The following is a 115,343-nucleotide window of genomic DNA, read 5'->3' as shown; positions in this document are numbered from 1 at the left end:
TTAAATGATGGTGAACAAGACTTCGGTACGGTGGTTATTGATTTGGGTGGTGGTCAAACGACGGCTGCTGTCATTCACGATCACCAGTTGAAATATGCGACTGTCGATCAAGAGGGTGGCGATTTCATCACTAAGGACATCTCAGTGGTGTTGAACACCTCAATGAGTGATGCTGAGCGGCTTAAACGCGACTTTGGTTTTGCCAATGCAGACCAAGCTAATGAAGAAAATCAATTTCCAGTGACCGTTGTTGGTCAGCCTGAACCGGTATCGGTCAGTGAACATTACTTGGCTGAAATTATTGAAGCGCGGGTTCAACAGATTTTTGACACATTGCGAGCCTCATTGGATCAAGTGGGAGCCCTCTCATTACCAGGGGGCATTGTGTTAACTGGTGGCGTTGCAGCATTGCCAGGAATCGTAGAGTTGGCCGAAGATATTTTCGGTGTACGGGCTCGAATCTATGTCCCTGAGCAGATGGGACTGCGGCATCCGCAAAACGCAACGGCGTTGGCCTTGATTAAATATAGTGGTTTGCAAAATGAAACCCAGCGCTTAGTGAAGGATGCGTTGATGGGTGAATTTGTCCCACAAGCCGATGTGACGCCGGTTATTGATGAGCAAACGGCTCGTCGACAAGTGGCTCAAGCAACGCCTACAAATGATCAGACGAGTCAAACAACCGTATCATCGAAAGACAAGAAAAATCGTGTAAGTGGCCTACGGGACTTCTTTCGCAATTTCTTTGATTAAGCAAGTGGAGGAACCATAAATGGAAAATGCAGTGGAACAAGGCCAACCAGTTGGCGCAAAAATTAAGGTAATCGGAGTTGGTGGCGGTGGTAGCAATGCCGTGAACCGAATGATCGACGATAAAGTTTCTGGAGTGGACTTTATCGTGGCTAACACGGATGTGCAGGCTTTAAACGGTAGTAACGCGACGACTAAAATCCAGTTAGGACCTAAATTAACTCGTGGTTTGGGCGCTGGCTCTAATCCAGAAGTTGGTCAAAAGGCTGCTGAAGAAAGTGAAGATGCCTTAGCAGAAGCTTTATCTGGTGCAGATATGATCTTTGTGACCGCCGGCATGGGTGGTGGCACTGGAAACGGGGCTGCGCCAGTGGTAGCACGGATTGCCAAGGAGCAAGGTGCCCTCACGGTTGGTGTGGTGACCCGACCATTTACGTTTGAAGGACCACGGCGGGGGCGTTATGCCGCTGAAGGAATTGCAAACCTAAAAGAAAATGTTGATACGTTAATCATCATTGCCAATAACCGACTGTTGGAAATGGTTGATAAAAAGACGCCAATGATGGATGCCTTTAAGGAAGCCGATAATGTGTTACGTCAAGGGGTTCAAGGTATCTCGGACCTAATCACATCCCCTGGATTCGTGAACCTTGATTTTGCCGATGTTAAAACTGTGATGCAAGATCAAGGGACGGCACTCATGGGCATTGGGGCTGCTTCAGGTGAAAACCGCACGGCCGACGCGACCAAGGCAGCTATTTCTTCGCCATTATTAGAAGTTTCGATTGATGGAGCTGAACAAGTGCTGTTGAACATTACCGGGGGGCCTGATTTGTCCTTATTTGAAGCGCAAACTGCTTCTGATATTGTGGCACAGGCAGCCACAACTGATGTGAACATTATCTTTGGGACGTCCATTGATGAAAACTTAGGTGATGAAGTTCGGGTAACGGTTATTGCCACCGGAATCGATCATAAAAAAGCTGCGCGCCAAGCTGGACAAGCCAATGGACGGAATGTTTTTGAACCACAAGGCGGTCAACCAACCTCGGCCACTTCAGCGGCGCCTGCAGAATCAGCAGGCAATACCGATCCATTTGGCAATTGGGACATTACTCGTCAGCCAACGACAAATAATCGTCCTGCCAGTGAGGCTGACAGTGAGGAATTTGCTGGGGTGGAAAAAACTGATTTCGATGTCTTCAATGCCAATTCATCTGATGCTGCTGCAACTAATGAATCTGCTGAATCAGAGGCTGGTGGGATTGACTTACCACCATTTCTCCGACGTCGCCGACGTAATAATGATCGGTAAGCGGTCACGGAAATTAATTTTAGGATGAACGCGGTCACTCAGCAATCTGAGTGACTTTGTTGTTACCAGTGTGTAGACCGTAGTTAGACCCATCATCCGAGTTGGAAAGGAGCCCACATGGCATTTAGTTTTAGCAACTTTTTTGGGATGGAAGAGACAGATGCGACTGTCAATAATTCGACGGCCTCACAGTCGCCACGACCAACGAGTACTGGTGGTACGCGTCGACCAGCCAAAGTTGTCGACATGGCTGGCCGTTCAGCAATCGCCAACCACATCAGTTTATTTGAACCTCGAATTTATTCGGATGTTAAGGAAATCGCGCAACAGCTACTGGAAAGTCAGGCCGTGATCGTTAATTTTGATAAACTGGATGATCAATCCAGCCGGCGGATGGTCGATTTTTTGACGGGGGCAGTTTTTGCTATCAGCGGGGAAATCAAGCGAGTCGGTGACACGATTTTCCTATGTACTCCGAACAGTTTTGAGGTTTCTGGTGATTTAACAGCCCAATTTGATCAAAATGGGCATAATTTTTGAAAACACTATTGGACAATTAACTGAAATGGAGTCGAATTCGTGATTGCTTTATTATTTACCGTCCTTAATTGGGCCTTTGAGCTGTACACATTTGCTTTAATTGTGTATGTCTTAATGTCTTGGTTTCCAGGTGCGTATGGGACCAGCTTTGGTCGTTTTTTGGGTCGAATTTGCGGCCCCTACCTGCAACTGTTTGATTTTATTCCACCATTGGGTGGGATTAGTTTTGCGCCCACAGTTGCAATTTTGGTCCTGATTTTAGTTCAGTATGGGCTATTTGGGTTATTACAATCAGTTTTATCCGTTTTATAGTTGAGGTTAGGTGCATAGACCATGGTAGCAGACACACAAGTCATTCAACATTTTCGCCCAGAAGAGGCCAGCTTTATTAGCGAGGCCCAAACGTGGATTGCGACAGCAGGTAGTCAGTATCGGCCGTATCTCACTGGTTTCTTAAATCCGCGTCAACTATACATTTTGCAAACGTTAGTCAATGCTGAGGACGGATTGAAAATTCATGCTAACGGCGGCTATCCGAATGCAGAACAACAACGAGCGCTCATTTTTCCGGATTATTACACACCCCAAATTGATGATTTTGAGTTACAGTTATTGGAAATCATCTATCCAACCAAATTTGCTAAATTGCATCATTCTGACATCTTGGGTACACTAGCGAATCTTGGGATTGACACGAGTATTTTCGGTGATATTATCACGGATGGTGGCATTTGGCAGGTCATAGTGGCGGCCTCAATGACCGCGTTTTTTAAAACTCAAGTGGAACGGATTGGCAAAATTAAGGTTCATTTGAGTGAACGTTCGTTAACAGATGCTTTATTGCCACAAGTTGACTGGGAGCAGCTACCGGAATTGGTGACGTCATTACGTTTAGATACAGTCGTCGCTGCGGCCTTTAATCTTTCACGTAATCGGGCCAAGGGACTAGTCGAAGCAGGAAATGTGCGGTTAAATTGGATGACCAATACGCATGCTGATACTGTACTAGAGGCTGATGATATGATTTCGGTTCGGCACTTTGGTCGGGTTCGGTTGGATACATTAAATGGTAAAACTCGTAAAGATAAACTAAAAATCGACTTGTCAGTCGTGCGTCGTTAACTTATGCTTAGAGGTGTATGAAAACGTAAGTTAATTACGGATTTCGTTTCGGATGGAGGAAATCATTATGGCATTAAGCCCAATGGATATTCATAATAAGGAATTCACACGCAAGGGCCGCAACGGCTATGCCGCTCAGGAGGTTGATGACTTTCTGGACGAAGTGATTGCCAGCTATCAACAAGTCTTGAATCAAAATAAAGATCTGCAGGATCAACTGGATAAGGCGAACCATAATTTGAGCCAGTATGACGAGATGAAGAACTCGTTGAACCAATCAATTTTGGTCGCGCAAGAAGCTGCGGATAAGGTTAAGCAGGAAGCTAATAATCAGGCCACAAATGTATCTCGTGAAGCCCAACAACAGGCGCAAGCGGTGGTCGCTGAAGCCCAGGCGAAAGCGGGTCAGATTACTGCTGAAGCCGCCAATAATGCGACGCGGTTGAATAATGAAAGCAATGCACTTCGGGCTGAAACCAAGACCTTCCAGCAACGACTGGCGGCGATGGTCCAAGCACAATTAGATCTGGTTAATTCTGATGACTGGAACCAATTACTTGAACCAACTGGTCTGCAAAGTTATCCTGAATTGCAAGCGGCTATTAACCATAGTCAGCCGACTCATTTGGCGCCAAGCACACCAAGTGAACCAGAGACGCCTGCTGCTCAATCACAGACAGTGGTCATTTTCCCTGATAGTGATCAAGACAGCAACAATTCGGCGGCCAATGATTCGGCGCCGGATTCAGATGCGCCCCAAGCATAATGTCATTGTAGCCACTAAGAACAGCGATTAGCGGGTGTCCGTACAGCGAGCAACCATCTGGTGAGAGGTTAGCCGGCACCATCCGTATAATTGATCCTCTTAGTGTTAGTGTTGACTGAACTCTCAGTAGATGGGAAAGTAGGTGAACCCGGCTCCGACCGTTATCCGGACGATTAAGGAGTTTTGCTGCATTGAATGGCCGGATTTAGCCGACTGTCAAGGCGTTAGCGAAGCTTAAATTTAGGTGGTACCACGTTAACTCGTCCTGAACAGGGACGAGTTTTTTGTTGTTGCGATGAATTTTCAGTCATGATGTCATGAGGAAAGGAAGTTTGTGCATGCGGATTAAGGAAACGCTCAATTTAAATAAGACCGGTTTTCCGATGCGGGGAAATCTTCCCGTTACCGAGCAAGAACGGCAAAACGTCTGGGCAGAAAACAAAGTTTATGAACAACGTCAGAAGTTAAATGAAGGGAAACCCTCGTTTGTGCTGCATGATGGTCCGCCATATGCGAATGGCGATATTCATATTGGTCATGCTTTGAACAAAATTAGTAAAGATATTATCGTTCGTTTCAAGTCAATGAATGGTTTTCGGGCGCCTTACGTTCCTGGTTGGGACACGCATGGATTACCAACGGAACAAGCCTTGACCAACCAGGGTGTGGACCGAAAGTCGATGACGACGGCTCAATTTCGAGAATTATGTCGACAATTTGTTTTAAAGGAAATTGATAAGCAGCGAACTGGTTTTAAACGTCTGGGGGTCGCTGGTGATTGGGATCATCCATACATTACGTTGCAACCCGAATACGAGGCCGCGCAAGTGCGCGTCTTTGGTGAATTTGTTAAAAAGGGCTACATTTTCCGCGGCCAAAAGCCCGTCTATTGGTCATGGTCCTCAGAATCTGCATTAGCAGAGGCTGAAGTCGAGTATCATGATGTGGAGTCACCATCGATCTTCTTTGCGGAACAGGTTAAAGATGGTCACGGCTTGCTAGATAATGACACGTATTTTGTGGTCTGGACGACAACCCCATGGACGATTCCGGCCTCTGAAGGGATTACAGTCTCAGCTTCGTTTGACTACTCAGTCGTTCAGCCAGCTGGTGAAACGCGCAAATTCGTGGTGGCGACGCAATTAGTCAATGATGTGGCGGAAACACTTGGCTGGGAAAACGTGAAAACTTTACAGACGCTCAAGGGTAGCCAATTAGATCAGATGACGGCTAACCATCCATATTACGATCGTGAATTGATGGTCATGAACGGTGGCTTCGTTACTTTAGATGCTGGTTCTGGATTGGTCCACACGGCACCTGGTTTTGGGGAAGATGATTTCAATATTGGAACCAAGTATGGTTTACCAGTTTTTGCTCCCGTCGATGCGCAAGGCAAGATGACCGATGAAGCACCTGGCTTTGAAGGGGTCTTTTATGAGGATGCTAATCAGCTGAGCATGGATAAGTTAGCGGCTAATAACCTGTTGCTGAAGCATATTCCATACGTCCATAGTTATCCATTTGACTGGCGAACGAAAAAGCCAATTATTTTCCGGGCCACACCACAGTGGTTTGCCAGTGTTTCTTCGTTTAGAGATCAAATTCTAGATGCATTAGATGGTGTTAAATTCCAGCCAGAATGGGGCAAACGGCGGTTGTACAACATGATTAAGGATCGTGGTGACTGGGTCATCTCCCGTCAACGAGCTTGGGGGGTACCATTGCCAATCTTTTATGCTGAAGATGGTACGCCGATTATGACCGAAGAAACGATTAACCATGTTGCGGATTTGTTTGGCGAGCACGGTTCTAATTATTGGTTTGAGCATGATGCTAAAGAGTTGCTCCCGGCAGGATTCACATCACCACATTCACCTAATGGCGAATTCACGAAAGAAACTGACATTATGGATGTCTGGTTTGATTCTGGCTCTAGCCATCAGGCCGTTTTGGCTGCCCGACCAGAATTAACGTACCCTGCTGATCTTTATTTAGAGGGTTCTGACCAGTTCCGTGGTTGGTTTAACTCCAGCCTGATCACATCAGTGGCTGTTTCCGGACAAGCCCCATATCGAGGTGTGGTCAGTCAAGGATTTACTTTAGACAAAGATGGTAAAAAGATGAGTAAGTCCATCGGTAATACCATTGCCCCAGCAGACGTTGTCGATAAGATGGGGGCCGAGATTTTACGTCTGTGGGTGGCATCTGTCGATTCTTCTGCCGATGTCCGCGTGTCAATGGATAGCTTTAGTCAAATCTCCGAAAGCTACCGAAAATTACGTAATACCATGCGCTTCATGCTGGCGAACGTGACGGACTTTGACCCAGATCATAACGCGGTGCCGTATGCCGAATTAGCTGGTGCCGATCGCTATTTGCTTAGCCGTTTAAATGAACTTGTGGAAACGATCAAAGCAGATTACGATCGCTATGATTTCATTGCTGTTTACAAGGGTTTATTGGCTTTTGTAACCAATGATCTATCGGCCTTTTATCTGGATTTTGCCAAAGACATTCTTTATATTGACGCGGCTGATTCTCGGACAAGGCGCAGCATGCAAACAGTGTTGTATCAAGTACTAGTGCGGTTGACCAAATTAATGACGCCGATCTTGCCGCATACTAGTGAAGAAATCTGGGGCTTCTTGCATGAGTCAGAGCCTTTTGTGCAATTAGCTGAGATGCCAGCAGTAGAACCTGAATGGCAAGATGAGGCGCTAATTGGTCGTTGGGCAGATTTCATGGCCTTACGTAACGATGTCTTGAAATCCTTAGAGACAGCGCGGGATCAAAAGCTGATTGGCCGACCAATGGAAGCAGCCTTGACGTTATATGTCAGTGAGCATAACGAAAAGATGCTGGCCAATTTGCATAGTAACGTGGCTCAATTGTTGATTGTGTCGCAATTAGATATCAAGCCGTTGGAAGAAGCTACGAGCCAAGCAGATCAGTACGAAGATGTTGCTGTGGTTGTGGAACATGCTGATGGTGAGGTATGTCAACGGTGTCGGATGATTAAAAAAGATGTTGGCAGCGACGACGCTTATCCAATGTTGTGTGCGCGTTGTGCTCACATTGTGCGGACCGAATTCCCAGAGAGCATTAATGACGGACTGGAAAAGTAATCTGATGATGCGTTAAACCGAAGTTAAAAAAAATCCCTCATTTGCCGGTTTGTTCGGCAAATGAGGGATTTTTGAGTACAACCACGATTAGGATTCACTGATGCGCATGGCTGAGCGATGTTGTTCGACAAACGTTTTAGTATAGGCAGTCAAGTCAATGTCAAAAAAATCGGCAATGAAGAAGAGGTTACCCATGGAAACGTTCGTGCCGTTTTCATAACGCGACAACATACCGGCTGACAAATTTAATTGATACCGGTCGTTTAACGCCGCGGCTAACTGGCGTAATGTCAGGTGCTGTTTAAGCCGTTGTTCTCGAAGCATGTCGCTTAACAAGTCAGCCACCTCCAAAAATTCATTGATTATCTGAGTAATGTTTCCAGCGACATATGCATTATACCGACTCCTTTAAAAAACGCAAACGGGCGTGTAGTAAAAGGTTTTATTGGAATAAGTTTTACGAGCAGCCCATGCACTTGGAATACTAGTAGTACCAAGTTGTTATTCATTTATGTGCATAAAACGAGCGCCGCCTTATTATTAGGCTGAACAAAACTAATAGGTGTGGCCCAATCCGGTTACAACCGGTTGTTTTTAAAATAGACGCGCTATTTTTAAATTTTTTCAAAAGATCCTCAAATTGAAGCCGACGCGAATGATCATTAAACGGTTACGACTGGAAAAAAGTTGGGGTTTTGCCTATACTAAAACTCAAGTCACATGTGGAAAGAAGAACAACATGGCAAAGTTAACGGATGGCCGTGAACACGGCATCGTCAAAACATTTGATCAAGAGAAAGGCTTTGGCTTCATCGCAGTAGCAGGCAACCCAGATGTATTTGTCCATTTTTCAGCGATTGAAACACCAGGCTTTAAGACATTAACGCCGGGTGAAACAGTAGAATTTGTTGTTGTGGAAGGGACCCGTGGCCCGCAAGCTGCTAAGGTGACCAAAGTCGAAAATGGCGACCAGTAGGGCAGCCCAGCTACTTACTGTAAAAAATGAGGAGGATTGCAATGGATTTTGAAGAGACAGTCATTGGTGTCTCGCCTAAGTATCATGGGGCGATCATTGACGTTGAGAATCAAACCGTACAACTGCCAAACGGTGAAACGGCTCACCGAGATGTCGTGCACCATGCCGCGGCCGTGGCTATGTTAGCACTAACTGAAACAGGTAAGGGGCTGTTTGAGGAACAATGGCGTGCACCAATTGAACAAGTCACCATTGAAATTCCGGCAGGGAAACTTGACGATCGTGATCGAGATAATCCTGAAGCAGCGGCCATTCGTGAGCTTAATGAAGAGACTCGCTATGCAGCAGGTGCGATTGCCCAGGTCAGTCAATTTTACACATCAGTCGGGTTTAGCGACGAATTTATGACATTGTATCTCGCCACTAAATTAACACCGGTAACGACCGCCCTCCCACAAGATGCGGATGAAAATATTACCTTGCACGAATATACGTTAAGTGAAGCTAAACAACTTTTAACCGATGGCAAGATCGTGGATCAAAAGACCGTCACAGCAATCTACTATTGGCAACTATTAGATGCTGGTTTAGTCACACCGGGACAATCGTTAATTTAGAAAATTGCTTGACTCAAAGTCTTTACGAAGCAAGTGAACTGTTCAAAAAGCAAGAGGAGAGATAGATGAGTGAACAACCCCAAGACTCACAGGCGCCGTTGACTCGCGAGCAATATCGACAGCAAGAGACTAGGCAACCTACGTCAGAAACCAGCTCACTAAGTGGCGAGTCGCGGCAGGAAAAACGAGTCACGCGAGCGAAACGACGTTGGTGGCCCTTTGGTCAAAAAAATGCTGTCCCTCATGTAGCTAGCGAGGGGGAGCCTGAGGCACAGCGGGCCGCCACTCAGTCATTGACTGGGGAACAGAAGCGTCAGCGGCTCGCCCATCGTTTGAATGTTACGATTATGATATTAATTGGCTTGATTTTATTGGTTTACATCATTTTACGATTTGTCGGTTAGTTATCGGAAATTGGCAGACGAAACAAGAATTAAGAGGGAGTAATCGATTCATGAAATTTGGGATTTTATGTGCGATGGATGAAGAAATTAAGAGTTTGCTCGCGCATCTAACGGATCAACAAACGACCGCTATTGGTCAAGTTGACTTTTATACTGGCACGATCAGTGGGCATGATGTGGTGTTGGTTCGTTCTGGAATTGGTAAAGTAGCGGCCGGCTTGACAACCGCCTTGTTGATCACTAACTTCGGGGTTGATATCGTGATTAATAGCGGTTCAGCGGGGGGCATTGGAAGTGATTTAGCCGTTGGCGATGTTGTGATCGCTGATCAGACTGCCTATTGGGATGTTGACGCGACTGCGTTTGACTATGTTTATGGGCAATTGCCCCAGCAACCGGCTCGTTTTGATGCGTCAACGAAGTGGGGTACCGCGATTGAGGCGGCTGCCAAAGCAACCGGTTTGGCCACCAAGCGTGGCTTGATCGTGACAGGGGACTCCTTTGTGGCTAGTGAACAAACGATCAGCCAAATCAAACAGCATTTTCCAGAAGCTTTGAGCTGTGAGATGGAGGGGGCCGCAGTTGGTCAGGTCGCCCATCAATTTAATGTGGCTTACTTGGTTATTCGCGCTATGAGTGATACTGCGGATGGCAACGCAGGGGTCTCGTTTGACGAGTTTATTATTGAAGCTGGTCAAAAATCCGCCGCGATGCTGTTAAATTTTTTTGAGCACGTCTCGGCCAACTAGGCGTAACGTTATGCAAAAAATGTAGGAGGACTAGTTGTGAAGCAAATTTATTTAGATAATGCGGCGACGACCCCGATGAGCGATGAAGTCATTGAAACGATGATGGACCAAATGAAGAATGACTTTGGCAACGCCAGTTCCGTGCATTCTTTCGGTCGGGCAGCACGGGCCGTGTTAGATGATGCTCGCCACGTCATGGCACAAAGTATTAATGCGGATGATAATGAAATTGTGTTTACGGCGGGTGGTACGGAAAGCAACAACACCGCCATCACCCAAACGGCGCTGGCTCGTCAGAAATTAGGTAAACGCATCATTACGACGGCCATTGAGCATGAGTCAGTGATGAAAACCACTGCTTGGCTAGCGACTCAAGGATTCGATATTGTCTATTTACCTGTGAATGCGGCAGGAGAAATTAACATGGCCGATTTGAAGGCCGCCTTAAATGAAGACACGATCCTTGTGTCGATTATGATGGGAAATAATGAAGTTGGCTCGACCATGCCGATCCATGAAATTGGTGAATTATTGAAGGACCATCAGGCTTGGTTTCATACGGATGCAGTTCAAACCTTTGGCCTACTGGATATTGATGTGAAACGTGATCATATTGATTTGCTATCTACTTCGGCGCATAAAATCAATGGTCCCAAGCAGATGGGCTTCTTGTATCGTCGTGAAGACCTTAATTTTCCTAGTTTTATGAAGGGTGGCGACCAAGAAGATAAGCGCCGAGCCGGTACAGAGAATATTCCAGCAATTGCTGGATTTGCCACGGCAGTCAAGGCGATTACATCGACAGAGAAGGCGGCGCGTCAGGCTAAATATGCCGGTTTTAAACAGACGGTTATCGACGGTTTAACAAACGCCGGCGTTGATTTTGAAGTTAACGGTAGTTTGCAACCGGAGAATTTACAACACGTCTTGAATTTATGGATCAAAGGTGTCGAAAATGACGTGACGTTAACTAACCTTGATTTAGCGGGAATTGCTGTCTCGGCGGGTTCTGCTTGTACGGCGGGGTCTATCGATCCCAGTCATGTTTTAGTTGCGATGTATGGCGAAGATCAGCCGCGGGTCATGCAATCCATTCGTTTGAGCTTTGGCCGCTATACAACCAATGAGGATTTACAAGCCTTTGTTCAAGCCATTGTGATGATGACTAAACGTTTGCAGGCGCACAATGTAACGATTCATGATTAATTTTAGGAGATGAGACCTCGATGGCTTTCCAACAAGAAGTACAAGTGGCTGGTGATCCTCAAGTTTATGCATTAAGTACTGAATTAAAGCGGTATACGTTACGCGATTTAGGCTTTCGCGAAACCAACGCTGGTGGATTTTTGCTTGAACGGCCGCTGGACGCAAGTGTGGCTTTAGCACGCGCGATCAAACTTAGAATGTTAGTTAATAAGGATCTTTCTGGGTTTAAACTCAGTACGGTAAATCCCAGTGGAACCGGCAACGTGAACATTTTTACGAATGCAAACGCCGCTGTGTTGACAGAACAATATCAATTTCAAATTAATGACCTAATTGAACGAAAAGTGTTGCAAAAAGTTGCAGTCGATGCTTAAATGGGTCGTTTAAAACGTGGTAACCTGATGTGGGTTGGCACGTTTTTTGGGTTCAAGTTGGCCAGCGGTGAACCACGTTATACAAGTCCAATCTGACTTTGGTGCAATGACACCCCTAAAAGTTGCCGTCATCATGGTTCGCGCTCTTGCGTAAACGTGCTCACTAGGCCTGAGTCTTGTGCACAACCAACAACCACAACCGGGCAAACATCGCCCAATTGTGATTGTCCGTTGTTGCTCAGACTCAAAACGGCCTGGTTCGCGCTCTTGCGTAAACGCGCTCACCAGGCCTGAGTCTTGTGCACAACCAACAAGCACAACCGGGCAACCACCGCCCAATTGCGATTGTCCGTTGTTGCTCAGACTCAAACCGACCTGGTTCACGCTCTGACTTGAAAATAGTAAGTACACCGCGGTATACTGGTGGAACTGATAATTGCGACCTTCAAATCGTTGATTCTCAGAATCTATTTGAAATGATGGTGAGACCATGGTTGATCAGACTATTGATCATTCGCACACGCGTGTTGTCGTCGGCATGAGTGGTGGGGTGGATTCGTCAGTGACAGCACTACTGCTAAAGCAGCAGGGCTACGATGTTGTCGGTGTTTTCATGAAAAATTGGGACGATACCGATGATAATGGCGTTTGTACGGCGACCGAAGATTATAAGGATGTAGCGCGGGTTGCTAATGAAATTGGCATTCCATACTACTCAGTCAACTTTGAAAAGGAATACTGGGACCGCGTCTTTACGTATTTCTTAGATGAGTACAAAAAGGGCCGAACACCAAATCCAGACGTTGTTTGTAACAAGGAAATCAAGTTTAAAGCGTTCTTAGATTATGCGTTGGAGTTAGGCGCTGATTACATCGCGACTGGTCATTATGCACGCGTGACGCATGATGTGGATGGTCACAGTCATTTATTGCGTGGCTTAGATAGCAACAAGGATCAAACGTACTTTTTGAGCCAGTTATCTTCTGAACAGTTGGACCGTGTATTATTTCCATTGGGTGATTATGAAAAGCCACAGGTGCGTCAAATTGCCGAAGAAGCTGGTTTGGCAACGGCTGAAAAGAAGGACTCTGTGGGGATTTGCTTTATTGGTGAGAAGAACTGGAAAGGCTTTTTGAATCAGTATTTACCAGCCCAAGAAGGTCAAATGATGACCTTAGATGGCGAGGTAAAGGGGACTCATTATGGCCTGATGAACTACACCATTGGTCAACGCAAGGGCCTGGGGATTGGTGGCCAAAAGGAAGGCGACGAGCCTTGGTTTGTGATTGGTAAGGACTTGAGTCAAAACATTCTGTATGTTGGTCAAGGTTTCAATAATCCCCACCTCTTGGCCACGAGCTTAAGTGCCTCTGATCTGAACTGGGTCAATGACGTGACCGACAACGATTTTCATGTCACCGCGAAATTCCGTTACCGGCAAAAAGATACTGGTGTCACAGTTCATCTAAATGAGGACCAAACGACTGTTACGGTGACATTTGATCAACCAGTTCGGGCGATTACGCCAGGACAAGCCGTCGTATTTTACAATGGCGACGAGTGCTTAGGTAGTGGCATTATTGATGCAGCCTATAATCAGGTTAAGCAACTCCAATATGTATAAGGCATGTTAGGCCAACAGTCACCAGCTTTCGGGAAATCGAAAGTGGTGGCTGCTTTTTTTGGATTGACAATGGACTTTAGGGTCACAGTAGTGCTAGCGCAACGGGTTTGATTTCCTCGTTAAAAATGGCATAATAAAAGCATTCAAACGCGAAGGGACGGGGCTGACATGACACGCATTTTTTTCATTCGTCACGGTAAAACGCAGTGGAATTTAGAAGGGCGCTATCAGGGCGCTAATGGTGATTCACCGCTATTACGGCGCAGTTATGAAGAAATTGCGTTACTAGCTGATTATTTAGCGGATGTAAAGTTTGCTCACGTGTATGCCAGTCCAATTAAACGAGCTCGTCTCACTGCCATCCACTTAATCAAGGGGCTCGCTCAACCATTGTCGCCCACTTTAGATTCTGGGTTACGCGAGTTTGAGTTGGGCAAGTTAGAAGGCATGTATTTTGAGGACGTGAAGGAACAATATCCCAAGCAGTACGATGGGTTTCGGTATCATGCCGATCGTTATGATCCAACGGTTATCGGTGGTGAAACATTTGCGCAGGTGATTGCGCGGATGGATCAAGTGATTTCTCGGGCTGTTGCCGCGCATCCTCAGGATGATGCCAATCTATTAGTGGTTTCTCACGGTGCGGCTTTGAATGCGGGAATCAATGGTTTATTGAATATTCCAATGTCACAAATGCGAGCCGCTGGTGGCTTGGCAAACACGAGTACGACAATTTTAGAATCAACTGATGGTGGCCAAACTTTCACCCAATTAGCACGTAATCTGACAGCTTATTTAGCAGAGCAACCAGATGCGACAAGTACCATTTAAGTAATGAAGCCATTTTTAAGAAAGGATGGGTGAGATGAGCGAGAAAGATGGGCAACAGGCGCAAGCAGCCGCCAGTGCCACGGTAAAGAAGCTAGTCAAAGCCATTGATGCCAATCCCCAGGATGCCCAGTTGATTTACCAACTAGCAACTGTATTAACAGAAATGCAAGATTACGAACAGGCCGAAGAGCTGTTAATGAAGATGTTAGGGCAATTTCACAGTGACCTAGCTGCCACTGATTTGCTCACGTATGGGTTAGGCAATGTGTATTATCAGGCTGCGGCTTATGACCAAGCGGCACAGATGTTTGCGAAAGTACAGACGGATCAACGTAAATTAGATGCCTATTTAATGTTGGCCGAAACCTACATGCAACAAAAAGACTACCAAAAAGCTTTTGCCTTTGCCTTGACTGTGCATGACCAACGGGCAACGGATCCAGCGGTAAATGCGTTATTAGGTGACATTCTGTTAGCAATGGGCAATTTTCATCAGGCGGCAGATTTTTACGATCAAGCGCTGGCGAAGCAGGCATCTGATGGGCAGTTGAACTTTAATCGTGGCTTAGTTGCGATGGCGTTAGGGCAAGATGAGCAACCATTTATGGCGCAGGCTAAAAAGTTAGATCCAGCGTATGTGGCCCAATCAGCCCAACGCATTAACGATATTGCGACGCTCATCCACAAGCATGAACCTGCAGATCATGATGAAGAACAGTAGGTGATCAATATGGCCACACAAGGGACACTTTTTGAGGAAAATTCAACTTTTGAACCAGATTACGTGGTCGGCAAAGTTGCCGCCATTTTTTTTAGCAGTCCTGACTCCTTTTATAAAGTTTTATTGGTGAGAGTGGATCACAGCAGTCTGGACTGGACGGATGACGAGGTTGTCGTGACCGGCTCTTTTGGGGATGTAGCAGAAGAGACGACATATCGATTTATCGGTAAAATGATTGAACATCCTAAGTATGGTAAACAATTTGCCGCCAGCAATTATGAAAATGAAACGCCGACGACGAAAACCGGTCTCGTCAAATATCTATCTTCGGACCAATTTCCAGGACTGGGCAAGAAGACTGCAGAACGGTTAGTAGATACATTAGGAACAGACCTAATTGACAAGATTATTGCGGACCCAGCAGTCTTAACATCACTGGGATTAAAGGCCGAGGTACGCGAACATTTGGTCTCGGTGCTGACGGAAAATCATGGGACTGATCAGATCATTATCGGATTGAATGGTTTAGGTTTCGGTAGTCAGTTAGCAGCGACGATTTTTGAAGCGTATCGACAGGATACGATGCGCGTTATTCAAGAAAATCCGTATCGACTGGCTGAAGATATCAATGGTGTCAGCTTCAAACGAGCGGATCAGATTGCCGAACAACTGGGTTTTGATGCAGATGCCCCTGGACGGTTACGAGCGGCCCTGCTGGAAACCATTACAAACCTGTGCTTTTCCGCTGGTGATACTTACGCGGCATTAACGCCGGTATTAAACGGGGCCACTTCGTTACTAGAGCAGGCACGTCCCGTGCAAATTTCACCTAATGATTTGGCAGATCAACTCTTAGCCTTAGCCAAAGATCAAAAAATTGTTGGGACCAAGCAACAGGTTTATTTAAAGTCGTTATACGATAGTGAATGGGGCGCCGCTGAGCAATTGGTTCGGCTCCATCAGCAGCAAGTAACCGTCGTTGATGACGACACGGATTGGAATCACGAGATTCGTTGGGTCCAAAAGCAATTAGATATTGATTACGACGCAGATCAAGTGGACGCTTTGAAGACGGCAATCACCGCACCTATTTCGCTACTGACCGGTGGTCCGGGGACTGGTAAAACGACCATTATCAACGGACTAGTGGCGCTTTTTGCACATTTACATGATGTTTCCTTGGATGTGAATGAATATGAGTCTGGCACTTTTCCCATTTTATTGGCGGCCCCGACCGGTCGAGCGGCCAAACGAATGAGCGAGGTAACTGATTTGCCAGCTAGCACGATTCATCGATTGTTAGGCTTGACGGGTCGCGAAACCAGCGATGCGGAAACGAGTGGACATGAATTAAGTGGCGGGCTGTTAATTGTCGATGAGATGTCGATGGTCGATACCTTCTTATTTAAGACGCTGATGGCGGCCATTCCAGACGGGATGCAAGTTGTTTTGGTCGGAGATCGCGATCAATTGCCATCAGTTGGGCCAGGGCAAGTGTTTGCCGATTTATTAAATTCCGCTTGCTTGCCGGCAACACAACTAACGACGATCTACCGACAGGCGGATGCCTCATCAATCATTCCACTGGCGCACGCCATTAAGGCCGGTCATTTACCTGCTGACTTTACCGTCAATCAAGCCGACCGAAGTTTTTTTGCGGCCGATCCCAACCAGGTTGTGCCGCTGATTAGTCAGGTGGTAGAACGAGCGAAAGCACGCGGATTTGCTAAAAGTGACATTCAGGTACTAGCTCCTATGTATCGCGGCGCTGCCGGAATTAATGCGCTCAATGCCGCTTTACAGACGATCCTTAATCCGCCGCGATCGGCGAAAACGAAACAATTAACGGCTCACGGTGAGCAATTTCGGATCGGTGATAAAGTTCTTCATTTGGTTAATAGCCCCGAACATAATGTATTTAATGGTGACATGGGCGAAATCGTGGGCATTGACTTAGCAAGTGATAAAACTAATGAAGACAAAGTCGATAAGCTAACCCTAGCTTTTGAACAGACGGAAGTTGAGTACACGCGCCAACAATTTGATCGGATCACACTAGCTTATTGTGTCTCGATTCATAAGGCGCAAGGGTCACAATTCAAATTAGTGATCTTGCCGCTGGTGCCTCAATTTCGGCGAATGTTACAACGTAATTTGTTATATACAGCGGTGACACGCGCCCAGCAATGGCTGATTTTGGTTGGCGACGAGCATTCCTTTAGTGAAGCGGCCCACAACGAATCCGCCAACCGCCATACGACATTACCTGAACGATTACGTCAAGTATTTGGTCAGTCGACGGAAACTGCAACAGAAAATCAGGCAACATCGAAAACGCCGAAGCGGGTTCAACTTGCTAATTCTGCTCCAATAATTCATGACGAACCAGCTGAGCGGGCGGGGACAGTTTTAACAACTGCATTAGTCTTGAGTGGTACAGTGGATCCAATGATTGGCATGGCGGGGATTACGCCAGCTTCATTTGCCGGGTCACGGACTGATACGCAGTCAGTGGACAATTAAAAACCGAGGGGAGAGGCAGATGGCACAGAATGCAACAACCGCAGCACAACAAGATACCGCCATTGCTGAGCACTGGCGGGTGAATACCGGTTTATTTTTAGCGGCGCAAAACTTTTTTCTGTTTGGTTCCTCTTCAGTTTTCTTTGCAATCCTGTGGTACATTGCCTTGAAGGCTTCATCAGGAACGTGGATGATGTTGGCTACATTGGCCCAGAGTTTACCGCAAATTTTGGTCTCTTTGTGGGCCGGCGTGTGGGCTGATCGTTGTAATCGACGTAATTTATTAATGTGGGCAACTGGCATGGTTACGGTGGTGACGTTGGGCATCGCTTTGATGTTTTATTTTGGGTGGCGCGATTTGTGGTTGTTGCTTCTAATTGCAGCCGTTCGTTCGTTAGGCACCGGGGTTGAGATGCCGGTTGGGAACGCTTTATTACCGCAGTTAGCGCCGCGAGCTCAACTGACGCGGATGAATGGGTTAAATCAGTTAATCAACGCCGGCTTACTACTCATTACTCCAATTGTGTCGGGGCTTATTTTAAGTCGTTTGGGGATTATCTTCATTTTCGTCGTCGATGTTGTCACGGCCTCGATTGGTTTACTGCTACTAGCTGGAATTCGAATTGCGCCCAGTGTGGTGGCCTTTCAGAAAAATAGCGCAGGGATGGTAACATCTACCTTGGCTGAAATTGGCAGCGGCCTACGCTTCACGTTTGCACATGGTTTCATGCGCTGGTTTATGATCCTAATCGCCTTATCCTTTGTGTTGATTGCGCCAAGTTCACAGTTATCGACATTATTTGTGAAGCAAACCTTTGGCAGCAAGGTCATGTTGCTGACGTTAAACGAATTGTTATGGACGGCAGGAGCCACGCTTGGGGGTATTTGGATCAGTAGCCACCACCAATTACCCCATAAAATTCGAATCATTGCCGTCGCATTAGGCGTTTCTGGCGTAGCCTTTGCGGCAATGGGCATTGCACGACCATTCGCTTGGTATCTGTTCTTCATGTTTATCAGTGGCATTGCGATGCCGATTATCACTGCCACTAGCAATATCCTGATTCAAGAAGCGGTCACACCCAACATGATGGGCCGGGTTTTCTCAATTTTTCAAATTGTCTCGACAGGCATTTATCCTATTGCCATGTTATTCTTTGGTCCCTTAGCGGACGTGGTTGCGATCAAATGGATCTTCATGGCTAGTGGACTGGTCTTAATCGTCGTCGCCTGGTACTTCAACAGGGTCCTCCAACGAATTGGCGCACCGGGTCGTGAGGATTAATCGGTGAGCTCGGGCGCAGGTGGCGTGACTCACGCTCTAATGTAAACGTGTTCGCCATCACTGAAGACTGTGCACAACTAGCAATCACTACCGGGTGAAGCCCACTCGTCCATGATTTCCAGTTGTTGCTCGGACTCAAACCAGTCTTACTCACGCTCTGGGGGGGTGTTCACCCTCGGTTTTTTTTGCGATAATAGGCATATTGAACAAAAGCAGTGGAGGCAATCATGAGCGAACAACACACCAATGGTGATATTAAACTATTTGCATTAAACACAAACCGCGCGTTGGCTGAAAAAATTGCAGCCTCAATCGATATTCCGTTAAGCCCTGCGACGATCAGCACATTTGCCGATGGTGAAATTGCGATCAGTATTGACGAAAGTGTTAGAGGTTGTGAAGCGTACGTCATCCAATCCGTTAGTGATCCAGTCAACAGTTCCTTTATGCAAGTAATGATCATGGTGGATGCATTACGTCGGGCTAGTGCAGGACAAATTAATGTGGTCTTGCCTTATTATGGTTATGCACGCGCCGATCGCAAGGCTCGCTCTCGAGAACCAATTACGGCTAAGTTGGTCGCTAATTTTTTGGAAATCGATGGCGTAGATCGCGTGTTGACCCTTGATCTACATGCCGAACAGGTCCAAGGCTTCTTTAACATTCCGGTGGACCATTTGTTAGCAGCACCATTATTGGCAAAATATTTCTATACTCATGATTTATTAGATAATGTGGTGGTTGTCGCCCCTGATCATGCCGGCGTGTCACGGGCTCGCAATTTTGCAGAATTGTTAAAGGCTCCCATTGCGATCATTGATAATCGCTCTGAAGATAAATTTGATCCAGAACCTGACTCTATTATTGGTGATGTCCAAGACAAAAATGCGATTATCATCGATGACATGATCGATACGGCGGATCGGATGGCTTTGTCCGCCAATATTTTAAAATCCGGCGGTGCTAAACACACATATGCGGTGGCCACACACCCGATCTTTTCAGGCAATGCGGCGGCCACTTTGGCTAATTCACAGCTAGATCGAGTGATTGTGACGGATTCAATTGGGGTGCCAGTTGAAAAGGCGTTTGATAAGCTTGTTGTGATTTCAGTCGCTGATCTGATGGGGGAAGCCATTATGCGGATCCATAATAATCAGCCCGTTGACGAACTTTTTATCAGTAAACAAAATCCCGATGTGAAATTACGGTGAGGGTTGTGATTTACATCGGTAATTGAAGAGATTCGCGCAAATCCAATCAGGATTTAGCGCGTTTTTTTTATTGGAGTTTCAAAAAAACGTTATAAACATTTTTTTACCTTAACTTGTCTAAATAAATCCCTACGCGCCTGATAACCCATCGGCGCGGAAATCAACCACTCGTTTTCATCTTTAAAATGAGCTAAAATAAATAATTGAATTGATTAGTTAAGATTTTGTCAGCAATTGACAGCACAGTGGCGAAGGGGGAGTAATAAGATGTATCAAGCAGATGAACAACGTTATAACAAAATGCCCGTTCGACGGGTTGCAGATACTGGGTTTATGTTGCCTGCCATCAGTTTTGGACTTTGGCGTAACTTAGGCGATCAACAACCATATGCCAATAGTCGAGAATTGATTTTGTCGGCTTTTGATCAAGGCATTTTTAGCTTTGATAACGCCTCAAACTACGGACCCAGTAATGGATCAGCTGAAGAAACGTTTGGCCGAGTTTTTGAGCAAGATTTGAAGCCTTATCGAAATGAGTTGGTCATTACAACCAAAGCTGGTTTCCACATGTGGCCTGGACCGTATGGTGAATTTTCATCACGGAAAACGCTGATGAACGCGTTGGATCTTTCATTGAAACGCATGCATCTGGACTACGTCGATGTCTTTTATATGCATCGTTTCGATCCCAAGACTTCATTAGAGGAACAGGTTGAAACATTGGATCTGATGGTACGGCAAGGTAAAACATTGTATGTCGGCATCTCTAATTTTGATGCAAAACAAACCGCGGCGATCACGAAGTTGTTTAAGGCTCATCACACACCATTTGTGGTGAATCAGAGCAGTTACAATATGATCAACCGAACTGTTGAAACAGACGGCTTATTAGATGTGTTACGAAATGATCAACGGGGCTTGGTTGCGTATGGTCCGCTTGCGGAAGGATTGCTCACGGATCGATACTTGCAAGGAATTCCTGATGACATGCCGATTCATTGGAGTAATCAATGGGCCTTGGATCAAGGCACGGATAGGTTAGTAAAGAAGCTCAATGATTTGAATCAAGTTGCTAGCGACCGGGGGCAAACCCTTGCGCAAATGGCGTTGGCCTGGTTATTGCATGACGATGTCGTGGCCAGCGTTGTGATCGGGGCTAGTCACATCGACCATTTATTGAACAATCTGAAAGCAGTCGATCAAATGAGCTTTACAGATGATGAATTAGCCCAGATCAATACAATTCTTGACCGATAAAAATAATTATTTTAATGAGAAACCAAAAATTAGTCTCATGATTTTCTCAACTTTCTCATTGACAGGTGATTTTCAATGCGCTACTATCTTAGTTAATTTCATGAAACCGAAACAATACGAACAGGAGAGTAGCCTTTGTAAAGCTATCCAGAAAGCCTGAGTTGCTGAAAACAGGCGAGTGGCGCAAAGACGAACATGGCCTGTGATTGGTTTCATCGAGCGCGTTGCGTAAGATGAAAATGACTTGGCGCCCATTATCGCGCACACCTTAACCAACTGGGGAGTTCTAGACCCCCAGGAGGCGTCGGTTGGTGAGAGACTAAATGTGAATTTAGTCTGAATTTAGAATGGTAACGCGGGCTGCTCGCTTCTAATCAATTTGATTAGAAGCGAGCTTTTTTAGTCGGCAAGTCATCATCGGTTGTCTTAATGAAGTGGTCATTAACGTCATGATTGATTTTAATTTAAGTGAAAATTGAGGAGGAACAGTGTGATGAATAAAAAGGCAAAACGGGTATTATTAAGTTTAACAGCGGTTTTTGCACTTATTTTGGTTCTAGCTGGTTGTGGGAAATCAACTAGTAAGCAAACGACGACCATTAAAGTGGGCATCGTCGGAACTGACGATGAAAAGATTTGGAAGCCGATTGCCAGCAAAGTTAAAAAGGATGGGATTAATTTAAAAATTGTGACATTCACAGATTACACCCAGCCCAACCAAGCCCTAAATGACAAGCAAATTGATATTAATGCCTTTCAGCACTACTATTTCTTGGATCAATGGAACAAGGCGCACAAGACAGACATTACCTCAGTGGGCAAGACTGTTGTTGCACCTTTAGGCTTGTTTAGCAAAAAGATTAAGAAGATCAGTGCGTTTAAAAAAGGCGATTCAATTGTGATCCCGAATGACGCAACGAATGAAGGCCGGGCCTTAAACCTATTGAAGAATGCCGGCTTGATCAAGTTAAACCACACAAAACTACCAACGACTAAAGATATTACTAGTAATCCTAAGTCATTAAAAATCACGGCGGTTGCTGCTGATCAAACACCGCGTTCATTAGATTCCGTCACTGCCGCCGTTGTCAACAATACATTTGCGGTTGATGCAGGATTGAACATCAAGCATGCGGTTTACGCTGAAAAGATTGATCAGAACGTTAAGCCTTACATCAATATCATTGCTGCGCGCAAAGCAGATAAAAATAAGCGAGCAATTAAAGAAATCGTTAAGGCTTACCAGAGCGAACGGAATGCTAAGCTTATTCAAAAAGACTTCCATGGCACCGAGTTGCCAGCATGGAATTTGAAGATTGCCAAATAATTTTTAATTAATCGCCAAGCCGGACCTACGATATCGGTTTGGCCTACATAGAACAAGCGAAAAACTTTTTAAATTAGTGTTTGTTTAACGAGAAAGGATATGAATTATGGCAGAAGCAACCCCGATGATCGAACTAAGCGGGATCGATGTGACATTTAAAGAGGCTGATCGAACGGTTTCAGCCGTTAAGCAGGTTGACCTGACCGTTAATAAGGGCGATATTTACGGTATTGTGGGCTATTCAGGCGCTGGTAAAAGTACGTTGGTCCGTGTGATCAATCAACTTCAACTACAGACCAATGGCACGGTCACTGTTAATGGCCAGCGGCTTGACCAGTTGCATGGCAAGGCTTTACGTCAAGCGCGGACGAAGATTGGCATGATCTTTCAACATTTTAATTTGATGAATGAAAGAACGATTGGCGACAATGTCCGTTTTCCACTATTGTTGGGAACGACGTTAAGCAAACAGCAGCAACTGGATAAAGTTGATGAATTATTGGCGTTAGTAGGTTTGTCTGATAAGAAGAATGACTATCCGGCACAGTTGTCTGGTGGTCAAAAGCAACGGGTCGCCATTGCACGTGCTTTGGCAAATGATCCAGAAATTTTAATTTCTGACGAGGCAACTTCTGCGTTGGATCCCAAAACTACCGGTTCTATTTTAGCTTTATTAAAGCGGCTAAATGAAACCTTAGGCTTAACAGTAGTGCTAATTACACATGAAATGCAGGCAGTGAAAGCTATCTGTAATCGAGTCGCGGTGATGCAAAGTGGTGAAATTATTGAGCGTGGCGATTTATTGACGATTTTTTCAAATCCGAAAGAACAGCTAACGCAAGAATTTATCGAAACATCAACGCAGGTTGATTCGGCACTGGCAAATGTCGTCTCACAACCACGGATTCAGCAACTGGGCGTTGATGAACGATTAGTTGTCCTTTCATATGCTGGGGCTTCGACTGATGATCCCTTAATTGCGCAGTTGTACGAGCAATTTAAAGTCACCCCGAATATCCTTTTTGGAAACGTCGAGATTCTACAGAAAACGCCGGTCGGTACGTTAGGCTTAGTCTTAAGCGGGACTGCAGTTGACGATGCGTTGGCTTATGTTAAAGGGCAAGGCGTTCACGTTCGTGTCATTGATGTGCCGAAATATCGAGCGGAATTGGCTAACAAAGCGGCCAAAGCAAATCGCGGGGAGGGTGACGCATGAATACATTAATTGCAAGCGGGTTCTGGACGTCATTGATGCCAAATGTGATCGCAAATAAAGACGTTTTCATTCAATCGACTTGGGAAACTATTTACATGACGTTGGTTTCCGGTCTAGTTGCTGGCATTTTAGGATTATTGATGGGAATTATTCTAGTTGTGACTGCTCCAGGAGGCATCCTTGCTAATCCCAGCATTTACTGGATTCTCGATAAATTGGTCAATATTTTTCGATCCATTCCATTCATTATTTTGTTAGCAGTGATTGCACCGTTTACACGACTGATTGTCGGGACATCAATTGGAACCACTGCGGCGCTCGTTCCACTAACGATTGGGTGTGCGCCATTTTATGCTCGGCAAGTTCAAAATGCTTTATTTGATGTTGATCGAGGGATTATTGAAGCGGCTGAAGCAGTGGGTGCTTCGCCCATGCAAATTATCTTTCGCGTGTATCTGCGCGAGGCATTGCCAGATCTCATTCGGACTTCTGTCGTGACAATTATTTCGCTGATTGGACTGACTGCCATGGCAGGTGCCATCGGCGGCGGTGGTTTAGGGAACACGGCAATTAGCATTGGTTATGACCGATTTGAAAATGATATTACCGTTATGGCCATGATCATCATTTTGGTCATCGTTTTCTTAGTTCAAATCGTGGGTGACTGGTTTGCCCGGCGGACAGATCATCGTTAAACTTCGCTCAGTTACAAGACTCAGCCATTTTTAGTCTGCTTTGGATCAATCTTGATGCTTTAACCGAGTGAATCGACAAGACCAGTCGCTGAAACTTCGATGAACGGATTTATTCGAACTTGATTGTAAATTATCTTTTAGTGAGTGACGTTGACAACAGGAAATTGCCAAATTGTGCGCAAACAGTTGGTTGTACTCGGCCATCATGGTAGACTGGCCATAAGTAACCCGCAAAGGGATGAGGCATTTAAAAACGAAGTGGTCGCGGGCAATTGAAGCTCACCACAATAAGGAGTCTTTTAAATGAACTGGAATTCAACGCGTCGAATGTTCGACTGGTACAGTTTTGCTTTAGGGATCTTGTTCGTCATTGCCGGCTTGATGACCTTTTTTAATCCGGCTTCAAGCTTATTAGCCATCGTTGTCATGTTTGGAATCGTTGCACTCGTGGCGGGTATTTATCAAGTGTGGTTTCATGATGATGTTCGTCGATTACTGGGTCGCGCACCCATCTGGCTGCTGGTTAGTGGCATTATTGATATTGTGATTGGGGCTTTTTTAATCCTTCACTTAGGTATTGGTATGCGCATATTGCCATACTTTTTCGCCGTTTGGTTTATTTTCGACTCGTTAGCTGGACTGATTACGGCCAGTCTCTTACGAACTTTTGACAAGAATTACTTTTGGATTAGCGTGATCCTCGACATAGTTGGGATCATTTTGGGCTTTCTATTGTTATTCAAACCGGTAGTTTCCGCTTTAACATTGGCCACATTAGTTAGTCTATATCTGTTGGTCTATGGGGCCTATCACATTATGCGGGCATTTTAGAAAAATAATTAGTTGAGCGCCTGACTTATTTTAAAGTCAGGTTTTTTTGTACATCGTCGACGTAATTAATGTTTGTCATATATTTGTAAACATAGTTAAATATTTGCTGGTAAATCGATATAATTAGGCATCTTGTGGCATACAAAAACTATTCTGATGCTGACAGTCACCTGCAAAGTGAGTCCTTCTTTGGCATAATAAACAACAGAGTGCTAAACACTCAACTAGATTCTGGAGGGAATTTATGATGTTTAAACAACAAGCAAGGGGTTGGCAGCATTACATATCTCTGGTGCTAGTCGCCATGATTGGTATGTTAATGGTGGTTGGGACGACTAACGCACAGGCAAAGCACCACAAAAAGGCTGACGCAACTTCAGCAAAATCATTTTGGCAGGATAAAAATTATCGAGGTACGTTTAAACGGACGAGTACCCTAGGCAAACATAAAGTTTTGACCAACCGGTTAAGCATTACCTTCTCGAAAGATGGTCGCTATGTACAGCGCGTGACGACACCTTTAGGTATTTCTGGAATTCAAGAGCAAGTGACTGATGGGACCGTGAGCTTGAAGAAAGGGAATCAGTTGGAATTAACGCCACTGACCACCGCCACGATCGTTTATAAAACCAAAGCGGATCAAGCGGCCCACAAACCCGCAAACTATCACCAAAGTGGGAAAGACTTTAATAGCAAGCTCGTTTTTGCTCCTGATGGTCAGCCGCAACGCTATCAAGTTAATCGTAAAGTGAAAACAATCAAAGGGAGTGATGTTAAGCCTATGATTGCGATGAAAGTAGCTCATGATCAGCTTGTGTCTGCCAAAACGGCGATTGATCAATTACAAAAATAGGTGTTGAGACTAGTATTATGCCCCCGATAGCGGTTACAATATCACTGAAGGAGTTGTGATAGGAATGGCAGAACATGATCAGCAACACCCGAAAAAAATTGAGGGCAAGGTTTACGATTACAAACGGATTTTGGTGGGGGTCGATGACTCACCAGATGCGCAGCTTGCATACCAGTACGCAGTTAAACAAGCCAAGGAGGACAAGTCTGAATTGGTAATTGTTAGTATCTTGGAGGAACAAGACGTCAATGTCTTTACAGCACTGAGCAAAGAAATGTTGGATCAGCAACGTTCCGGAATTCAAGAGCGGCTGGAGTCTTATCGCAAGACAGCAAAAAATTCAGGGGTTAAATCCGTTAAAACCATTATTGCGGAGGGCGATCCTGGTGAGACGATTGTTAAACAAGTGATCCCACAAGTTGATCCGGATTTAGTCATTGTCGGTTCTTTATCGCGACAAGGCGTGGCAAAATACTTTGGTAGCCAGGCTGCCTATGTTGCGAAATATTCACCGGTTTCTGTATTGGTGGTTCGCTAGAACTGAATTTAAAAAATTCACATAAAAAAAGCGGAGCAATTTTGCTCCGTTTTTTTAACGCCATTATTTATTTAGGCTTTATCAACAGCGTGACCGCCGAAACCATTACGTAGAGAAGAAACAACCTTACCAGTAAAAGTATCATTCTCTAATGACCGATAACGCATCAATAGGGACATCGCAATAACTGGTGTCGCAACTTGCTGGTTCATTGCTTCTTCTAGCGTCCATTTACCTTCGCCAGAAGAGTGCATCGTTCCTTTAATGTTATCGAGTTTAGCATCGTTAGCAAAGGCTTCTTCTGCAAGTTCCATGAGCCATGAACGAACCACTGAACCACTGTTCCAAAGCCGAGCAACAGCTTCATTGTCATAGTCGAAGTCACTGTGTTCAAGGACTTCAAAGCCTTCACCGATCGCTTCCATCATCCCATATTCGATCCCGTTGTGGACCATCTTCAAGTAATGACCAGAACCGGCCTTACCGGTGTAAAGATAGCCGTTCTTTTGCGCGATTCCTTCATATAGTGGCCGTAAAGTTTCGAAGGCAGCAGCGTCGTTACCACCAATCATAAAGTTTCCATCATGGCGGGCGCCTGACTGGCCACCTGAAGTACCACAATCAAAGAAATTGATTCCTTTAGCTTCAGCCTTTTGCGCATCAGCAACGGAGTCTTTCCAGAAGGAGTTCCCACCATCAATGATAAAGTCACCGGCATCTAACAAATCGAGTAAGCCATCAATCGTTGTTTCCGTTGGTTTGCCAGCAGGTACCATGACCCAAACAATCTTTGGTGACGGTAATTTAGCAACCATGTCTGCCAAGGAGTCAGCGCCTTGCGCGCCAGCCGAAACAGCTTGATCAACAAATTCCTTGTTTAAATCAAAACCAACCACTTCGTTATCGTGGTCCATCATGTTTTCCGCAAGGTTTAAGCCCATTTTTCCTAAACCGATTAACCCTAATTTCATAAATGAAATCCCTCTTCCTTATCTGAATGAACGTTACGAGCTTAAGTATATGAAAAAAGTTTGCAAAAATCAATAATAATTCTGAAAATCAATTTCAAAAACATTTTTTCACAAGTTTCTTGGTTGGATCAGTTAAAGCCGCCTTATTACAGCATATTGGCAGATCCAAATGTTTTGATTGCTATGACCAATTAATTGATTGTGAATAAAAGTTTGAGAGTTCTTTAAGGTGATTAGACTTTGCTGTAATCATCTTGTCATTTGATTGTCACATGCGTAGACTAACGATATATACATGGGGGAGAACAGAAAGTTTGGAGGCGGTTCGATGCAGAGTGCCGGCGAGCGATCGCTTGAATATTACATGGGACTGAGCTACCAGATTGTCATTAACTCCGTGGAAGAGGGTTCTGGTAGACATTATTTTGCGCTTAGTGTGCCCGATCTGACTGGACTTGGTGTTGCGGCTGACACCATTTCTGAGGGAATTCGGGAATTAAATGAAGCAAAGCGCATGTGGTTTGCAACCAACTTAAAGTTGGAACGGCCGATCCCAGAACCTAGTCCTGATCCACAATAAGGGATCTATTCTAAAATTGGTTTCACTCCTAAGGCGACCGTGGCTGGCCGCTTTTTTTGTTGTATAAATTTGTTTTCCACTAATACTTATAACCCTCAGTTTATTTTACTTCGATTATTTAAACCCGTTGTTTGCCATTTTTTTGCAGTTATGGCGTTTGTTACTTTAGCAATTAATCGTGAATAAATTTGCTTTCTTGAACCTGCCGGCATGATCTTAAACGAGATTAGATAAATTTGGAGGCTGGATGATGTTAATTAGACAGGCATTCATCAATAATGCGAAGTCTGCTCAGGATTTACGGGTTGAAGATGGTGTGTTTACGGAAATTGCAACACATTTGTCAGCAAAAGATCATGAGACGGTGATTGATGCCACTGGCAAATTACTTTTACCACCGTTAGTCGATCCCCACGTTCATTTAGATGCCACGCAAACCGCGGGTGATCCAGAATGGAACCAGACAGGAACCTTGTTTGATGGTATTCGGATTTGGTCTGAGCGTAAAAAGACGTTATCCATTGAGGATGTTAAGCAACGCGCCAAGGTCACACTGCGCAAGCAGATCGGGAATGGTATTCAGGTTGTGCGTTCACATGTGGATGTAACAGACCCCAATTTAACCGCACTTAAAGCCTTGCTAGAAGTCAAAGCTGAATTGGCTGATGAAATTGAACTCCAGTTGGTGGCTTTTCCGCAAGAAGGAATTTTGTCATTTCCTCAAGGTAAAGCGTTGATGGAAGAAGCTGTCAAATTAGGCGCAGATGTCATTGGCGGCATTCCTCACTTTGAATTTACGCGCGAATATGGGATTGAGTCGCTACATTTCATCGGTGATTTAGCGCAGAAATACGATCGCCTCATTGATGTCCATTGTGATGAAATTGATGATCCCGCATCCCGTCATTTGGAAACCCTTGCCACAATTGCCTATGAGACTGGTCTAGGTGATCGAGTAACGGCCAGTCACACGACGGCACTTGGTTCTTACAATAATGCTTATGCATATAAATTGTTTCGACTCCTCAAAATGGCCGATATTAATATGATCGCAAATCCATTGGTTAACACAAATTTGGGTGGTCGTTTCGACACTTATCCCAAACGTCGCGGGATGACGCGAGTCAAAGAACTGGATGCTGATGGGATCAATGTTGCTTTTGGTGAAGACGATGTTCGTGATCCTTGGTATCCAATGGGTAACGGGAATATGCTGGATCCGGTTTCAATGGGGCTGCATGTTGGTCATCTGATGGGGTATGACGAGATTAACAACAGTTATCAATTTGTCACCACACATGCGGCCAAAGCTCTCCATATCTTGGACCACTATGGGATTGAGATCGGTAAGCCCGCCAACTTCATCATTTATAATCAGGCTGATTTTTATAACACACTAAATGAACATGCAGAAGTTTTATATAGTGTTCGACAAGGGCGAATTATCGCGCAGACGACGCCTAAAGTGACAAAGTTGAATTTTTAAAGTAACGAATTAGCCGCAGTTGACGCGGTGGTCAAAATTTCACAAGCACTTTGATACCTTTGTGAAATTATTTTTTTAAAAAATGAAACAGGCTTGTCAATATGTCAACACCAGGCATCAGCAATGATTAAATTGCTGATGCTTTTTTCACTAATTTTAATTCAACAAGTGAAAGTGTGCTAAAATAAGCGCATTACACGGTTAAGAGAGGCTAAGACATGACAGAAGAGAAAGCACAACGATTTGGCGCGGATGCAGTGGTCGAAAGTTTGATTAATCATAACGTCAAGTACGTCTTTGGCGTACCTGGAGCCAAAATTGATCGATTATTTGAACGTTTAGCGCATCCTAATAACGCGAAGGCGCCCAAATTGATCGTGACCCGCCATGAACAAAATGCTGCCTTTATTGCGGCTGGCATTGGTCGTTTAACAGGCGAACCTGGTGTTGCAATCACGACGTCCGGCCCCGGGGCTAGCAATTTGGCAACAGGGCTTGTAACCGCAACAGCTGAAGGAGATCCCGTCGTTGCCATTGGCGGTCAGGTGCCACGACGCGATTTGCTACGCTTGACGCATCAAAGTATGGCTAATGCGGCTTTATTCAAACCAATTACGAAGTTTTCAGCTGAAATTCAAGACCCTGAGAACATTTCAGAAGTTATCGGTAATGCGTTTGAGGCTGCCACGGCTGGCAAACAAGGTGCCAGCTTCGTTTCTTTACCCCAGGATGTTGATGATGCACCAGTTATGACTCCAGCACTTGAACCTATGCAAGCACCCGTGTTGGGACCTGCTAGTCCTGCTGATGTGAACTTATTAGCGCAAGAAATTCGTGCTGCCAAGTTACCAGTAATTTTGGCCGGGATGCGGGCATCTTCCGCACAGGTTACGAACGCGATTCGTAAATTGGTAAAAGCTGCTAATTTACCAGTTGTTGAAACATTTCAGGCAGCTGGTGTCATTTCGCGTGAGTTAGAGGAAAAACATTATTTTGGACGTGTGGGTTTATTCCGCAACCAACCTGGTGACCGGTTGCTAAAACAAGCAGATTTAGTTATTGCGGTTGGGTATGATGCCGTTGAGTATGAACCACGAAATTGGAATGCAGAGAAGCAAGCACGGATCGTCACTATCGATGCCACGGCTGCGCAATTAGATCAAAATTATCAACCTGAAACTCAACTGGTCGGTGATATTGCCCAAAGTTTGGCAATTTTGCAGGCGAACATCAAGGGCTACCAACCTAACGAGGCTGGTCAAAAAGTCTTAGCTCAGTTACACGATGAGTTGACGCAACGTGATCGAGATTACGTGCAGGCGCCAGATGCAACTAAAGTCGAGCCGCTGGCACTGGTGGCTGCGCTTCAGGACCATGTCAGTGATGAAATGACAGTCTCCGTGGATGTTGGCAGTCACTATATTTGGATGGCACGCCACTTTCGTAGTTATCAACCACGTCATCTACTCTTTAGTAATGGCATGCAAACACTTGGCGTGGCCTTGCCATGGGCCATTGCGGCGGCATTGACGCGACCTGACGCACAGGCAGTTTCAGTTTCTGGAGACGGCGGCTTCTTGTTCTCTGGTCAGGAATTGGAGACCGCAGTTCGTTTGGGATTGAATATTGTTCATATTATCTGGAACGACGGTCATTACGACATGGTTAAATTCCAAGAAGAGATGAAATATAAAGTGGATGCGGGAGTTGACTTTGGCTCGGTTGACTATGTCAAATATGCGGAAGCTTTTGGGGCAACCGGTCTACGAGTAACCAAGCCAGCTGATTTACAAGCCGTGCTTGATCAGGCATTTGCGACTAAAGGACCAGTGATCGTCGATGTTCCAGTGGATTATTCACACAATCGGGCATTAGGCGAAAGTCTGTTACCAGATCAATTCTAAGGTTTCTTTAAATTCACACGAGGGGGAAATGAAATGAAAGAGACGACGACCTTGTTTCAACATGGGACGTTAGCACTACTCATTCCGGGATTGTTTGCCGGTACGTTGTCAGCTGGCGACTTAGTCAAGCACGGTGATACTGGAATCGGTACTTTGGATGCGCTAAACGGCGAGGTGATTGTCATCGATGGGCAAGTGTATCAGGCCGCTGAAGATGGTCACGTTTATTCGGTGCCGGATACGGCAATGATGCCATTTGCTTCCGTTCACTTTAGTGATATCAACCAACCTAAGATATCGCTTGAGGGGTTAAATCAAGACCAATTTTCGAATTGGTTAATCGAGGATCGGCATTTGAAAAATGCTTTTGCAGCGATTACGCTTCATGGTCAATTTTCCATGGTTCACGTGCGAGTTGCGCCAAAACAAACCGTGCCATTTCCACCGTTAACGGCGGCAACCGCGCACCAGCCAGAATTCACGCGTGAACAGGTGAGTGGCACAGTGGTTGGTTATTTTGCTCCAGACTTGTATGCGGGTGCCACAGTTGCCGGGTGTCACTTGCACTTTATTAGCGATGATCGTCAATTTGCCGGCCATTTACTTGATTTCCAGTTAATTGGTGGCGAAGGTGGCGTGCAACTTTTGCCAAACCTATTGCTCCATTTGCCGACTGACAATGCGACGTTTATGAACGCCGATATTGAACTTAACGGTTTAAATGACGCCATTAACCAGGCTGAACATTAATTAGCGTTTATAAAATTAGTCATCAAAATGCCCATCCTTTACGCACAAGGATGGGCATTTTGTCGTGGCATAATTCTAATCTAATTTTCCGGCGATAATTTGATCAATGACATTTAAAACGCCATCATCATTGTTTGAGTCAGTTCGGCGCGGTGCTTGTGCTAACACATCCGCGTGTGCATTGGCCATTGCGTAACCGTGTTCGGTCATGAGCAACATATCCAAATCGTTTTCATTATCACCAAAAGTGACAATTTCATTATTAGTAATGCCATAACGTTCTTGTAAATGTACCAAACCGGTTGCTTTAGTGATCCCGGCCACCCCGATATCCTCAGTATTGAAGCCGGAGTTCATGGCTGCTAAGCTATCATCGAGGTGGGCAACCAAAGCAGAAATTTGTTGACTTGGATCGATCTCTTGATCAAAGCTGACAGCGACTTTGACGAGTTGATCATCGAGCGAGCGCGGATCTAACTCATAAAGATGGTCAATACGTTGCAGGTCGTTATAATAACGTTTGATAAGTTCAAAGATTGGTTGAGGAACACTAGCATCCACGTAGGCACGGTTAACACCTGACAGGGTCGTCAACGCCGTTTGCGTACCAAATAATTGCTTGATCACACTCAATGTATCCGTAATTTGGTGATCAGGGATTTTGCTTGCAAACAACAATTCATCGCGAGCGTGAACAATGGCGCCGTTGTCAGAGATAAAGTCCATCTCATCTTTAAATGGCGTAAATCGTTCAACTAACCGTTGATACTGGGACCCACTGGCAGCAGCGAAATGAATACCTCGCTGACGTAAAGCCACAAACTGCGTGGCAAACCGATCGCGATCATAGTCGTTGTCATCGTTTAAAAATGTACCGTCCATGTCTACGGCAATGAGTTTTATCGGCATGAGGAACTCCTTTAATGGTGAATTTAATAATAAATTGATGATTAAACAAGGAAATCAGTCACGATTTTCTGATAAATCAAGCCTAAATGCAAGTAGTCACTTAAGTCAACAGATTCATTGACTTGATGAGCCGCCTCCCAACGTCCGGGGCCTAGCACAATAATGGGGAAGTGGTGATCGGCTTTCGTATATTCAGAGGCATCTGTAGCACCGTGAATGACATTTAGTTTGGCGGGTTGACCTGTGATTGCGGTAACCGCGGTTTTGGCTAATTCAACCAACGAAGACTGTTGATCAGAAATGACGGGGAAGAAACTAAAATCGATGGTTAGGTGCAAGTTGATCAGGGGGTCTTGGTTGAGCTGATCCACGACACTTTGCAATCGTGTGATTACTTTGTGGTTGTCGAAATCTGGAATTGGCCGGATGTTGCCTTCCAAGTGAGCATGGCCCGGAATAGAGTTCACTTGATCGCCACCGCTAATCACCGTCACTGAGTGCACAACTGGGCCGAGCACATCACTCACTGGCACATCATCAAAGGCATGTGCTTCGGCGTTGATGAAGGCATTGAGAGCCGAAATCGCGTTAATGCCTTTTTCTGGCATTGAAGAATGCACGGATTTACCGTCTGCGTCCACAGCATAATCAATTGAGCCGTTATGGGCAAAAATAATTTGATCACTCGTGGGTTCACCAACAATCATGGCATCAACGTGATCCACATAGCCAGCTTCGGTCAGCATCCGTGAACCAGGAGCGCCATATTCTTCGCCAACGGTCGCTAGGAATTGAAGTTGTCCTCGTTTAGGTAGCCCGGCATCGTGAAGCTCGATCAACGTGGTTACCATGGCAGCGAGGCCGCTTTTCATATCAGCAGTACCTCGACCAAACATTTTTCCATCAGTAATTTGGGCCGAAAGCGGATCAGCCTGCCAGCCGTCAGACGCATTGGCGGCCACGGTATCTAAATGGCCTGTTAACATGATGGTTTTGCCAGGTTGAGGACCCTTTAATGAAACAAACAGGTTTACTCGGCCATCCTGATATGGAATCTTCTTGGCATTAAGCCCGTGAGCTGCTAAAACTTCAATGATTTTATCGGCAACTGCTTCTTCATGTCCATTGCGCGAATCAATTTTAACAAGTTCAGCTAATAAATTAATTTGTTCGGCCGCTTCCATCACATTTCCCCCTTGTATATTGACATTAGTCTATTTATAGCACTTATGTTGAGTCTGGGTAACCTTTGGCTAGCAAAAATGAAACAAAACGCTTGGGGCAATCTGAAACATCAATGGTTGGTCTCACTCGGCAATAAAAAGGGTCGGCTATTTAAAAAAGTGACCGATCTTTGTACAAATTCCTAAGAATTGTGCAACCGTTTGATGAAAACTATACCAATTGTTTTTGATCCGCGTGGTTGTGCGACCTAAGAAAGCCCGGTGAATTATGATATATGAGACCAATTTGCTAATTTCATGATTTTTTAATAAAAAGGGGGTTGCTGATTAGCGAGGCATCCATTAGGGTGTTATGCATAGACCAATTTAAATAATTATGTTTAAAAGGCCTATCCAATAAGCTAAAAAGGGTGATACCAATGGATGAATCAAGAATCAATCGCTTAGGTGTAGAATTATATGCCGATGGCGCTAATATCGAAGACATGGTGGACGCTTATAAATCTGGTTTGGTGACTGGATTTACGACGAATCCATCCTTAATGAAAGAAGCCGGCGTAACTGACTACGTAGAATTTGCTCATCAGGCGGTTGCTGCCATTCCAGATTTGCCGATTTCCTTTGAGGTTTTTGCAGACGATCCAGAGGATATGGCCGCCGAAGCTGAAATTATTAGTCATTTTGGCACGCATGTCTTCGTCAAGATTCCAGTCATGAACTCCCGGGGAGAATCCACGATTCCACTGATTCACCGGCTCTCTCATGATGGCATTAAAGTTAATGCGACCGCCATCTTCACAGAAGAGCAGGTTCGTGCAGTCCGTGACGCTTTAGACGAGGAGACGGGCGGTATTGTGTCCGTCTTTGCGGGGCGGATTGCTGACACGGGCGTAGATCCACGACCACTAATGTCTAAATACGCCGATATTGTGCACTTTAAGCCAGGTTTGAAGCTACTCTGGGCCAGCCAGCGGGAAGTATACAACATCATGCAAGCGGCTCAGACACATACCGACATTATCACGTGTACCCCTGGTTCGTTGAAAAAGTTGGCTTTGCTTGGCAAGCCTCTAGCAGAATATTCTTTAGACACGGTTAAACGTTTTAAAGCTGACAGCCAAGCACTGGGTTTTGAAATTCTTGCAAAGTAATCAAAAGATTAAGTTAGTTACACTTTGCGTTGATGTAACCTCACTGAAACGCCGACGTGACGAAATTTGCGAAATAAGCTGAATAAATGTAAAACGACGATCATGCGCTAACTGGGAAAGCGCGTGATCGTCGTTTTGTTTGATAAATTTGTGCTCGTTAATAACAGAACAGCGACTCATTTACTAACGAGGTTCTCAATCCCGCAGTCGAGATAGGCGCTAGCATCGGTTGGATCAATACTCGGCAAAATGATTTGAATACCACCGGCCTTGGTGATCGCTTGAATCACGGGTTGTGGTGCATACGCGGCGTTGCGTTGATTAATGATATTAGTTGCTTCTGTTAAGGTATCAGCGGGAATAGCGATACGTGGTTTCATAAACGAAAATCCTTTCCCAATTCATAATTAATCAATGGTGAATTTGTTCATTTATTTTTAATGTTATACCCGTTGGGGTTGAAAAAGTCGGGTAACGTGAGACGCAGTTTGTTGGCCAAATGGCGACGACGTTTATATAGTGTTGGTCGCGAAATCTGATATTTAGTTGCGAGGACCGTTAAGTTTAAGGGTTCTGTGAGTAAGTCACCCAGAAATTGACGCTCGTCTTGGTCAAGTCGTGTCTGAATGAGCTGGCACAAGTCACTTGTTTCCAACTGGTGAGCTACGTCGATTTGGGGATCCGGCTGGGTTGAATGATCGGGTAGTGATGTTTGGTGCTGGGTTGTTACCGTCTTTTTTCGTAGATAATCCAGTAAACGCCAATAGAGTCGTTGATAAGCATACCGGTGTAAAGCCGCCGGATCGTGGTCATCAATTTGTGAAACATACTCCATAAAGACATCGACATAAATCAGACGACCTTCTGATAACAGATCTTCGTAATCTTGATGCCTGGGACTGATGTGAAGGCGTTTTAAGACGCCGTAAACGACTCGAAAATTATTGGGATCGGCGACAAAATTAAAGGCGGCATCAGATAAAGAATGTGACATGGGCGACTTCCTTTTTCTAACGGAACGATTCCGTTGATGATCCAAAGGCCTTTGGTCACCATCACTGTACTAAATTCCGAATCAAATGCGCGACTGCGGGTTTGATTTATCGGAGTTACATCCATTTGAACGTCAAGATTCCTAATGCAAATGGACTCAAGCCGGGATTTTATCAGCTAATTAATGGTCAAATTACGGATTTCGCGTTAAATCTTAATTGTTTTTCGTACCGAATTTAAGCTGAAACGCGGTATGATGGACTTAATTCTAAAGACAAAGAGGTTTAATCATGAGTGTGGCAACCCCCATTAGTAAGCCAGAACAACAAGTATTCCATGACTATGAAATTCCCGTTCATGAGCCATTAAGCACCTTTAAAAGTTTGGCCGCGGTGACGACGATGGCCGGTGAATTTGAAGGGCACGCTGTTGACTTGACGGACCTGCTGAGTGACTATGTTGCGGCACAACTGGATTTTAATCGACTGGTTGATATTATTAATCAGGAATGGTGGAGCCAGTTGCAAACGTGGCATAAGTTGACAGGGGATCGTCTGTCAGCGAATGTGCAAAAACATGCGGCCGCCTTTGGACCATTTGAACAAGAGCGGCAACGATTAGCGGCCCAAGCTCAGGCTGGATTTCCTAAAGAGATCCTCCAAAAGCCGCGTGAACAATGGCACGCCCAAGATCTTTTTGCCTATGATTACATGATGTTTCAAGTCGATTTAAAATGGGAATTCTTCAATATCATGGAGATTATGGCGCAGTTAAATCCTGATGTGAATATGGAAACAATCGCGACCGAAATTCAGAGTCAGTTAGCCCCCAAACATGGTCCTAAAGAACGACGCGTTGATTTTGGCAGTCATAATTCTCCGGAGGATAAAGCATGAATTACATTGAACCTTTAAGCCAGACAGATAAGAAGTGGCTCCACGAACGCGAATTGCGGGTGGATGCACCGCTGGCTAAGATCAATGGCTTAACCGGCCTGCATCTGAATGGGTTAATTGATGGTCAGACGATTGCCGTAGATGAATTGATGGCGAATGCCTTCATTTGTCAGCTAGCGGTCAGCGATTTAAGTCAAAGCTACCAGCGATTAGAAACAGCTACCGATGCTGAGGCTGCTTTGATTGCCTTTTCAGCGGCTAGCCAACAGATTCATGAACGACTTCATAAGATCATGCAGCATTATGAAGCGGTTCTAAATGATGGGCAATTGTTACATGATCAAGTGCGGGCTAATTTTTACGCCGCGGAACCGGACGGCGTGATGGCCTCAATCACGGACGGAAAGGCCACCAACCAAATGCTCGCATTTCATGCGTTACTTGGAATGAGTGCGGATGCTCAATGGTTGATGGAGATGGCTTTGCAATTCCTGCATCGGTTAAATCCCGCACTTACAACGACACAATTGCAAATGATCAGCACGCAAATTGCGGACTTGGTTGCCGCCGGTTAGCGACAACACAGATTTAATGTAAATAAACACAGTTCGGCGCATTTGCTCATTGGAGCAATGCGCTTTTTTACTGGCTCGCAGCGAGTAGGCGGATAACTTTTTGCTAGCTGTGAAAATATGTTCTAAAAAAACAGTGGACATTATTTCATGCAGGTTGTTATACTGTAACCAAGCGAATGAAAGGGGTTACATAATATGACATTCACACGAGCACAACTAGCAAAATACATGGATCACACAATGTTAAAACCTGAGGCCACTGCTGATATGATCGACCAGACCGTTGCAGAAGCCCGCCAATATCAAACCGCGTCTGTTTGTATCAACCCATACTGGGTTACTCGCGTTCACGAAGGATTAGCCGGCACTGACGTTGCCACCTGCACGGTTATCGGTTTCCCTCTGGGTGCCAATACGACTGCTGTTAAGGTGTTTGAAACAAAAGAAGCCATTGACAATGGCGCTGATGAAATTGACATGGTGATTAACATCGGTGAGTTAAAGGCGCAACACGACGAGGCAGTTTTGGCCGATATTAAAGCAGTTGCAGAAGCGACTCACCAACAAGGCAAATTACTCAAAGTGATCATTGAAAATGCACTGCTCACGGATGAAGAAAAACGTCGGGCATCTAAACTAACGGTGGCCGGTGGGGCGGACTTTGTTAAGACTTCTACTGGTTTTGCCGCTTCTGGCGCCAAAGTTGACGATGTTAAATTAATGCGTGAGGCAGTCGGTCCTGATTTTAAGATTAAGGCGGCTGGTGGGATTCATACCTTAGCAGATGCAGAGGCGATGATTGCCGCTGGCGCTAATCGTTTAGGTGTTTCAGCCTCGGTGGCAATTTTGAACGAAATTACACCATCAGTTTAATGCGATAAATTTAACTGAAAATGTAAGCGTTTACGATACAGGGAGGGGTTTAACATGGCTTATCAACGAGTTTTTGCGATTGTATTAGATTCAGTTGGAATCGGTGAAGCACCGGATGCTGCAGCCTTTGATGATGTGGGCCCTGACACACTTGGACATGTGGGCGAATTCTACCAAGGAAAATTGGCGCTGCCTAATTTAGCTAAACTAGGATTAGGTAACATTCGGGCTGATCGACCGATTGCTGGGGTTGCTCCAGCTGTCAACGCACTGGGTGCATTTGGCAAGATGCAAGAAGTTTCCGCCGGTAAAGATAGCATGGATGGACACTGGGAGATGATGGGATTACCGGTTAAACAACCGCTATCCACTTTTCCTGAAGGGTTCCCAAAAGCTTTGATTGACAAAATCGCGGCTTTTTCTGGCCGTGACGTGATCGTTAACCGGCCGTATTCCGGCACGGATGTTATTCACGATTATGGTGAAGAACAAATGCGAACGGGAGCATTGATTGTCTATACGTCCGGAGATTCCGTCTTACAAATTGCAGCTCACGAAGATGTTATTTCAGTGGCTGAATTATATCGAATTTGTGAATATGCGCGTTCCCTGGTTAACGGACCAGAATGGACGATTGGCCGGATTATCGCCCGACCATATGTTGGCCCAGATAAAGATCATTTTACTCGTACTGCTAATCGGCACGACTTCAGCCTGGAACCAACGGGGCCCACTGATCTGGATCGCTTGAACAAAGCGGGCCTGGATGTGATTGGTATTGGCAAAATCAACGATATTTTTTCTGGACATGGGATCACTCGTGGCTATCATAATGAAAGCAATATGGACGGAATGGATCATGTCGATGAAGTCATGGCGAGTGATTTTCACGGCTTTTGCTTTACGAACTTAGTTGATTTTGACGCAATGTATGGTCATCGTCGTAATCCGAAAGGCTTCGGTCAGGCCCTAATGGACTTTGATCAGCGCTTGGGTCGCGTTTTAGCAAACTTAAAGGACGATGATTTACTATTAATCACGGCCGATCACGGCAATGATCCTGGCTTCAGAGGGACTGATCATACGCGAGAATTCGTGCCACTATTGGCTTATTCACCAGCGATGGCTAAGCCAAATCAGACATTAGGGATTCGATCGACGTTTGCAGATTTAGGCGCCACCATTTTAGACAACTTTAGCGTGGATGGTGCAGCTAACGGGACGAGTTTCTTGGCACAATTAAGCACAAATACACACGAGGTGACAAAATGAGTACACATATTGGTGCCCAAATGGGCGATTACGCTGACACAGTTCTATTACCTGGCGATCCCTTACGAGCAAAATATATTGCGGAGCATTTCCTAACAAATGTCAAACAGGTTAATGAGATCCGTAACGCCTTTGGCTATACTGGGGAATATCAAGGCCATCGGGTGTCCGTGCAGGGTTCAGGAATGGGGATTCCGTCAATGTCCATTTACATCAATGAACTCGTTCAGTTTTATGGGGTCAAAACGATTATTCGCGTCGGTTCTTGTGGCGGCATGGCGCCAGATGTACATTTACGTGATGTGTTATTGGCATCAGGATCGAGTACCGATTCGGCCGTCACTGCAAATACGTTTGGACCAGGCGTCCACTACGCACCATTAGCTGATTTTGGTTTGCTCGATACAGCCTATCATGAAGCGCAAAAGATGGGAATCACACCCAAAGTCGGTGACATTTTCGCCGCCGATCGTTTTTACAACGACGAGTTAGACATGAAGAAATTAGCGGATTATGGTGTGATTGGTACTGAAATGGAATCAGCTGGCTTGTACTTATTAGCAGCCAAATTACATTTCCGTGCATTATCTGTGCTAACTGTCAGCGATCTCATCTTTGGTGATGAAAAAACGACCGCCGCTGAGCGCGAACAGACATTTAATGATATGATTAACATCTCATTGGCAACCGCGATTGCCGAATAAAGATTGTTAACGGCGGTGGATCGAAGGTCAGCTTCGGTTCACCGCCGTTTATTGAATAACATTGCCCTGACCTGGTGGGTGAAAAAGGAGATTCACGCTGTGGAGAATGATCCAGATAAGTTAAATAACGCCTTAAAAGTAGCGCGTTTATACTATCAGAATGATTGGAGTCAAAGCGATATTGCGACTGAATTGCAAATTTCTCGGGCGACCGTGTCTCGATTGTTGCAGTATGCAAGAGATACGGGGGTTGTGCGGATTCAAATTATGGATCCGCAACTACCGATTACCACGTTAACTGCGGCTTTAAGAGCGCGTTATCAATTAAAGGATTTGGTCATTGTCCCGACGACGCCAGAAGCGGGCAATACGCTGCTCACCCAGGTCGGCGCCGGAGCGGCCAATTACATTGAATCCATTGTAAAAAGTGATGACATCATTGGGATCGGCTGGGGAAAAACAATTCATCAGGTTGCTAACCAATTGGATCCTAAGGATGTTGGCGGCGTGACCGTGGTTCAGATGAAGGGTAGTGTGGCCAATTCAAATAGCAACAACTATGCGTTTGAAAGTGTCAATACGTTTGCAAATGCTTTTAGAACGCAGCCACAGTATTTGCCATTACCAGTGATCTTCGACCACCAGCAGACTAAGGAATTGGTCGAGCAAGATACTCATATTCGCCATATTATCGAGCTTGGTCGTAAAGCAAATATTGCCGTTTTTACGGTTGGTACGGTGAGAGATTCGGCCTTACTGTTTAAACTTGGTTACTTCACAGCCACTGAACAATATGCCTTGCAACAGCGGGCAGTCGGGGATGTCTTTTCTAGATTCATTGACGTTAACGGACAAATTGTGGATGCGGACATCAACCAACGAACAATTGGGATTGCTTTGGATGAGTTGCCAGAAAAGGAACATAGTATTTTAGTAGCCGCAAATTCGGCAAAGGTACCAGCCATTCATGGTGCATTAACGGCGCATTATGCGAATACGTTAATTGTTGATCAAGCAACCGCCGCTGATTTAGTGGATTATGGCAAGCACGTCAGGACGAACTAGCAAGCCTTAATTCGTATGAGCTAATTAAATGAATTTTGAGACATGACCCTTAGCGATATCCGGAATGTTACATTTTTTTCGAAGAATTAGAGACCTCAGCAATAAATCAGGTCGTAAAAAATGAATTTGTGTTGATGTGAGTCATGATTTCATCATTAGGGCTAATCTGATTAGCTAAGAATAGGTTTGTAGATTAAGCTAGTTTTCAAAAGATGATTGTCTTCAATAGGTAAACTGGCACTAGCGCCGCTAGAATAATATAAGAATTTCAGACTGAACTATAAAATGTGCAAAGACAAAGAATAACGCATCATTAAGTTGAAGAATCATACATAAATTTCATATGTATCACAGGTGTTGTCATGTATGATTGATGAAACAGCGATTCTTGAGTTCAGGCGTATGTCTGTGCTCAGGAGACGCTGTTTCGTTTAACTGCTTGTAGTTGAAAGACTTGCTTTAAAAGATTTGCTTTAAAAGTTGCTGGAATTCGCGGATGCGGATAATAAGTCGACTGTACAAAGTGCTTGTCCATTGGTGTTCAGGATTAAAGCAGACTTGCTCACGTTCTGACATAAACGCTTTCGCAATTACTGAAGACTGTGCCTAACCCAAAACAATGTTCGGTTCAAATGCGTCCAATCATAATTCCCAGTTACTGATCCTCTACCGTGATGGTCAACGGGCTTAATCTAATGCCAATATAATGGCTGGATATGCTATGATAAAGTGGTCTATAACAATGTAGTAAGCGTTTACAATTATTAGGAACGGTTGGGTGATAGCAATGGCAAAACGGGTCACAATTAAAGATGTTGCCAAAGCAGCGTCCTTATCGATTACAACGGTTTCACAGATTTTAAATGGTAAAGGTGATCGTTTCCCAGAAGCGACACAAGAGAAGGTTTTACATCTGCGTGATGAGCTCGGTTACGTGCCCAACTTTAACGCGCGTAATCTCATCAGTCACTCCATGCAGACCGTGGGGATTATCGTACCTAATTTGGTCAATCCATTTTTTAGCATGTTTTTACGGGGAATTCAGGATGCGATGTTTGATCAAAATTGTGTGCCGATTTTTCTCAGTGCTGACCATAACGAAACCTTGGAAAAGTATTATCTGCGAACCTTGGTGGAACGAGATGTCGATGGGGTAATCATCGCTAGTTCGGCAATTGGTAACGCCGAGATTAATGATTTATTGAAGCGCAATCAAATTCCTTACCTGTTATTCGATCAAAACGACCCACAAAACGAAGGGGATCGGATTATCGTGGATGACGAGCGTGGCGGAGAATTGGCCACGAATCATTTAATCGAAGCTGGTCATCGTAAAATTGCGGTTGTACTACCAGATCAACCATCACAAAATGTTCGGATGCGACTAGCCGGTTATCGGAGCGCGATGGTGCGTCGCGGTTATGCTGTGGAGGATGCCTTAATCTTTACAACGGATTTGTCAAAGCACGGTGGTCGGCAGGTAGCAGCGGCCTTGATTAAGTCTTCGGCCACGGCTGTCTTTTGTTCGAATGATGAAATTGCTATCGGATTGATTCGTGGCTTGCGGGATGCGGGCAAGCGGGTACCGGAGGACATCTCGATTGTCGGTTATGATGACATTGATTTAGATGCCTACATTACGCCACTATTGACAACTGTCCATCAGCCAGTCTATGAAATGGGTGAGTGGGCCAGTCAGATGATTATGAAGCGTCTGCGAGAGCCTAATGGGCCTGCTCAATTAAAGGTCGTCGATGTTTCTTTGATTGAACGAGATTCTGTTCGAGGGTTGTAAGCCTTTGCAAAATATGCTATCTTTTTGATACAGGTTTAGTAAAACGTTTTACAAATTGATTTGTCACGGTAATTGACGGTTGATGTTTAGGAGTTGACCGCCGTTTTTACGCTAGAAATGTGGTAAATTGATGATTAGAACTAATGTAATCACGAATAAATTGTTTGAAAAAGGGGATCATGATGACAAACAAGGTTGTTGTATTAGGAAGCTTAAATGTTGATTCCATTCTACGCATCGCTCGCTTACCATTACCTGGCGAAACGATGGAAATGAATGATAAAAGTTCTGCACCAGGTGGGAAGGGCGCGAACCAAGCTGTCGCTGCTGCTCGAGCCGGTGCTGATACTTCTTTTATCGGTAAGGTCGGGGCCGACGATGCAGCTGAAGTATTGCGCGATGCTCTAAAATCAGATGGCATCAGTACTGAACACGTGACGACAGATGAAAATCGTGGTTCTGGACAGGCGTTTATTTTGTTACAAGAATCTGGGCAAAACTCGATTTTGGTCTATGGTGGTTCGAACCAGGCATTGCGCCCAGCTGATGTAGATGCCGCTAAAGACTTGATTAAAGATGCCGACTTCTTAATTTCTCAATTTGAAACGCCAATTGACACGACAACTTATGCGTTTGAATATGCTCAAAGCGTTGGGGTAACCACGATTTTGAACCCAGCGCCGGCAATTCCAACCATCCCAACAGATTTATTGAAGGTTACCGATTTATTGTGTCCTAACGAAACAGAGTCGGCTACGTTAACGGGCATTGAAGTGACGGATGCAACCTCCATGATTTTAAACGCGGCTAAATTTGCCCAGATGGGCGTTAAGGAACTCATTATCACCGTTGGTTCTCGTGGGGCTTTCTATGCAAATCAAATGGAAAGTGGCTTTGTGGATGCATTTAAAGTTAAGGCGGTTGACACTACAGCGGCTGGTGACACCTTCTTAGGGGCACTTAGTTCACAACTGAAAACTGACTTTAGCAATATGCGTGAAGCAATCGTCTTTGCTAATCACGCATCATCCATTACCGTGCAACGATTGGGTGCTCAACCATCGATTCCGACATTGGCAGAAATTCAAGCCGAATACGATCAGTAAGATAAAGAATGTTGCACGACTAACTTTCACGATTTTTTAGCGTGAAGGTTTTTTTGTTTAAAGACCTTTTTTAGTCCTAATTATCGTGAAATAGCTTAAATTAATCAGCCGTTTAAACGAAGATTTTAACCCACTAAAAAATTTACTCTAATGAAAGCATTCAAAGATTAGGTTGGATGTTTTTTTAATTTCAATTAGTATGACAATGATGATGCTAATATGACGTTATGAATGATAACAATATGCAGAGTTCACAGTTGCAAACGCTTCCATAAATTGATACACTAAGCGAGTAAAAGTTTGTAAATCGTTTTACAAGCGGTTTTTAAAAATTAAACAAGGCGGTGAACTGGAATATGAAGAAAACGACAGTGATAAATTCTGATTTATCACGTGTTATTTCCCAAATGGGTCACTTTGACACGCTAGCGATTGGGGATGCTGGGATGCCTGTCCCAAAGGGAACAGAAAAGATTGATTTGGCTGTTACCAAAGGACTACCGAGTTTTATTGATGTTTTGACGAATGTATTGTCTGAACTGGCCGTTCAGCGAATTTATCTCGCGGAGGAAATGAAAGTTCAAAATCCCCACCAATTAACGGCAGTAAAAGCATTATTACCAGATGTTGAGATTGTCTTTATTCCTCATGATCAAATGAAGGCTGATCTGAGCCAGGCACATGCATTTGTCCGAACCGGGGAAATGACGCCTTATTCCAACATTATTTTAGAGAGTGGCGTGACATTCTAACGGGAGGTTGCTCAAATGGAAATTGACATGCAACACATTTCAAAGTCTTTTGGTCCCAATGTGGTGCTAAAAGACGTCAATTTTTCCGTCACAGGTGGCGAAGTCCATGCTTTGATGGGAGAAAATGGTGCAGGTAAATCGACGATGATGAACATTCTGACCGGTTTATTGGAGCCAAACGGTGGTGTGATCAAGGTCGATGGGCAAGAGACACATTTTGCCAACGCCTTGGAGGCAGAACAACATGGGATTGCATTTATTCATCAAGAAATGAACAATTTTGTTGAAATGCCGGTTTTGGATAACATGTTTTTGAACAAGGAAATTAAGAGTCGCTGGGGGTTTATTGATAACGATAAAATGAAAGCGCTTGCTAACGCCTCCTTAGATCGGTTAGGGATGAAAGTAAATCTAGAGCGACCAATTGGCGAACTATCGGTTGGGCAGCAACAAATGATTGAAATTGCCAAGTCCTTAATGACCGATGCCAAAGTGATTATTATGGATGAACCAACGGCGGCCTTGACGGAAAACGAAATTCAGAAATTATTTACCGTGATCAAATCATTAAAGGCTCAAGGCGTCGGTATTATCTATATTTCTCATCGTATGGAAGAATTATTTGCCATTTCTGATCGAGTAACTGTCATGCGTGATGGGTTAACCATTAATACGTATAAGACTGCCGAAACAAATGTTCAACAGATCGTTCACGATATGGTTGGCCGTGATTTAGGTGATTTTTATCCTGATCGGAATCCTAAATTTGGCGATACGATGATTAAAGTGAACGGCTTGACTAGCAGGGGGGTCTTTAAAGATATCAGCTTTGCGGTTCGCTCTGGTGAGATTCTGGCCTTCTCTGGTTTGATGGGCGCTGGGCGTACAGAGATTATGAGGGCAATCTTTGGGATCGACAAACTCGACGCGGGAACTATTGAAATTAATGGCGAAACGGTTCAAATTAGCAACCCTAACGAAGCGATTGCACACAATGTGGGGTTTTTAACCGAAGATCGGAAATCTGAGGGATTGATCCTCGATGATTCGATTGCTGACAATATCGATCTTCCTAGTATCGATGGTTTTACCAAACATGGCTTAATTGACCGTAAAGCGGATCGAGAATTTGTTGAATTATTGATGAAACGTCTGACCGTTAAAGCGACGAGCGCTGATGAGGAAGCAGGTAGTCTCTCCGGTGGAAATCAACAAAAGGTTGTCCTCGCCAAGTGGGTTGGCTCAGGGTCACAAGTGTTGATCTTAGATGAACCGACGCGTGGGGTCGACGTGGGCGCCAAACGGGAAATCTACGATTTGATGAATGAACTGACGGATCGGGGCACCGCGATCATCATGGTTTCTAGCGATTTGGATGAAGTTCTTGGATTTTCAGACAATATCGCCGTGGTCTATGAAGGTCAGCTAATGGGAATCGTCCCAACGGCCACCGCCAGTCAAGAAAGTGTCATGACGTTAGCAACGGGAGGAGAACGCTAATGGATAAGCAAACCGAAGCCAAAACAAAATTTAATTTCGGTGATTTTTATGCCAAACTGGGGCCGTTGGTTGCCCTGATCGTTTTAATTATTCTGGTCTCAATTCTGAATTTTTCATTTCTTGATCCATTGAACTTATTGAACTTATTACGGCAAGTTTCAATTAATGCCTTAATTGCCTTTGGGATGGAATTTGTTATTTTAACCGGTGGAATTGATTTATCTGTTGGATCAATTCTTGCCTTAAGTGGCGCGTTCACGGCCCAATTAGTATTGATGGGTGTGCCAGCCTTTTTCGCCTTCCTAATTGGGATGGTTACTGGTGGGATCTTTGGTGCGTTGAATGGGATTCTAATTGCTTATGGTAAAGCTGCGCCATTCATTGCCACATTAGCCACGCAAACGATTTTCCGTGGTGCAACCTATGTTTTCACCAACGGGAACCCAATTACTGGGGCCAAGATGAGCAGTAACTTTGGCTTTCAATTTTTTGGTCAAGGTTATCTCTTCGGCATCCCATTTCCGGTCTACATCATGGTTTTGTTCTACATCTTGGCTTATGTGCTCTTACACCGGACCACGTTTGGTCGCAAGACCTACGCGTTAGGTGGTAACCCTCGGGCTGCCTTCGTTGCTGGGGTTAAGAACAATAAGATGATCATTTGGGTTTATACGTTGGCCGGGTTCTTATCAGCGACAGCCGGGATGATCTTAACGTCACGGCTCGCCTCTGCGCAACCAGATGCTGGGGTTGCCTATGAAATGGACGCCATTGCGGCCGTTGTATTAGGTGGTACGAGCCTAGCTGGTGGTAAAGGGAAGATGTTTGGTACCTTGATCGGTGCTCTGATTATTGGGGTATTGAACAATGGGATGAACCTATTAGGAATTTCTAGCTTCTACCAACAAATCGTTAAGGGGATCGTGATCTTGGTCGCTGTCTTACTTGATCGAAAGCAAGCCAAAAAATAGGGGGAGACATACTCATGAAGCACAATAAACGCTATGTACTCAGTCTGATTGCTTTGTTTGCGCTTTGTTCTGTCATTTTGACAGGATGTAAAGCTGTTTCGCTAACGCCACCATCATTTGGCAATAAGCAGGTCACTAAGAAAGCCAAGGATAAGTTAAAAGTTGGTGTATCATTATCCACGTTGAGTAACCCATTCTTCGTATCGTTACGTAATGGGATCAATGATGTAGCCAAAAAGAATGGTACGACGACGGAAGTCTTCGACGCGCAAAATGACAGTTCTAAACAGTCGAGTGATATTGAAGATTTGATTCAGAAGAAAGTTGACGTCATTATCATTAATCCGGTGGACTCAGACGCGATTGTCCCGGCGGTTAAGGATGCCAATAATGCCGGTATTCCAGTGATTGCGTGTGATCGTGGTTCCAATGGTGGGAAGTTATTAACTACCGTAGCCTCTGATAATGTCAAGGCGGGACAGATGGCTGCTGATTACATGAAGAGTAAGCTGCCAAAGAACGCGCCGGTGGCTGTTCTTGAAGGAACACCTGGTGCCGACGCCGCGATCCAACGTGGTAAAGGATTCGATCAACACGCCAAGAACTACTTGAAGGTGATTACGAAACAAAGTGCCGACTTTGACCGGGCCAAGGGACTATCTACAATGGAAAACGTCCTGCAAGCCCACAGTGACATTCAAGGTGTCTTCGCTCAAAACGATGAAATGGCCTTAGGGGCTGTTAAAGCAATCAATAATCCATCGATGGTTGTTGTGTCAATCGATGGGGAACCACAGGGATTGACCGCTGTTAAACAGGGTAAAATTTCCGGTGATATTGCCCAATCGCCAAAAGTTGAAGGTGAATTAGCCATTAAGGCAGCTTACAAGCACTATGAGGGTAAGAAAGTGGCGAAGAATATTGCGTCACCAATTCACCTTGTGACTAAGGAAAATGTCGATCAGTATCGATAAGCTGATAATTGCTTGATTAGTTCAAAAACGATGTCTCTCAAGGGACATCGTTTTTTTGTTAAAAGTATGAAACATAACGGAGTTTTACTGTCGACCAACCTGAATTTTACGAACATTCGGCTGGAACGCCGTGGGCCTGCTCTAAGCTGATATCCGTTATGTTCAGGTTGGGCTACTTTCGGTTAACCCGCTTATCTTTCAAAGTTATACGTGATCTCCCTCTGAAATAATCGGCAACGACCTTGACACAGGTAATGATGAAATTTTGATCGATCCCGTGATAGATGAGGATCCGCATAGTGAGATGTGTTGTCGGTGTAATGATTGAAATCTTCATCCAACGCTCGTTTGCAAGTCCCAATGTCGTTGGTGGTTAAACAGTCAAGTTCTTCCACACAATACAGATACAATGTAGAACTGTACCGTAAATTTCCCTCTAACGGAACCAAAATCCTGATTGACATGAAGAAGATGCTTGTATTGCATCTTTTGGGAAAGTGCATGAGAATATTGTGAAGGCTTGGAGGTAATCCAAGGTTCAATATAATGTTGAGATATTACAATGGCGGAGGTCGTTTATGGATAGCCAACTAGCAGTCAAAGCAAATGCTATTGGGGAAAAATACGGTAATAGTTTTCCTCGCATGTACGTTAACACTACTGAAATTGAGTTGAAAATTGTTTATGCGGCATCTGCAAAAGAAGCTTCGGATCTTCAAATGAAGACTATCGAAGCAGCAAAGATAGAGTAATTCATTTAAAGTTGTCATGAAATGTAGGATTACTGAGAGGCTTTGATATAGGGCCTTTTTTTGTTTAGAAGCTTAGACCTGCAGCACATTCATCTGGAATGTTGCAAGTCAGCTCTGAACCTAGAAGGGCGACTTACCATCAGGCCTGAGCGTAATCGAGTTGCATTAATGAGTTTGACACAGATGATCCAATGTCCGTTATGTGCACGTCAGTCGACCTTTGAGTAAGTGCACGCGTCGTTCAAATTTATGATGGCATGTGACTGTGGTTGCAGCGATCTCAGGGTGAAACAATTACTAAAGAAAGCGTTTTCATTCTTCCGTGAGTATGCTAGGCTGAATTTGAGGAGTGTGATTTAGATGAATGAAGAACAGTTAGACTGGCGAACAGATCGAGGTGGTGAATATACTCGTGACACCGAAAAAGGCTCAATTGTAGATTTGCCGACTCGTCAGTACATCGTGTTGAGTGGGATTGGCAAGGCCGACCCCAATAACCGAGACTTCACTGCACGAGCAGATGCCTTATATCGGGTTGCAGATTACTTAGCCGCTGGACCGCAAAATAACTTAGAAGTAGAAGGCTTTCAGCCGTTTGTTCGTTACCCGCTACAAGCAATGTGGGAGCGGGTCACACCTGGCCGGGATGCGCAGTGGCGCTATCAATTGATGATTCGTCAACCGGAATTCATTACTAAAGAAATCCTGCAAACGGCAGAATTTGCAATTACTGACGTTGACCAGTCGTATCTTTGGGATATTCGAATGTTGCATTTTTCCGAAGGGTTAGAGGCACAAATTGGTAACGTCGGAATTTTATCTCATCTAGGTACGGCCAATACACGCTTACAAACCTTTATTCAAGGAGCTGGCTATCGTTCACTTGCTGCAGAAAGCTGGCACATGGAACTTTATCTGGATGACGTTGTTCGGACCAAAGGGGATCAGTGGCATACAATTCTGCGAAATGGAATTGAACCGATGGATGTAACAAAGGTGATGAAGCAAGGTCTGCCGATTATTCAAGGAAATTAACGTGATTTGAATGGAAACTGACGTCATATTGACGCTGGTTTCTTTTTTATTATGTAACATAACCGCGATTTTGGGAAATGATATGCTAGAATTAGTTTATTTAAGAAAGCGCTTACTTTAAGGCTATCGATGACTTTATCGATAGTAAATGAGGAGGAATTAAAATGTCAGGAGTCACGGTAAGCTGGATTGGTGCATTAATTGGTTTAGCATTAGCCATTTTTTTGATTTTGAGAAAATTAAATGCGGTATATGCATTGTTGGTTGGCACGATTGTTGGGGCGGTCATCGGTGGTGCCAATCTTGTTCAAACGGTCAACATCGTTGTGGCAGGAACCCAAAGTGTCATGGGCACAGTGGTCCGTGTTTTGGCGGCTGGTGTCTTGGCTGGGGTCATGATGGAGTCCGGGGCTGCTAACACCATTGCACGGACAATTGTTGATAAGCTGGGGGAAAGCCTGGCGATTGTTTCGCTAGCTTTGTCGACAATGATTATTACGGCAGTGGGGGTGTTCATTCCGGTTGCAGTATTGATTGTCGCTCCGATTGCTTTAGAGGTGGGGAGTAAGCTCAAAATTTCGAAGTTGGCGTTATTAGTTGCACTATCCGGTGGTGGAAAAGCGGGAAATATTATTTCTCCGAATCCGAATACGATTGCAGCAGCACGTGGATTTCATTTGCAACTTAGTGATGTCATGGTGGCCGATTTTGTCCCAGCTTTATTTGGATTGGCGATGGCGATTTTATTAGCAACCGTTCTGCGAAATCATGGTGAAGTAGCGACCATGGCGGACGTTGAAGCTAATCAAGTTTCTGGAACGGCAAGTATTTCTGACGAAGGTAAGCTACCATCTTTTCGTTCTGCGATTGTGGCGCCATTGGTCGCCGTTATCTTGTTACTAATTAATCCAATCGGCAGCATTGCACATATTGCAATTTTGCAAAAGTTCCAAGTGGATGCAATGTATATTTTGCCACTGGCCGGGTTATTAGGCATGTTTGCGATGGGACAAGGTCGGCATATTTTGGCTTACACGAAGTCAGGAATGGATCGAATGACGGATGTCGTCCTGATCTTGATTGGAGCTGGAGCTATCGGTGGCTTGATTACCGCCTCGACGTTACCAGCTGCGATTGTTAGCCTGATTAAAATGTCAGGTATTTCAGGAACCTTCTTAGCACCGATTGCTGGGATTTTGATGGCAGCTGCCACAGCTTCAACTTCAACAGGGGTTATTTTGGCCACGGGTTCTTTTGGGAAGGCAATTTTGTCGTTTGGCACAGCTCCATTAGCGGCGGCTGTGATGGTTCATACGGGGGCAACTGTGATTGATCATCTACCTCAGGGGAATTATTTCCACGTTACGGGAAATGCCATGAATATGGATTTAAAGGCTCGAATGAAGTCGGTTCCATATGAATCGGCTGTTGGATTAACGATGACAATTGTTGGTACCATTATGTATGGTTTTTTACTGTAATGATTTTTTCTAAAACGTTAATCGCTGGTGATTCATAATTTAGTTTTGAGAGGAGTTTATGATGAAAATTGTCATTGCACCTGATTCATTTAAAGGAAGTGCGACGGCTCAGCAAGCCGCAGATGCAATTGAAGTTGGCGTAAAACGGGTTTTTCCTGAAGTGGAGATTGAGAAAGTCCCAATGGCTGATGGCGGCGAAGGAACTGTTCAGTCATTGGTAGATGCGACGGGCGGAAAATTTAGAGATGTTACTGTGCTAGGTCCGCTTGGCCAGGAGACGACGGCTCGATACGGGTTGCTAGGAGACAGTAAAACGGCCGTTATTGAAATGGCGGCGGCTAGTGGTATTCAGTTTGTCGATGAGCATACAAAAAATCCATTGATTACGACAACCTATGGCACCGGGCAGTTAATGTTAGATGCATTGCACCATGGTAGCCAGCAGTTGATCTTAGGAATTGGTGGCAGCGCAACCACGGATGGTGGTGCAGGGATGGCTGAAGCACTTGGTGTGAAATTTTTAGATATTAATAATCATCCAATTCCTCGAGGTGGAGGCGGACTTTCTGAATTAGATCATATTGATTTGTCCGGAATTGACCCGCTGGTAGCGAAAGCACAAATTAGGATTGCTTCTGATGTAACTAACCCCTTGACAGGTAAAATAGGATCAGCAGCCATTTTTGGACCGCAAAAGGGTGCTACACCGGATATGATTTCGATCTTGGATGCGAATTTAAAACATTACGCTAAAGTAATTCAGCGAGATGTCGGGCGTAACATAGACCAAACACCAGGATCCGGTGCAGCCGGTGGTTTAGGAGCTGGCTTGTTAGCGTTCACTAATGCCAACCTTGAACGAGGTGTTGAAATTGTCCTTGAAATGACTCACCTCAAACAACGAGTGACTGGTGCGGATATTGTCTTTACTGGAGAAGGTGGCATTGATTTTCAAACGCAATATGGTAAAACCCCGATGGGAACGGCCCAGGCGGTCAAAGAAATCGATTCAAATATTACTGTGGTGGCGTTAGCTGGAAACGTTGGTGAAGGAATCGATCAACTATATGATCTTGGTATTGACGCTGTCTTTGGTATTTTACCCGGTGTTGAAGCGTTACCGGTTGCGATTGAACAAGTAAGAGAGAACTTGGCGAGAACTGCTGAGAATGTGATGCGGCTGTGGGGGAGAAAAAGATAAATGAGGATTTTATAGTGTAATCAATGTGAAATTTTCGATTTCGGTGAGTTTATGTTTAAGTAAAAAGATTAGTAATGGTTTGCTTCATAAATGGTCTGAATTTAGATTGTGTTCTAAATGTGGCGACAAAGGTGGTTGTTTAAATAATTTGAAAATAAGCCATTTTAAGCATAACTTTGAAGTATTATTTGATAATGATTGGTAAATCTATTAGGTTTCAATATGTAATATAACAGCTCAGGGCAGTATTGTTTTTTGAAAGCGTGAACAAAGCGTACAATCCTTTCTCAAACTAGTTGTTAATTCGGTTTTCAAGCTGTATGATGTGAACGTCAAGTAAAAAAATAGTAAAAGTTGGAATGGACTAATGGCAAAAAAAATAACAATTACAGATATTGCCACGGCAGCTAACATTTCACCAACAACCGTTTCACAGATTCTTAACGGCAAAGGTGAACGTTTTAGTGCTGCGACAAGACAGAAAGTTTTTGCATTACAGAAAGAGTTGGGATATTACAATACCGGCAATGATAAGTCATTTGAATCAAAAGTGACTGTTGGAATGATTGTGCCAAGTATTGATAACCCATATTATCGGGAGTTAATTCATGGTGTTCAGTCGGAATTAGCTAAACGCTATGCTGAACTTTCCGTTGAGTTTTCCAATGAGTCAGAAAAAATTGCCTATCACATTCATGAATTAACTGAGCGCCCCGTTGATGCGATTATCGTGGTAGGGGACAATGTCGATTTGGCATTCGTTCAAACGCTTTTGGCAAACACAGGCCTGGCGAATGTTGTTATGGATCGCCAGCAAGATAATGAATCGCCAGTTGCTGTGAATGAATTGGATGCAGGTAGCAAAGCGGCTGAGTATCTTTTAGATAATGGGCATCGGCAAATTGCTTTGCTAATGAAGGCTGGCAATTCTGAAAGCAAACTTCATCGCATCACAGGATTTTCAAATGGATTAAAGGAATATCATCTGGACCTAGATCCACGCTTGTTTATTGAGCAACCTGACGATTCAAAAGTTGATGGATTTAATGCAGCAAAACAGGTTATTGATAGTGGCGTCACAGCCGTCTTCGCTTTCTCAGATGAATTAGCGATTGGTCTAAATCGTGGGTTGCTCGCTCATGGGAAGCGGGTACCAGAGGATATTTCAATTTTAGGTTTTGATGATATTGAGATTACTCGCTATGTACAGCCCGAGCTCTCGACGGTTCATCAACCGATTCAAGAAATGGGAGCTCATTTAGTTGATAGGTTATTTACGAAGGACTCGTCGGGAAAGCTGACAAAGAAACTTTTTGAAGTTGTCTTGAAGAAGCGTGGGAGCATCAAACATATTTAAGTAGAAACATTTGAGCATAATTCTTTTTTAAAGCCACGGGTAAAGTTCAAGTAAAAGGCATTTTTTGAGAATATTTAGCGTTTTATAATAATGGTGTAACTCCTTGGTTATCAACGAGTTACACCATTATTTTTCTTGTAAAAAAAAGGTAAAGGAAAGCGGTTTCATTTTTTGCTTGTAAATAAAAATACAAGGTGGTAAAAATGAGTTGTAGCAATTTTTACTAGTAGTTTACTAGCAAACTTATTTCTTTCTAGGAGGTACGACATGAACGAATTAAAGATTGCGTCCACCGAAGAGGCTTCACAGCTTTTTGAAACTGAAAGAGAAGTCGTTTCAGCAAAAAATACCGATTTCGTGGATGTAGCTGCTGTTGTTGTCATGGATACTGACAATGACATAGTCCGGGCAGCGAATGAGACAAAGTTTGGGGTTCCAGTCTTTGTTATCACCGCGGATAGCTCAAAAATTGATGGTTCAATGATGGCTGAGATTTACCATATTATTGATCTTAATAATCAGTATGATCACCGTCTTTATAACCGTGAAATTGAAGCTGCTGCCGCGAAATATGAAGATGGTGTATTACCTCCATTCTTCAAGGCGTTGAAAGCCTATGTTGAACGTGGAAATATTCAATTTGATTGTCCTGGACATCAAGGTGGGCAGTACTTCCGTAAGCATCCAGCAGGACGGCAGTTTTATGATTTCTTTGGGGAAAATGTCTTCCGCGCTGATATCTGTAATGCCGATGTTGATTTAGGTGATTTGTTAATTCATGAGGGCCCAGCAATGGATGCTGAAAAGCATGCTGCACAGGTCTTTAATGCCGACAAGACTTATTTTGTTATGAATGGTACTACTACCTCAAACAATATCGCAATTACTGCGGCAATTGCCCCCGGAGACCTTGTTTTATTCGATCGGAATAACCATAAATCAGTCTACAATGCTGCGTTGGTTAAAGATGGTGGTCGCCCCGTTTATCTTGAAACGTCTCGTGACCCTTATGGATTCATCGGTGGGATTTATGCTCGCGATTTCGATGAGGATTATATTCGTAAGCAAGCCGCAAAAGTGGATCCTGAAAAGGCTAAACAAAAGCGCCCATTCCGTTTAGCAATTATTCAATTGGGAACATATGATGGAACAATTTACAATGCTAAGCAGGTTGTTGAAAGAATTGGTCATCTGTGTGATTACATCTTATTCGATTCCGCGTGGGTTGGTTACGAGCAATTTATTCCAATGATGAGAGATTCTTCTCCATTATTACTTGATCTGAAACCAGATGACCCTGGTATTTTGGTTACTCAATCGACTCATAAGCAACAGGCTGGCTTTTCACAAGCCTCGCAAATTCACAAAAAAGATGCACATATTAAAGGTCAAAAGCGTTACATCGATCATAAACGATTTAATAATGCGTACATGCAATATGCTTCAACGTCACCATTCTATCCACTGTTTGCCACATTGGATGTCAATGCTCGAATGCAAGAGGGCGAAGCAGGTAAAAAACTTTGGCATGATGCTCTAGTAACTTCAGTTGATGCTCGTAAGAACTTAATGAAGAATGCAACAATGATTCGTCCGTTTGTTCCTCCAGTAGTAAACGGTAAAAACTGGGAAGATGCTGATACAGAAGAAATTGTCAACAACATTGATTATTGGCGATTTGAAAAGGGGGCCAAGTGGCATGCATTTGATGGTTATGAAAACAACCAATACTTTGTTGATCCAAATAAGTTCCTGTTAACTACTCCAGGTATTAATGTCCAAACTGGAGAATACGAAGACTTTGGTGTTCCAGCGACTATTTTAGCTAACTACTTACGGGAACATGGGATTATTCCTGAAAAGAATGATTTAAATTCCATTCTCTTCTTAATGACACCTGCGGAAACACCCGCAAAGATGAACAACCTGGTTTCACAGATTGTTAAGTTTGAAGCCGAAATTAAAGCCGATGCACCGTTGGAACAAGTGCTGCCAAACTTGTATGCCCAGCATAAAGAACGCTATGCGGGTTACACAATTCGTCAACTTTGCCAAGAATTGCATGACTTTTATAAAGGTAATAATGCTAAAGAATATCAAAAAGAAATGTTCTTAGCAGATTACTTCCCTGAACAAGCGATGACGCCATATGATGCAAACGTTGAATTGCTACACAATAATGCCAAACTTGTTCCGCTTAAGGATATTGAGGGCGAAATTGCACTTGAAGGTGCACTTCCATATCCACCTGGTGTTTTCTGTGTTGTCCCTGGGGAAAAATGGAGTAAAGTTGCCCAGACCTACTTCTTGATTTTGGAAGAAGGAATTAATAGATTCCCTGGATTTGCTCCAGAAATTCAAGGTGTTTACTTCGAAAATGAAAATGGACATGTCAATGCTTACGGTTACGTTTACGATGCAGAAGCCGCAAAAGAAGAGGACTAGTCGCATTTGACGTGGTGAACAACTGTCCACCACGTTTTTTCTTTAAATTAGGATAGGGGTAAAAACATGGCACAAGAAAAGAAAAAGATGAGCGTGATTCAACTTACAATCATCACGGCCATTAATATGATGGGATCAGGAATCATAATGTTACCGACTAACTTAGCACAAGTTGGTACAATGTCGATTCTATCTTGGGTAGTTACAGCTGGTGGAGCTATGTGTTTGGCATATGCTTTCTCACGAGCGGGTATGTATACTAGAAATTCAGGTGGGATGGGAGGATATGCCGAGTACTCTTATGGTAAGGCAGGATCCTTCATGGCAAATTATACCTATGGTGTGTCGTTAGTTATTGCTAACGCAGCCATTGCCATTTCGGCGGTTGGCTATTTCGTTGTATTATTCCATTTGCATTTCACGCCTGTTGAAGTGGCCTTGGCAACAATCTTCACCCTTTGGCTGGCAACGGTAATGAATTTTGGTGGCGCAAGAATTACTGGGCAAATCAGTACGTTCACGGTTTGGGGCGTCATTATTCCTGTTGTTGTCATTTCATTAGCTGGATGGTTCTTCTTTAGTGGTCACATGTATGCGACTTCATGGAATCCACACAATCTTGGATTCTTTGATGGAATTAGCAAATCAATTTCCATTACTTTATGGGCCTTTTTAGGGTTGGAATCCGCTTCCGCCAATATGGATTCGGTTGAAAATCCAAAGAAGAATGTCCCAATCGCTGTCCTCGGAGGCACAATCGGTGCGGCGATAATGTACATTGTTTCGACAAACGTTATGCAAGGAATTGTACCGAATTCAACTTTGGCTCATTCGAATGCACCATTTGGTGTTGCCTTCAGTCAGATGTTTACCCCGGCTATCGGGAACGTCGTTATGGGACTAATGATTCTGTCTTGTTTTGGATCATTACTTGGTTGGCAGTTCACGATTGCTGAAGTATTCCGCAGTTCTGCACATGAAGGTTACTTTCCGAAAGTATTTGGGAAGACTATTGCAAATGGCACACCTGTAGCCGGAATGGTTATTATTACTATTCTTCAGTCATTGTTAGCTTTGATGACAATTAGCCCTTCTTTGTCAAAGCAATTTACAGTTTTAGTTAATTTGGCGGTGGTGACTAATGTTATTCCATACTTGTTATCAATGGGAGCGCTTAAAACAATGCAATTGGACGCCAAAGTTACGGCGTCTGCCCGGCGCACAACAAACATCGTTGCTACAGTTGCATCGATCTACAGTTTGTATGCATTGTACGCGGTCGGCGCTACAGAACTTGCATATGGTGCACTTGTAACGTTTGCAGGATGGACGTTGTACGGATTTGTCTCAAATAAATATGATCTAAAAAAAGCTTAGTTTGAAATTAACAGCATGTAGAATGGGTCGTTGGAAGGAGCATACTTCCGGCTCATTCTCTTTGCGTTTTACAATGCTATGTTAAAAAGCGGCAGTCTTTGTAGACGAAGGTGAGAATATGGACAGTAGTTTTCCCACAGCACTGACAATTTCCGCGCTGTATTCGACAGGAAATCGATACGCACAAGTGGACCTAAACACGTTTAACGTCCTTAAAGTGTATGGAATATCTGTTTTGACAGCAATTTTAGGTAATGATTTTTCTATCAACCAACATGAATTGGCTATTAGTTCGACGCCTGTCAATCGCCAGTTTGGTACAATATTGAATGAGTTTGATGTACCGAGTTGTAAAATTGGCTATTTACCGAATATTGAACTAATCACGGCGGTCGTTCAAGCTTGTCGTAATCAGAGTTTAGGAGTGGTTGTGTTGGATCCGGTATTGTTTTCTGATTCGGGAAAACCACTTTTATCGGAGGCTGCTTTTTCGACGTATATCAAAGCGTTACTTCCACTGGCTGATGTGATAACCGTAGACGTAACTGAGGCCGAAAGTTTAGTTAATTTTACAATTTTAAATGATGACGATGTGATTCATGCGGCTAATGAGCTTCGTGGAATTGGGGTTCAAAATGTATTTATCCATGGAGACCTTCCGGGAGTAAAAGGCGAGCCGGCTAGGGATTATGTTTTGCTCGCAAACGGGGACGACTTTTGGCTGACAGATGAAGGGAAAGCTCAAAAATATACTCGGTCTTTGAGTCAATTTGATGCCTTATCTGCTTGTATCACAGCAAAATTGGCTCAACAGGTTAAAGTAGAGATGGCTATAAGAAGTGCGAAAGAGTTTTCCTCAAAATTGCTGGTGAATCCTATTCATCCAGCCGAAAACGTTTCTTCGTTAAACTTCTGGAACTAGAAAGTGCCGCACATTGATTGTGCGGCACTTTCTCTAAAATTTACAAGCTCGCTAACTGTTCTATGGGGCATAGCTTAATTGATTTAAGATTTGGAATTCCTCGAAACGAACTAGACCGATAGCATATAAGTTAAAACCTAGCATATATCTTTCCTTAACCTCTCTGTCTAATTGATCTTGATCACGAATCAACAGCCCATTTTCTAGGCGGATAGCCATAGGAGAAATTGGAATAAGAACTTGACGATTTTGCTTAATCATGGCGAAGTAAAAGCCTTCATCAAAATGATGCGTTACCGTGAAGTGGCCTAGAAGGTATGGCCAAAAGATAACGTAATCCTCATGTTTATCAACGGCAAATAGTTGAGTTCCGCCTAATGATATGATGAGTTTTACTCCGGCCAATATTTGTTCGAAGGAGAAGGGATAATCTAACGATGTTGCTAAAAAGTTGGTAATTAATTCGTTAAAGCTATTTTCATTTGCTGAAGCTAAGTCTTCTGCTGAAGGAAATTGATTAAACGGAATAATTTCTTTAAGTGAGTTTGCCGTCAAACCGGTTGGTATTCCGGAAATTGTGATTATTTGATTTTGATCCAATCGTTGTGACTGGACGCGTAGTGATTGCCAAAGATTCATGATTAAGAAAGCCCTTTCATTAATTTAGTATCTTTATTGTAAAACAATGAACGCGAAAAAGTGGCTTTTTTTACTAGTTTTTTACTTTATTTCAAAGGGGATGGAATTATATGGGCCGCACATTGAGCATCAATCGAATTGTAATAATGGCGTTTCTTGTTAATACAATCTATTGTATGGTGTGGCCTTTAAGTACTGTGTACTTGACCGGTGAATTTAAGCTTAAGCTGTCAGTTGTTGGCATAGTGTTGCTGGTTTATTCGTGTTTGAATGCGTTGGGGTCTGCAATTGCTGGCCGATTATTTGATCGTAAAAATCCATTCATTGTTTTGATGCTTGGTCTGCTGGGCCTGACTGGATCCGTATTTATTGGGTTAATGTGGCGTGGCGCGATTGGTTATATCGTATTTTTAATGCCATTTGGTTTTACAACTGGGTGGGTATTGACGGTACAATATGCTTTAGTAAGTTACATGGACCATGATAAGAATTCAAAACGTGATTTCAATCTTCTGTATTTAGGAGTGAACGTTGGTCTAGTTGTCGGAGCCGGTGCTCTTGGCGCCCTTTATCATGGACATGGTCTGGTCTTATTGATGAGTGTCATTTTGATGTTTGTAGTGACGCTAATTCTAGTAGCATCATTATTTTTACCCGTAAGATTTGAGAATGTGGAACATGAGGCAATAGTGACTGCACCAGTTGAGGACCTCCATCGGGAGCACAATAGTCACATTGTAATTAGGATGATGATCAGTTTGTTTGCAATTTGGTTGAGCTACTCCCAATGGATGTCAAACTTTTCTGTATATTTTCTAACAATCGGGCTAACAACAAGTTTTTACAGCCAATTGTGGATTGTAAATGGTATTGGCATTATTCTAGTGCAGACTCTGTTACTAAAATTTCCAAAAGTATTCAAAAAAACGCTAAGCCAAGCTGAATTTGGAGTAACCTTTCTTTGTTTATCTTTCTTGGTATTGCTACTAGGTAAATCAGAGTCACTAATTATTATATCAATGACTCTGTTAACAATTGGGGAGGCGCTTTTTGTTCCAGCTGCCCCCGTTGTCGTTGATGAATACACAGCATTGGTAAATAAAGGCCGTAATCAGGGATTAGTAAATGTTTTTTCTTCACTTGGTAAAGCAAGTGGCCCGGCCATTGGTGGCATGATCATTGAGCGAAGTGGTTACAAGAACTTATTTGTTTTTGCCGAAGTGATATTAGTATCCGCATTTGTTCTTATAGAAATTCGAACAAAGCGGCACTCACAAAATGGTTTCATAAAATAATATTGAGGTGGGGAAATGCCACAATCGTTACCAGCCACAACACTCATCATTCAGGACTTTTCCTTATTGGGTAATATTTCTACAGCCGCTGCGCTACCCGTTGCTGCTGCCTTCGGATTAACGACAGCCATATTGCCGGTTACGCTACTTTCGACTCAGACCGAAGGCTTTGATAAACCTAAAAAATTAGATCTGACAAATTGGTTGAATGACGTTGTTAATCATTGGTCTCAAGAGGAATTAATGAGTTTTGAGACGATCCAAATTGGTTACTTAGGTTCCGAGGCTGCGATTGAGTTTGCCAGCAAGATACTTGATTTGGCTCAAGGAACACGGATCGTTGTTGATCCAGTGTTTGCTGATCAAGGCGAACAATATCCTGGGTTAGATAAAGGGTATGCGAAGCTGTTAGATCCTATATTGAAGAAAGCCGATGTAATCACTCCTAATGTCACTGAATTGGGGGAACTAGTTGACCGGAAACTTTCTTTTCAAAGTAGTTTTGAGGAATTAGCGCGAATTGTTCAGATGCTGGAAACTCGTTTTCAACACGACGTTAAAGTGGTTGTAACTGGTATTGAATTTGATGACCAGATTGGTGTCTTTTTCACGGATCCAGTATCAAGTGATGGGTACCGCTTTATCGGTCACCACAAAATAGCTGGTCATTTTTACGGAGCAGGCGATTTTTTTGCTGCTACATTAAGTGGCGAACTAAGTCGATCTATTGAATTTACTGAAGCGGTCCAACAGGCGGTTGATATCACATTGATGGCGATTAATGAGACAAGTCAACTTCCTCGCGAATGGCGAAAATTTGGATTAAAGTTCACAACAGCGTTGGACGAAATTATTCGGCGATCAGCCGGGAGGCAATAAAATGGATTTGGAACAGGTTCGACAAGATTTGAGGGCAACATTGAACGAGTATTTTGAAAATGTCACATTGCGACCAGAGAGTATCTTCGTTGTTGGTTGTAGTACGAGTGAAATTCGTGGTGAATGGAAAGGAACTAATTCTAGCTTAGAAATTGGCCAAGTGATTGTCCAAACCTTGCAAGAATTTCTTATTCCGCGTCATTTGCATTTGGCAATTCAAGGCTGTGAACACATTAACCGCGCTTTGTTATTGGAACGTGAGGTTGCCGACCAAAATAATCTAGAAATTGTGTCAGTTGTTCCCGCAATTCATGCTGGTGGTGGTACACAAGTGGCCGGGTATCAACAATTTGAGGATCCGGTTGAAGTGGAACATATTACCGCGGCTGGCGGCATTGACATCGGTGGTACCGATATTGGGATGCATGTGAAGTTTGTCCAAATTCCGGTTCGATTACAACATCGCGATGTTGGGGAGGCCCGCGTTGTTGCGCTACGTTCCCGACCAAAGTTGATTGGTGGTCAACGTGCTCAATATGAATTTACGGATAAGAATTTAGAAGATATTCGTTAGTGAGGAATCGTGATGGGAAATCAATCGCCTAATCGAGGGCAACTACAAAAATTAATGCTCACAGCGATGTTAGTTGCAGTTACGGTAGTGATTAGTCGACTTTTCATCATTCCCGTACCGATGACACACGGGAATATCAATCTTTGTGATGCCGGAATCTTCATCGCTGCTTTAGCACTTGGACCCAAAGTAGGGGGGACCGTTGGTGCGCTTAGTGGTTTTTTACTTGATTTACTTTCAGGTTATGCACAGTACATGTTCTTCTCGCTAATCATTCATGGGCTGGAAGGATTCTTAGTTGGCTATCTTTCGCAACGCTTGTCTGGAACGATGGCTCGGTGGCTAGCCTTAGGAATTGGCGGTGTTGTTATGGTGGCAGGTTATTTCTTAGCGGATTCCTTGTTATATGGGCCTGCAGTGGGTCTCGTCGGCCTAGCAACTAATCCGATTCAAGCCGTCGTTGGCGGTGTTGTGGCTTGGCTTGTCACTCCAAGGGTTCAGCCGTATTTGGCTAAATAGAGGGATCTATTGAGCTATATTTTAAACTTTAAGTCGGCGTACTTTGTTAAGAGGTATTTAAAACAACCGCTATTTTGGCATTTAATAAATGTCAGAATAGCGGTTGTTTTTTTGAAATAAAAACTTTTTCGTTGAATTTCGATGATTGATTGGGCGAACGAATTCAGACAAGTTGAATTGATTCGTTAATTGTTTTCATCTATCAATTGCATTTGTAGATGTGCTTGCAGCATTTTTTCTTGCCTCTGGTTCCGTCTCGCCTGTGACTATTTCTATGCCATGTCTGGTTACAACCAGCTGCTTGCCGAATTTTCGAATGGTACCGATTGGAAACCGCTCCGGGTTTTTTCTGAACACTTGGCGTACGTAATCGTCGGATTTTTGCCATCGTCTGGCAGCTTCACTAGAGGACATAATGTCGCGATCGTTAAGGTTAATCATGTTTTACTCCTAATTAGTTTGTTTATTAATTTGATCAAGTGTGAGTTACGGTTTGAAAGAGGGGCAAAGGGGAAGACATAAAAAAATAGCTAGGCTAGTCAAGTTGACTAACTCATGTTGAAAGCATTGATTAATTCCCCAGCTAATTTCCAAATTCCGACACAGATACTAACTAATCCAGCGAAAATAATTGCGGCTGCCAAAAGAGGCATGGCTGAATAGTGAAAAGTGATCAGTGGCCTAATCAATGGAGATAAGAACACGAGGCTAAGGATTAATTGCCAGTGGACATGGCGATAGTTCGAATGGGGAAATTGACCTTCTGACTTATGCTGGCCATTTATATCAGAGTTTATTTTAGCTAAGTTTCGATTTGAATTATTCGATTTCATGTTAATTTCTCCCAAAGTATGAAAAAAGAGGCCTTACAATTCGATTTTCATATTATTCTCTCTGTTAATTTAACAGAACTAGTTTTTAAAATTAATGTTAATTTCGTTCGATAATCTAATTTGATTTTAATGTTTATCGGTTTTCCAATTCAAAGATTAAATAAAATCACATTAATCAAGCTTGCTGTTCTTTTACACGCGCTAATTGAAAGTTGCTCCTTGTCTAAAAGCGATTCATACCAACATGTATATGAGTACATGGAAAAGTTCGTAAAACAATTCATACTTCTAATTTAAATATAATCTGTAAATACGTTGACTAAATCAGTTTTAATGCCGTATTGTAGGCTTCGAAAGAGATTTAATATAAAATGTTTTTAGTTGATCAAAGTAGATTTGCCATCATTTTTTAAGAGAGCCGCGGTTGGTGGAAAGCGGTAAAGTGATGTGAATCGAATTACATTCAACGCTGTCAGAGAACACGCTTTAGCCGCGTTATCAGTTAATCAAGTGACACATTATGTGTAATTCGGGTGGTACCGCGGTTAATCGTCCCTAAGAAATTCTTAGGGACGATTTTTTTGTGCGGAAAGAAAGGAAGGTCGACAATGAATATTATTGACGAATTAACATGGCGGGACGCAATTAATCAGCAGACGGATGCTGAAGGTTTACGTGAGCTCGTTGATCAGCATAAAATCGCTTTGTACTGCGGTGTTGATCCAACTGGCGACAGTATGCACATTGGACATTTGATTCCCTTTATGATGATGAAGCGCTTTGAATTAGCTGGCCATCATCCATATATTTTGATTGGTGGAGGTACCGGTAGTATCGGTGATCCCAGTGGTCGTAACTCAGAACGGCAGTTACAAACGATGGAACAGGTTAACCATAATGTTGAGGCGTTGAGTTCTCAGATGAAGCGTTTGTTTGGCGGCGATGCCAATGTCACGATGGTTAACAACTATAGCTGGTTATCTAAGCTTTCTCTCTTAGACTTCTTACGAGATTACGGTAAAGTGGTTAATGTTAACACCATGTTAGCAAAAGATATTGTTGCAAGCCGACTCGAGGTAGGGATTTCATTTACAGAATTTACTTACCAAATTTTGCAGTCGATTGACTTTTTAACACTTCATCGGGACTATGGTATTCAGTTACAAATTGGTGGCGCAGATCAATGGGGGAATATCACAGCTGGTATTGATATGATTCACAAGGTTATGGACGCTAATGAACCAGTATACGGGTTGACGATCCCGTTGATGTTGAAAGCCGATGGAACTAAATTTGGTAAAACAGCTGGTGGGGCGATTTGGCTGGATAGTAAAAAGACGTCACCTTACGAATTTTACCAATTTTGGTTAAATCAAGACGATCGTGATGTCATTAAGTATCTGAAGTTCTTTACCTTTTTAGCTAAAGATGAAATTGATAATCTTGATAAGCAAGTTAAGCTGCATCCTGAGCTACGGCAAGCACAGCGTCGGCTGGCAGAGGAGGTCACTCGATTCGTTCATGGTCAAGAGGCACTAGATCAAGCAGAAAAGATTTCAGATATTCTTTTTACAGGTAATGTTAAAGATCTTAGCGTTGCAGAAGTTCAGGAAGCCTTTGAAAAGGTGCCACATGTTGAAGTTAGCGGGACAAATCAAAATATTGTTGATTTGCTTGCGTCGACTGCTGTTGAACCGTCAAAACGTCAGGCACGCGAGGATGTAGCGGCGGGAGCTATAACAATTAATGGGGATCGCTTAACCAATATTAACGAAGTTATTAATCCGCAAGAGAATTTTTCGGGGAAGTTCATGATTATTCGTCGAGGAAAACGGAATTACTTCTTAGCCAAAGTCATAAATTAGAACAGAATTAGAAAATCGAACATGAGTTCGTATACAAAAGCCGCTAATTATTTTTGAATTAAATTAGCGGCTTTTTCTTATGATCTTAATCAATCCGCTATACCCGATAACGGGTGAGATTGCTCACCTGAGGAAACAAAAACATTGTTAAATCAAGGCTCATACATTTTTAATTTGTGAAAGCGTGTTCATAATACCCTTTACAGGGACGTTTTCGAGGGAATATATTACTTGCGAAGGAACACGCGTGCTTCAAATAAATTGAAAGAAGCTTTGAAAATGAATGATCTTAAACCCTTTTCAAAAGATTTGGATCTTGATGCTTTGTTTATTGGAGATAAGGCGGAAAATGGTCAACTCTATAAAGATTTATTGAACGAACTAGTTGATGAGCATCTCGGGTGGCGTGAAAATTACTTGCCACAGGATAAAGCAATGATTACGCCTGAACAACAATCTAGTGACAACTTTGGCGCGACAGTTAACCATATGAAAGACGTTTTAAATGAGTTGTCGCAACGAATTCGGACAGAGTCAGTACCATGGCATTCTGCTGGACGTTATTGGGGACATATGAATTCAGAAACATTAATGCCAGCCATTTTAGCGTATAACTACGCCATGCTCTGGAATGGTAATAATGTGGCGTATGAGTCCTCACCAGCGACTTCACAAATGGAAGAGGAAGTTGGTCACGAATTTGCCACGTTAATGGGTTATCAACAAGGTTGGGGCCACATTGTAGCGGATGGATCTTTGGCAAATTTGGAAGGCCTTTGGTATGCACGAAATATTAAGTCACTGCCATTAGCCATGAAAGAGGTCACACCGGAGTTAGTGGCTGGAAAATCAGATTGGGAATTACTGAATTTACCTACTGAAACAATTATGGATTTACTAGAAAAAGCAGGCGATAAGCTGGATGCCATAAAAAACAAATCGGCTAGAAGTGGCGAACATTTGCATGAGTTAGGTAAATGGTTGGTGCCTCAAACGAAACATTATTCTTGGCTAAAGGCTGCTGACATTATTGGGATTGGCTTGGATCAAGTCGTCCCTGTCCCTGTTGACGATCATTATCGGATGAATGTTGCGGCGTTAAAGCAAATTATTACTAAATTGGCGGCAGAGAAAACGCCAATTTTAGGGGTGGTAGGTGTTGCCGGATCCACTGAAGAAGGTGCCGTCGACAATATTGACCAAATTGTTAAGCTGCGAGAAGAGTTAATGGAAAAAGGGCTTTATTTTTATCTACATGTTGATGCCGCATATGGCGGTTATGCTCGCGCAATTTTCCTAGATGAAAACAATCATTTCATTCCCTTTGATCAACTACAACAAAAGCATCAAGAATACGGTGTTTTCACTGAAAAGAAGTCATTCATCAAAAAAGAGGTTTATGACGCCTATAAAGCATTTGATGAAGCCGAATCGATTACTATTGATCCTCACAAAATGGGATATGTTCCTTATGCCGCTGGTGGGATTGCCATCAAAGATATCAGAATGCGAGATACGATTTCTTATTTTGCTACTTATGTATTTGAAAAGGGTGCAGATATTCCGGCATTACTTGGTGCCTATATTCTAGAAGGCTCTAAAGCTGGGGCAACTGCAGCTGCGGTGTGGGCTGCCCATCACGTGCTCCCACTGAACGTTTCTGGATATGGCAAGCTGATTGGTGCGTCGATGGAAGGAGCACGACGTTATTATGACTTTTTAGGTCAACTCGAATTTAAGGTTGGGCAACATACAATTCAGGTACATCCATTGACAGATCCTGATTTTAACATGGTGGATTACGTCATTACAGAAAAGGGCAACACCAATTTAGACGAGATTAATCAGTTGAATCACGATTTGTACGATCAGGCTTCTTATGTCAAGGGAAGTCTCTATGGAAAAGAATACATTGTTTCCCATACTGACTTTTCCCAAGCTGACTATGGTGATAGTCCACTACATTTTGTTCAAAGCCTCGGTATCTCAGAAGCAGAATGGCAGAGGGTACAAAAAGTAACAATTATTCGAGCTTCCGTCATGACACCTTATATGAATCGTGCCGAAAACTTTGCCTATTTCGCACCAAAAATTAAAGCAGCAATTCAGCAAGACCTGGCAGCCATTTTTGAAAAATAGACGCTAGTCGTTTCAAAAACTTTTAAAAGGGGATTTTTTAAAAATGGAAAAACAGGCGTCTAAAATTGGGCTCACAACATTCATTGGGATGACTATGGCGTTGTGTGCAACGGTACGAAGCATCCCGTCAGTGGCAGCGACTGGATGGACACAGATCACATACATGATTTTCGCAGTCGTATTCTTCGCCTTACCGGTTGCATTAATTTCAGGGGAACTTGGAACGATGATGCAAGAAGAAGGTGGACCGCAACTCTGGGTAAAAACAGGACTTGGCGAAAAATGGGGCTTTACTACTGCTTGGCTTCTCTGGGTTCAAATGTTCCCTGGTATGGTGATGGTGGCTTCTACTATTGGTCCATTGTGGGGAAATACTATTGGTAATGTAGCTTTAGGAAATAATCACTGGTTTATTTTAGCCAACATTTTGATCTTTTATTGGATTATTACTTTTCTTAACCTCAAGTTCGATATGGCTAAGGTAGGTGGGAATATCGGAGTCTGGCTTGGCGTGTATATTCCGATTGTGATTATGCTGGTGATGGGAATTGCTGCGCTGATTAAGACGGGTGTTAATCCGGGAAGTTATTTAGGTACATTCAGCTGGTCGAAGTTGATGCCAAGTCTTTCAAACATGCAGACGCTTCAATATTTTGCCGCAATTTCGTTCATCTACACTGGAATTGAAATTTCTTCGGTCTTCATTCCCCGGCTTCATAAGGCAGAAAAGACCTATACTAGAGGAATTTTCATTGCTCTAATCGGACTGGTTTTGATGAACATTCTAAATGGGATGTTAGTCGCTAATGTAGTGCCAAACGGAAAAATTCAATTGTCTAATATCACTCAACCTATTTTACTTTGGTGCAAAATTTTAGGTTGGCCGACCATTATTGCCAACATCTTCAGTTTTATGGTGGTAATTGGGGTTTTGATTCAACTATCAGCTTGGGTGACTGGGCCGTCAAAAACCATGACACAAGTTGCCCGAGAAGGGCAATTACCGGCATCCTTTGGCTATCATAAAGTTAACCAATACGATGTTTCGAAAAATGTGGTATTGACGCAAAGCATCATGATTTCATTATTTGCCTTATTATATGGGGTCATGAAAAATGTCAACGGAGTCTTCTTAACGCTAACAAATGCAACGACGGTCATTTACGCGTTAGTTTATGTATTGATTGCTATTTCAATTATTCGTTTGCGACAAAAGCAACCAGACGCACCGCGACCTTATCGACTCGGACATCAAGGTAATTTCGTCGCTTATTTGTGGGCAACGTTACTGATTTTTGGAATTGCTGTCATTATTATTGCGACGTTGATCGCTAGTGATTTAACGCAAGCCATTTTCGTAGTACTCATTACGATTATTCTATTTGTCGCACCACTTATAATTTTTAGCCACAAGAGTGACAAGTGGTTGACGCAAGTTCAAGCCGATCTGCAAAAAAATAAGTAGTAACAATACGTTTGAAAGGGGCCTACTTAATTAAAGCGGGACCCTTTTATCATTTAGAGGTAACACCATGAAAAAAGATGAGCGAGTGCACCTGGAATTTGGATTAGCAGAGAGCTTAATAACGTTAATTGTAATGTTTTCTTTATTGGGCATTTTAATTATTCATTACAAAATGGCACCTCAAATTCCAATCTTGTTGGTATTCACACTAATTATGTTTTATGGTCACCTGCGTGGGTTTAGTTGGGATGAAATTTTTAATGGAATTGTTGAAGGAATCACGCCAGGAATCATTCCAATCATTATATTTTTAATGATCGGTTTATTAGTTGCTTCTTGGTTGGCATCGGGTACCATCGCCACAATTATGGTCATTGGTTTTAGAGTGCTTTCTATCAAATTCTTTTTGCCCACAATTTTTCTGATCTGTGGACTTATTGGGATCACGGTAGGTAGCGCATTCACTACCATTTCAACGATGGGAATTGCCTTTATGGGCATCGGCCATGTGTTGGGATTTCCTGCGCCAATAGTTACGGGGGCGATAGTCTCTGGTGCCTTTTTAGGGAATAACATGTCGCCATTATCTGATACATCTAATTTAACCACTGGGATCGCACAGGTGGATTTGTATGTTCATTTAAAAAACATGAGTCAAAGCGTCATACCGGCTGCTGTGATTGCTATGGCCATGTACTTTTTCATTGGCACCACGACACATGTGGCTGATTTAAAAACTATTCACGAAATTAGTAATACACTCGGACATTCGTTCTTGATTTCTGGATGGTCACTGATTCCGATTATTGTGCTATTGTTGCTGGCCTGGCGCAAAGTGCCCGCTGTGCCAAGCCTATTGGTAGGCGCGCTGACGGCCATCGCAATGGTTTTAATTGAATCACCTGGGATTAAGATTAATAAAATTGGGTTGATTTTAATGAGTGGATACCACGCAACAACGGGCGTATCAACGGTTAATAAGATTATGAGTGGTGGTGGTATTGATAGCATGTTGGGATCAATTTCACTCATTATTTGTGCACTTTCTCTTGGCGGATTATTAATTAAATTTGGTGTGGTACACGGCGTAATTGACAGTATTCAACGTTTTGTAAATACGCCTGGACGTTTAATTCTAATGACCGCGTTGAGTGGTATTGGAATTAACTTTGCTGTTGGTGAGCAGTATCTTTCAATTATTTTACCGGGAACAACCTTTAAAGGGGCTTACCATCGATTGGGTTTGGACCCCAAATACTTATCACGAACATTAGCAACGGCTGGTGCTGATATTAACGCGCTTGTTCCTTGGGGCGTGAGCGGTGTGTTTATTTCGGGCACCCTCAATGTCAATCCTTTAAAATATATTCCGTTTGCTTTTTACCCTTACCTAAACCCACTTATGACCATTATTTTGGGATTTTCGTTGGTCTCGTGGAAGTACCGTAAAAAACGGCAAAGAAGTTAAGGAGGCAGGTATGGACAGTCTGGACCTTAGTGAACGGATTCGACTGGAAATTGAGACTGGCGTCAAGGAGTTATTGGGCAAAGCAAATTTAGAGCAAGGCGATATTTTTGTTCTAGGCTGTAGTACCAGCGAAATTCAAGGCTATCGAATGGGCAGTAGTTCAAGTGAATCACTTGGTGTGTTAGTAATTAGGACGCTCTTGGATGTTTTGCAGCCGCGCGATATTGAATTAGCAGTTCAAGGATCAGAACATATCAATCGGGCCATTTTGGTTGAACGTGAATTGGCGAAAAAAAGAAATTTAGAGATTGTGTCTGTTGTACCGTCAATTAGTGCTGGCGGTCCAGCGCAGGTAGCTGCTTTTCAGTTATTTAAAAATCCAGTAGAAGTTGAGCATGTCGTGGGGGATGCTGGCATGGACATTGGTGACACATTTATTGGTATGCACGTGCGCTTTGTTCAGATCTCCGTCCGCACGTCGATTAAAAATATCGGTCGCGCACATGTGAGCTTTATTCGAAGTAAGCCTAAATACATCGGTGGGGAACGGGCGATCTATCACAAACGAACCCAAGATTTACCCTCCGGAATTATCCCAATGAAACAATGAATCTTTTGGCTTTAAGTCACCGTTAAAAATATACGAGTTGATATGAGATGAAAGGTAGAAATAAAATTGTATTTTGAAATATATACCGAGTTTGATCAAGAAAAGGAACATTTGTGAAAATAGCAGAGCCTTTTTCATACTCGGTTTGAAGTTGTTGTTCAATTATCGCTGTTACACATCAATCAGACAATTTCGCCACAATTTAAATCACTAACGACCTGGCAAGCGCGTGGTTAGTGGATGGATAGAAGGTGTAACGTGTTTCATCAAAAGAAACACGTTACACCTTTTTTACTGACCGTTTTGGAAATGCTGGAAGCGCTTCCTGTTTTCTGATTGTCTCGTTAAGCTGTTCACGTAATCAAAGAAAATTTATTGAAAAGGAGTAAGACATCATGCAAAAACGTGATTTTATTGACACGAATACCTATACCAAGGAAGAAATTCAATACATGATTGATTTGGGGATTGCCATCAAGGCTTCCATTAACGAGGGTTATTACCCTCAGCTTTTAAAAAATCGATCATTAGGGATGATCTTTGAGCAATCATCAACCCGTACCCGGACATCCGCCGAAGCCGCGATGACTGAATTAGGTGGACATGCTCAGTATCTGGCGCCTGGACAAATTCAACTTGGTGGGCACGAAACAATCGAGGATACATCTCATGTGCTTGGTAATATTGTCGACATCATTGGTGCGCGGGTGGAACGACACGAGACAGTGACTGAAGTTGGTAAGTTTGCCAAGGTTCCAGTTGTTAATTTTATGAGCGATTATAATCATCCCACCCAAGAACTTGGTGACATCATTACAATGAGTGAGCATTTGCCCGCTGGTAAACAACTCAGTGACTGCAAGATCGTCTTTGTTGGGGATGCCACGCAGGTCTGTGTTTCGACAATGTTCATGGCGACCAAGATGGGCATGGACTTTGTCCAATTCGGGCCAAAAGGCTTCCAGATTAAGCCTGAAGAATTGGCGATCGGTCAACAGAACGCATCTGTTTCAGGTGGTTCCGTGTTAGTGACGGATAATGCTGATGAAGCCTTAACGGACGCTGATTTCATTTATACGGATGTGTGGTACGGCCTGTATGAATCAGAGTTACCAAAGGATGAACGGATGCATATTTTTTATCCAAAGTATCAAGTTAACGCTGACTTGGTTGCGAAAGCCTCTGATCATGTAAAATTCTTGCATTGTCTACCAGCTACTCGCGGTGAAGAGGTGACCGACGAAGTTATTGATTCCGATTACTCACTAGTCTGGGAAGAAGCCGGCAACCGAAAGACAGCGATGCGCGCGATTTTTACGTACTTACTTAATCCATTGATGAAACACGCAACGACACAGGAAGTTGAACAGTTTCAGTCAAAGCTTGATGCCTTATTAACGCATCAAGTTGGCTAGAAGCTGACTCAAGGCTTGTTATCGAGCTTAGCTTCTTCAAAGGGGAAGTGCGTAATGAAGAAAAATAAGAAAAAATTTCGACTGTTTGATGCCGTCCTAATGGCGGTAGTAGTGGTATTAGTGGTTGAGTCGGCTGCGCCAGCCGCGGCGATTGGACCTTCGCAATTCTTTTGGTGGATTTTTCTATTGATCTTGTTCTTCATCCCTTATGGACTTATTTCATCCGAATTAGGAACAACATATGTTGGCGATGGTGGTTTATACGATTGGGTAAAGCAGGCCTTTGGTCGACGGTGGGGTGGTCGTCTGGCTTGGCTTTACTGGATCAACTATCCGTTATGGATGGCAAGCTTAGCCGTATTATTCTCCGAAGTGGCCTCACAAATTTTTAAAGTTCACATGAATGTTGCCTGGACGATGGTAATTCAACTCCTATTTGTTTGGACGGTTGTCTTGCTAGGAAATAAGCCAATCAGTGAAAGCAAATGGATTTTGAACCTAGCCGCGTTTGCTAAGATTTTCACCATTCTATCCTTAGGCATTCTAGGTATTTATTTTGCGGCTACCAGAGGTTTAGCTAATGATTATACTGGTACTAATTTATTGCCGAAGCTCAATCTATCTAGCTTAAGTAATTTATCGGTCATTATTTTTAACTTCCTTGGCTTTGAAGTTGTGGCGACGATGGCTGACGATATGGACCAACCGAAGAAGCAAATCCCCCAGGCGATCATCTATGGTGGGGTGCTCATTGCATTCTTCTACCTATTAGCCGCCTTTGGAATGGGCGCGGCAATTCCGACAGATAAGTTATCAGCTTCCTCTGGATTAATTGATAGCTTTATCTTGATGATCGGCAAGATGAACTGGTTTGTCATTATTATTGGAATTATGTTCCTGTATATTTTGGCCTCAGAAATGGTTTCTTGGGCGTTAGGCGTGAATTACGTAGCCGACTATGCTGCCAAAGATCATGCGCTACCGGCAGTCTTTGGTAAAGAAGACGCCAAAGGAATGCCAGTTGGCACTGGTTATTTAAATGGGATTGTGGCATCTGTGATGGTCATCGCTTCACCATTTATCCCTAATCAAAATATTTTTTGGGCATTCTTCGCCTTAAATGTTGTCGCATTGTTACTGTCCTATACGATGATGTTTCCGGCATTTTGGAAATTGCGCCACAGTGATCCGCAACATGATCGACCGTTTAAAGTTCCAGGCGGACCGTGGTTAATTAATTTGATGACGTGGATCCCGGAGGTCTTGCTCATTGCTACCATTTTACTGTCAATTTTGCCATTAAATGGGTCCAGCGAAGAAATGAACAATAAGATTCCAATCTTGATTGGCACGATTTTGGCACTGATTATTGGTGAAATTGTAGTACGTGTTGCTGAACATCATGAACAACATTCTGACTTAAAACAAGCTAACCAAGCTAAGTAGAAAGGAAGCTAATTAATATGAGAACTTTATCAAGTACCCCTAAACAAGATGGTTATCGGATGCCTGCTGAATTTGAAGCACATCAAGGTGTGTATATTTTATGGCCACAACGACCTGATAACTGGCGTAATGGGGGCAAACCAGCGCAACACACGTTTGTTAATGTCGCAACCGCAATTTCAGAATTCGAACATGTGACTGTCGGTGTTAATGATGATCAATATGAAAATGCGCGCACGATGTTGCCTGATCAGGTTGAAGTGGTTGAAATTTCAAACGATGATTCGTGGATCCGCGATTGTGGCGCAACCTTTGTTAAAAACGATCAGGGCGGCTTACGCGCAATTGATTGGACGTTTAACGCTTGGGGTGGCTTAGTTGACGGCTTGTATTTTCCTTGGGACAAGGATGATCGGGTCGCTCAGAAGATGGCGGAACAAGAACGGGTTGACCGTTACCGATTAGACGACTTTATCCTTGAGGGCGGTTCGATTCACGTCGATGGCGAGGGAACTTTGATCACGACAGAAGAATGTCTCCTCTCAGCAGGACGTAATTCACAATTATCAAAAGAGCAAATTGAAACGGTGCTAAAGGAACATTTGAATCTAGAAAAAATCATTTGGCTAAAGAATGGGATCTATCATGATGAAACAAATGGTCATGTGGATAATATTGCCAATTTTGTCCGTCCGGGGGTGGTCGCCTTGGCTTGGACAGACGACGAGACGGATCCACAATACAAGATTTCCCAAGAAAATTTGGCAATTCTTGAACAAGCCACGGATGCAAAGGGACGTCAAATTCAAGTTGTGAAATTAAACGTTCCTAAGCCAGTTCTCATCACCAAAGAAGAAAGCGAAGGTGTCGATGCGGTGGATGGCACACTGCCACGTCAAGCCGGTGACCGGTTAGCAGCTAGCTATGTCAATTACTATACGGCTAATGACGGCATTGTTTATCCAACATTCGATGATCCTGCTGATGCCAATGCCAAAAAAGTCTTATCAGATTTGTATCCAGACCGAAAAGTTGTTGGGGTGCCTGCTCGTGAAATTCTATTAGGTGGTGGCAATATTCACTGCGTTACCCAACAAGTTCCGAAAGCATAGGTGATTGTAAATGACAGGTCGAAGAATTGTAGTTGCGCTTGGTGGAAATGCGATTTTAACTAAAGACGCGAGTGCTGCGGCCCAACAAGCAGCACTTCGACAAACCGCTCAATCGCTGGTGCAATTTGTTCAGCAAGGCGATGAATTGGTTATTTCCCACGGAAATGGTCCACAAGTTGGTAATTTATTGCTTCAACAGGCCAGCGGTGCCACGCTACAAAATCCGGCAATGCCGATTGATACAGCGGTGGCCATGACTCAAGGAAGTATCGGTTATTGGTTGCAAAATGCAATGGATGAAGCTTTGAGCGAACTTGGCCTAAAAAGAGCAGTCGCAACTGTGGTGACGCAAGTGGAAGTTGACAGAAACGACCCCGCCTTTACGGATCCCTCTAAGCCAATCGGACCTTTCTATGATGCCAATGAAGTCGCTAGTCAACGCGCTAAACACCGTGAACAAACATTTGTGGAAGACGCCGGCCGAGGATTTCGGCGAGTCGTGCCCTCACCACGTCCGATAAATGTGGTGGAAGCTTCAGTGATTGATCAACTTGTTACCAATCAAGTGATTCCGATTGCCGTTGGTGGCGGTGGCGTGCCCGTTGTGCGCGAAAAGCAGGGTTATGTCGGCCGAGAAGCCGTGATTGACAAAGATTTTGCTTCGGAAAAATTGGCTGAGCTAATTCATGCAGACTTATTAATTGTGTTGACGGCAGTTGATAACGTCTATGTGAACTTTAATCAACCTAATCAACGACAATTAACGGAGGTCACGGTAGCCCAGTGTCAGCGCTATATCGCTCAAAATCAATTTGCACGGGGTTCAATGCTACCTAAGATTCAAGCTGCGATTGATTTTGTAAATCATAGTCACGGCCGAGCAGTCATTACCTCATTAAAAAATATCCCTAATTTTTTAAAAAGTGGTGCTGGTACGATCATTACCCAGGCAAAAGTTCAGTAATGTTGTGGGCAGCCGGAAAGCTAATGATGATGATTGAGCCATAAGTCAAGGACCCCTATTTCCCAATTGGGAGGTAGGGGACTTTGTCTTACGTAAATTATTGGTTACATAAAATTATCGTGTGAACTTAAACTAGGGACTTTTTTTAGTGAGAGTTCGAGTATTGTTAAAAACATAGAAAGTGGGGGTAGTTGTTAATGAGTCAAAAATTGAGTAAGCCAAGAATGGTGGCGGAATTTGAACCACAACGAGATTTGTATATGATCTGGCCAGAGCGACCAGATAACTGGCGTGATGGTGCCAAGCCGGCACAAGCGGCGTTTGCGGAATTAGCAAACTTATTAGTTGGCTTCGAACCAGTCACGATGTTTGTATCGACACGACAATATCTTAACGCGCGCAAGCGATTGGCGCATCAAATTCGCGTATTGGAATTAAGCAGCGATGATGTATTTATTAAGGATACTGGACCGATTTATACGGAAATTGCAGGCCAGCTGCAGGCCGTCAATTTTGATTTTAATGCTTGGGGTGGTTTACTGGATGGCCTGTATTTTCCCTGGGATCAAGACCGGTTAATTGGTCAAAAAATGGCCGAATTGAATCGAATTCCTTATACGATCGACCATGATTTAGTGGTTGAAGGTTGTAGCATTTTAACTGATGGCGAGGGAACCTTGATTAGCACTGAGGATGTGCTGTTGTCTGAAGGGCGTAATCCGGGGCGGACGCGATTGGAGATCGAGGGCGCATTTAAGCAGATCCTTGGCATTCAAAAAGTCATTTGGTTAAAACATGGCTATTTTTTGGATGAAACTAATGGTGCGATCGATAACATGGTGAATTTTATTCGTCCCAGTGAAGTTGTTTTAACATGGACAAATAATTCTGCAGATCCGATGTATGAAACAGTCCGAGAAGCCGAAGCGATTCTAGCAAACACCACCGATGCAAAGGGACGTTCCTTGAAAATTCATTATTTGTTGATGCCCAATATTCAAAGCATTCGACAGCAGGAAGCTAGCGGTATTGATCCGATCAATGGGTTGTTGCCAAGGACAGATGGCCAACGATTGACGGCAAGCTATGTGAACTTTGTCACGTTGAATCACGCCATCATCGTTCCTCAATTTGGTGACCCGCAAGATTCAGTTGCACTGACAAAGATGAAGCAATTGTGTCCAGACAAGGAGGTTGTACCTTTCCCAGCTCGAGAAATGATTTTAGGTGGTGGTAACATTCACACGATTGTTCACACCCGCCCTAATATGAATGGATTGGGGGCTCGTTTATGAATTTTTTTGAAATTGTCGACGAACACATACAAAATTTGACCAGTAATGAACGCAAGCTATTTGACTACTTGGTGACAAACATGAATGACATTAAGAATATGTCAATTCGGGAGACGTCAGCGAAGTGTTTTGTCTCAACAGCAACGTTTCTTCGCTTTGTGCGTAAAATTGGTTTTTCTGGCTACAGTGAACTTATCACGGTCTTGAAATACACAACGCGAGAGGGCGCTTCCACTGATAGTGAACAATCCGATCAATTTGTGGTTGAACAAAGCGATTATCGGGAAGCTTACCTAAAGAATATTGTCGAGACAGTTCACGTTATCCGGCCGGAAGTCCTCCATCAGTTAACGGCCAAATTAGCACGTGCTGATACACTATTTATTTTTGCGACAGGTACGAGCAAGAGTGCGGCCCAGTATATTGCGAATCTTTATCGGATGTCAGGTTTTAATGTTAATTTTCCTGAAGATCGATTATATCGGCGAGCGGCGATTAGCCATATTTCGGCCGCGGATTTAGTGCTTGTTATTGATTATAGTGGTGAACATTCAGAGTTTATTGAACTTATTTCAACGTTGCTTGAGCATTCAGACCGCCGTGCCCTAATTTTGTCAATTACGCGGGCGGATAATAATCCAGTTCAAAATCTTAGTGATGTCAATCTATATACGTTTGTTGATGAAGTGCAGTCTCCTCAAGGATTAGAGATCGGTTCACGTGTCGCTGCCATTGTAATTATGGAATTGCTATTGTATCAGTGGCTAGAAGATCAGCAATAATTAGAGATTAGGTGGCTGATTAAACCAATAAACACCGATGAATCGGCGATCCCGGTTCATCGGTGTTTATTAATTGGACTTCTTTTAAACGATTAATTTGTATTCCTATTTGCATGGTGATAAAACGTCAAAGCAATGCCGGCAAAGAAGATCGGTCCGATAATGGTCCAAAAAGCTGTGTAATAATCATGAGTTAACATTGGTTGGATAACGGTGAAGATGATGCCCGCTAAGACTGTGATCCAAGTAATCGCAGACACCGTCCAAGTGATACTTGGCTTTTTGTAAACAACAAACGGTCGTTGTAAATCGTGACGGCGCTTGAAGAATGGGAAAGCGCCAACTAAAAATAGGTAAGGGAAGGCTGATGAAATATTCTCCATATCAGTTAGCACAGTGTAAAAAGATTGAGCACTATTGCCGCCAAAGGCCACCGCTAGAATAACGACACAGACAATCAGAGCTTGCATCCACATTGCGAATGCCGGCACTTGAAATCGATTAAGACGGGTGACACGTTTTGGCCAAAATTTGTCAGGCGTGCCCATAATAAATGATTTTAAGGGGGAGTAAACCAACACAAAGAAGGCTCCGGTATCTGATAAGAATTCTTCAATGCCGATCAAACGACCGAACCAGTTACCTAAACTGGTTGCTCCCGCGCTCGATAAATGTAGCGCATGTCCTAAGCTGGCCCCTAAATTGTTCATCAAAACGTAGAGCACGTTACCCAAGTCGGTTGACTTATTACCTAAAACACTGTGCCAATTGGCACTAATGCCCCACATGAAAATACCGATTGAATAGATAAACAACATCAGGAAGGTAGAAATCAGCATGGCTCTGGGGAACGTTTTTTCAGGGTTTTTAACATTATCGATAACCCCGCCCATCGTTTCCATACCGCCATAGGCAAAAATCGCGTAAACAACAAATGACATTAATGCGATTGGTGAAGTGAACTGTGGGTTCGGCGAGTGAATTAAATTCATGCTGGTAACTGGTTGGGCCAGGCGCCCGCCATTGATTAGTAAGAGAAGCAAACTGGTTAGCATGAAAAATGCTGTAATCAGTAAGGAGATTGCACCACCGAAGGCCGCAAACCTGGCAATCTGATTGATGCCATGGGTGGAGAAAAAGGTGACCACAACCATCCACAAAACGGCTAATATCCCAATGGTTTCGGTGGAATTTAGCCCTAGGAGGTGCCATTGTTGGGTGGTGTCATGGCCTGAAATTGCAGTAGCGAAAGGGATCCAAATCTTTGATCCTTCAGAGACTAACCATACGATCCACCCGGAAAGCCAGATAAACGTACCCGTAAAAGCGAGTCGTTCCCCAATTGATTCGGCCAACCACGAATAAATTCCACCATGAGCGGCCTTAAAAGTCGCGCCATATTCAGCAAACATCAAGACACTAGGTAAGAAAAATAAAATAGCGGCTAGTATATACCACATGATGGCGGCATAACCCATTTGATCGTAAGCAACCGTTGTATTCCCGATACCATAGATCGCGGTAAAAACCATTAAGACTAAGCCAGTTAAATTGATGTTTCGTTGTTCAAGAAACTCTTCCTCCAAGTTTCGTCAGCTCCAATTCTTTAAAATAACAGTATCTGCAAGTTTATGCGTATTGATCTAGCTTCAAAGCCTAACATATAACTAACCTTGTAATACTAGCACACTTATGACATTTCGGAATTGAAAAATAAGGTAATTTTCTTGGAACTTTATTCATTTAGACGAGGACTAGTTGTTGGAATTTGACTTGCGATCTAAATCAAGTTGACGGGCTAATTAAAAAAATCCTTATGGCTGTGATGCAAACTGTCATTTGAAAAACATCTTAAGGAAACCTTTAATTATTAAGTTTTCGGTCTTTTATAGGTTAAAGTTCGTTTATTGCGGATTATTAGCTTCGCAGGCTTTGGTATTTTCGGAAAATGATTAAAATTACCTCCATCCATCATTCAAATTTGTTAACAAATAACATTTAACGATCAAATACGAACATTAATTGAATTATAGTTACTAGAGGCTCACCCAATCATTTATACTGAACGAGTAACAGACATACCTGAGAGGAGCACCACCAATGACTTTATGGATGAACTCAATGCTACATGGTAAGACTTTTAATTTGAGAACCGATCAATTTGCCCAGGAATTATGGGCACAGCATCAGGTTTTTACCGGATATAAGCTTGATTTAGCGACAACGATTTTGTTGCAACCGGTCGAATTGGATACGCACCGGTACACATTGGTAATTGATTGGTGCAAGGGCGCATTTTTAACTCAGGCCAGTGCGGTGGGACTGATGAAGCAGGTGACTGAACAGCATCCCACGATGACGAGTCTATATATGCGTTTGGCCCATTTATATGCTGGCAATCAAGCTTATCTGCCGTTTGTCCATGGACATTTTGGTCTAGTCCCGCTTGGCGGCCCAAGCGATTGGCGAACTGGATGGGTGAGCTTTTACAATCTGATTGCGCTGGAGGACCAAGGAAATGCCGTCGCCTTAGTGTTTGACAACAGCTTGAAGTTATTATTGTCGACAACGCTTTACTTTATTCGTAGTCGGTTAGCAGATGCCATGCAAATTGTCCAAATCCAAAAGGATTATCTAAGTACGATGATGGCCGAATCTGGCTTTGAAGTTGCTCGGCCGCGATTGGAGAATTCGTTGACCAATGTGATTAACTTTCATCCAGAATTGGTGGTAACCGATCCCAAAGACTTTCATGATATGGCGATTGAAACATTAATGGTTGCCGCCGTTGAAGATTATATGCTAACGGGGTATGCGGATGCATTGCAGTTGACACCAGCTGAACTAACCGACGAAATTAAAACATTTATTTATGGCCATGGCCGGCGGATCATGCCCAAGGCCCGCCACTTTATGGCTCACGGTCAGGCACCCACTGAACCGCGGTCGGTCGAAAAGCTTGAAGCCTTGATTTGGAAAAATGTTCCAGGATTTAAAGAAGCTTCACGAACTTATGCAGTTCAAAAGCAGGGGCAATGGCTACGGACTGATGAACAACGAACGCTTGTTGAATCGGCAATAACCACGTATCCTAAAGAAAAGGCGTTTACGGGTGGTGAGAGCAACGAATTTAACGATACAACTTCAATTTAATGAACATGGGCAGCGTTTTCGTGTGTTGTCAGACACAGGTCTGATTTTAGGGCAAAGTCGGAGCCATTTTTGGTCTAGCCTTTGGAATGGTTTCTTGGGGTGGCTGATAACAACACCGACCCATTATGAGCTCACTATTGATGGTCAAACGCTATTGATCGAGTCAAAAAGGCGATTTATGGGGGCGCGCTATCGCTTATCAATCAATCAACAACCTGTCGCGGTGGTCGCGACACGGACAGTCAGTTATCGGAGCACAGACCAGATTAATGTTCGCCACGAGAATTTACAGTTAACTACAGGGTTAGGACGGGCTCAATATGTACTTCGAAATGGAGCCAAGACTGTGCTGATAATTCGCCAGCAAGCTGATAATGCGGATCATTATATGCTTGAAATTGGCGACGGCTTTGGGGCATTGACCGGAATTGGCGTTGCAATCGGTATTTTGGTGGGACATGGGAAATGATGGCCTGCATGAAATCGTCTAAACTTGGTACGTTTCGCTCTATTAGGTTGTTATTTTAGAACTACCTTTTTATATGGATGGAAACTTTGGTTGTTGCTATATGAGGAGAAAAAGAATGGATATGAAAACGATTATTAACCAGCTAAAGTTGACGCCGCATCCTGAGGGCGGCTGGTTTAAAGAAGTTGGTCATAGTTCAATTAAGCAACTGGACGAGATTGCCCAAGCACAACGCTATCAATACACTAGTATTTACTTTTTGTTGAGTCATAGTTCGCCATCACATTTTCATCAACTTAAGCATGATGAGTTATGGTTCTTTCACGATGGAGCGGCAGTGACGATTCACTGTTTAATGCCAGATCATTCATATCAAAAAATCGTGTTAGGATCTGATTTAGATGCTGGACAAGTCCTACAAGCTACCGTTCGCGCTGGCGTCATTTTCGGCTCAGAGGTGTCAGATCACGCTGAATTTGGTTTGGTTAGCTGTGTGGTTGCACCAGGATTTGATTATCAGGATTTTAAACTCTTTACAAAAGCTGAACTGAACGCTGTTTATCCCCAAGTTACCTCTGTCATTGATCGTTTGGCCTACGCAACACTTCCGGATTGATTGATAATTAATGCAAAACGTCGTACCTTCATCCGATGGATGAGGGTACGACGTTTTTGCATTTACATGCATCATGTCATTATGATCTAACGATGCTGGGTCTGGTTTACATTTTATATTGAGGTCAATGATTAACGTGCTAAGGGACCATACAGCATAAGATCCGCTTACCCTAAAATTACTGACTACACTGTAAATTTAGCGACTATCGTTGGGTTTAAATGATGAGCAGTGCTTGATTATTGAGCGGTGTAGCCGCCATCAACGACGAATTCGGAGCCAGTCGCGAATTTAGATTCGTCAGAGGCAAGATAGACACAAATATTTGCGATATCATCTGGTTCACCAATGTGGCCAACTGGTGTTAATTTAGTTTGGGCTTCTTCCATTCCAGGCTGTGCTTCGACTAATGGTGTTTTGATATAGCCGGGGTGCACAGTGTTGACGCGAACGCCATAACCTTGTTTAGCTGCGTAGAGGGCAGCTGATTTACTGAACAAACGTACACCACCCTTGGAGGCATTATAAGCGGCTAAGAGTGGATCGCCGATGAATCCTTCGATGGAAGACATATTGATGATCGACCCACCGTGATCTTTCATGGCGATCATCGCATATTTAGTTCCATAGAACACGCCATCTAGATTAATGCCAAGCAGTTGATGCCATTCTTCACTAGTTGTGTGTTCAACGTCTTTGGCAATGGCAATCCCAGCGTTGTTCACGATTACGTCCAGTTTGCCGTATTTAGCAACGGTGTCATCGATAACTTGTTTAAAGCGATCTTCATTAGAAGCGTCTTGTTGCATGTAAGTCGCGTTGTCACCACCGGCTAATTGTGCGATTGCTTGTTCACCATCGTTTTCATTGCGTGATGTGATCACAACTTTGGCACCTTCGCGAAGAAAAGCCGCCGCAGTGGCTAATCCAATTCCCTTAGTTCCACCAGTAATAATTGCGACCTTGTCAGTTAAACGTCCTGCCATAATGATAGCCTCCTTGAATTTACTTTATGAACTCCTTTCATTCTCGCACAGTTGTCACCTAAAGTGAATAGATGCACAAGATCGAAACGAAACTGGTACTCAGTTTGTGCGACTGGGCAAGGGTCGGTCTTTTTGCGAGAAAAAGTTAAATAGGCCTTGCTTACTTTTTGTAAGTTGTATATAGTAATACCAGAGCTATTGCTCAACTACTTAATTGAAATCACTTGGAGGCATTTGAGATGAAGGAAGATTTACTCAACTTAATGAAGCAACGTCGGACAATTTACACGCTAGGAAAGGACGTCAACTTTTCCGAAGCTGAATTGAATCAGTTAATCACTGACGTTGTTAAAGAAGCGCCTTCAGCGTTTAACAGTCAAACAACTCGAGTGGTCTTTACTTATGGTCAGGCTCACGAAAAAGTGTGGGATATGACTCTGGCTGAGTTAAAGAAGGTTACACCAGCAGAAGCATTTGGTAACACTGAGGCTAAAGTGAACGGTGCTTTTAAAGCTGGTTTTGGCACAATGTTGTGGTATACGGACATGGACAAGGTCAAGGAATTAGAGGAAGGCTTTCCATTGTATGCGGAGAATTTCTATGACTGGTCTGAACAGCATATTGGTAACGCTCAGTTTGCCGCTTGGACGGCTTTAGCTGAAAATGGTTTGGGCGCTTCGTTGCAGCATTATAATCCGCTTATCGACGAGGCTGTGAAAGCTGAATTCGATATTCCGGATAACTGGCGGTTACGTGGTGAGATGCCATTCGGTTCTGTTGAATCAACACCTGATGACAAGGATTACATTGATGATGGCATCCGCTTTAAGAGTTTTAACTAATTGATTGAAAAAACACCACAGACAAGATCTGAGGTGTTTTTTTAGTGATCTACAAGAAGATTATATTTGCACTGACAATATATTTCAGTGATTTGCGACAGCGTTATCCAACTGGCATGGTCAAAAAGGTTAATGAGTTTAGCGATAATTTAGGGGAGACTAGCGACCACTCGTCTTGATTGAGCATTGAAAAACCTCGTAACCTGGTAGGCACTATGTTAGAACAAGATGAGTGGTCTGTCACAGGAACGATTAATCGGCTTTGTTAACGGGGTATATGGTTCACTTTGAAACCGCGTTAAATCGGTGAAATGCATCTTTGATCAGTGATGAAGTTATGCTTATTTCGGTTAAAATCAAAGCTGTTATTAAAATTGGTATAGCTAATTGATAAAGTTTGTAAAATGTTTTACGAACTACTAGATTGGTGTATGACAGGACAAACGCGAAAGTTGTTCACAACTTAAAATTAAAAAAATCGTCTTTTTTTCTATTTGGTATATTCACAACATGAAAAAATGGTTATAATAAAGCCATTAAGAGAATTACGATTGAATGATGCAGGACTGGAAGGCGAAAGGACACCATGGCAAAAATTTTATTTGTTGGCGCCGCACAATCATTAACCGCGACTGTCATTGAAGCTTTTGCAAATGCACATCCGTCAGCTGATATTCGGTTGACTACCGATCGACCACATGCGTTAAAAGCGGGCTTTACGGACCGTTTTGAAGTGTTAGTGGGCGAACCTGATGACCCATTTTTTATGGTTGAAGCGACCGCGGGAGTTTCGCACGTCTATTTTGGTGCTGACGTGATTCGTAGTAACTGGGTGAAAGCTTTCGTCTGGGCTGTCAGTCATTACAGGCGTGAAATTGAACAGGTCGTGCTATCGACGGCGAACCTAAAGGCGTTGGATCGACGACTTTGTAACTTGCCAGTGGACTATTTTGAATTACTGGAACCATTGCGGCGGCAACATTTAGACTTCCAGTTTGTCCGGGAAATTGGCTTTAACACGAAGACCGATTTGCTTGCTGAAATTATCGATAATCAATCACAAATTTTACGTATTGGCTTACAGTCGAATACGTGGCCACAATTGATGGATCGGCTACTGACGAACCGAGCGTCTGCTTGGTCGGGCCAAATCGCCAATTAGGCGGCTTCACCTAGGAAATAGAAAACGACCACCCAACTAACTTTGGGTGGTCGCTATTTTTTACTTCAATTTAAAATCATTCGCCAATGCGAGCAAACTGCAAGCTGAGCAGCGTCGTAGCCAATGAGCGTTCAAAGCGAGAGTTTTCTGACTGAACGCGAGCAGGGACAATCACAGTACGATCTTCCTTAACGACGGGCTTACTCTTAAACAGTTGCCGAAGTTTGGCAGTAATCAAGTTGCGGTGAGCTTCAGTTTCCATAAGACGCGACCTCCATTAAAAATTAACTCCTAATAAATAACATTATTTATTGGGTGGGTCAAGCGCTGAACACCATTAAAGTCAAAACAGGTCAAAGTCTTTAAAAAAGTGGATAATCAGCGGTAATTGACTGTATTTATTGTGCACAATTTTTATTAATTTGTCGACTTTTTGATCTTGTGATTGCCGATAGGGGCAGGGGTTCATCGGTGTGGAAGGCGTCAGGAATTGTTGTCCACCTAACCAACCAGTTATCAACAGACTTATAATGACAAACAATTTTCGCAGTCGTTTTCGCATAAAAGCTGCCTTTCTGCCTAAATAACCAAAAAAGGTCGCGCTAATTGAACAATTGCTGTTGATCATAGCGCGACAAAGCAGGCCCGACCGATGGAAACTTGGTCGGGCCTGCTCACGGGGTGAATTGGTTAGCGATTAAGTAACTAGTTATTTGCGACGATTGGTGCCGGTTCTGCGTCAAAAATTGGTGTATTAGTTGTCTCGACGTATTGGGCCGAAAGGGCCTTGGTATATTGTTGAATGCCTTTTTTATCAGTGATTAATTGAGCGTCAATCATGTCTTGCATGGCTGCTCGAACTACTTCCTGGCTCAAATTTTGATTAACATTGCGAATGGTCAAATGCACGTTTTTACCGGCGGCAGTGGTGAATTTTAAACTAAGATTTTTCATCTAGCTTACGCTCCTTTTTATGAGAATGAGAGGGATTAGCGGTTATCCAGCAACGGCTTCTTTCTTAATCAGTGTGGTGTCACTTAAGGTGTCGGTAGTTAAACTAGCGATTGCCTGGCCAAATTTCATTAGTTGTTCAGTCGTTGCGCTTTCCACCACGTTGGGATAGGTTCGTTTAACGGGAAGCAAGTGACCGTCACCAATGAATTCGAATTGAACGGAACTAGTAAGCCATTTATCTGACATGAAGTTAGTCTCCTTTGGACTGTTTTAGTTTTGTAAGGGTGGCCACGCTTACAGTAATAGTAACGAAATGAAAAGTCAGATTGTAAAGATAACTTTTAGCAAAATGGCCAAAAAAAGCACTACCTCTTCAAATCGTGAAAAGGTAGTGCTTAATGGTCTAGTATTAGGCTTCAGTAGACGCCTTTTTTGTGGCCTGACGCTTCTTAACGGCAGGCTTAGCGTTGGTACTGGTCATGATTAATTCGGGTAGAATCAATGGATGTCGTTCAGTTTTCTCATAGAGAAAACTTTGCAAATCATCAATAATCGCAGTCCGAATTGAGGCTTCCGTGGCATTACCATCCTTCATCGCACGACGGATAGTTCTGAACACGCGCCGCCGGCCCTCATTGATCATGTCGCCGGATTCTCTCATGTAGACAAAACCGCGACTAAGTAGGTCTGGACCGGCTTGAATCTCTTTATTCTTTAAATCAATCGTGGCAACGACCACAACGAGACCTTCTTCAGACAGCATCTGCCGATCGTGTAAGACGACGTTGCCAATATCCCCAACACCGTTACCATCAACGTAGACGTCACCAGCATTGAAATGACCGGCAATTCGAGCTGAATCAGCCGTTAAGGCCAGCACATCTCCATTTTCCATGATAAACGAATGGTCATCCGGGACATCACAAAGCTCAGCCAATTGTGTATGGATTTTCTGCATCCGATACTCACCATGAATTGGCATGAAATACTTGGGCTTAATTAACCGTAACATTAACTCTTGATCAACTTGGCCACCATGTCCAGAAGTATGGATGTTGTTAACGGCACCATGAATGACCTCAGCGCCGGCCTCTTCCAATTCGTTAATGACGCGGTTCACACTCGTCGTATTCCCAGGGATTGGATTACTGGAAAAGATGACCGTGTCATTCGGTTGGATGGAAATTTGTCGGTGAGTACCGTTGGCAATCCGTGAAAGGGCAGCCATCGGTTCACCCTGAGAGCCTGTACATAGAATCAAAGTTTCATTGGCCGGTAAGTTTCGGAGTTCTGAAGCGTCAACTAAAATATCATCAGGAATATTCAAATAACCCAGCTCGCGACCATTGACAATGGCAGCTTCCATTGAACGACCAAACACAGCAATTTTACGATGGTGTTGGATCGCCGCCTCAGCAGCTTGCTCAATTCGGGAAATATTTGAAGCAAAGGTCGCAAAGATGATTCGACCGTCGATTTTATCAAATAATTTGTGGATTGATTGACTGACCCAGCGTTCAGACTTAGTGAACTCAGGACGTTCAGCGTTGGTTGAATCTGATAATAAGGCAAGCACGCCTTCTTCGCCGAGTTTCGCCATCCGCTGTAGGTTAGGTGAGGGCGTGTTAATCGGGGTGAGATCGAACTTAAAGTCACCCGTTTGCACAATGGTTCCAGAAGGTGTCTTTACCGCGACTCCTAGCGTATCTGGAATACTATGGGTGGTTCGGAAGAACGACACACTTGTTTTACGAAATTTCAGCACGGTGTCTTCATTGATTTCGTGCAATTCAGTCGTTTGTAAGAGGCCATGTTCTTCTAATTTGTTCTTGATTAAGGCCATTGGTAGTGGACCAGCATAAATTGGCACATGGATCTGCTGTAATAGGAAAGGAATCCCACCAATGTGATCCTCGTGACCATGGGTAATAACGAGGGCCTTAATTTTGCTTTCATTTTGTTTCAAGTACGAATAGTCCGGAATGACGTAATCAATTCCCAGCAATTCGTCTTCGGGGAACTTAATGCCGGCATCAATTACAATGATTTCGTCTTGAAACTGAACGCCATACGTGTTTTTACCAATTTCACCCAAACCACCGACGGCGTAAACGGCAGTTTCATTGTTTTTTAAATTGAGTTTCGCCATGGACTAAAACTCCGTGAGTTTGTAGTTGGCGCCTTGTTGTTCATAGTCTAAGGCGTTACCTTCAAGCGCTTCGATGGATTCCACGTTGTAGTCTGTGTGGGCCTCCACGGCACTCATAGCAGCGGCCTCATTTTCAGCATCCAAATATAATGAGTGGGTGTCCTCACGTTTAGGGTTCCGAATTTTAGAATCTTGATAATAAACTTTAAAAATCATCGTAAAATCTCCTCTATAAATAAATAAAAAAATAAATGGTTATTTTTGGTGCATCAAGAACCAGACTAGCAAGCGTGAGTTACTAGTCCAATGTTGATATAAGGTTTTCTCCCGAACATGGTTGTGAAATCACAACATTTGCGTTCTATATTAACATAGCCCGTAACTGATGTACACTAACTGGACCGGTGATAACAACGGAATGGCCAGTGTTTGTGATAGAATATGAATAGGAAAGTGGGTGGCAACTTTGACATTATTGGTGACGATAATTATTGGATTGGTCTTAGCTTACTTGGTATATCACTACATTCATCGATTGATTATTCGTCGAGCAACGGCGATTGTCAGAAATGACGCTCAACAGGTGACTGATCAGGCCATGCGAAATGTGTTGAAGCAACTTGTTAGTGAAGGCTGGTTAGCTAGTGATCAGCAGACGTTTACAAAGTCTGAGACAGTTGCTGACGTCTGGGGACGTGGCGTGATGGACTTTGAATACGAACTGCCAGACGGTGAGCTAACCGCTGCACAATTGCCTAACTTGCGCCGGCCGGTCAATAATGCACTCGGCGAATATGCCTTAGCAAACCACATTAAACGAGTCAAAACAGATCAACCAACTTTTGTTGTCACTGATTTATGGTTGTTTGAACAGCGTTTGCATATTGATATTGCCTATTTAGTTAATGAAGCGACGATCGAATACGTCCAGGATTTACGCAAACTCAATGCCTCTCAAGTAGACTCATCGCAAAGCACTAATCGAGCTGAATAATTAGGAGATTTCCGATGCTCTCGGTGTGAAGCGATCAAGTCTATCGACAAAGGCAGAAGAGAAGTGTTGGTAGAATTATGAAGCGCCATTAATTAGTGTGGCTAGATTAACGCGACGAGCAAAAATTACAATTCCTAAATCGAATGAGAACACATTAAAAGTTGGAATGTCCGATCTGAATTGGGTGGCAAACTGAAGCTAAGGGGACTGGGAAAAACGGCCTTGTTTGTTAGCAAAATTGGTGGATTGTATAAACGTCAAATGTATCGTGATGCAAATTTGATTGATTTAACGTAAAAGTAGCTTGGCAAACAAATTTTTGTTTGCCAAGCTACTTTTATAGTAGATGAAGTTATTTTCCAATGATCAAGAATCGACATTGTTTCATTAAAGTTTAGCTAGTTAGCCAATCAATAAAGTGCCATCTTCAGCGTCGAAGGGTTCAGCTTGATTGATGTGGTCATAAAATAAAACACCATGGAGATGATCAATTTCATGCTGGCACACAATGGCAGGATAATCTTTTAAACGAATTTTGTGTTCATTACCATCGAGGTCCTGGTAACGCAACGTAATGCGGTCAGCGTGGGGAACATAGCCAGGATGCTCATCATCAACGGATAAACAGCCTTCACCTTCTGTCAACGCCGCTTGTTGAACGGATTGACTGACGATAACTGGGTTAATGATGACTTCTTTGAATATTGGATTATCGCGAGCAGTCTTGGCAGCTTCGGCAATTGACGCTTGATCATCAGGATCTTCGGGCTCGACGGCAGATGGGACCAAGACGGCCGCCATTTGAAGAGACACATCAACTTGAGGAGCAGCTAGCCCGACACCCGCACGTAGTTGATATTTTTCAGCTTGTTCCGGGTCTTGGCTCACCTCTAAATATTCCATCATGTCAGCAGCTAGCTGACGATTTTCATCATTAAGCGGGAAGGCCACCTTTTCCGCGTATTTCCGTAAGGTCGGATTACCGTCTCGAATAATATCTTCCATTAAAATCACGCGCAAGTGCCTCCTAAATTATAATTCGGTCAAAATGTTTTTTGGGTCGTAAACGAATTAAGTTGAACTTTCATTACTGATCGTCAAAGCATTCCAAATGGTTTTAACTGACCGTAAACTTGTTTCACTCATTGATTTTAGTGTACCATACGCAATCAGGTCATCCAAGGGTAGCCTTAGCGGCGGTTGAGGTTTGACGATTTTTTAGTCTTAGTATAATACCCAGGCCTACCTGCAGAACAAGCAAGTTTTAGACGACAAATATAGTGAATGTTTAAACAATAAGTCGAAATCACGATGATTGTCACGCCGTTTTCAGCGACCATGCATTGAAGCTTGTGAATATTGAAAGTGGGATGAAAATAGCAATTTTGGACAAAGGGATCAATAGAGGAACTCGTGACTGGTCGGTTGCAAGGGACTTGCTATACAGTTGTTAAGGATACTGTTCAAAAACTTCACAAGTTTTTGAAGACAAGAGAAAGGGCTTGTGACCTATTTAACAATTTTGAAAACCCTTGCATTGCGATTCTGTAACGCGTTACAATAAGTCGTGAAAGATGAAAGCGCATACATTTGTTGACTGAATTTATTAGACAGTGAACGAGTGTCAGCTGTCATCAAGAAATAGAAAGGAATGTGTGCATTATGGCAAACAACGATTCATCTAAGCCAATTGTAGACTTCGCTGCGATCAAGAATAACTTAGGCAGTGACTACAAACCGGTGCAAGTTTTAGACGGTTCTGCCAAAGTTGTAAATCAAGAGGTCTTCAATAGTTTTAGTGATGACCAACTGGTTGATTTTATGAAGAAGATGGTTTGGGAACGTGCATTGCATGAACAAACGATGAACTTCTCTCGTCAAGGACGGTTAGGATTCTATGCGCCAACTGCTGGTGAAGAAGCCAGTGAAATGGGGAGTGTTTCCGCCTTTGAACCACAAGATTTCCTATTCCCTGCTTACCGAGACTTACCACAGTTAATTCAGCATGGTAGTTCGGTTGAAAAAGGATACCTTTGGTCACGTGGTCACGTTTTAGGCAACATTTATGATGAAAAGTATCGTGCATGGATGCCACAAATCATCATTGGCGCCCAATACGTTGAAGCCGCCGGTGCCGCTTTAGGAATTAAGAAGAACGGTGAAAAGAACGTTGCGTTCGTTTATACCGGTGACGGTGGGACTTCGCAAGGGGACACCTATGAAGGTTTGAACTTCGCTGGTGCTTTCCAAGCACCATTGGTTGCCTTTGTTCAAAACAATGGATTCGCCATTTCTGTTCCTCGTGAGAAGCAGACTGCTGCCAAGACACTCGCTCAAAAAGCGGTCGCTGCCGGAATTCCATCTGTTCAAGTTGATGGGATGGACATTCTTGCCGTTTACGCTGTTTCCAAGGCTGCTCGTGACTTTGCTGCTGCTGGCAATGGTCCTGTCTTAATTGAAACATTAACTTATCGTTATGGCGCTCACAGTTCTGCTGGTGACGATCCTTCGCGTTACCGGACTAAAGAAGAAGAGAAGCCATGGCATGATATTGACCCATTAATTCGTTTACGAAAAGTTTTAGCTGATAAAGGTCTTTGGTCTGATCAGCAAGAAAGTGACTACACGGATCAATGCAAGGCTGACTTCAAAGCAGCATTGAAGGCTGCTGATGGTGAACCAAAACAAACTAATGTTGAATTATTGAAGAACACGTTCGAAGTACCAACTCCGAACATTGCGGCACAAATTGCCGAATTTGAAGCAAAGGAGTCGAAGTAATCATGGCTACGAAAACTTATATTCAAGCGATTACTGACGGACTTGATCAGGTCTTAAGTGACGATGACAAGACGTTAATCTTCGGTGAAGATGTCGGTAAAAACGGTGGTGTTTTCCGTACCACTCAAGGGTTACAAGACAAATATGGTGAAGATCGGGTCTTCGACACACCATTAGCTGAATCAGGTATTTTAGGCTTGGCAATGGGATTAGCGGCCACTGGCTGGCGGCCATTACCTGAAATCCAATTTATGGGCTTTACATTTGAAGCAGTCGACTCGATTGCCGGACAAATGGCACGGACACGGTTCCGTTTTGGTAACACGAAGAATATGCCAATCACCATTCGGACCCCATTTGGTGGTGGGACTCACACGGCTGAAATGCATGCCGACAACTTGGAGAATTTCTTCACTGGCGTACCAGGTTTACGGGTAGTTACACCTTCTAACCCATATGATGCTAAGGGACTTGTGATCTCAGCTGTTGAAAACAATGACCCTGTCTTGTTCATGGAAAACCTGAAATTGTATCGTTCAATGAAGGCCGATGTTCCAGATGACAAGTACACGGTTCCATTGGATACAGCTAAAGTTGTGCGTGAAGGGACAGACATTACAGTTGTTGCTTATAGTTCTGAAGTTAACGAAGCGCTTAAAGTAGCAGACAAGTTGGCTGATGAAAATATTTCTGTTGAAGTCATCGACTTAGTTTCCCTATCACCAATCGACACAGCCACTATCTTCAAGTCAATCGACAAGACACACCATGTTGTCGTTGTTCAAGAAGCACAACGCATGGCTGGGGTTGGCGCCACAGTTGTTTCCGATATTGCTGAAGATGACATTCTTTCATTGGATGCGCCAATTGGCCGCGTAGCTGCGCCAGACAGTGTTTACCCATTTGCCTTAGCTGAAGACGACTGGATTCCTGATGCCGCTGAAATTGAGGCGAAGGTTCGCGAAATTTTGACTTACTAAACGCGCGGCTACGCTAAATAGCCAACGATTGTCCGGAACACTCCGGAAATTCGATGAAAGGAAGATACTCCATGTCCTACAAATTCAAAATGCCAGAACTTGGTGAAGGAATGGCAGAAGGCGAAATTGCCGCTTGGGATGTTAAAGAAGGCGACAAGATTGCTGAAGATGACACCTTAGTTGAAATTCAAAATGACAAGTCTGTCTCTGAATTACCATCACCAGTGTCTGGGACGGTTAAAAAGATTTTTATGCAAGCAGGTGAAACAGCCAAAATCGGTGATACGTTAGTTGAAATCGATGATGGTTCTGCTGATACCGGTGATGATGAGGCTGCTGCGCCAGCAGCAGAGGCCGCACCAGCAGCAGAGGCCGCACCAGCGCCGGCTCCTGAAGCCGCACCAGCGCCAGCCGATGCACCAGCGCCCGCTGCGACAGCTAGTGCTAATCCTGTGTTAAGCGATCCTAATAAGCTCGTACTTGCGATGCCATCTGTTCGCCAATACGCTCGTGATAACGGTGTCGATATTACGGTTGTGGCACCATCAGGCAAGCATGGCCAAGTGACTAAAGCTGACGTTGATGCTGCTAAGAACGGCGCTGCACCAGCAGCTGCCCCTGCACCAGCTGCCCCAGGTGCACCAACTGCTGATACTGCTGCTGCGCCAATCAAGCCATACGTTTCTGCGACACCCGAATTAGAAACACGTGAACCAATGTCCATGACGCGTAAGGCAATTGCTAAAGCAATGGTTACTTCTAAGCACACTGCGCCACACGTTACGTCATTTGACGACGTTGACGTTACTGCATTGATGGCTAACCGTAAGAAGTACAAAGCTGCTGCCGCTGATCGCGATATTCACTTAACTTTCTTGCCGTACATTGCTAAAGCTTTGGTTGCGGTCTTAAAAGATTTCCCAACGTTAAATGCATCAATTGATGACAGTACGCAAGAAATCGTTTACAAGCACTATTACAACATCGGAATTGCGACCGATACTGACCACGGCTTGTACGTACCAAACGTTAAGAACGCTGACGCTAAGGGTATGTTTGCCATTGCCAAGGAAATCACTGAAAATACTCAGAAAGCGCAAGATAACAAGTTGTCTGCTGCTGAAATGAGCGGTGGCTCCATTACAATTAGTAACGTTGGTTCAATCGGTGGCGGCTGGTTCACACCAGTTATTAACTACCCAGAAGTTGCTATCTTGGGTGTTGGTAAAATCGCAAAAGAACCAATTGTCAACGAAGATGGTGAAATCGTCGTTGGTAATATGTTGAAGCTGTCCTTGAGTTACGACCACCGTTTGATCGATGGTGCAACTGCACAACGGGCTTTGAACGAATTGAAGGCCTTGTTGCACGACCCAGACATGCTTTTGATGGAGGGATGATTGAATAATGGCTGATGTTGAACAAAAGGAAACAGTAATCATTGGTGCGGGCCCTGGTGGGTACGTTGCCGCAATTCGGGCCGCTGAACTAGGTCAACAAGTCACGGTCATTGAACAATCTGAAACCCTTGGTGGGGTGTGTTTAAACGTTGGCTGTGTGCCATCGAAAGCCTTGATTCAAGCCGGTCACCGTTTGCAAGAAGCAAAAGATGCTTCAACTTACGGGATTACGACGGCTGACGCTAAGATTGACTTCAGTAAGACGCAAACTTGGAAGCAAACTAAGGTCGTTGACCGGATGACTAGTGGTGTTGCCATGCTGCTTAAGAAACACAAGGTTGAAGTCATTCGTGGTGAAGCAACGATGGATTCTGATACACAATTGCGGGTCATTGCACCGGGTCCAAAGCAATTCATGAGCCGTGATACTGGTCGGACAATTGCCTTTAAAGACCTCATCATTGCCTCTGGTTCGCGACCAGTAGAAATTCCTAACTTTAAATTCGAAGGCCGGGTCGTTGACTCAACTGGTGGCTTGAACTTACCAGAAATTCCTAAAGAATTAGTCGTTATCGGTGGTGGTTATGTGGGAACTGAATTGGCTGGTGCTTATGCCAACTTAGGTGCTCACGTGACTATCTTAGAAGGAACCCCATCCATCTTGCCTAACTTCGAAAAAGACATGGTTTCCCTTGTCTTGAAGAATTTGAAGGCACACAAGGTCGATGTTGTGACCAGTGCGATGGCGAAGAAGTCTGAACAAGATGACACTTCTGTGACTGTTACCTATGAAGTTGACGGCAAACCGCAAACATTGAAGGCCGACTACTGCATGGTGACGGTTGGAAGAAAGCCGAACACAGACAATTTGGGACTAGAGTTTACTGACATTAAGTTAGATAAACGTGGTTTCATTGAGGTCGATGACCAAGGTCGAACGGCTTCACCGCATATCTATGCAGTCGGCGACATTGTCAACAATGGTCCAGCATTGGCCCACAAAGCTTTCTTCAATGGCAAAGTTGCCGCTGGTGCGATTGCTGGTCATCACACAGCTAACGACTATGTCAGTGTTCCTGCTGTATGTTTTGCTGATCCAGAGTTAGCTACGGTTGGTTACACGCAGGCAGAAGCTAAAGAAGCGGGCTTGGAAGTATCTACCGCGAAGTTCCCATTCGCTGGTAACGCTCGGGCCGTTTCGATGGACGAAGCAGATGGTTTTGTTCGCTTAGTGACAACCAAAGACGACAACACAATTGTTGGTGCACAAGTCGTTGGTCCAGATGCGAGTGACTTAGTTGCTGAACTTAGCTTGGCGGTCAACTCACACATGAACGCCGAGGATGTTGCCTTGACGATTCACCCACATCCAACGTTGAGTGAACCAATTCAAGAAGCTGCAGACATTGCGATCGGTTTCCCAACCCATATCTAACATTAAGTGCATGTGTTTGCAAAAGAGTGACTGGCTTAGCCGGGCGCTCTTTTTTCTTGCACTTCATTCCAGCTTCGGTACAATTAACCATAAATAGAAACTAATAAACTGAAACGAATTGATCTTGATTAGTTAGTGTAACCATTTTCCTAATAGCGGTATTGTGAGCTGCGATGGATTCGGTTTAGAAGAAGGGGGCTTTGAATGAAACCAAGTGTGGTTCTATATGGAACAGGGCAGTTTAACCAAACATTTTTAACGAGTGCGTTAACACTTGACTTGCCAATGACAGTAAGTGTCTTATCCTCGACCCAAGAGCCTGAACAAGTCTATGAAGATGTACAAACAGCTGCAAGCGGTTGTGCGAACGCACAGGTGCATCTTGGTATAATGACGGATTTTGTAACCGCTGACGCCTTAATTATTGGAGACTTGGTTGATTTACCACGCTCAGCTAGTGCCGAAGAACGTTTAACGGCGACACTGCCACGGTTACGAGAACTTATCCAGGCAGCCATGGCAGAAGGATTTAAGGGGAAGATCATTGTTGCTAGTCCAGATGATGGTGTGTTGACCTATTTTGCCCAGAAGTTCTCTGGGGTCGGTGCCAATCAATGCTTGGGAGTGGGTACATTGGCGCATAGTTGCGTCTTGGCCAACACGTTAGCGCGGACATTCAATGTACCAACGGATAGCGTCCATGCCTATGTTGTGGGCGTGGGTCAAGAACATGTGGTGGCTTGGAGTCGGTCGACGATTGGACCAGTTCCCATTCTTTCACTGATGGCTAACGATGCTGTAGAATTCAATGCAAACCAACTAGGCGAGATTGAGCAGCGACTGAACCAAGCCATTATTTCGGCGAATGATGGTTTGCGGTCCCAAGCTGTGCTTCGAATCCTACGAGCGTTATTCTTTGATCGACCAATGGTGGGTTCGGTGACCAATCTATTAACGACCGTTGTTGATCGTATCGTACCGTTAAGTACGCCGATTCGGTTGACGGCCATGGGTGCATCTAAAATTGTGGATGTTTCGTATACTGAAATTGAACAACGCCAATTAGATGAAATCACCACGACAATTTCGGCGCAGATAACAACCATCGAAAATGGGGATTTCGAACCAGAAACGGATGAAAATGATGAACATTGAGTTACCTTTAGATGACACTTGGACCAGTCAAGAAATTATTGATGTGACGATGTTTTATGATTTAATCTTGACCGCAAATGAGCAAGGCGTCGATCGACAACGGTTGCTGAGCGCTTATCAAGTCTTTCAAATGATTGTCCCGACAAAAGGGCAACAGAAGCAATTGGACCGACAACTTCAGCGCCAGACTGGGGTCAGTCTGTATCGTACGATGCAAGCGGCCATGGCGAGTCAACGAAAACATTTCAAGTTTTCTGACTAAACGAAAGCTAGATAAATGAAGGTACTATAGGAAGGATCAAAATGGATCAGTCAACATTTCAACAGTGGGACGCACAGGTCACTCAATGGATTGACGAAGCCCGTGAGAATATTTTGGCCCACTTCGATGAACCATTATCGATAGAAGAAAAGTCGGGGCGCCGCGATCTTGTAACGCAGGTTGACAAAGAAAATGAGCAACGGTTGGTGGCCCATATTCGACAAGCCGACCCTGACGCCCAGATTCTTGGGGAAGAAGGTCTTGGGGATCATGTCACCGAGACCGATGGCCGGTTATGGATCTTGGACCCGTTGGATGGCACCATGAATTTCATTAAACAGCGGGATGATTTTGCCATTATGATGTCACTATATATCGATGGTATCGGCCAAGCAGCTTGGCTGTACGACGTAATGGGTGACCGCCTTTTTCACGGGGCGAAAGGTATCGGCGTCTGGTTGAATGATCGATTGATGGCGCCACCGGCGAATTTGCCACTCAGTGAAGGGCTAGCGAGTTTATCTGGACCACTTGTTCGCCATGATGTGGATCATATGCAAGCTATTGGCGCGGCCAGTTTAGGTATGCGAATTATTGGTAGTGCCGGGATTGCGTTTACCAAAGTGCTGCGAGGACAGCAGGTGTGTTACATTTCCTATCTACGTCCATGGGATTTCGCAACGGGGAAAATCTTGGCCGAAGAGTTGGGGCTGGTCGTGACGACAGTTGACGGTCAAACGCCGTCTGTGCTATCATATAGCGTTGTAGTAGTAGCTACGAAGCAAGCGCAACAGGACATTATTGCGATGCAGGCATAAGTGTCGGACTGTGACATGAATGGTCACAGTTTTTTTACGCCTAATAATGCCGCCAAAGTTACCACATGAATATTGATTTTGAAACGAAGGGAAGTTACACTTTGAAAACTAGAGATGATATCCGTAATATCGCCATCATTGCCCACGTCGACCATGGTAAGACAACGTTGGTTAATGAAATGCTAAAGCAATCTGACACACTTGATGGCCACACTGAGATTGCTGATCGGGCGATGGATACAAACGCAATTGAACAGGAACGTGGGATTACGATCCTGTCAAAGAACACCGCTGTTAAATATGGCGACAAGCAGATCAACATTTTGGATACCCCAGGGCACGCGGACTTCGGTGGTGAAGTTGAGCGGGTTATGAAAATGGTTGATGGCGTCTTACTGGTTGTTGATGCCTATGAAGGGACGATGCCACAAACTCGATTTGTGCTTAAAAAGGCCTTAGAACAACACTTGACGCCAATCGTAGTCATTAACAAGGTTGACCGTGAGGGTGCTCGTCCTGAAGAAGTTGTTGATGAAGTGCTCGATTTGTTCATTGAATTAGGGGCAGATGAAGATCAACTTGAATTCCCAGTTGTCTATGCGTCAGCGATGAATGGAACTTCATCTTATGATTCTGATTTAAGCACCCAAGATCATACCATGAAGCCGATTTTTGATACTATTTTAAAGACGATTCCAGCACCAATTGATAACGAAGATGAACCATTACAATTCCAAGTGGCCTTACTTGATTACAATGATTTCGTAGGCCGGATTGGGATCGGCCGGATTTTCCGTGGCAAGATCAAGGTCGGCGACAGCGTTACAGTTATGAAATTGGACGGTACGGCGCAGAATTTCCGGGTGACGAAGCTTTATGGGTTCTTAGGCTTGCAACGAGTTGAAGTCAATGAAGCTAAAGCTGGTGACTTAATCGCCGTTTCCGGGATGGAAGAAATCAATGTTGGTGAAACAGTGACACCGCAAGATCATCAAGAAGCATTGCCAGTTTTACGGATTGATGAACCAACTTTGCAGATGTTATTCCGGACTAATGATTCACCGTTAGCTGGTCAAGAAGGTAAGTTTGTGACTACGCGTCAATTAGAGACTCGGCTGAAGCAAGAATTGCATACTGATGTGTCTTTGCGGGTTGAAGACACTGATGAACCAGATGCATGGATGGTTTCTGGGCGTGGTGAACTTCATTTATCTATCTTGATTGAAACGTTACGGCGTGAAGGTTATGAATTGCAGGCTTCTCGTCCAGAAGTTATTTATCGTGAAATCGATGGGACGATGGAAGAACCATTTGAAGCGGTGCAAATTGACACACCAGAAGAATATGCTGGTTCCATCATTGATACCTTGTCACAACGCAAGGGCGAAATGAAGAACATGGAGAATACAGGTAACGGGCAAACTCGGTTAGAATTTTTGGCACCATCACGTGGGCTAATCGGATACTCAACTGAATTCTTATCGATGACTCGTGGCTACGGAATTATGAACCACACGTTTGAAAAGTACATGCCGGTCATCAAGAACTGGAACCCAGGTCGTCGTAATGGGACTTTGGTATCAATTACCCAAGGTAAGGCGACGACTTACGCAATGATGGGTGTTGAAGATCGTGGACAATTGTTCATTGATCCAGGTACAACCGTCTATGAAGGGATGATCGTCGGCCAAAATAGTCGTGAAAATGACATTTCGGTCAATGTTACTAAGGGGAAGAACATGACTAACGTGCGTTCTTCTAACAAAGACATGACGGCCACTATCAAGACGCCAACCCATCTGACACTTGAAGAATCCTTGGAATTCTTAAACGAAGATGAATATTGTGAGATTACACCTGAGCACGTTCGTTTACGTAAGCAGATTTTAGAAACCAGCGCCCGTGAAAAGGCAGCTAAACGTCGTAAGGCAGCCGCTCGTGACTAATCAAATTCATTAACATTTTATAAAACAGCTCCACCTTGGTGAATCACAGACAAGGTGGAGCTGTTTTATAATGCAAAATGCCGTTTAATAGGAGACAAGCGACAGTTACTAATGATAAGGTAAACGTAAAAAAATGTGAGTGTTGAAGCGAATTCAAGGAACGGGTTAACGTTATGCTATAATGTGGGAAGAATTTTTTGTGAGGGATTGGCACGTGAAAAAGTTAAAGCTCGTTGATTATTATATCTTGATTCCTTATCTGGTACTCAGCTTTTTTGGCATCGTTATGGTGTACTCTTCTAGTGCAAATGTGGCCTTGAGCACCGGAACAACCGCCGGGGCTTATTTAATTAAACAAACTGCCTATGTCATTGTTGGTTTGGTGCTGGCATTTGGCTTTTATTATCTAAAGTTATCAGTGCTTCGCTCGGGCCGGATTGTAGAATATATGACTTTTGGCATTTTCTTTCTGGTGGTTACTGTTTTAATTGTTGGGTCTCGAGTGAATGGTGCCAAGGGTTGGATTAACCTGGGACCGATCAATATTCAACCAGAAGAATTTTTGAAATTGTTTATCGTGCTATTTTTGGCTCATTACATGGATTCACATCAGCAAGCGCTATCCGAGCGGTTTTGGACGACGATGTGGCAACCATTGCTAATGTTATTGGTCTTAATGTTATTGATTTTCATTCAGCCGGATACCGGCGGTTTCGTGATTGATGGCTTTATTGTTTTAATCATGATTCTAGCTAGTGGTAATCGCCGTGGTTTACCAATGACAATCGTTGGAGGGTTGTTTTTACTGTATGTGGGCATGCTGGTTACTTTATCGCACATCGATGTCACCCATTCTTTTTTAGCACACTCATATCAGTTGCAACGGTTTGTGGCATTTGCCGATCCGTTTGGAACAGTGAAGACTGTGGGACGGCAGTTGGTTAATTCTTATTACGCAATTAGCAACGGCGGATTATTCGGCGTTGGCTTGGGCAACAGTATTCAAAAAATGGGCTACTTGCCGGAACCAAATACAGATTTTATTCTTGCGGTTACCAGTGAGGAATTAGGCGTTGTGACGGTACTTGGTGTCCTATTTTTTCTAGGAATGCTAGCATTTCGAGCAGTTCGACTGGGTAATCGTGCCACTACAATGTATGAAAGCTTAGTGTGTTACGGTATTGCCGCCTTATTAACTGTTCAGTCGCTCTTTAACGTGGGTGGAGTTATTGGTGCACTGCCAATTACCGGAGTGACCTTACCATTCGTTAGCTATGGTGGTTCATCGATGCTGGTTTTGGCCAGTTGTATGGGTATTTTAATGAATATTTCAGCACGAGAGAAACGTGAGCGACAAGCGGTGTTAAACGTTAAATTAGCCGCCAATTAATTACAGAAGGAGGGATTAGCGATGAGTGAAACAGATTCACATACAAATAAGGGTCAATCGAGTAATCGCGGGACGCATGGTTCTTCCATGGGCGACAACAACAGCGACCAAGAGCGGCCTAAACGTCGGCCTCGACGCCGACGCCGACGTCCCCAAGGTCAACAGACAGCTGCGGCCACTGATTCGAAGCAAGCAACCGGTAATTCGACCACAAAGAAAGCACAAACAACTGATCGTGCAAAAAAACCTCGGCGACGGCGATCGAATCGTCGAAAACCGACTGAAGACAGCAACAAGTCAAAGCAGGTCGCAGCAAAAAGCCAGACAGCTTTGTCGATCAAAAAGGGCACTGAGACAGTTACACCTAGTCAGCAGACAACGCCGAATGTATCTTCTTCACACGCCGATATCAACGCAGGCGCAAAGATCGCAAGTCAAATCCGTGACGATTTAGCCTTAGCCTTTGTTGGTCATGATCCGCAGCCATTACAACCAGTGGCGCGGCAAGCGGTATTTGTGTTTATTAGAAATTTGCGTCAAGTTCGGCAACTGAAAAGGTTTGGCGATATCGACTACGTTTCTAAGAAGATGCACTATGTTGTGATTTACATGGATCAAGCGCGAATTGAAAGTCAGCGGCAAGCATTAAATAAATTAAACTTTGTTAAGCGAGTGGTCGTCAGTGAACGACCGACTGTGGATCCATTTGTAGGTCAGGGTGTGAATGCCAATTTTGTCACCCACACAAAAGGCGACGGTGGCGCAGATGCACTGTCTGTGACTGATAGCGGGGAGGCTTAGCAATGCGCGTGGTTGCTGGAGAATTTGGCGGTCGGCCCCTAAATGCCGTTCCGGGCACTTTGACTCGACCGACAACTGACAAAGTTAAAGAAGCAATGTTTAGCATGATCGGACCGTATTTTAATGGCGGACGAGGATTAGATCTGTTTGCTGGCTCGGGCGGATTAGGGATCGAAGCGGTATCACGAGGAATGAGTGAGGTAGTGCTTGTTGATCACCAATACCAAGCGATTAAGACGATCAGAGCAAATGTGGCCGTGACAAAAGCACCAGACCGTTTTCAAATTATTAAAGCGGATGCAGAGGCAATCTTGCCCAAGCTGGCCGCCATGCAGGCACCCTTTGATTTGGTCTTGCTAGATCCACCTTATGCGAAACAAAAGATTGTAGCTGAATTAAGCCGAATGGCGCAACTAGATTTATTGACTGATGGTGCTATCGTGGTTGCTGAAACGGACCAACAGGCTGATCTGCCTGATCAATTTGGTGGATTTACTCAAACTCACCACAAAGATTACGGAATTACCGACGTTATGGTTTACCGATATGTTAAAGCCACGGGGGAAGAAGCATAATGACTGAACGAATTGCAGTTTTTCCGGGAAGTTTCGATCCATTAACGAATGGTCATTTAGATATTATTCAGCGTGCCAGTCAGATGTTTGATCGTTTGATCGTAGCGGTGGCGACGAATACGGGCAAGAAACCGTTATTTTCACAGGCAGAAAGGGAAACCATGATTACAGAGACTGTAACGGATTTAAGCAACGTCTCGGTCATGGCGATTTCTGGATTAACGATCGACTTTTTGCATGAGCACAACGCGCATTTTATCGTTCGTGGATTACGTAATGAACAAGATTTTAATTTTGAACGCGACATTGCTAATATGAATCATATGATGGCGACTGATATTGAATCGGTGTTTTTATTGGCCAAACCAGAAAATGCGCAAATTTCTTCAAGCATTTTGAAGGAAATTGTTCATTTTAATGGTGATGTCTCAGGTTTCGTTCCCGCGGTGGTCTGGAAACAGCTGCAGATTAAGCTTGGTTCGGAGCAATAACGAATTCATTGATGAAAGACAGCCATGGCGGTGGAAATCGCCAGACGATGAGGAATAAGAATGAAGAAGAGACGTTGGGGTTGGTGGCTAGGCGGATTAGCCGGGCTAATCATTTTGCTTCTGCTACGTTTTGCGCCATTAAATAGCTATATTGAAACGCCGGGGACAGCGGACAATCTACGTAATTTTGTTACGATGCCAACGCGACCTGATCATCAAAAGGGTGATTTTATGATCACCTCGGTTTATTTGCAGCGGGCGACGCCATTGAGTTGGGTGTGGGCTCACTTTGACCCTCATGCAAGCATTGATTCGGCCGCTGATGTGACTGGTGGACAGAGTGGCACAACGTATAATAAGGTTCAGCAATTTTATATGCAGAGTGCCATTAACGAAGCGATTGCGACTGCTTATCAAACAGCCCATTCACAATATACGAAGAAGTATTTGGGCATCTATGTTTTAAATGTCACCAAAAATTCTCACTTTAACGGAGAAATTAAAGTCGGCGATACAATTACCAAAATTGATGGTGTTCACTATAATTCGGCAGCTGGGTATCAAAAGGCCTTAGCAAAACGGAAGCTTACTGACCGAGTTAACGTGACCTATGAACATAATGGCAAAACAAAAACGGCTAAGGGGGCACTCATTCGTCTGCCAGATGGACGTTCAGGCATTGGGATTACTTTAACGGACAACGTTAAAGTTACGACCAAAATCCCGGTTATGGTTAACCCAGGTGAAATTGGGGGCCCGTCTGGCGGATTGATGTTCAGCCTTCAGATTTATCAGCAGCTGACTAATGAGAATTTACGTCATGGTCAAAAGATTGCTGGAACAGGAACGATTGGTCCGGACGGTTCGGTCGGCGAGATTGGTGGAATCGATAAGAAAATCGTTGCAGCGAATAAAGCTGGTGCAAAGATTTTCTTCGCCCCGTACGTCAAACCAACTAAGGAACTCTTAAAATATGAACCGGATCATATGACGAATTATCAATTAGCTAAGAAAACGGCTAAAAAGTATGCACCAAAGATGAAAGTGGTTCCGGTTAGTTCCTTTAAACAGGCCGTTAGGTATTTGCAAACTCACCATTAATCGTTCAAGAAGTTGCCTGATTTATGAAGGCGGCTTCTTTTTTTGTCAGTTGATCAACAAAAAATGAAACAATGAGAATTTTTGACCGTCGTTTACGTATGTATAACTATCAACATTAGGAAGGTGAGATGAAGCAATGGATTGGATCGGAGCAGTACGCGAAGCGCGGCAGGAACACCGTAAGTGGCTACTGAGCGGTCTGTCGGTGTTGTTAATTGCCAGTATTATCGGGACTTTGGTCGTCACCAGAATGATGTCCAATAGTGGACATCGTGAAAGTGGCAGTCTATCAATGTCTAGGACAGCTGCAACGTCCTCGGTGCTGGAAACAGCCACCTCGTCGCCAATGACGACAGGCGGCTCATCAAAGGTCAGTACTAATGCATCGAAGTTGATGACAGTTGAAGTTAAAGGTGCAGTTAATCATCCCGGCGTCTATCAACTTTCGCGCAAACTACATGTTGTCAATGCGATTAATCGAGCCGGAGGTCTACGAAATGACGCGGAGAGTCGTGAATTAAATCAAGCCTTACAACTTCGCGATCAAATGGTTATTTATGTGCCAGGGAAAGGTGAACAGGTACCAGCTGAACTGAAGTTGCCTGCTATTGGCCAGACTAATGCAGATCATGTTGCTGATAGCGATGTCGAGTCAGGCCAAGAGCGCAGTGAACAAGCAAGTGAAGGCAGTGGGGGCACCATTCCGCTTAATAATGCGACCAAACAACAGCTCACCAGCCTCACTGGTGTCGGCGATAAAAAAGCTCAAAAAATTATTGATTATCGAACGGCGCATGGTGGTTTTAAAACATTAGATGAATTAAAGCAGGTTCCGGGTTTTGGTGATAAGACTTTGCAGAATCTAAAACCACATTTACGCTTGTCGTAGTTCAAGGGATAGATTAGGCTAAATATCATAACTTAGTGGAGGTAAATCAGATGACAACCAAACGAGTTCCGTGGGATCAATATTTCATGATGCAGGCGGTATTATTAGCTAGTCGCAGTACTTGTCAACGATTGTCCGTTGGCGCTGTATTGGTTCGTGACAAGCGTGTGATTGCTGGTGGGTACAACGGATCAGTATCTGGTGACGATCATTGTACCGATGTCGGTGATTATCTAGTGGATGGACACTGTTTACGGACGATTCATGCGGAAATGAATGCCATTTTACAGTGTGCAAAGTTTGGAATTGCAACGGCAGGTGCCGAAATTTATGTCACTGATTTTCCTTGTTTACAGTGTACCAAGATGCTATTACAAGCCGGGGTGACCGCGATTCATTTTTTGCGTAATTATCATAACGATCCCTATGCGATGCATCTAGTTGAACTTAAACATGTCACGGTCAGCCAAATTGAAATTCCGGCGGATCAGCTGGCTGAGTTTCATTTGTCCGACTTCTTAAGTTCGGCGGCCACCCCCGATGAACAGCAGTGACCAAGACCTTGCCGCTTGTTTTCGTAGCGCTAATGATTGCCTTAATGAGTGGTGTGATTTTGGCACAGAGTTGGTGGTGCGGATTAGGTCTCTGTCTATTAATTATTCGTTGTGGCTTTTTAGGACAAGCTGGTTGGCGTTTAGGTCAATGTTTAATCATTCTTTCATTAAGCGGGCTGTGGTTTAGCTGGGTTCATGAGCAACGTCAGCAGCGCCATTGGCCTACTGAGCACTCACGGACGATTTCACTAATTGTTCAGCCGGATCAAGTCCGCCTGGATGGTGATGGATTAACGTTGGTCGGTCGAGCATCAGATGGGCAGACCATTCGTGCTTTCTGTAAGATTGAAACCTCAACTCAGGCACAATCTTTAAAACGCTTACCACTGCCGATGCTGTGGCGAATTGACGGGGTGAATCTAGTCTCGGAAGGTCCGCGCAATCGTAATCAATTTGATCAACGTCCGCTGTTGGCAGCGCGGGGCATTGATAATCAATTTCGCGGCCAGTATTGGCAGGCCACCACAATTCAACTAGCTTGGTGGGAAAGAGTGATCAGCTGGCCTCACGAGATTCGTCAGCGATTTCGACTGGCGCTAAAACAACTGCCACCAACATTACGCGAATATGCCAGTGATCTCTTGATTGGCGAAACTTCGACCAACTTTTATGAACATCAACCGGGGATTAAGCAGTTAGGATTAGTGCACTTATTTAGTATCTCGGGCATGCATGTCGTGTACTTGTTAGGCTTAGTTCGACTAATCCTCACCCTGGGTGGTTTGACGCGTGAAAAAAGTCAGCTTTTATTGGCCATCAGTTTGCCAGTCTATGGGATTATTGCCGGTGGCTCTAGCACATTAGTTCGAGCAATTCTGATTGGCGAGCTGACGTTATTATTGCCATTCATTCAACGTTTGTTTCCCAGTGCAAACTTAACTCGTTTAGATGCTTGGTCACTTTCGTTAATTGGTGGTTTAGTCATTCAGCCGTTTGTGCTCCAAACACTTGGTGGCCAGCTTAGTTATTTGATGGCTTTTACGTTGCTGTATGTCCAACATGCTCATCCAGTTCGACAGACCATTTTGCTTAATTTGACGTGTTTACCTTTATTATTGCATCAACTGTTTCAAATTCATTTATTAAGTACGCCGGTTAACTTACTTCTAGTTCCCATTTTTGGATGGACGATTTTTCCGATGGTGATTTTGGGAACAATTTTAAGCCCGCTTGTGCCTTGGTTTGGACAGGGCTGTGACTGGTTGCTAACTATTTTTAGCCAGGCGGTTAATTACCTAGGCGAGTTGCCGGGGATGATCGTTTTTGGCCGATTGCCGACTGGCTGGCTCTGGGCTTGTCTACTTGTTAGTTTATTATTAGTGGATGCACAAACTAAATTACGTCGTGAGCGTTTAGTTATCGGATTGGTTGTCTTGTACTCAGCCGCATTCCTAATGTTGCATTGTCCTTTTGACGGAGAGGTGTCTTTTTTAGACGTTGGTCAAGGAGATAGCATTTTGTTGCGTTCGCCTTTTAATCGACACATTTCATTAATCGATACTGGTGGTCGGGTCGGTTTTTTGAAACCAACATGGGCCAGGCGCGAGACAACAACGACCAATGTTGAACAAATCACCGTCAATTATTTACATAGTCGTGGTGTTTCAAGGATTGATGAGGTGAATTGTAGTCACCAAGACGCTGATCATATTGGCGATGTCGGACGTTTACTTCAATTGATGCCAGTCCGACGATTAACGATTCCAGCCGGAATGACCACTTCGAGGGGATTTCAGCGTAAAGTCGCGCCGTACTTAAAACAGACTCAAGTGGTTGAGTTGACGACGCAATCACAGCTCACAGCATTTCCATTTACAATTTATCATCCGTTTGTTCCTGGACCTGGAGGCAATGAAGATTCTGTTGTGCTTGGGGCTACGCGAAATCATCAACGTTTTTTATTCATGGGCGATCTGGATCGTCACGGTGAGTTGAGCATTTTGCACCAATTTCCCGACATTCAGACAGATGTGTTAAAGTTAGGACACCACGGTAGCGATACTGCCAGTGATCCCAAATTTATTCATCGATTGCGGCCAAAACTGGCGATTATTTCTGCAGGATTGAATAATCGTTATGGTCATCCCAAAGCGAGCACTTTGGCTACCTTGCGTGATGAAAGAATTGCTAGTGTAAATACGGCCGACGTCGGTGAGATTAGTTATGATTATCAATTTTGGGGTGCAAGTCAGTGGCATACGATGTTGCCGTTGCGTGAGCCGAGCGCAGGGTCCCCTAAACAAACGACATAATATTTTTGACTTAATTTTTTTATTGAGGAGATAGGTATGAATGTGAAGGAGCTGCTCCAACAACTTAGTGCTGGTCAAATTGCACCGCTTTATTTGATCACCGGTACCGAGGCCTATTTATTAAATCAAATTCAAAACGCATTTTTAAGGTTGATTCCTGACGAGCAGGTTCAAATGAATGTCGGTCGTTACGATATGGACCAAACACCAGTTGCTGTCGCCTTAGACGATGCGATGTCATTACCTTTTTTTGGCGAGCATCGACTGGTAATGATTAATAAACCATTGTTTTTGACGGGTGATACACATAAGGCTAAAGTCGATCACGATTTGGATGCGTTACTCAATTATATTCATCATCCTGAACCAACCACTATTTTTGTCGTATTGGCCCCTTACGAAAAACTGGATGGCCGCAAAAAGCTTGTTAAACAACTAAAGAAGCAAGCGGTTAATGTTTCTGTTGCACCATTGTCTGAAGCACAAGGGCGTCAATTAGTGACTGAGGCGGCCAATCGTGAAGGGTTTACGTTTGCTGACCAAGCATTGGATCTACTGGTGCAACGAACGAATGCAGATTTATCTTTGATGATGGCTAACCTGACAAAATTAGAATTATACGGGGTTGCTGACCATGAAATTACCACTGATGCGGTGCTAGGGCTGGTGCCACAATCATTAGCAGATAACGTTTTTGAGTTAGTGACAGCAGTGCTGAATCGTCAAGTCGGTCAGGCGGTGAGTCAATATCACGAACTGCTGTTGAACGGTGAAGAACCATTACGAATAAATGCTGTCTTAGTCAGTCAATTTCGTTTATTACTTCAAGCAAAAGTTCTCAGCGGTCGTGGTTTAAGCCAAGGGGCGATTTCATCGACTTTAAAGGTCCATCCATATCGAGTTAAATTAGCTTTACAAAGCAATCGTCGTTTTTCTCAACGGGATTTGAGCCGGGCTTTTCTAGGATTGATCAATGTGGAGACACAATTGAAACAGACAAGTCAAGATCCAGAGCTCTTATTTAACCTCTTCATGTTAGCATTTACGAACCAGGCTGCCTAAGTGCTGATTTATTTCCTTATTGCATTGGTAGTATCGGTCTTGTATAATGGTGTCTGTTGAAATTTGTTTGATTTGAATCAAACGCTATGGAGGTGAACTTAATGCCAGTTACTAAATCAGCCATTGCACGTGTCAAGACGAACGAAATCGCAAACGCACGTCGCGCTGCTCAATTGAGCGAAGAACGGACTGCAATTCGGCGCTTCGAAAAAGCCGTTACTGCAGGCGCCGACAACGTAGAAGACTTGTACCGTGCTGCTAGCGCAGCAATTGACCGCGCCTTCTCAAAGGGTTTGATCAAAAAGAATAAGGCTTCTCGTGACAAGTCACGTTTATCCGCTCGTTTAGCTAAGTAAATTTTAAGGCCATCGCCAATTTGGAGATGGTTTTTTCTTTTGTTGATGACTTGCAGCAGAAAGCTTGCGTTTTAGCGGTCGGACCAGTAAAATAGTTGAAGTGCTTAGCACGACCCTCACTTGGTATTTCGCCACCACTTGGCGAGTACTCGGTCTGCGGTGACAAATAGGAAAGGTGGATTTTATCCATGGCAATTACACAAGCAGAAAAGAACCAAATTATTTCAGAATACGCACGTCACGATGGCGACACGGGTTCTGCTGAGGTTCAAATCGCAGTTTTAACGGCGGACATCAACCAATTGAATGCGCACTTACAAGTGCACATCCACGACTACCATTCACAACGTGGTTTGTTGAAAAAAATTGGTCACCGTCGTAACTTACTGCGCTACCTGCGTAACACGGATGTTGAACGTTATCGGACGTTAATCCAAAAATTGGGCCTACGTCGGTAATCAGTTCGTTACCGAAGTGTGTGAGAAGTGCCATCCAGAATTTCTGGGTGGTGCTTTTTTTGCACTTGTTGCCATTTATTGCTTAATGAGAAAGAGTATTGGCGAATCGAATGAGCTTGATTTGGACAGCTGCCTGCATGTCACTGAGTTTTGAAACTGAAATTCAAATAGACACATGACTTAAGCAGCAAAATGACCGTGAAGTTCATACCAGTCGGCGGCAAGCGATCCAGTAAGATACTAAGTGTCTAAAGGCAAAGGCTGACGCCATCGTTTTGAGTGACCCGCATTGGTTTTTGAACGTGTTTATGCTAAGCTGACTGTAGAAAATTTCCCGAACAAAGAAGTACGATCATTTTTGTGGAGTTGCTGCTCCTTTAATAACGTTAACCAGTTTGCGACGTTAAGCTGCCCGCGTACTGAGCTATTATGCCCACTATTGACGGACCGATAAGAAAAATTGACTGACCTGTTCGTCTATTTATTAATTTAATTATTTTGAGGTGACTAATTTGAGTGATCAGATTCGGATAATTCCGTTTGGCGGGGTTCGCGAAAACGGAAAAAACATGTATGCCCTTGAGGTTAATGAGGACATTTTTATTTTAGATTGTGGGCTAAAGTACCCGGAAAATGAATTGTTGGGGATTGATGTTGTGATTCCTGACTGGAACTATTTGCGAGAACACGCTGATCAAATTGTTGGGGTGTTCTTAACGCATGGTCATGCAGACGCAATTGGGGCGTTGCCATATTTTGTCAGTGAATTTGATGTGCCAGTATTTGGTTCGAAGCTGACGATTGAATTGGCTAAGATTAATGTTGAAGGAGATCCTAAGGCAAAAAAATTCAACGATTTTCATGTTGTGGATGCTGATACTGAAATCGATTTTGGCGTTGAAACGGTTTCTTTCTTCAAGACGACACATACAATTCCTGAGTCTTTGGGTATTGCTGTGAAAACGCCACTTGGACAAGTCGTTTACACAGGGGATTTCAAGTTCGATCAAACGGCTGCGCCTTTTTATCAGACTGATTTAGCACGCTTAGGTGAAATCGGTAAGGCGGGCGTAGTCGCGTTAGTGAGCGATTCTGCTGGAGCTGAGCAGTATGGTTCACCAGCAACCGAGAAGCAAATTGGCGACTTTGTTCAAGATCAGTTTGCAGGGCATGAAGGCCGTATTATTGTTGCCAGCGTCGCATCCAATATTCTGCGAATTCAACAAATTTTCAATGCCGCTGCTGCTACAGCTCGCCGAGTCGTTTTAATGGGACATGATCTTGAAAAAATTGTGCGAACAGCGATGCGCTTGAACAAACTTGAGCTACCAGTTGAAGATTTACTCGTGACACCTAAGGAAATGAAGCAGCTGTCTCCAGAAGAGACGGTGATCTTAGCCACTGGGCGAATGGGTGAACCTATCAAAGCATTGCAACGGATGGCGACCGGAGAAGACCGCTATATAAGAATTAGCGAGGGCGACTTGGTCCTCATCACTACGACACCGTCACATGCTATGGAAACCAATGTGGCTAAAACGCGAGACTTGATTTTTCGAACAGGCGCCCATGTTGAGGCTATCGCAGATAGTTTGCGATCGTCAGGTCATGGGGCTCCTAGTGATTTGCAATTAATGCTGAACTTCATGCATCCAGACTACTTTATTCCAATTCAAGGGGAATACCGGGTCTTGAATCGACATGCTCAGTTAGCGAAAGAAACAGGGATTCCAGCAGATCACATCTTTATTACCCAGCGGGGTGACTCATTAATTTACGATGGGGATGTGCCAATGCACCTTGCTGAAAGCATCGAAGTTGGTAACACGATGATTGATGGTATTGGCGTGGGGGATATCGGAAACATCGTGTTGCGAGATCGGAAAATTTTGTCAGAAGATGGTATTTTTATTGCAGTGGTTACCATTGATCGCAAAAAAAAGAAGATTATTGCGCAGCCTAAAATCACATCACGTGGTTTTGTCTATGTAAAGGCGAGTCGAGATCTAATGCATGAAGCTAGTGAGCTCGTGACAAAGGCAGTACAGAATAATCTGGATAATAAAGAATTTGATTGGGGACATTTGAAACAAGATGTTCGTGAGCAATTGGGCCGTTATTTGTTTGACCAAACAAAACGACACCCAGTTATCTTGCCAGTGATCATGGAAGTTAATCAACATGCGCACCGGCCACGAGGCAAGCGTTCAGATAAGCAAGCGACTGAATAGGAGTTTAATAATTATGTCGGAAGACGCATTGACTAGTCGCCAACGCGAAGTTCTCACCAAGGCTAAAAGTGCCTTTCATGGTGAAGATTACGCGCAGGCGGCTTCTTTGCTGGAAGATTTATACCTGGAAGTTCAAACAAGCAATCTTAATCATTTACTGGTCGAAGCGTTATACATGCACAAGGAATATTCTCGTGCCCGTACGTATGCGGATGATTTTTTAAACAGTTATTTGACCAATGCGACGGACATTCGTTTTCTCTTAACGTTGCTTCTGCGTGTTCATGAATTTGTCTTGGCTCATGAAATTGTGGCTGGCATTAATGATACGACGCTTAAGCGAACCGGCACCGATATGATTGCGGGAGCAGAGGCAGAAGCTCGACAAACTACGGCTGCCACAATCAAAACGATCAGTAAACAGTTTTATCATATGAGCGATCTTTCCCCAGTGCAGCAACAAGCACGATTTCAAGCAGCCTTAAAACTACCGCTGCAAGAATTTGAAACCGGAGCAAAATTTCTCTTACTTGATCCGTATCTGCATCCACTCTTTGTCGCAAGTATTTTAGAAGTGTTGCAGCGGGTTAAAGAGCCTACACCGGTGAAGTTTCGGTGGATAGACGAACAGCAGTATGAGGTAATTCCTGTCCAATTGACGCCCCTACAAGAGGAACCGGTCTATCAACAGACACAAGCCACGTTGCGTCAACAATTATCTGAGCAAGACCCTGTTGCTGAAACGTTGCTGAGCCAAGAACTTCGCTTGCAATTAACGCTTACGTATCCGTTTGTTGGGCGGGTAGTCAGTGATCAGGACGCATGGGTACGTGCGCTAATTGCCACCTATCGAGGTGACCACCTGGTGGCTAATTCGGCCGTACAACGATGGCAAAAACGATTAGATACATTAGTGAATCAGTTGGCGGCTAATGAAGACGAAAATTAATTACTTATTTTGGTTTAGAACAATCACTTGGAAAATTTTCAAGACTTTGTATTTACAAACAATGAGGCAGTATATATAATGTTTAAGGATTCTTGGGCTGAAACGGTGAAAAGTCAGTGTTTTCACTTTGTTCTCAACCGAGGATGTAGTATACTATTTTATAAAGATTCGTCAGGGCGGACCTGACATTCTTCTATCACACACTGGAGGTTTTCATTTTGGCTAAAGAACATTATGAAAGAACTAAGCCCCATGTTAACATTGGTACTATTGGCCACGTTGACCATGGGAAGACAACTTTAACTGCTGCTATTACTAAGGTTTTGGCAGAAAAGGGTTTGGCTAAGGAACAAGACTACGCTTCTATCGATGCTGCCCCTGAAGAACGTGAACGTGGGATTACGATCAACACGGCGCACGTTGAATACGAAACAGAAAAGCGTCACTACGCACATATTGATGCGCCAGGACACGCGGACTACGTTAAGAACATGATCACTGGTGCCGCTCAAATGGATGGTGCGATTTTGGTTGTTGCCGCTACTGACGGCCCAATGCCACAAACGCGTGAACACATCTTATTGGCTCGCCAAGTTGGTGTTAACTACATCGTTGTTTTCTTAAACAAGACTGATTTAGTTGACGATGACGAACTGGTTGACCTAGTTGAAATGGAAGTTCGTGAATTACTTTCCGAATACGATTTCCCTGGTGACGATGTTCCTGTTATCCGTGGATCTGCTTTGAAGGCTTTGGAAGGCGACCCAGAACAAGAAAAGGTTATCTTACACTTGATGGACGTTGTTGATGAATACATCCCAACTCCAGATCGTGACATGGACAAGCCTTTCTTGATGCCTGTTGAAGATGTCTTCACGATCACTGGTCGTGGGACCGTTGCTTCTGGTCGTATTGACCGTGGGACGATT

General features: G+C 43.8%; 110 protein-coding genes, 1 pseudogene and 1 other annotated feature (2 of these 112 cut by a window edge). Of the genes and pseudogenes, 94 read left to right on the top strand and 17 right to left on the bottom strand.

Annotated elements, in window-relative coordinates:
• The 7 genes from ftsA to ileS form a co-directional block, all read left to right on the top strand.
• Window positions 1-753, top strand: partial view of a cell division protein FtsA gene (ftsA, locus tag ACKTR2_RS02955; protein ID WP_407882536.1) — the 3' portion only. The gene continues 588 nt to the left of window position 1, outside the view; 753 of the gene's 1,341 nt are visible here — the last part of the coding sequence; its start codon lies off the left edge, out of view; its stop codon occupies window positions 751-753.
• Between the two features lie 19 nt (window positions 754-772).
• Window positions 773-2,065, top strand: coding sequence for a cell division protein FtsZ (gene ftsZ / locus ACKTR2_RS02950; protein ID WP_407882535.1), 1,293 nt, complete (start codon window positions 773-775; stop codon window positions 2,063-2,065).
• A gap of 117 nt (window positions 2,066-2,182) precedes the next feature.
• Window positions 2,183-2,605 carry a cell division protein SepF gene (locus ACKTR2_RS02945; protein ID WP_407882534.1) on the top strand — a complete coding sequence of 141 codons (423 nt, stop codon included), beginning with the start codon at window positions 2,183-2,185 and terminating at the stop codon, window positions 2,603-2,605.
• Between the two features lie 39 nt (window positions 2,606-2,644).
• The gene (locus ACKTR2_RS02940; RefSeq protein ID WP_407882533.1) at window positions 2,645-2,917 is read left to right on the top strand and encodes a YggT family protein; all 273 of its coding nucleotides are present in this window, start codon (window positions 2,645-2,647) and stop codon (window positions 2,915-2,917) included.
• Between the two features lie 21 nt (window positions 2,918-2,938).
• Window positions 2,939-3,727: a YlmH family RNA-binding protein gene (locus tag ACKTR2_RS02935; protein ID WP_407882532.1), complete on the top strand. Its 789-nt coding sequence runs from the start codon at window positions 2,939-2,941 to the stop codon at window positions 3,725-3,727.
• A 67-nt stretch (window positions 3,728-3,794) separates the two neighbouring features.
• Entirely contained in the window at window positions 3,795-4,493 is a 699-nt protein-coding gene (locus ACKTR2_RS02930; RefSeq protein ID WP_407882531.1) for a DivIVA domain-containing protein, read from the top strand.
• 338 nt (window positions 4,494-4,831) lie between these two features.
• A complete protein-coding gene (ileS, locus tag ACKTR2_RS02925; protein WP_407882530.1) occupies window positions 4,832-7,621 on the top strand; it encodes an isoleucine--tRNA ligase in 2,790 nt (929 codons plus the stop codon).
• Between the two features lie 87 nt (window positions 7,622-7,708).
• On the opposite strand, the gene ACKTR2_RS02920 is transcribed toward ileS, so the two are convergent.
• Window positions 7,709-7,957 (bottom strand): helix-turn-helix domain-containing protein, encoded by a 249-nt coding sequence (locus ACKTR2_RS02920; RefSeq protein ID WP_407882529.1) that lies wholly within the window; start codon window positions 7,955-7,957, stop codon window positions 7,709-7,711.
• A gap of 403 nt (window positions 7,958-8,360) precedes the next feature.
• Here ACKTR2_RS02920 and ACKTR2_RS02915 point away from each other — a divergent pair, with 403 nt between their 5' ends.
• The 19 genes from ACKTR2_RS02915 (at window position 8,361) to ACKTR2_RS02825 (ending at window position 26,862) form a co-directional block, all read left to right on the top strand.
• Window positions 8,361-8,597, top strand: a complete 237-nt coding sequence (locus tag ACKTR2_RS02915) for a cold shock domain-containing protein (RefSeq protein ID WP_407882528.1) — start codon at window positions 8,361-8,363, stop codon at window positions 8,595-8,597.
• A gap of 41 nt (window positions 8,598-8,638) precedes the next feature.
• On the top strand, window positions 8,639-9,214 hold the full coding sequence (locus ACKTR2_RS02910) for an NUDIX hydrolase (protein ID WP_407882527.1): 576 nt from the start codon (window positions 8,639-8,641) through the stop codon (window positions 9,212-9,214).
• 65 nt (window positions 9,215-9,279) lie between these two features.
• A complete protein-coding gene (locus tag ACKTR2_RS02905; protein ID WP_407882526.1) occupies window positions 9,280-9,618 on the top strand; it encodes a hypothetical protein in 339 nt (112 codons plus the stop codon).
• Between the two features lie 50 nt (window positions 9,619-9,668).
• Window positions 9,669-10,367 (top strand): 5'-methylthioadenosine/adenosylhomocysteine nucleosidase, encoded by a 699-nt coding sequence (locus tag ACKTR2_RS02900; RefSeq protein ID WP_407882525.1) that lies wholly within the window; start codon window positions 9,669-9,671, stop codon window positions 10,365-10,367.
• 36 nt (window positions 10,368-10,403) lie between these two features.
• Window positions 10,404-11,573 (top strand): cysteine desulfurase family protein, encoded by a 1,170-nt coding sequence (locus tag ACKTR2_RS02895; RefSeq protein WP_407882524.1) that lies wholly within the window; start codon window positions 10,404-10,406, stop codon window positions 11,571-11,573.
• 20 nt (window positions 11,574-11,593) lie between these two features.
• Entirely contained in the window at window positions 11,594-11,947 is a 354-nt protein-coding gene (locus tag ACKTR2_RS02890; RefSeq protein WP_407882523.1) for a cysteine desulfurase, read from the top strand.
• A gap of 490 nt (window positions 11,948-12,437) precedes the next feature.
• A complete protein-coding gene (gene mnmA, locus ACKTR2_RS02885) occupies window positions 12,438-13,571 on the top strand; it encodes a tRNA 2-thiouridine(34) synthase MnmA (RefSeq protein ID WP_407882522.1) in 1,134 nt (377 codons plus the stop codon).
• A 168-nt stretch (window positions 13,572-13,739) separates the two neighbouring features.
• Window positions 13,740-14,402 (top strand): histidine phosphatase family protein, encoded by a 663-nt coding sequence (locus ACKTR2_RS02880; protein WP_407882521.1) that lies wholly within the window; start codon window positions 13,740-13,742, stop codon window positions 14,400-14,402.
• Window positions 14,403-14,436: 34 nt separating this feature from the next.
• Window positions 14,437-15,123: a tetratricopeptide repeat protein gene (locus tag ACKTR2_RS02875; RefSeq protein WP_407882520.1), complete on the top strand. Its 687-nt coding sequence runs from the start codon at window positions 14,437-14,439 to the stop codon at window positions 15,121-15,123.
• A gap of 9 nt (window positions 15,124-15,132) precedes the next feature.
• Complete coding sequence (gene recD2 / locus ACKTR2_RS02870) at window positions 15,133-17,646, top strand: SF1B family DNA helicase RecD2 (protein WP_407882519.1); 2,514 nt, start codon at window positions 15,133-15,135, stop codon at window positions 17,644-17,646.
• A gap of 19 nt (window positions 17,647-17,665) precedes the next feature.
• Entirely contained in the window at window positions 17,666-18,931 is a 1,266-nt protein-coding gene (locus ACKTR2_RS02865) for an MFS transporter (RefSeq protein WP_407882518.1), read from the top strand.
• Window positions 18,932-19,158: 227 nt separating this feature from the next.
• Window positions 19,159-20,145, top strand: coding sequence for a ribose-phosphate diphosphokinase (locus ACKTR2_RS02860; RefSeq protein ID WP_407882517.1), 987 nt, complete (start codon window positions 19,159-19,161; stop codon window positions 20,143-20,145).
• 267 nt (window positions 20,146-20,412) lie between these two features.
• Complete coding sequence (locus ACKTR2_RS02855) at window positions 20,413-21,402, top strand: aldo/keto reductase (protein ID WP_407882516.1); 990 nt, start codon at window positions 20,413-20,415, stop codon at window positions 21,400-21,402.
• 493 nt (window positions 21,403-21,895) lie between these two features.
• Window positions 21,896-22,729, top strand: coding sequence for a MetQ/NlpA family ABC transporter substrate-binding protein (locus ACKTR2_RS02850; RefSeq protein ID WP_407882515.1), 834 nt, complete (start codon window positions 21,896-21,898; stop codon window positions 22,727-22,729).
• 106 nt (window positions 22,730-22,835) lie between these two features.
• The gene (locus ACKTR2_RS02845) at window positions 22,836-23,945 is read left to right on the top strand and encodes a methionine ABC transporter ATP-binding protein (protein WP_407882514.1); all 1,110 of its coding nucleotides are present in this window, start codon (window positions 22,836-22,838) and stop codon (window positions 23,943-23,945) included.
• On the top strand, window positions 23,942-24,640 hold the full coding sequence (locus ACKTR2_RS02840) for a methionine ABC transporter permease (RefSeq protein ID WP_407882513.1): 699 nt from the start codon (window positions 23,942-23,944) through the stop codon (window positions 24,638-24,640). Before ACKTR2_RS02845 ends, ACKTR2_RS02840 begins: the two co-directional genes overlap by 4 nt.
• Window positions 24,641-24,943: 303 nt before the next feature.
• Window positions 24,944-25,471, top strand: a complete 528-nt coding sequence (locus ACKTR2_RS02835) for an HdeD family acid-resistance protein (RefSeq protein ID WP_407882512.1) — start codon at window positions 24,944-24,946, stop codon at window positions 25,469-25,471.
• A 244-nt stretch (window positions 25,472-25,715) separates the two neighbouring features.
• A complete protein-coding gene (locus tag ACKTR2_RS02830; RefSeq protein WP_407882511.1) occupies window positions 25,716-26,324 on the top strand; it encodes a hypothetical protein in 609 nt (202 codons plus the stop codon).
• A 64-nt stretch (window positions 26,325-26,388) separates the two neighbouring features.
• The gene (locus ACKTR2_RS02825) at window positions 26,389-26,862 is read left to right on the top strand and encodes a universal stress protein (protein WP_407882510.1); all 474 of its coding nucleotides are present in this window, start codon (window positions 26,389-26,391) and stop codon (window positions 26,860-26,862) included.
• A 71-nt stretch (window positions 26,863-26,933) separates the two neighbouring features.
• On the opposite strand, the gene gnd is transcribed toward ACKTR2_RS02825, so the two are convergent.
• Window positions 26,934-27,833: a phosphogluconate dehydrogenase (NAD(+)-dependent, decarboxylating) gene (gene gnd, locus ACKTR2_RS02820; RefSeq protein WP_407882509.1), complete on the bottom strand. Its 900-nt coding sequence runs from the start codon at window positions 27,831-27,833 to the stop codon at window positions 26,934-26,936.
• A 328-nt stretch (window positions 27,834-28,161) separates the two neighbouring features.
• Here gnd and ACKTR2_RS02815 point away from each other — a divergent pair, with 328 nt between their 5' ends.
• From ACKTR2_RS02815 to budA, 4 genes are all read left to right on the top strand, one after another.
• Complete coding sequence (locus ACKTR2_RS02815; RefSeq protein ID WP_407882508.1) at window positions 28,162-28,413, top strand: type II toxin-antitoxin system HicB family antitoxin; 252 nt, start codon at window positions 28,162-28,164, stop codon at window positions 28,411-28,413.
• A gap of 250 nt (window positions 28,414-28,663) precedes the next feature.
• The gene (gene codA, locus ACKTR2_RS02810; protein WP_407882581.1) at window positions 28,664-29,899 is read left to right on the top strand and encodes a cytosine deaminase; all 1,236 of its coding nucleotides are present in this window, start codon (window positions 28,664-28,666) and stop codon (window positions 29,897-29,899) included.
• Between the two features lie 218 nt (window positions 29,900-30,117).
• Window positions 30,118-31,803: an acetolactate synthase AlsS gene (gene alsS, locus ACKTR2_RS02805; protein WP_407882507.1), complete on the top strand. Its 1,686-nt coding sequence runs from the start codon at window positions 30,118-30,120 to the stop codon at window positions 31,801-31,803.
• A gap of 33 nt (window positions 31,804-31,836) precedes the next feature.
• Entirely contained in the window at window positions 31,837-32,553 is a 717-nt protein-coding gene (budA, locus tag ACKTR2_RS02800; protein WP_407882506.1) for an acetolactate decarboxylase, read from the top strand.
• A 75-nt stretch (window positions 32,554-32,628) separates the two neighbouring features.
• On the opposite strand, the gene ACKTR2_RS02795 is transcribed toward budA, so the two are convergent.
• Window positions 32,629-33,462 carry a Cof-type HAD-IIB family hydrolase gene (locus ACKTR2_RS02795; RefSeq protein WP_407882505.1) on the bottom strand — a complete coding sequence of 278 codons (834 nt, stop codon included), beginning with the start codon at window positions 33,460-33,462 and terminating at the stop codon, window positions 32,629-32,631.
• A 41-nt stretch (window positions 33,463-33,503) separates the two neighbouring features.
• Window positions 33,504-34,646 (bottom strand): ArgE/DapE family deacylase, encoded by a 1,143-nt coding sequence (locus ACKTR2_RS02790; protein WP_407882504.1) that lies wholly within the window; start codon window positions 34,644-34,646, stop codon window positions 33,504-33,506.
• A 419-nt stretch (window positions 34,647-35,065) separates the two neighbouring features.
• Between ACKTR2_RS02790 and ACKTR2_RS02785 the strand changes: the two genes are divergently transcribed.
• Window positions 35,066-35,797: a transaldolase gene (locus ACKTR2_RS02785; RefSeq protein ID WP_407882503.1), complete on the top strand. Its 732-nt coding sequence runs from the start codon at window positions 35,066-35,068 to the stop codon at window positions 35,795-35,797.
• Between the two features lie 206 nt (window positions 35,798-36,003).
• Here ACKTR2_RS02785 and ACKTR2_RS02780 read toward each other — a convergent pair.
• A pseudogene (locus ACKTR2_RS02780) lies at window positions 36,004-36,177 on the bottom strand (gamma-glutamyl-gamma-aminobutyrate hydrolase family protein); the annotation flags it as partial.
• Window positions 36,178-36,224: 47 nt separating this feature from the next.
• Window positions 36,225-36,791, bottom strand: a complete 567-nt coding sequence (locus ACKTR2_RS02775; protein WP_407882502.1) for a sigma-70 RNA polymerase sigma factor region 4 domain-containing protein — start codon at window positions 36,789-36,791, stop codon at window positions 36,225-36,227.
• Window positions 36,792-37,080: 289 nt separating this feature from the next.
• Between ACKTR2_RS02775 and ACKTR2_RS02770 the strand changes: the two genes are divergently transcribed.
• The 20 genes from ACKTR2_RS02770 (at window position 37,081) to thiD (ending at window position 59,843) form a co-directional block, all read left to right on the top strand.
• Window positions 37,081-37,686 carry a hypothetical protein gene (locus tag ACKTR2_RS02770; protein WP_407882501.1) on the top strand — a complete coding sequence of 202 codons (606 nt, stop codon included), beginning with the start codon at window positions 37,081-37,083 and terminating at the stop codon, window positions 37,684-37,686.
• A complete protein-coding gene (locus ACKTR2_RS02765; protein WP_407882500.1) occupies window positions 37,683-38,261 on the top strand; it encodes a hypothetical protein in 579 nt (192 codons plus the stop codon). The genes ACKTR2_RS02770 and ACKTR2_RS02765 overlap by 4 nt, the downstream gene beginning before the upstream one ends.
• A 195-nt stretch (window positions 38,262-38,456) precedes the next feature.
• Complete coding sequence (deoC, locus tag ACKTR2_RS02760; RefSeq protein WP_407882499.1) at window positions 38,457-39,134, top strand: deoxyribose-phosphate aldolase; 678 nt, start codon at window positions 38,457-38,459, stop codon at window positions 39,132-39,134.
• Between the two features lie 54 nt (window positions 39,135-39,188).
• Entirely contained in the window at window positions 39,189-40,406 is a 1,218-nt protein-coding gene (locus ACKTR2_RS02755; protein WP_407882498.1) for a phosphopentomutase, read from the top strand.
• On the top strand, window positions 40,403-41,110 hold the full coding sequence (gene deoD / locus ACKTR2_RS02750; protein WP_407882497.1) for a purine-nucleoside phosphorylase: 708 nt from the start codon (window positions 40,403-40,405) through the stop codon (window positions 41,108-41,110). Before ACKTR2_RS02755 ends, deoD begins: the two co-directional genes overlap by 4 nt.
• 99 nt (window positions 41,111-41,209) lie before the next feature.
• On the top strand, window positions 41,210-42,175 hold the full coding sequence (locus tag ACKTR2_RS02745) for a sugar-binding transcriptional regulator (RefSeq protein WP_407882496.1): 966 nt from the start codon (window positions 41,210-41,212) through the stop codon (window positions 42,173-42,175).
• Window positions 42,176-42,962: 787 nt separating this feature from the next.
• Window positions 42,963-43,970, top strand: a complete 1,008-nt coding sequence (gene rbsR, locus ACKTR2_RS02740) for a ribose utilization transcriptional repressor RbsR (RefSeq protein ID WP_407882495.1) — start codon at window positions 42,963-42,965, stop codon at window positions 43,968-43,970.
• A gap of 182 nt (window positions 43,971-44,152) precedes the next feature.
• Window positions 44,153-45,076 (top strand): ribokinase, encoded by a 924-nt coding sequence (gene rbsK, locus ACKTR2_RS02735; protein ID WP_407882580.1) that lies wholly within the window; start codon window positions 44,153-44,155, stop codon window positions 45,074-45,076.
• A 356-nt stretch (window positions 45,077-45,432) separates the two neighbouring features.
• Window positions 45,433-45,828: a D-ribose pyranase gene (rbsD, locus tag ACKTR2_RS02730; protein ID WP_407882494.1), complete on the top strand. Its 396-nt coding sequence runs from the start codon at window positions 45,433-45,435 to the stop codon at window positions 45,826-45,828.
• 15 nt (window positions 45,829-45,843) lie between these two features.
• A complete protein-coding gene (locus ACKTR2_RS02725) occupies window positions 45,844-47,328 on the top strand; it encodes a sugar ABC transporter ATP-binding protein (RefSeq protein WP_407882493.1) in 1,485 nt (494 codons plus the stop codon).
• The gene (locus tag ACKTR2_RS02720; RefSeq protein WP_407882492.1) at window positions 47,328-48,299 is read left to right on the top strand and encodes an ABC transporter permease subunit; all 972 of its coding nucleotides are present in this window, start codon (window positions 47,328-47,330) and stop codon (window positions 48,297-48,299) included. Before ACKTR2_RS02725 ends, ACKTR2_RS02720 begins: the two co-directional genes overlap by 1 nt.
• Before the next feature lie 14 nt (window positions 48,300-48,313).
• The gene (locus ACKTR2_RS02715; RefSeq protein ID WP_407882491.1) at window positions 48,314-49,273 is read left to right on the top strand and encodes a substrate-binding domain-containing protein; all 960 of its coding nucleotides are present in this window, start codon (window positions 48,314-48,316) and stop codon (window positions 49,271-49,273) included.
• Window positions 49,274-49,851: 578 nt separating this feature from the next.
• Window positions 49,852-50,025 carry a hypothetical protein gene (locus ACKTR2_RS02710; protein ID WP_407882490.1) on the top strand — a complete coding sequence of 58 codons (174 nt, stop codon included), beginning with the start codon at window positions 49,852-49,854 and terminating at the stop codon, window positions 50,023-50,025.
• Window positions 50,026-50,385: 360 nt separating this feature from the next.
• On the top strand, window positions 50,386-51,060 hold the full coding sequence (locus ACKTR2_RS02705) for a hypothetical protein (protein WP_407882489.1): 675 nt from the start codon (window positions 50,386-50,388) through the stop codon (window positions 51,058-51,060).
• Between the two features lie 164 nt (window positions 51,061-51,224).
• Window positions 51,225-52,541 (top strand): GntP family permease, encoded by a 1,317-nt coding sequence (locus ACKTR2_RS02700; protein ID WP_407882488.1) that lies wholly within the window; start codon window positions 51,225-51,227, stop codon window positions 52,539-52,541.
• 61 nt (window positions 52,542-52,602) lie between these two features.
• Entirely contained in the window at window positions 52,603-53,742 is a 1,140-nt protein-coding gene (locus ACKTR2_RS02695) for a glycerate kinase family protein (protein WP_407882579.1), read from the top strand.
• Between the two features lie 367 nt (window positions 53,743-54,109).
• Entirely contained in the window at window positions 54,110-55,099 is a 990-nt protein-coding gene (locus tag ACKTR2_RS02690; protein WP_407882487.1) for a LacI family DNA-binding transcriptional regulator, read from the top strand.
• 267 nt (window positions 55,100-55,366) lie between these two features.
• Window positions 55,367-57,544 carry an ornithine decarboxylase gene (gene speC / locus ACKTR2_RS02685; RefSeq protein ID WP_407882486.1) on the top strand — a complete coding sequence of 726 codons (2,178 nt, stop codon included), beginning with the start codon at window positions 55,367-55,369 and terminating at the stop codon, window positions 57,542-57,544.
• A 66-nt stretch (window positions 57,545-57,610) separates the two neighbouring features.
• Window positions 57,611-58,921, top strand: coding sequence for a putrescine-ornithine antiporter (gene potE, locus ACKTR2_RS02680; RefSeq protein WP_407882485.1), 1,311 nt, complete (start codon window positions 57,611-57,613; stop codon window positions 58,919-58,921).
• Window positions 58,922-59,039: 118 nt separating this feature from the next.
• On the top strand, window positions 59,040-59,843 hold the full coding sequence (gene thiD / locus ACKTR2_RS02675) for a bifunctional hydroxymethylpyrimidine kinase/phosphomethylpyrimidine kinase (RefSeq protein ID WP_407882484.1): 804 nt from the start codon (window positions 59,040-59,042) through the stop codon (window positions 59,841-59,843).
• Between the two features lie 60 nt (window positions 59,844-59,903).
• Here thiD and ACKTR2_RS02670 read toward each other — a convergent pair whose 3' ends face one another.
• Complete coding sequence (locus ACKTR2_RS02670) at window positions 59,904-60,443, bottom strand: hypothetical protein (RefSeq protein WP_407882483.1); 540 nt, start codon at window positions 60,441-60,443, stop codon at window positions 59,904-59,906.
• A gap of 149 nt (window positions 60,444-60,592) precedes the next feature.
• Between ACKTR2_RS02670 and ACKTR2_RS02665 the strand changes: the two genes are divergently transcribed.
• From ACKTR2_RS02665 to ACKTR2_RS02650, 4 genes are read left to right on the top strand one after another with little or no spacing between them, the layout of a single operon-like run.
• Complete coding sequence (locus ACKTR2_RS02665; RefSeq protein ID WP_407882482.1) at window positions 60,593-61,777, top strand: MFS transporter; 1,185 nt, start codon at window positions 60,593-60,595, stop codon at window positions 61,775-61,777.
• Between the two features lie 15 nt (window positions 61,778-61,792).
• On the top strand, window positions 61,793-62,656 hold the full coding sequence (locus ACKTR2_RS02660) for a bifunctional hydroxymethylpyrimidine kinase/phosphomethylpyrimidine kinase (RefSeq protein WP_407882481.1): 864 nt from the start codon (window positions 61,793-61,795) through the stop codon (window positions 62,654-62,656).
• Window position 62,657: 1 nt separating this feature from the next.
• The gene (locus tag ACKTR2_RS02655) at window positions 62,658-63,230 is read left to right on the top strand and encodes a TIGR01440 family protein (RefSeq protein WP_407882480.1); all 573 of its coding nucleotides are present in this window, start codon (window positions 62,658-62,660) and stop codon (window positions 63,228-63,230) included.
• A 12-nt stretch (window positions 63,231-63,242) separates the two neighbouring features.
• Window positions 63,243-63,749 carry an ECF transporter S component gene (locus tag ACKTR2_RS02650; RefSeq protein WP_407882479.1) on the top strand — a complete coding sequence of 169 codons (507 nt, stop codon included), beginning with the start codon at window positions 63,243-63,245 and terminating at the stop codon, window positions 63,747-63,749.
• Window positions 63,750-63,944: 195 nt separating this feature from the next.
• On the opposite strand, the gene ACKTR2_RS02645 is transcribed toward ACKTR2_RS02650, so the two are convergent.
• Window positions 63,945-64,190: a helix-turn-helix domain-containing protein gene (locus ACKTR2_RS02645; protein ID WP_407882478.1), complete on the bottom strand. Its 246-nt coding sequence runs from the start codon at window positions 64,188-64,190 to the stop codon at window positions 63,945-63,947.
• 107 nt (window positions 64,191-64,297) lie between these two features.
• Entirely contained in the window at window positions 64,298-64,582 is a 285-nt protein-coding gene (locus ACKTR2_RS02640) for a hypothetical protein (RefSeq protein ID WP_407882477.1), read from the bottom strand.
• A gap of 374 nt (window positions 64,583-64,956) precedes the next feature.
• Window positions 64,957-65,142 (top strand) — a binding site (T-box leader).
• 48 nt (window positions 65,143-65,190) lie between these two features.
• Between ACKTR2_RS02640 and tyrS the strand changes: the two genes are divergently transcribed.
• From tyrS to ACKTR2_RS02585, 11 genes are all read left to right on the top strand, one after another.
• Window positions 65,191-66,447, top strand: a complete 1,257-nt coding sequence (tyrS, locus tag ACKTR2_RS02635; protein ID WP_407882476.1) for a tyrosine--tRNA ligase — start codon at window positions 65,191-65,193, stop codon at window positions 66,445-66,447.
• 279 nt (window positions 66,448-66,726) lie between these two features.
• A complete protein-coding gene (tdc, locus tag ACKTR2_RS02630) occupies window positions 66,727-68,586 on the top strand; it encodes a tyrosine decarboxylase (RefSeq protein WP_407882475.1) in 1,860 nt (619 codons plus the stop codon).
• A 43-nt stretch (window positions 68,587-68,629) separates the two neighbouring features.
• Window positions 68,630-70,051: a tyrosine-tyramine antiporter gene (tyrP, locus tag ACKTR2_RS02625; protein ID WP_407882474.1), complete on the top strand. Its 1,422-nt coding sequence runs from the start codon at window positions 68,630-68,632 to the stop codon at window positions 70,049-70,051.
• A gap of 67 nt (window positions 70,052-70,118) precedes the next feature.
• Entirely contained in the window at window positions 70,119-71,519 is a 1,401-nt protein-coding gene (locus ACKTR2_RS02620) for a Na+/H+ antiporter NhaC family protein (RefSeq protein ID WP_407882473.1), read from the top strand.
• A 10-nt stretch (window positions 71,520-71,529) separates the two neighbouring features.
• Complete coding sequence (locus tag ACKTR2_RS02615; protein ID WP_407882472.1) at window positions 71,530-72,129, top strand: TIGR01440 family protein; 600 nt, start codon at window positions 71,530-71,532, stop codon at window positions 72,127-72,129.
• A gap of 395 nt (window positions 72,130-72,524) precedes the next feature.
• Window positions 72,525-73,544 carry a putrescine carbamoyltransferase gene (gene ptcA, locus ACKTR2_RS02610; RefSeq protein WP_407882471.1) on the top strand — a complete coding sequence of 340 codons (1,020 nt, stop codon included), beginning with the start codon at window positions 72,525-72,527 and terminating at the stop codon, window positions 73,542-73,544.
• 54 nt (window positions 73,545-73,598) lie between these two features.
• Window positions 73,599-74,990: an APC family permease gene (locus tag ACKTR2_RS02605; RefSeq protein ID WP_407882470.1), complete on the top strand. Its 1,392-nt coding sequence runs from the start codon at window positions 73,599-73,601 to the stop codon at window positions 74,988-74,990.
• Window positions 74,991-75,007: 17 nt separating this feature from the next.
• The gene (gene aguA, locus ACKTR2_RS02600; RefSeq protein WP_407882469.1) at window positions 75,008-76,102 is read left to right on the top strand and encodes an agmatine deiminase; all 1,095 of its coding nucleotides are present in this window, start codon (window positions 75,008-75,010) and stop codon (window positions 76,100-76,102) included.
• A 10-nt stretch (window positions 76,103-76,112) separates the two neighbouring features.
• Entirely contained in the window at window positions 76,113-77,066 is a 954-nt protein-coding gene (gene arcC / locus ACKTR2_RS02595; protein WP_407882468.1) for a carbamate kinase, read from the top strand.
• 197 nt (window positions 77,067-77,263) lie between these two features.
• Window positions 77,264-78,361, top strand: a complete 1,098-nt coding sequence (gene aguA, locus ACKTR2_RS02590) for an agmatine deiminase (RefSeq protein ID WP_407882467.1) — start codon at window positions 77,264-77,266, stop codon at window positions 78,359-78,361.
• A complete protein-coding gene (locus ACKTR2_RS02585; RefSeq protein ID WP_407882466.1) occupies window positions 78,358-79,143 on the top strand; it encodes a MurR/RpiR family transcriptional regulator in 786 nt (261 codons plus the stop codon). Before aguA (ACKTR2_RS02590) ends, ACKTR2_RS02585 begins: the two co-directional genes overlap by 4 nt.
• A 92-nt stretch (window positions 79,144-79,235) precedes the next feature.
• Here the strand turns inward: ACKTR2_RS02585 and yjeM are convergent, their stop codons facing one another.
• Complete coding sequence (gene yjeM, locus ACKTR2_RS02580; RefSeq protein WP_407882465.1) at window positions 79,236-80,729, bottom strand: glutamate/gamma-aminobutyrate family transporter YjeM; 1,494 nt, start codon at window positions 80,727-80,729, stop codon at window positions 79,236-79,238.
• A 514-nt stretch (window positions 80,730-81,243) separates the two neighbouring features.
• On the opposite strand from yjeM, the gene ACKTR2_RS02575 reads away from it, so the two are divergent.
• From ACKTR2_RS02575 to ACKTR2_RS02565, 3 genes are all read left to right on the top strand, one after another.
• Window positions 81,244-82,296, top strand: a complete 1,053-nt coding sequence (locus ACKTR2_RS02575) for a hypothetical protein (protein ID WP_407882464.1) — start codon at window positions 81,244-81,246, stop codon at window positions 82,294-82,296.
• Window positions 82,259-82,765, top strand: a complete 507-nt coding sequence (locus ACKTR2_RS02570; RefSeq protein WP_407882463.1) for a hypothetical protein — start codon at window positions 82,259-82,261, stop codon at window positions 82,763-82,765. Before ACKTR2_RS02575 ends, ACKTR2_RS02570 begins: the two co-directional genes overlap by 38 nt.
• A 115-nt stretch (window positions 82,766-82,880) precedes the next feature.
• Window positions 82,881-83,381 carry a cupin domain-containing protein gene (locus ACKTR2_RS02565; protein ID WP_407882462.1) on the top strand — a complete coding sequence of 167 codons (501 nt, stop codon included), beginning with the start codon at window positions 82,881-82,883 and terminating at the stop codon, window positions 83,379-83,381.
• Window positions 83,382-83,620: 239 nt separating this feature from the next.
• On the opposite strand, the gene ACKTR2_RS02560 is transcribed toward ACKTR2_RS02565, so the two are convergent.
• Window positions 83,621-84,367, bottom strand: coding sequence for a glucose 1-dehydrogenase (locus ACKTR2_RS02560; RefSeq protein WP_407882461.1), 747 nt, complete (start codon window positions 84,365-84,367; stop codon window positions 83,621-83,623).
• A 239-nt stretch (window positions 84,368-84,606) separates the two neighbouring features.
• Between ACKTR2_RS02560 and ACKTR2_RS02555 the strand changes: the two genes are divergently transcribed.
• Entirely contained in the window at window positions 84,607-85,209 is a 603-nt protein-coding gene (locus ACKTR2_RS02555; RefSeq protein ID WP_407882460.1) for a nitroreductase family protein, read from the top strand.
• A 586-nt stretch (window positions 85,210-85,795) separates the two neighbouring features.
• Window positions 85,796-86,371: a hypothetical protein gene (locus tag ACKTR2_RS02550; RefSeq protein WP_407882459.1), complete on the top strand. Its 576-nt coding sequence runs from the start codon at window positions 85,796-85,798 to the stop codon at window positions 86,369-86,371.
• Between the two features lie 76 nt (window positions 86,372-86,447).
• On the opposite strand, the gene ACKTR2_RS02545 is transcribed toward ACKTR2_RS02550, so the two are convergent.
• The 5 genes from ACKTR2_RS02545 to ACKTR2_RS02525 all read right to left on the bottom strand — a co-directional run bounded on the left by ACKTR2_RS02545 (window position 86,448) and on the right by ACKTR2_RS02525 (window position 89,690).
• A complete protein-coding gene (locus ACKTR2_RS02545) occupies window positions 86,448-86,633 on the bottom strand; it encodes a hypothetical protein (RefSeq protein WP_407882458.1) in 186 nt (61 codons plus the stop codon).
• Between the two features lie 443 nt (window positions 86,634-87,076).
• Window positions 87,077-87,325 carry a DUF2922 domain-containing protein gene (locus ACKTR2_RS02540; RefSeq protein WP_407882457.1) on the bottom strand — a complete coding sequence of 83 codons (249 nt, stop codon included), beginning with the start codon at window positions 87,323-87,325 and terminating at the stop codon, window positions 87,077-87,079.
• Window positions 87,326-87,367: 42 nt separating this feature from the next.
• Window positions 87,368-87,571 carry a DUF1659 domain-containing protein gene (locus ACKTR2_RS02535; protein WP_407882456.1) on the bottom strand — a complete coding sequence of 68 codons (204 nt, stop codon included), beginning with the start codon at window positions 87,569-87,571 and terminating at the stop codon, window positions 87,368-87,370.
• A 163-nt stretch (window positions 87,572-87,734) separates the two neighbouring features.
• Window positions 87,735-89,474 carry a ribonuclease J1 gene (gene rnjA / locus ACKTR2_RS02530; protein WP_407882455.1) on the bottom strand — a complete coding sequence of 580 codons (1,740 nt, stop codon included), beginning with the start codon at window positions 89,472-89,474 and terminating at the stop codon, window positions 87,735-87,737.
• 3 nt (window positions 89,475-89,477) lie between these two features.
• Window positions 89,478-89,690: a DNA-directed RNA polymerase subunit epsilon gene (locus tag ACKTR2_RS02525; protein WP_407882454.1), complete on the bottom strand. Its 213-nt coding sequence runs from the start codon at window positions 89,688-89,690 to the stop codon at window positions 89,478-89,480.
• A 241-nt stretch (window positions 89,691-89,931) separates the two neighbouring features.
• On the opposite strand from ACKTR2_RS02525, the gene ACKTR2_RS02520 reads away from it, so the two are divergent.
• Entirely contained in the window at window positions 89,932-90,468 is a 537-nt protein-coding gene (locus ACKTR2_RS02520) for a hypothetical protein (protein WP_407882453.1), read from the top strand.
• 402 nt (window positions 90,469-90,870) lie between these two features.
• Here ACKTR2_RS02520 and def read toward each other — a convergent pair whose 3' ends face one another.
• Window positions 90,871-91,482 carry a peptide deformylase gene (gene def / locus ACKTR2_RS02515; protein WP_407882452.1) on the bottom strand — a complete coding sequence of 204 codons (612 nt, stop codon included), beginning with the start codon at window positions 91,480-91,482 and terminating at the stop codon, window positions 90,871-90,873.
• A 648-nt stretch (window positions 91,483-92,130) separates the two neighbouring features.
• On the opposite strand from def, the gene pdhA reads away from it, so the two are divergent.
• The 22 genes from pdhA to tuf form a co-directional block, all read left to right on the top strand.
• Window positions 92,131-93,249, top strand: coding sequence for a pyruvate dehydrogenase (acetyl-transferring) E1 component subunit alpha (gene pdhA, locus ACKTR2_RS02510; RefSeq protein WP_407882451.1), 1,119 nt, complete (start codon window positions 92,131-92,133; stop codon window positions 93,247-93,249).
• 2 nt (window positions 93,250-93,251) lie between these two features.
• On the top strand, window positions 93,252-94,229 hold the full coding sequence (locus ACKTR2_RS02505) for an alpha-ketoacid dehydrogenase subunit beta (protein ID WP_407882450.1): 978 nt from the start codon (window positions 93,252-93,254) through the stop codon (window positions 94,227-94,229).
• A 71-nt stretch (window positions 94,230-94,300) separates the two neighbouring features.
• Window positions 94,301-95,629, top strand: coding sequence for a 2-oxo acid dehydrogenase subunit E2 (locus ACKTR2_RS02500; protein WP_407882449.1), 1,329 nt, complete (start codon window positions 94,301-94,303; stop codon window positions 95,627-95,629).
• Window positions 95,630-95,636: 7 nt separating this feature from the next.
• On the top strand, window positions 95,637-97,064 hold the full coding sequence (gene lpdA / locus ACKTR2_RS02495; RefSeq protein ID WP_407882448.1) for a dihydrolipoyl dehydrogenase: 1,428 nt from the start codon (window positions 95,637-95,639) through the stop codon (window positions 97,062-97,064).
• 204 nt (window positions 97,065-97,268) lie between these two features.
• Complete coding sequence (locus ACKTR2_RS02490; RefSeq protein ID WP_407882447.1) at window positions 97,269-98,219, top strand: Rossmann-fold NAD(P)-binding domain-containing protein; 951 nt, start codon at window positions 97,269-97,271, stop codon at window positions 98,217-98,219.
• Window positions 98,206-98,481 carry a UPF0223 family protein gene (locus ACKTR2_RS02485; RefSeq protein ID WP_407882446.1) on the top strand — a complete coding sequence of 92 codons (276 nt, stop codon included), beginning with the start codon at window positions 98,206-98,208 and terminating at the stop codon, window positions 98,479-98,481. Before ACKTR2_RS02490 ends, ACKTR2_RS02485 begins: the two co-directional genes overlap by 14 nt.
• A 41-nt stretch (window positions 98,482-98,522) precedes the next feature.
• Window positions 98,523-99,299 (top strand): inositol monophosphatase family protein, encoded by a 777-nt coding sequence (locus ACKTR2_RS02480; protein WP_407882445.1) that lies wholly within the window; start codon window positions 98,523-98,525, stop codon window positions 99,297-99,299.
• A 101-nt stretch (window positions 99,300-99,400) separates the two neighbouring features.
• Window positions 99,401-101,245 (top strand): translational GTPase TypA, encoded by a 1,845-nt coding sequence (gene typA / locus ACKTR2_RS02475; protein ID WP_407882444.1) that lies wholly within the window; start codon window positions 99,401-99,403, stop codon window positions 101,243-101,245.
• 214 nt (window positions 101,246-101,459) lie between these two features.
• The gene (locus ACKTR2_RS02470; protein ID WP_407882443.1) at window positions 101,460-102,635 is read left to right on the top strand and encodes an FtsW/RodA/SpoVE family cell cycle protein; all 1,176 of its coding nucleotides are present in this window, start codon (window positions 101,460-101,462) and stop codon (window positions 102,633-102,635) included.
• 21 nt (window positions 102,636-102,656) lie between these two features.
• The gene (locus ACKTR2_RS02465; protein WP_407882442.1) at window positions 102,657-103,436 is read left to right on the top strand and encodes a YlbG family protein; all 780 of its coding nucleotides are present in this window, start codon (window positions 102,657-102,659) and stop codon (window positions 103,434-103,436) included.
• A gap of 2 nt (window positions 103,437-103,438) precedes the next feature.
• Window positions 103,439-104,011: a 16S rRNA (guanine(966)-N(2))-methyltransferase RsmD gene (gene rsmD / locus ACKTR2_RS02460; RefSeq protein WP_407882441.1), complete on the top strand. Its 573-nt coding sequence runs from the start codon at window positions 103,439-103,441 to the stop codon at window positions 104,009-104,011.
• Complete coding sequence (coaD, locus tag ACKTR2_RS02455; protein ID WP_407882440.1) at window positions 104,011-104,502, top strand: pantetheine-phosphate adenylyltransferase; 492 nt, start codon at window positions 104,011-104,013, stop codon at window positions 104,500-104,502. The genes rsmD and coaD overlap by 1 nt, the downstream gene beginning before the upstream one ends.
• A 60-nt stretch (window positions 104,503-104,562) precedes the next feature.
• Window positions 104,563-105,603, top strand: a complete 1,041-nt coding sequence (locus ACKTR2_RS02450) for a SepM family pheromone-processing serine protease (protein WP_407882439.1) — start codon at window positions 104,563-104,565, stop codon at window positions 105,601-105,603.
• Window positions 105,604-105,739: 136 nt separating this feature from the next.
• Entirely contained in the window at window positions 105,740-106,492 is a 753-nt protein-coding gene (locus ACKTR2_RS02445) for a helix-hairpin-helix domain-containing protein (protein ID WP_407882438.1), read from the top strand.
• A gap of 50 nt (window positions 106,493-106,542) precedes the next feature.
• Window positions 106,543-107,046, top strand: coding sequence for a ComE operon protein 2 (locus ACKTR2_RS02440; protein WP_407882437.1), 504 nt, complete (start codon window positions 106,543-106,545; stop codon window positions 107,044-107,046).
• Window positions 107,043-109,358 carry a DNA internalization-related competence protein ComEC/Rec2 gene (locus ACKTR2_RS02435; RefSeq protein WP_407882436.1) on the top strand — a complete coding sequence of 772 codons (2,316 nt, stop codon included), beginning with the start codon at window positions 107,043-107,045 and terminating at the stop codon, window positions 109,356-109,358. The genes ACKTR2_RS02440 and ACKTR2_RS02435 overlap by 4 nt, the downstream gene beginning before the upstream one ends.
• A gap of 36 nt (window positions 109,359-109,394) precedes the next feature.
• Window positions 109,395-110,420: a DNA polymerase III subunit delta gene (holA, locus tag ACKTR2_RS02430; protein WP_407882435.1), complete on the top strand. Its 1,026-nt coding sequence runs from the start codon at window positions 109,395-109,397 to the stop codon at window positions 110,418-110,420.
• A gap of 101 nt (window positions 110,421-110,521) precedes the next feature.
• Window positions 110,522-110,776 (top strand): 30S ribosomal protein S20, encoded by a 255-nt coding sequence (rpsT, locus tag ACKTR2_RS02425; RefSeq protein WP_407882434.1) that lies wholly within the window; start codon window positions 110,522-110,524, stop codon window positions 110,774-110,776.
• 188 nt (window positions 110,777-110,964) lie between these two features.
• Window positions 110,965-111,234 carry a 30S ribosomal protein S15 gene (gene rpsO / locus ACKTR2_RS02420; protein ID WP_407882433.1) on the top strand — a complete coding sequence of 90 codons (270 nt, stop codon included), beginning with the start codon at window positions 110,965-110,967 and terminating at the stop codon, window positions 111,232-111,234.
• A gap of 512 nt (window positions 111,235-111,746) precedes the next feature.
• Entirely contained in the window at window positions 111,747-113,465 is a 1,719-nt protein-coding gene (locus tag ACKTR2_RS02415; protein WP_407882432.1) for a ribonuclease J, read from the top strand.
• A gap of 13 nt (window positions 113,466-113,478) precedes the next feature.
• A complete protein-coding gene (locus ACKTR2_RS02410) occupies window positions 113,479-114,414 on the top strand; it encodes a hypothetical protein (RefSeq protein ID WP_407882431.1) in 936 nt (311 codons plus the stop codon).
• Window positions 114,415-114,629: 215 nt separating this feature from the next.
• On the top strand, window positions 114,630-115,343 hold the 5' portion of the coding sequence (tuf, locus tag ACKTR2_RS02405) for an elongation factor Tu (protein ID WP_407882578.1). 477 nt of this gene lie beyond the right edge of the window; 714 of the gene's 1,191 nt are visible here — the first part of the coding sequence; the start codon lies at window positions 114,630-114,632; its stop codon lies off the right edge, out of view.

Origin of the sequence: Furfurilactobacillus curtus, from assembly GCF_045862785.1 — a bacterium.
Classification (GTDB): Bacteria; Bacillota; Bacilli; order Lactobacillales; family Lactobacillaceae; genus Furfurilactobacillus; species Furfurilactobacillus curtus.
The sequence above is the reverse complement of the archived record's forward strand: the minus strand, read 5'-3'. Positions and strand labels throughout refer to the sequence as shown.

Coding starts and splice junctions, on each gene's coding strand:
- ftsZ (WP_407882535.1), top strand. CDS start 773: ATGGAAAATGCAGTGGAACAAGGCCAACCAGTTGGCGCAAAAATTAAG.
- ACKTR2_RS02945 (WP_407882534.1), top strand. CDS start 2,183: ATGGCATTTAGTTTTAGCAACTTTTTTGGGATGGAAGAGACAGATGCG.
- ACKTR2_RS02935 (WP_407882532.1), top strand. CDS start 2,939: ATGGTAGCAGACACACAAGTCATTCAACATTTTCGCCCAGAAGAGGCC.
- ACKTR2_RS02930 (WP_407882531.1), top strand. CDS start 3,795: ATGGCATTAAGCCCAATGGATATTCATAATAAGGAATTCACACGCAAG.
- ileS (WP_407882530.1), top strand. CDS start 4,832: ATGCGGATTAAGGAAACGCTCAATTTAAATAAGACCGGTTTTCCGATG.
- ACKTR2_RS02915 (WP_407882528.1), top strand. CDS start 8,361: ATGGCAAAGTTAACGGATGGCCGTGAACACGGCATCGTCAAAACATTT.
- ACKTR2_RS02910 (WP_407882527.1), top strand. CDS start 8,639: ATGGATTTTGAAGAGACAGTCATTGGTGTCTCGCCTAAGTATCATGGG.
- ACKTR2_RS02905 (WP_407882526.1), top strand. CDS start 9,280: ATGAGTGAACAACCCCAAGACTCACAGGCGCCGTTGACTCGCGAGCAA.
- ACKTR2_RS02900 (WP_407882525.1), top strand. CDS start 9,669: ATGAAATTTGGGATTTTATGTGCGATGGATGAAGAAATTAAGAGTTTG.
- ACKTR2_RS02890 (WP_407882523.1), top strand. CDS start 11,594: ATGGCTTTCCAACAAGAAGTACAAGTGGCTGGTGATCCTCAAGTTTAT.
- mnmA (WP_407882522.1), top strand. CDS start 12,438: ATGGTTGATCAGACTATTGATCATTCGCACACGCGTGTTGTCGTCGGC.
- ACKTR2_RS02880 (WP_407882521.1), top strand. CDS start 13,740: ATGACACGCATTTTTTTCATTCGTCACGGTAAAACGCAGTGGAATTTA.
- ACKTR2_RS02875 (WP_407882520.1), top strand. CDS start 14,437: ATGAGCGAGAAAGATGGGCAACAGGCGCAAGCAGCCGCCAGTGCCACG.
- recD2 (WP_407882519.1), top strand. CDS start 15,133: ATGGCCACACAAGGGACACTTTTTGAGGAAAATTCAACTTTTGAACCA.
- ACKTR2_RS02865 (WP_407882518.1), top strand. CDS start 17,666: ATGGCACAGAATGCAACAACCGCAGCACAACAAGATACCGCCATTGCT.
- ACKTR2_RS02860 (WP_407882517.1), top strand. CDS start 19,159: ATGAGCGAACAACACACCAATGGTGATATTAAACTATTTGCATTAAAC.
- ACKTR2_RS02855 (WP_407882516.1), top strand. CDS start 20,413: ATGTATCAAGCAGATGAACAACGTTATAACAAAATGCCCGTTCGACGG.
- ACKTR2_RS02850 (WP_407882515.1), top strand. CDS start 21,896: ATGAATAAAAAGGCAAAACGGGTATTATTAAGTTTAACAGCGGTTTTT.
- ACKTR2_RS02845 (WP_407882514.1), top strand. CDS start 22,836: ATGGCAGAAGCAACCCCGATGATCGAACTAAGCGGGATCGATGTGACA.
- ACKTR2_RS02840 (WP_407882513.1), top strand. CDS start 23,942: ATGAATACATTAATTGCAAGCGGGTTCTGGACGTCATTGATGCCAAAT.
- ACKTR2_RS02835 (WP_407882512.1), top strand. CDS start 24,944: ATGAACTGGAATTCAACGCGTCGAATGTTCGACTGGTACAGTTTTGCT.
- ACKTR2_RS02830 (WP_407882511.1), top strand. CDS start 25,716: ATGATGTTTAAACAACAAGCAAGGGGTTGGCAGCATTACATATCTCTG.
- ACKTR2_RS02825 (WP_407882510.1), top strand. CDS start 26,389: ATGGCAGAACATGATCAGCAACACCCGAAAAAAATTGAGGGCAAGGTT.
- gnd (WP_407882509.1), bottom strand. CDS start 27,833: ATGAAATTAGGGTTAATCGGTTTAGGAAAAATGGGCTTAAACCTTGCG.
- ACKTR2_RS02815 (WP_407882508.1), top strand. CDS start 28,162: ATGCAGAGTGCCGGCGAGCGATCGCTTGAATATTACATGGGACTGAGC.
- codA (WP_407882581.1), top strand. CDS start 28,664: ATGTTAATTAGACAGGCATTCATCAATAATGCGAAGTCTGCTCAGGAT.
- alsS (WP_407882507.1), top strand. CDS start 30,118: ATGACAGAAGAGAAAGCACAACGATTTGGCGCGGATGCAGTGGTCGAA.
- budA (WP_407882506.1), top strand. CDS start 31,837: ATGAAAGAGACGACGACCTTGTTTCAACATGGGACGTTAGCACTACTC.
- ACKTR2_RS02795 (WP_407882505.1), bottom strand. CDS start 33,462: ATGCCGATAAAACTCATTGCCGTAGACATGGACGGTACATTTTTAAAC.
- ACKTR2_RS02790 (WP_407882504.1), bottom strand. CDS start 34,646: ATGGAAGCGGCCGAACAAATTAATTTATTAGCTGAACTTGTTAAAATT.
- ACKTR2_RS02785 (WP_407882503.1), top strand. CDS start 35,066: ATGGATGAATCAAGAATCAATCGCTTAGGTGTAGAATTATATGCCGAT.
- ACKTR2_RS02775 (WP_407882502.1), bottom strand. CDS start 36,791: ATGTCACATTCTTTATCTGATGCCGCCTTTAATTTTGTCGCCGATCCC.
- ACKTR2_RS02770 (WP_407882501.1), top strand. CDS start 37,081: ATGAGTGTGGCAACCCCCATTAGTAAGCCAGAACAACAAGTATTCCAT.
- ACKTR2_RS02765 (WP_407882500.1), top strand. CDS start 37,683: ATGAATTACATTGAACCTTTAAGCCAGACAGATAAGAAGTGGCTCCAC.
- deoC (WP_407882499.1), top strand. CDS start 38,457: ATGACATTCACACGAGCACAACTAGCAAAATACATGGATCACACAATG.
- ACKTR2_RS02755 (WP_407882498.1), top strand. CDS start 39,189: ATGGCTTATCAACGAGTTTTTGCGATTGTATTAGATTCAGTTGGAATC.
- deoD (WP_407882497.1), top strand. CDS start 40,403: ATGAGTACACATATTGGTGCCCAAATGGGCGATTACGCTGACACAGTT.
- rbsR (WP_407882495.1), top strand. CDS start 42,963: ATGGCAAAACGGGTCACAATTAAAGATGTTGCCAAAGCAGCGTCCTTA.
- rbsK (WP_407882580.1), top strand. CDS start 44,153: ATGACAAACAAGGTTGTTGTATTAGGAAGCTTAAATGTTGATTCCATT.
- rbsD (WP_407882494.1), top strand. CDS start 45,433: ATGAAGAAAACGACAGTGATAAATTCTGATTTATCACGTGTTATTTCC.
- ACKTR2_RS02725 (WP_407882493.1), top strand. CDS start 45,844: ATGGAAATTGACATGCAACACATTTCAAAGTCTTTTGGTCCCAATGTG.
- ACKTR2_RS02720 (WP_407882492.1), top strand. CDS start 47,328: ATGGATAAGCAAACCGAAGCCAAAACAAAATTTAATTTCGGTGATTTT.
- ACKTR2_RS02715 (WP_407882491.1), top strand. CDS start 48,314: ATGAAGCACAATAAACGCTATGTACTCAGTCTGATTGCTTTGTTTGCG.
- ACKTR2_RS02710 (WP_407882490.1), top strand. CDS start 49,852: ATGGATAGCCAACTAGCAGTCAAAGCAAATGCTATTGGGGAAAAATAC.
- ACKTR2_RS02705 (WP_407882489.1), top strand. CDS start 50,386: ATGAATGAAGAACAGTTAGACTGGCGAACAGATCGAGGTGGTGAATAT.
- ACKTR2_RS02700 (WP_407882488.1), top strand. CDS start 51,225: ATGTCAGGAGTCACGGTAAGCTGGATTGGTGCATTAATTGGTTTAGCA.
- ACKTR2_RS02695 (WP_407882579.1), top strand. CDS start 52,603: ATGAAAATTGTCATTGCACCTGATTCATTTAAAGGAAGTGCGACGGCT.
- ACKTR2_RS02690 (WP_407882487.1), top strand. CDS start 54,110: ATGGCAAAAAAAATAACAATTACAGATATTGCCACGGCAGCTAACATT.
- speC (WP_407882486.1), top strand. CDS start 55,367: ATGAACGAATTAAAGATTGCGTCCACCGAAGAGGCTTCACAGCTTTTT.
- potE (WP_407882485.1), top strand. CDS start 57,611: ATGGCACAAGAAAAGAAAAAGATGAGCGTGATTCAACTTACAATCATC.
- thiD (WP_407882484.1), top strand. CDS start 59,040: ATGGACAGTAGTTTTCCCACAGCACTGACAATTTCCGCGCTGTATTCG.
- ACKTR2_RS02665 (WP_407882482.1), top strand. CDS start 60,593: ATGGGCCGCACATTGAGCATCAATCGAATTGTAATAATGGCGTTTCTT.
- ACKTR2_RS02660 (WP_407882481.1), top strand. CDS start 61,793: ATGCCACAATCGTTACCAGCCACAACACTCATCATTCAGGACTTTTCC.
- ACKTR2_RS02655 (WP_407882480.1), top strand. CDS start 62,658: ATGGATTTGGAACAGGTTCGACAAGATTTGAGGGCAACATTGAACGAG.
- ACKTR2_RS02650 (WP_407882479.1), top strand. CDS start 63,243: ATGGGAAATCAATCGCCTAATCGAGGGCAACTACAAAAATTAATGCTC.
- ACKTR2_RS02645 (WP_407882478.1), bottom strand. CDS start 64,190: ATGATTAACCTTAACGATCGCGACATTATGTCCTCTAGTGAAGCTGCC.
- ACKTR2_RS02640 (WP_407882477.1), bottom strand. CDS start 64,582: ATGAAATCGAATAATTCAAATCGAAACTTAGCTAAAATAAACTCTGAT.
- tyrS (WP_407882476.1), top strand. CDS start 65,191: ATGAATATTATTGACGAATTAACATGGCGGGACGCAATTAATCAGCAG.
- tdc (WP_407882475.1), top strand. CDS start 66,727: ATGAATGATCTTAAACCCTTTTCAAAAGATTTGGATCTTGATGCTTTG.
- tyrP (WP_407882474.1), top strand. CDS start 68,630: ATGGAAAAACAGGCGTCTAAAATTGGGCTCACAACATTCATTGGGATG.
- ACKTR2_RS02620 (WP_407882473.1), top strand. CDS start 70,119: ATGAAAAAAGATGAGCGAGTGCACCTGGAATTTGGATTAGCAGAGAGC.
- ACKTR2_RS02615 (WP_407882472.1), top strand. CDS start 71,530: ATGGACAGTCTGGACCTTAGTGAACGGATTCGACTGGAAATTGAGACT.
- ptcA (WP_407882471.1), top strand. CDS start 72,525: ATGCAAAAACGTGATTTTATTGACACGAATACCTATACCAAGGAAGAA.
- ACKTR2_RS02605 (WP_407882470.1), top strand. CDS start 73,599: ATGAAGAAAAATAAGAAAAAATTTCGACTGTTTGATGCCGTCCTAATG.
- aguA (WP_407882469.1), top strand. CDS start 75,008: ATGAGAACTTTATCAAGTACCCCTAAACAAGATGGTTATCGGATGCCT.
- arcC (WP_407882468.1), top strand. CDS start 76,113: ATGACAGGTCGAAGAATTGTAGTTGCGCTTGGTGGAAATGCGATTTTA.
- aguA (WP_407882467.1), top strand. CDS start 77,264: ATGAGTCAAAAATTGAGTAAGCCAAGAATGGTGGCGGAATTTGAACCA.
- ACKTR2_RS02585 (WP_407882466.1), top strand. CDS start 78,358: ATGAATTTTTTTGAAATTGTCGACGAACACATACAAAATTTGACCAGT.
- ACKTR2_RS02575 (WP_407882464.1), top strand. CDS start 81,244: ATGACTTTATGGATGAACTCAATGCTACATGGTAAGACTTTTAATTTG.
- ACKTR2_RS02565 (WP_407882462.1), top strand. CDS start 82,881: ATGGATATGAAAACGATTATTAACCAGCTAAAGTTGACGCCGCATCCT.
- ACKTR2_RS02560 (WP_407882461.1), bottom strand. CDS start 84,367: ATGGCAGGACGTTTAACTGACAAGGTCGCAATTATTACTGGTGGAACT.
- ACKTR2_RS02555 (WP_407882460.1), top strand. CDS start 84,607: ATGAAGGAAGATTTACTCAACTTAATGAAGCAACGTCGGACAATTTAC.
- ACKTR2_RS02550 (WP_407882459.1), top strand. CDS start 85,796: ATGGCAAAAATTTTATTTGTTGGCGCCGCACAATCATTAACCGCGACT.
- ACKTR2_RS02545 (WP_407882458.1), bottom strand. CDS start 86,633: ATGGAAACTGAAGCTCACCGCAACTTGATTACTGCCAAACTTCGGCAA.
- ACKTR2_RS02540 (WP_407882457.1), bottom strand. CDS start 87,325: ATGAAAAATCTTAGTTTAAAATTCACCACTGCCGCCGGTAAAAACGTG.
- ACKTR2_RS02535 (WP_407882456.1), bottom strand. CDS start 87,571: ATGTCAGATAAATGGCTTACTAGTTCCGTTCAATTCGAATTCATTGGT.
- rnjA (WP_407882455.1), bottom strand. CDS start 89,474: ATGGCGAAACTCAATTTAAAAAACAATGAAACTGCCGTTTACGCCGTC.
- ACKTR2_RS02525 (WP_407882454.1), bottom strand. CDS start 89,690: ATGATTTTTAAAGTTTATTATCAAGATTCTAAAATTCGGAACCCTAAA.
- pdhA (WP_407882451.1), top strand. CDS start 92,131: ATGGCAAACAACGATTCATCTAAGCCAATTGTAGACTTCGCTGCGATC.
- ACKTR2_RS02505 (WP_407882450.1), top strand. CDS start 93,252: ATGGCTACGAAAACTTATATTCAAGCGATTACTGACGGACTTGATCAG.
- ACKTR2_RS02500 (WP_407882449.1), top strand. CDS start 94,301: ATGTCCTACAAATTCAAAATGCCAGAACTTGGTGAAGGAATGGCAGAA.
- lpdA (WP_407882448.1), top strand. CDS start 95,637: ATGGCTGATGTTGAACAAAAGGAAACAGTAATCATTGGTGCGGGCCCT.
- ACKTR2_RS02490 (WP_407882447.1), top strand. CDS start 97,269: ATGAAACCAAGTGTGGTTCTATATGGAACAGGGCAGTTTAACCAAACA.
- ACKTR2_RS02485 (WP_407882446.1), top strand. CDS start 98,206: ATGATGAACATTGAGTTACCTTTAGATGACACTTGGACCAGTCAAGAA.
- ACKTR2_RS02480 (WP_407882445.1), top strand. CDS start 98,523: ATGGATCAGTCAACATTTCAACAGTGGGACGCACAGGTCACTCAATGG.
- ACKTR2_RS02465 (WP_407882442.1), top strand. CDS start 102,657: ATGAGTGAAACAGATTCACATACAAATAAGGGTCAATCGAGTAATCGC.
- rsmD (WP_407882441.1), top strand. CDS start 103,439: ATGCGCGTGGTTGCTGGAGAATTTGGCGGTCGGCCCCTAAATGCCGTT.
- coaD (WP_407882440.1), top strand. CDS start 104,011: ATGACTGAACGAATTGCAGTTTTTCCGGGAAGTTTCGATCCATTAACG.
- ACKTR2_RS02450 (WP_407882439.1), top strand. CDS start 104,563: ATGAAGAAGAGACGTTGGGGTTGGTGGCTAGGCGGATTAGCCGGGCTA.
- ACKTR2_RS02445 (WP_407882438.1), top strand. CDS start 105,740: ATGGATTGGATCGGAGCAGTACGCGAAGCGCGGCAGGAACACCGTAAG.
- ACKTR2_RS02440 (WP_407882437.1), top strand. CDS start 106,543: ATGACAACCAAACGAGTTCCGTGGGATCAATATTTCATGATGCAGGCG.
- holA (WP_407882435.1), top strand. CDS start 109,395: ATGAATGTGAAGGAGCTGCTCCAACAACTTAGTGCTGGTCAAATTGCA.
- rpsT (WP_407882434.1), top strand. CDS start 110,522: ATGCCAGTTACTAAATCAGCCATTGCACGTGTCAAGACGAACGAAATC.
- rpsO (WP_407882433.1), top strand. CDS start 110,965: ATGGCAATTACACAAGCAGAAAAGAACCAAATTATTTCAGAATACGCA.
- ACKTR2_RS02410 (WP_407882431.1), top strand. CDS start 113,479: ATGTCGGAAGACGCATTGACTAGTCGCCAACGCGAAGTTCTCACCAAG.